Below are 114682 nucleotides of genomic sequence, written 5' to 3'. Positions count from 1 at the left end.
GCCCGTCGATGTCGACACCATAGACATCGCCACCTGCGACGGCGTCGGCCTCATGCGCACCGAGTTCCTGTTCACCCGCGGCCTGCCCGACGAAGAGACGCAGTACCGGGCCTATCGCAAGGTGCTCGAATGGGCGGCGGGCAAGCCCGTCACCATTCGCACGGTCGATGCCGGCGGCGACAAGCCGGTGCGCGGCTACACCATCGACGAGGCCAACCCCTTCCTCGGCCTGCGTGGCATCCGCCTGTCCCTCTCCCGGCCCGACGTCTTCCGTGTCCAGGTGCGTGCCCTGCTGCGCGCCGCCGTGCACGGCGAGCTCAAGGTCATGTTCCCCATGATCAGCCTTGCCGCGGAATACCGGGCCGCCGAAGTGATCTTCCGCGAGGAAGCCGTGGCACTCGCCGATGCCGCCATTCCGCACCGCATGCCGCCGCTCGGCATCATGGTGGAAGTCCCGGCCGTCGCCATCGACCCGGCTCCGTTCCGTGACGTCGCCTTCTTCTCGATCGGCTCCAACGACCTGACGCAATATGTCATGGCCGCCGGCCGCGACAGCGGCGCCGTCAACACTCTCGGCGACGTCCGGCACGCCGCCGTCATCTCGCTGATCCGTAGTGTCGCCCGCTTCGGCGAGGTCAACGCCATTCCGGTGAGCCTCTGTGGCGATGCCGGTGGCGATCCCGCGGTTATCCCGCTGCTGATCGGAGCCGGGCTGCGTGCCCTGTCCGTCGCGCCGGCGCAACTGCCGCTCGCCAAGGCTGCCATTGCGCGCACCGGCACCCGGGACAGCTCCGATGCCGCCCGATAAGCCGCCGCGCGAGGGCGTCGACGAGGCCATCCGCACCTATAAGCTGCTGCTCTCGAGGGTACTCGAGACGCGCCCCTCCGGCGCGCGCCAGCGCCTCGCCGATGCGCTGGGCAAGCATCGCAGCTTCGTCACGCAGATCACCAGTACCTCCTACGCGACGCCGATCCCGCAGAAGCACCTGGCGACCATCTTTGCCGTCTGCCACTTCAGTCCGGCCGAGCGCGACGCCTTCATGACCGCCTATCAGCGTGCCCACCGCGGCAAGCTCGATATCGGCGAGCTCACCATGCGTACGCGCCACCTGACGCTGCTGGTGCCTGACCTGGGTGACAAGCAGAACGCCGCCTTCGACAAGGCTGTCGGCGAGTTCATCACAAAGATGGGCGCCCTGATGCGCCCCGGAGGAGGGGACGAATGAAAAAGCTGATCAACGGGGTCGACACGATTCTCACCGAGAGCCTCGACGGCCTCGTCGCCGCGCATTCCGACATTCTCACACTCGGTGGCGAGCACAAGTTCGTCCGCCGCAAGGCGCTCAAGCCGGGGAAGGTCGCGCTGATTTCGGGCGGCGGCTCCGGCCATGAGCCGCTCCACGCCGGGCTTGTCGGCGCGGGCATGCTGGATGCCGCCTGTCCCGGCCAGGTATTCACCTCGCCCACGCCCGACCAGATGCTGGCGGCCGCCGAAGCTGTGGATGGGGGAGCGGGCGTGTTGCTCATCGTGAAGAACTACGAAGGCGACGTCATGAACTTCGAGATGGCGGCCGAGATGATGGCGGGGCCGGTCGAGCGCGTGCTGGTCAACGACGATGTCGCCGTCGAGGATTCGACCTACACCACCGGCCGCCGCGGCGTTGCCGGAACGCTGGTGGTCGAAAAGGTCGTTGGCGCGGCTGCCGAGCAGGGCCGGGGCCTCGGCGAGCTCAAAGCGCTGGGCGACCGAGTGAATCGGGCCACCCGCTCGATGGGCGTGGCGCTCACCTCCTGCACGGTGCCCGCCGCGGGCAAGCCGATGTTCGCGATCGGCGAGGACGAGATGGAGTTCGGCGTCGGCATCCATGGCGAACCGGGCCGCCGCCGCGACAAGCTCATGTCCGCCGATGCCATTGCCGAGGAGATCTGCGGGGCCATCGCCGCCGATTTCGGTGCGATCGCGAACAAGCCGGCGCTGCTGTTCGTCAACGGCTTCGGCGCCACCCCGGCGATGGAGCTCTACCTCATGTACAATGCCGCCCGGCGCCTGTTCGAGCAAAGCGGCGCCCGGATCGTGCGCTCGCTCGTCGGCAACTACGTCACCTCGCTCGACATGGCCGGCTGCTCGATCACGCTGAGCCTCCTCGACGACGAGACCACGCGACTGTGGGACGAGCCGGTGCACACTGCCGCCCTGCGCTGGTAGCGCCGGCGATCTAGACCTTGTGTGCTGGTGTCACCTTAGCTTCCCGTCGGCCAGGGCCTTGAGAATCCAATCCCGGTACTTCTGGTCTTTGTCGTTGATTTCGGGGATGACCTTGGAAGCCTCGGTCATGAAGAAGGAGTAGTCCCGCCCCATTTCCTGGCCGCGCCGCGTATGCATGTCGAGCGCCACATCCGGAATCTCTGGCAGGCTCTCGCCGATCTCCACCGAACGCCTGGCCCAGTTGACCATGTCGTCGCTGGTGCGGTCCTTCCGCGAGGTGGCGAGCACGCGGATGGCGTGTGCCGCGAACAGGAACCGGTCTCCGGCGGGGCGGGGATAGCGCTTGTGCTGCTGGTAGAGCGTCTCGATCAGCACCGGCGCATCGACATTGCCGAACCCGATGTCCTCAACCGCGATGACGCAGAGGCGCGACCACAGCATTTCCTCCATTTCCGGGCTGGTGACAAACATCTCCCAGCCCAGCAGCAGCACATTGTCGACGAGGCCGCGGCGGATGCATTTCTGCAGGGCGGAGATCACCTCGTCGGCAGCAAAGCCATGCTCGGTGGTGGTGCGCTGCCACGGATCGGGCGGCTGCTGTACTTTGACCATTGATCGGCTCCTTGATTGCTGTTCGACAAAGTCACTTCCAGCGCGCCTCGACGCACCGATCAAGGCACCGACCGGCATCGGCGTGGGCTTAGGGTGAGACCATGCTGTAATTCTTGTTACAAGAAACCCCGCCGGCCCGCACCCAGGCGGTTGCCTTCGCCGTCCGTGTGCGCAACGATCCTTGGGGCTCGGAGAGTTGGAGTGCGCGCCTGTTGACACCTCTCGCTGACACAAGGGTTCGCCGAGGTGCTCTCCAGATCGAGCGGGCCAGGCTCAAGGCGCTGATCCTGTGCCGCCCCGAACCCGTCATCCTGATCGAGGCGCCGGCGGGAATGGGTAAATCGGTGTTGCTGGCGCAGCTCGGGGCAGCGCTCGGACAGCCAGTTCACCATCTGACGGCGGCACCGACGTCAGGCGCCGAACTCGTGCTGTGGGACATTGCGCCTCACTCCGAGCCCAAACGCTTGCCTGAGCGCTTCATTTCCGGTGCCGGTCGGATCGTCATCGCCAAGCGGCCGGACACCAAGTTGCCGTCGCTGGCCCGCGCGCTCGCCTATGGGAAGGTGTTTCGTCTTGGCACCGCAGAGCTCCTGCTGTCCGAGGACGAATTGCTCGAGCGCTTCTCGCCGCGCACTGCCGATCGGCTCCTGCAGCAGTCGGCCGGCTGGCCCATGCTGCTGGCGCGCAATGCCGAAAGGACCGACCAGCAGCTTGCCTCTTTCCTCGCGACGGAACTGCTGGAGCCGATGACTTCCGTCGAGCTGGTCGCGGTCAGCGCCTGGCTCGAGGATGGCGTGGCAGGTACGATCGACCCCCGGTTTCTTCAGGTCCTCGACCGGGTGCGTGAATCTCTGGGCGAGGCTCTGAAGGGGGTGATGCAACAGCGCCTGCAGCACGTTGACGAAGCTCTCGCCATCGCCGGCGCCTATGCAGCGCGCGGAAAAGTCACCGAGGCGATCGTCACCTACCAGCGCGCCGATCGCTACGACGAGGCGCTGGAACTGTTCCAGCAGGCGTCAGGGCGCTTCTACCTCTATCACTACGGGTCGGCGGCGCTCGACCGCGTGCTGGCAGGGTTTCCGATCGACTACGCTACCCACAACGATACGCTTGTCATGAGTCTCGCCATGCAATCGCTGAAGCGCGGCGAGGTCGAACGCGCGCGGCGCCTCATCGCGGATCGTTTCGGCGCCGCGGTCAATGATCTCGATACGGTCTTCAGCGACAAGACGGCCTATACTACCGACTTCCTCGCGTTTCGCGTCGTTATGCTGATCTACGAGGACTACCTCCTCACCGACGACCTGTTCGAGCAGGTGTTCGGCATGCTGGGAGACCTGCCGCCCGACGGGCATATCGTTCGCGGCAGCTTCTACAACTCAGTGCTGGAGTTTTACGTCCGCGGCCGGCGCTTCGCCGCCGCCGAGGATGTGGCCGTACGGGCGCTGCATCACTACCGCGAAGCCAATGCGCCGCTGCTGGCCTTCTACATCAGCCTCTACCAGGCGCTGATGCGGCTGATGATGGGCGATGCGATCAATGCGCGCCGGCACGCGGTGCAGGCCGACGTGCTGCTGCATCAGGTCGGCTTCGAAAGTCCGGGTGACGAGCGTTTGCTGACGCTGCTGTTCGCCTGCATCGACTATGAGGGCGGCAAGGCCGAGCCACTGGCCCGCTTCCTCAGCTCGCAGCTCGACGACTTCGCGCATGGGGAAATCTGGCCGAGCCTGATCGAGTTCGCGCTGCAATATGGCAGCCAGGCGCTGAGCGAGCATTTCTCCACCATCGCGGCACGCAACTTCCTCGACCGCTGGCGGGTCTATCAGGTCTCCAATCGCCAGTTCGGCATGATGATCGAGTTGCGCGAGGCGACCATCCTGCAAAATGCCAACCGCTGGCAGGAGGCCGCCGAAAAGCTCGGTCCCGTGCCGTCCCGTATCACCCGGCAGTGGGTGACCACGGCCGTTGACGAACTGGGACGGCTGCAGGATCGCGATGAGATCGTCCTGGCCCTGATCTGGCTCCGGCACATCGTCTACGAGCAGCCGACCCGGCCCAATCTCGAGCGGCAGCTTGACGCCATGCTCAACAACCTCAACCTCACCGGCCGGCAGCGGCTCGGGGTCGAGGTGTGGCTCGCCTTTGTCCACAAGCGGCACCGCAACCTGTCGCGGGCTCGAGCCCTGCTGCAGAAGGTGTTCGAACAGGCCGCCCGGCTCGGCGCCATTGCGCCGCTCGCCGAGGAGCGCGTGTTCCTGAGCGAGTTGATCGAGCACCAGCGCATCGGTGAATTCCTCGATATTTCAGGCCCGGTCCGCCAGGTGTTGCGGCGCCTGCGGGACAACGGCCTGCCCAATTCTGCGCTGGGCGCGCAGAACGGGCTCAGCCGGCGCGAGACCAAGGTGCTGCTGATGATCTCGGAAGGCTCGTCCAACAAGTTCATCGCCAATGCGCTTGGGCTAAGCGAGGCGACGGTGAAGTTTCACCTGGGCAATGTCTATCGCAAGCTTGGCTGCCGCCGTCGCCGTGAGGCCATCAGCGCGGCACGTGCGCTCGGGCTCGTCGGCTGAAAACCTAGACGATTTAGTCGAAAACCTAGCCATCGGTGCGCCTTGAGAGAGGTGCCGCCAAGTTGCGAAGCTGACTGATCGGAAGGCGTGCGGGCAACGGGCCTGACATGCCTTCAGGCGGCCGGTCGACCGGACAATCCATGGCGCGCATGGGCCAGCGCGCCGGGACAAGGCAAATCAGGGACAGGGACATTCAGCATGAACAGACAGAGCCTTCTCGCAGCAACAGCGATTTCCGCGCTCATGTTGGGCGCGATGCCCGCCATGGCGGCGACCGTGACGATGAACACCGTGCAGATCTTCGGCACCATCGATCCGGCCAAGATCTCCGACTACACCGACTACATGGCGGCCGTGAACCTCTATGACGGCCTCGTTACGGTGGACTCGGGCGGCAACATCATTCCCGAGCTCGCCGAGAGCTGGACGGTGTCGGACGACGCCAAGGAAGTCACCTACAAGATCCGCGACGACGCCAAGTTCGCCGACGGCTCGCCGGTCGAGGCCAGCGATGTGGTCTATACGGTCGAGCGCTTGTTGCGCATCAACCAAGGCCCGGCCAACCTGTTCGCCGGCGTGCTTGCGCCCGGCTCGGTGACCGCCGTCGACCCCAAGACCGTGAAGTTCACGCTGTCGAAGACCTTCGCGCCGTTCCTCACCACGGTGCCCGCCATCATGATCCTCAACGAGGAACTGGTGAAGGCCAACGAGGGCACGGACGACGGCCAGACCTGGCTCGCGACCAATGTCGCCGGCGCCGGCGCCTACAGCCTCAAGAGCTGGGATCGCGGCAGCCAGATGACCATCACGCGCAACCCCGATTACTACAAGGGTTTCGGCCCCGGCCCGATCGACGAGGTCCGCTGGATCATCACCAATGACGAGGCCACGGTGCGCTCGCTCGCCGCTTCCGGCGAGCTGACCATGTCGAGCCAGTTCCAGTCGCCCGACACCTATACCGCGCTCGAGGGCATGGGTCGTTTCACCATCGCTAAGGAAGAGACGTCGACAGCCTTCTACCTCAAGCTCAATTCCAAGGTGGCACCGACCGACGACCTGCACATCCGCAAGGCCATCGCGCTCGCCACCGACTACGCCACCATCCGCGAAGTGATCTCGCCCGGTGGCGTGCTGTCGACGCCGCTGCCGAAGGCCTTCGCCGCCTTCCATGCCGATGATATCCCCGAGCCGGTCTACGACCTCGAAGCCGCCAAGGCGGAAGTGGCGCTGTCCAAGTATGCCGGCTCGCCGATCCCGATCACGCTGGGCTATGTGGCCGGCACCAAGTTCGAGGAAGAGATCAGCCTCTTGATGCAGTCGAACCTCGAGCAACTCGGGTTCGTGGTGACCCAGCAGGCCGACCCGTGGAACCGCATCACCGAGATCGCCGGCAAGGTCGAGACCACCCCGGCGGTGAACCAGATCTTCTTCGGCCCGACCTATCCCTCGCCCGACTCGATGTTCTTTACCCAGTATCACTCGGGCGCCGCCGGCACCTGGGCCTCGATGGAGTGGATCCAGAACCCTGAAATCGATGCCCTGATCGACGAAGCGCGCGGCACCGGCGACACCGCCAAGCAGGCCGAGATCTACAAGACGCTGCAGCACAAGCTGGTCGACCTGCAGTCGGATGTCTACCTGACGACGCAGACCGTGCAGCACGCCATGGACAAGTGCCTCACCGGCTTCAAGGCCGTGCCGATGCAGTCGTTCGACTACGACTTCACCCGCTACAGCTGGACCTGCTGATAGCCGGCGTCCCCGGCCCCAACCGGGGACGCCACTCTCCCGCACCACGCATCTTCCTTTCACCAGGGCGGGCTGCCTTTGGAATTCCTGCTTTTCCTCCTGCGGCGTGTTTTGTGGTCGATCCTCGTCCTCGTGGGCCTGTCGATCGTCATTTTCGCCATAGCCCGCGTGGTCCCCGGTGATCCGGCGCGCATGGCGCTGGGGCCGACCGCCACCGCCGAACAGGTCGCCGACCTGCAGGAGAAGCTCGGGCTCAATAAGCCGATCGTCGAGCAATACGGCATGTTCGTCGCTGGACTCAGCCGGGGTGACCTCGGCCGCTCGCTGCTGACCGAGCGTCCGGTCAACGACGACATCCGCGAGACCTTCGGGGCGACGTTCGAACTGGTGCTTGCCACCATCACCCTCGCCTTTGTGCTTGGCGTGCCCCTTGGCGTTGCCGCGGCGCGCTGGAAGGACAAGTGGCCCGATACGCTGGTGCGCATCCTCGCCATCTTCTCGGCTGTGACACCGAGCTTCTTTGCCGCCCTGCTGCTGCAGATCCTCGCCGGCTACGTGCTGCACATCCTGCCCACCACCGGGCGGCTGCCGCACAACATGGAATTCGTCGCCTCGATCACCGGGTTGCTGACTGTCGACTCGCTGCTGGCCGGACGGCTCGACGTGTTCGGCGAGGCGCTGCGCTACCTGCTGCTGCCGGCGACGGCCCTGGCGCTCGCCACCATGGGGCAGATCGCCCGCATCACCCGATCGTCGATGATCGATGTCGCGAGCCAAGACTATATCGAGGCGAGCCGGGCCTTCGGCGTGCCCGAGCCGATCCGGGTGTTCAAGTACATGCTGCGGCCGAGCTTCGTGCCGCCGCTGACCATACTCGGGCTCGAGTTCGCGTCGCTGATCGGCAACGCCTTCGTGGTCGAGCTCGTGTTCGCCTGGCCCGGCATGGCGGCCTACGGCATCCGCACCATCCTGCAGAAAGACCTCAACGCCGTGATGGGCGTGGTGATGGTGTCGGGCGTGTTCTTCGTGCTCGTCAATCTGGTGGTGGACGTGCTGGTCGGCTTCGTCGATCCCCGCGTCCGCATCCGGGGGAGCCGCTGAGATGGCGAGCGAAGCTGTTCCCACCACCCCGCCGCGCCGGCTCTCGAACGCCTACCAGAACTGGTACCGCTTCTCGCGCAACCCGACCGCGGTGATCGGCGCGGCGATCGTGATCCTCGCGATCCTCGCGGCGATCCTCGCGCCCTGGATCACCCCGCACCCCGAGCATGTCGGGGCGGTGGTGAACTTCCGCGCCCGCCACCTGCCGCCCTCGGCCGAATACTGGTTCGGTACCGACAATGTCGGCCGCGATATCTTCACCCGGGTGATCTTCGGGCTGCGCATCTCGCTGCTGCTGGCGCTGGTGGTGCTCGGCATCGCCATCCCGGTGGGCACGACGCTCGGGTTGCTTGCCGGTTATTTCGGCGGCTGGGTCGAGATCGTGATCATGCGTTTGACCGATATCGCGCTCGCCATCCCGCCGCTGGTGATGGCGCTGGCGGTGGCCGCCGTGCTGTCGCCCGACCTGATCAACTCGATGCTGGCGATCGCCGCGCTGTGGTGGACCTGGCATACGCGGCTGATCTACTCGATCACCCGGCAGCTGCGGTCGCAGGAGTTCGTCGAGGCGGCCGAGACGCTGGGGGCCAGCAAGTTCCACATCCTGTTCCGCGAAATCCTGCCCAACTGCGTCTCGGCGCTGGCGGTGAAAACCTCGCTCGATGCGGGGTTCGTCATCCTGGTCGGCGCATCGCTGAGCTTTCTCGGCCTCGGCATCCAGCCCCCGACCCCCGATCTCGGCACCATGGTCGCCTCGGGCTCGGCGTTCCTGCCGGACTACTGGTGGGAGTCGGTGCTGCCGGGCTGCGCGATCCTCGTCGTGGCGCTGGGGTTCAACCTGCTCGGTGACGGGCTGCGCGACCTGTTCGACGTGCAGGAGGTGCGCTGATGGCCGATGCGCTGCTCTCCGTCCGCAACCTCTCCGTGCAGTTCACCACCTACGGCCAGACCAATGAGGTGCTGAAGGGCGTGTCGCTAGACGTGCCGGCCCGCTCGCAGATCGCGCTGGTGGGTGAGAGCGGCTCGGGCAAGACAGTGACCATGAAGGCCATCATGGGCCTGCTGCGCACGCCGCCCGCAAAAGTCACCGGCGGCGAGATCTTCTACGATGGCCGCGACCTGCTGACGATGCCCGCCAGGGAGCGCCTGAAGCTCCGCGGTACCGCCATGTCGATGGTGTTCCAGGACCCGATGAGCTCGCTCAACCCGGTCTTCACCATCGCCGACCAGATGGGCACCATCCTCAAATACGCCGACCGCCGCCTGGGCCGCGTGCGTGGCAAGACGGAGCGGATGGCGCGGGTGCATGAAGTGCTCGGCCAGGTGCGGATGCGCGACCCCGAGCGAGTGGCTCGCTCGTACCCGATTATGCTGAGTGGCGGCATGCGGCAGCGCGTGCTGATCGCCATGGCGCTCTTGAGCGAGCCCAAGCTGCTGATCGCAGACGAGCCGGGCACGGCGCTCGACGTCACGACGCAGGCGCAGATCCTGAAGCTGCTGAAGGACCTTGTCGAGGAACGCGGGCTCGCGCTGCTGATGATCACCCACAACCTGGGCGTCGTGCGCGAGACCTCGAACTATGTCTACGTGATGAACAAGGGCGTCGTAGTCGAGCACCAGCCGACCGCCGAGCTCTTCGAAGCGCCGCGCGACGACTACACCAAGGCGCTCATCGCCGCCGTGCCGCGCCTTACCGGCGGCACCCGCTTCGGCCATGCGGGAGCCGCCGCATGACCGATATGCTGGAGATCGTCGGGCTGACCAAGACATTCCCGGTCCGCAACGGTTTTGGCCGCCAGACCGGCGAGGTGCGTGCCGTCGACAATGTCTCGTTCGCAATTCCGAAGGGCCAGGTCTACGGCCTTGCCGGAGAAAGCGGCTCGGGCAAATCCACCATCGCGCGGATGATCATGGGGCTGGCGAAGCCGACGAGTGGCGACATCCTGCTCGATGGGCACAATATCACCGGCGAGAAGGGCACCCGCGCCTATGGGCGCAAGGTGCAGATGGTGTTCCAGAACCCGGGCTCCTCGCTCAATCCGCGCCGCACCGTCGGCCAGTCGATCGAAGTACCGCTTTCGGCCCACGGAACGCCGCGGGCCGAGCACAAGGGGCGCGTCGCCGAACTGCTCGAGATGGTGCAGTTGCCGGCCGATTTTGCCCTGCGCTATCCGCACGAACTTTCGGGCGGCCAGAAGCAGCGCGTCGCCATCGCCCGCGCGCTGGCCGTAGCGCCGCAACTTCTGATCCTCGACGAGCCGACGTCGGCGCTCGACGTGTCGGTGCAGGCGCGCGTGATGGACCTGCTGGTCGATCTCGGCCGGCAGCTCGGCCTCACCTACCTTTTCATCTCGCACGATCTGAGCCTGATGCGGAACTTCGCCGACACGGTCGGGGTGCTCTATCTCGGCAAGATCGTCGAGACCGGTCCCACTGCGTCGGTCTTCGAAGCGCCGCAGCACGACTACACCCGTCTCCTCCTCGCCTCGGTGCCGGTGATCTCGGCCGAGGAGGAGGCGATGCGGCCAAAAATCCCGCTGATCGACGGGGAAATCCCCACCGCGGAACAACTCATCGCGCTGCGCGGCGGCGCGGCGGCAGTCTCCCAAAGGACAGAAAAATGATCAGAATTGGCATCGACGTGGGCGGCACCAACACGGACGCCGTCGTCATGGACGGCACCACCGTCATCGCCGGCGTCAAGGCAGCCACCACGGGCGACGTGATGACCGGGGTGGTCAACGCGCTGAAAGCCGTGCTCGAAGCCAGTAAGATGGACGCTTCGGCGATCGACGTGGTGATGATCGGCACCACCCACTTCACCAATGCCGTGGTGCAGCGCCGCGACCTGGCGAAGACCGCCGCCGTCCGCCTCGGCCTCCCCGCCACCGCCTCCCTCCCCCCGATGGTCGATTGGCCCGAGGACCTGAAGCTCGCGATCGGCGGCACGGGCTACCTCGCCCACGGCGGCAACGAGTTCGACGGCCGGGTCATCTCGCCGCTCGACGAAGCTGAACTGCTCGGCATTGCCGAGGACATCAAGTCCAAGGGCATCAACACCATCGCCATCACCTCGGTATTCTCCCCGGTGACCGGTGAGTTCGAAAAGCAGGCCGGCGAAATCCTCGCCAAGGCGCTGCCGGGCGTCCACATCACGCTGTCGAGCGATATCGGACGCATCGGCCTGCTCGAGCGCGAAAACGCCGCGATCATGAATGCGTGCCTGCGCGATCTCTCGAAACATGTCATCGAAGCCTTCCGCAAGGCGATCACCGAAACCGGCATCAAGGGCCGCTTCTACCTGACCCAGAACGACGGCACGCTGATGGATGCCGAGTTCGCCGAAAAGTTCCCGGTGCTGACCTTCGCCTCGGGGCCGACCAACTCGATGCGCGGCGCGGCGTTCCTCTCGGGCGTGGCGGACGCCATCGTCGTCGACATCGGCGGCACCACCTCCGACGTCGGCTCGCTGCACAAGGGTTTTCCGCGCCAGGCGACCGTTGCGGTCGAAGTGGGCGGCGTCCGCACCAATTTCCGCATGCCCGACGTATTCTCGATCGGCCTCGGCGGCGGCTCGCATGTCGTCGACACCGGCGATGCCATCAAGGTCGGCCCCACCTCGGTCGGCTACCGCATCGTCACCGAAGCGCTGATCTTCGGCGGCAAGACCCTCACCACCTCCGATGTCGTCGTGGCCTCCGGCCGGTACGAACTAGGCGACAAGTCCAAGGTCGCGCATCTCACGCCCGAGTTCATCGCCCGTACCCAGGCGAAGATCATGTCGATGCTGGAGGATTGCGTCGAGCGCTCGCGCCTGTCGCCTGATCCGCTGCCGGTGATCGTCGTGGGCGGCGGTTCGATCCTTGTGGATGGCCCGATCGGTGGCCTCGAAGTGATCAAGCCGAATCATTTCGCCGTCGCCAACGCTGTCGGCGCCGCCATTGCGCAGGTGTCGGGCGAAGTCGACCGCGTCTACGCTCTAGCCGAGATCGGCCGCGACCAGGCGCTGGCCGACGCCAAGGAACGCGCCACCGAAGCGGCCGTCTCCGCCGGTGCGCTGCGCTCGTCCATCGAGATCGTCGATGTCGAGGACGTGCCGCTGGCCTATCTCCCCGGCAATGCCACCCGAGTCCGCGTGAAGGCCGTGGGTGAACTGCATGTCGGGTAAGGGCTACCTCCTCAAGGAGGACGACCTCCATCCGCTCTCGATCGGGGCAGCCCTGCTCGGCACCGGTGGCGGCGGCAACCCCTATGTCGGCATGCTTCGCGCCCGCGAGCTGATCCGCAAGGGCGCCGATATCCGCGTGCTGCCGCTCGATGCGCTGCCCGACGACGCCTGGATTGGCGAAGTTGGCGGCATCGGCGCTCCCGTGGTGGGCGTCGAAAAGATCGAGGAAGGCGGCGAGTGTTTCCGCGCCATGCGCGCCGTGGAAGAGACCGCCGGCGTGAAGATCTCGGCGACCATCTCGGCGGAGATCGGTGGCTCGAACGCGCTCGAGCCGGTCATTGCCGCGGCCTATGCCGGCCTGCCGGTGATCGACGGCGATGGCATGGGCCGGGCCTTCCCCGAAGTGCAGATGACCACCTTCTTCATCTATGGCGCCAAGGCGGCTCCGGCCGCCATCGCCGACGAAAAGGGCAATGTCGTCGTCTTCAAGGAAGTCATCGACATGTTCTGGCTCGAGACTTTTGCACGCGGCGTCTCGGTGAACATGGGCGCGGCCGCCGGCCTCGCCATTGCGCCGATGTCGATGGAGTTCGTCCGCCGCACCGCTGTGCCCGGCACCGTGACCCAGGCGCTACGGATCGGCCACACGGTGCTCGACGCACGTGCGAAGCGGCAGAACGTCGTCGAGCGCGTCGTCGCCTCGACCGGCGGCAAGCTGTTTTTCACTGGCAAGGTCACCGATGTCCGACGCGAACTGGTGGGCGGCTTCGCCCGCGGCCATGCGCACCTCAGCGGCGTCGGCGACTGGGCCGGATCGGAAGCGCGCATCGCCATCCAGAACGAGAATCTCGTGCTCTGGGTTGACGACGTGCCGGTGATCATGGTGCCCGACCTGATCATCAACCTCGAACTCGATACCGGCGAGCCGATCACCACCGAAGTGCTGCGCTACGGCCAGCGCATCGCCGTGATCGGGCTGCCCGTGCACGACCTGATGAAGACGCCGCAAGCGCTCGAAATCGTCGGCCCCAAAGCCTTCGGCTATCCCGAACTCACCTTCAACCCGCTGTTGCCCCAGCCCGTCGTGGTCTGAGGCGAGAGGAACCGCACCATGAAGTTTCTTCGCACCATCCATGCCGAGGACATGGAAGACATCGCCACCGGCGGCGCCATTCTCGGCACCGGCGGCGGTGGCGATCCCTATGTCGGCAAGCTGATGGCCCAGCAGGCGATCAAGCAGTACGGCCCGGTCAACCTCGTCGATATCGACGAGCTGCCCGATGACGCGTTGGTGGTCCCCGTCTGCATGATGGGCGCCCCCACGGTGATGACCGAAAAGCTCCCGCAGGGCGAAGAGCTGATCAACGCCTTCTGCGCCCTCGAGCAGCTGCTCGGCCGCAAGATCGACGCGGTGCTCTGCGGCGAAGCCGGCGGTGTCAACTCCACCACCCCGTTCGTCGTCGCCGCCATGGCCGGCCTGCCGCTCGTCGACGGCGACGGCATGGGCCGCGCCTATCCGGAGCTGCAGATGGTGACCTTCACCATGCATGGCGTCTCCGCGACCCCGATGGTGCTCTGCGACGACAAGGGCAATTCGCTGGTGCTCGAGACGGTCAGCAACGCCTGGACCGAGCGGCTCGCGCGCGCCGCTACGGTGAAAATGGGCGGCTCGGCGCTCCTTGCCTTCTATTCAATGTCAGGCGCGGTGGCGAAGAAGGCGATCGTGCGCGGCACGCTCACCCTTTGTTCCGAACTCGGCCGCACCCTGCGCGAGGCCAAGGCCGGCCACGTCGATCCGGTAAACGCCATCGTCGAAAAGCTGGATGCCGACGTGATTTTCCACGGCCGCATCAAGGACATCGAGCGCCGCACCGTCGGTGGCTTCGCCCGTGGCACGGCCCGCTTCGAGGGTGTCGAGGAGTGGAAAGGCCACAGCTTCCGCCTCGATTTCCAGAACGAGTTCCTGATGGCTGAGCGCGACGGCGAAATCCTCGTCACGACGCCTGACCTTATCACCGTGCTCGACGCGGAATCCGGCCTGCCGGTCACGGCCGACGCCCTGCGCTACGGCCTCCGTCTCAAGGCGCTGGCTATGCCGTCCAACCCGCAATGGCTGACGCCCGCCGGCATCGAGCTCGTCGGTCCGCGCTACTTCGGCTACGACACCGACTACCGCCAGTATTTCGGGCGCTAGCCTGCCGGGTCTCGTGTGCGAGGTCAGCCGACCATAGTCGGCTGGCCCGTCAATCGGCTCCCAGCGAAGCTGCGAGCGCGACCGATGTCGTCAGGAAGCCGAAGCACTTCTTTATGTTGAATAGCGTCGCATCGACGCAGAACTGCGGCGCGGTGGTGCCGCAGCAATCTTCGACGAACACGCATTCGTAGCCGAGGAAATGCGCGTCGGCCAAGGTGTGGTAGACGCAGACGTCGAGGTTCACGCCGGCAAAGAGCAGGGTGCGGACGTCGAGATTGCGCAGGATGCCGTCGAGCGGCGTGTCCCAGAAGCCGCTGAGGCGGTATTTGTCGACATGGATGTCGCGGGGATCGGGTTGGAGCTCGTCGACGATCGCCGCCGACCAGCTGTCCTTGATCAGCACCGCGCCCTTGCCGCCAGGCAGCTCTCCGCCGATGCCGCGGCCATGGCCATCGCGATCGAAAGCGTGCAGCGCCATCGGCGGCATGTTGAGCCGGTCCGGGCGATTGCCCCAGTTGAGCCAGATAACGGGAACAGCGGCGCTGCGCAGCGCCGGCAGCAGCGTGTTGAGCGGCGCGATGGGAGCGCGGACCGGCGCGAGGTCGAAGCCATTGATGTCCGACAGACCGCCGGGCGCGCAGAAGGCGTTCTGCATGTCGACGACGATCACGGCGGTCCGGCTGAGATCCAGCTCGATCGCGATCGGAGATGCGGCGATGCCGATCGGGCGCGCTGCGGCACGCACTGTCGCGAGGCTTATCCGCTCCGGGCTCGCGCTCCAGCTGTTGCGCCCGCTGCCGACGCTGCGTGATGTCTCGGACATGATCCCGCCTCTATGCCACCGGCATGCGAGTTTCGACCAGCTCGGCCCAGTATGAGGTGCCGTGCGGGATCGCCTCGTCGTTGAAGTTGTAGAGCGGATGGTGGACGTCCGCGGTGTTGCCGTTGCCGATCTGGATATAGGCGCCCGGGCAGGCCTCGAGCATGTAGGCAAAGTCCTCGCCGCCCATGATCGCCGCGGCGTCGATTACCGGAATGCCGGAGATTTTCCTGGCCACGTCGCGTGCAAAGATTGTCTCGGTCTCGGCATTGACCATCGAGGGGTAACCCCGCTCGTAGCGGACATTGGCCTTGCCGCCGAACGCCTCCGCCGTGGTGGTGGCGATAGCCTTGAAGCGATCCTCGGCGAGCTGCCGTATTTCCTTGTCGAAGGTGCGCACGGTGCCGCGCAGTTCAACATGCTCGGGGATGACGTTGTAGGCGTCGGACTCGGTGCGGAAGCTCGTCACCGAGACCACCAGCGATTTCAACGGATCGGCGTTGCGCGAGGCGATCGACTGCAGCGCAATGACGATGTGGCTGGCGATCAGGGTGGTATCGACGCCGGCATGCGGACGCGCCGCGTGGCTGCCCTTACCGACGACATCGACGGTGAAGTTGTCGGTCGCCGCGTAGAAGGCGCCCGGGCGGATCGAGAAGCTGCCCACCGGCAGGCCGGGCATGTTGTGCATGCCGTAAATCTCCTGGATGCCCCAGCGGGTGATGAGCCCGTCCTTGACCATCGCGTCGCCGCCGGCCCCGCCTTCCTCGGCCGGCTGGAACACGACCACCGCCGTTCCGTCGAAGTTGCGAGTCTCTGCCAGGTATTTCGCTGCGCCCAGCAGCATGGCTGTGTGCCCGTCGTGGCCGCACGCATGCATCTTGCCGGGGGTCTTTGAGGCATAGGGTAGGCCCGTCGCCTCGATGATCGGGAGCGCGTCCATGTCAGCCCTCAGGCCGACGACGCGGCCCGCCGTATCGGTACGCCCTTTGATCACCCCGACGACGCCGGTGCGGCCGATGCCTTCGACCACCTCGTCGCAGCCGAATTCGCGCAACTTATCGGCGACGAGGGCAGAGGTGCGCTCCGTGTCGTACATCGTCTCGGGATGCTCGTGGATATCGCGCCGCCAGGCGGTGATCTCATCGTGCAGTTCGGCAATCCGGTTCTTGATGGGCATGATGGCAGACCTGTTGCTTGTCAGTTGGGGCGCAGGACCAGATGGCCAGGCTCGACTTCAGTGTAGAGCGAGGGCGGCGCCTGGTATCCGGCAGGATGGACGGGAGAGGGTATCGAGCGAAAGACCTTGTCGTCGAGGAGGCGCCTCTGGCGCGGATCGGCGATCGGCACCGCCGCCAGCAGCGTCCTCGTGTAGTCGTGTTGCGGGTTCTCGAAAATCTGCTGACGGGTACCGAACTCGACGATGCGGCCGAGATACATCACGCCAACCTTGTGCGAGACGCGTTCGACCACGGCCATGTCATGGCTGATGAACAGGAAAGACACCCCGAGATCGGCCTGGAGGCCCATCATCAGGTTCAGGATCTGGGCCCGCACCGAAACATCAAGCGCGGACACGGCCTCATCGGCAACGATGAGCTTGGGATCGGTGGCAAGGGCGCGCGCGATGGCCACGCGCTGCCGCTGGCCGCCGCTCAGCTCATGCGGAAAGCGCCGCATGACGCTGCGCGGCAGCTCGACCCGGTCGAACAGCGTCGCCACCCGGTCCTCGAGTTCCTTGCCCTCCGCCATGGCGAAGTTGACCAGCGGTTCGGCCACCTGGTCGCGCAGCCGGCGATAGGGGTTCAGCGAGGCAAACGGGTCCTGGAAGATCATCTGCATGTCGCGCCGGGCCCGCCGCAGGTCCGTCGCGCCGAGGGCGCGGACATCCCAGCCGTCGAGCGTCACCGCGCCCGACATCGGCTCGACGAGGCGCAGGATGGAACGGCCGGTGGTCGACTTGCCGCAACCGGATTCGCCGACCAGTGCCAGCGTCTCGCCGATATTGAGCTGCAGGCTAACGTCCTCGACGGCGTGGACATTGGCGACCGTCAGGCGAAGCGGGCCCCGCTTGACGGGAAAGCGCGTCGTAAGCCCGCGCACATCGAGGAGGATGTGCGGCGTGGCCTCGGCAGCGGCGCCGGCGGCGGGGGCTGCCGGGGCCGAGCCGGTGTTCAGCACCGGCATCTTTTCGGGCACGGCCTTGCCGCGCATCGCACCCAGCCGCGGCACCGCGGCGAGGAGCGCCTTGGTGTAGTCCTCCCGCGGGTTCTCGAAGATCTCCTCGACCGTTCCCTGTTCGACGATATTGCCGCGGTACATGACGACCACGCGGTCGGCCATCTGCGCCACCACCGCCATGTCGTGGGTGATGAACAGCACCGACATGCCGTTCTCGCGCTTCAGGCGATCGACCAGCGCCAGGATTTCGGCCTGGATGGTGACGTCGAGCGCCGTCGTCGGCTCGTCGGCGATCAGCAGGCGCGGGTCGCAGGCCATGGCCATGGCGATGACCACGCGCTGTCGCATGCCGCCCGACAGCTCGTGCGGATATTGCTTCAGCCGTCGCTCCGGCTCGGGGATGCGCACTTCGTTGAGCAGCTCGAGTGCCCGCGTCGAAGCCGTCTCCCGGCTGAGCCTGCGATGCGTCATCAACCCGTCGATGAGCTGGCGCTCGATCGTGAACACCGGGTTCAGCGACGTCATCGGCTCCTGGAAGATCATGCCGATCTCGTTGCCGCGGATCGACTGCATGGTCGCCGCGTCGGCACTGGTGACGTCCAGCACGCTGCCATCACCGCGCGCGAACCTGAGCGCCCCGCCGGTAATGATGCCGCCGCCGAACTCGACCAGCCGCATCAGCGCTAGCGAGGTCACCGACTTGCCCGACCCGGATTCGCCAACGACGCACACCGTCTCGCCAGGGCGGATGGAGAAGCTGACGTCGTTGACGCCGTTGACGGTGCCGCCGTCGGTGGGGAACTCGACGCGGAGCTTGTCGATAGCGACGATAGGTTTGAGTTCATTCATCCCTGGACCCTCGGATCGAGTACGTCGCGCAGCACGTCGCCGAACATGTTGAGCCCGAGCACCGTCAGCGCCACTGCTCCGCCGGGCACCAGTGCGGTCCACGGCGCGACGTCGAGATAGTCGCGCGACGCCTGGATCATCAGGCCCCAGGAGGAGTTGGGCGGCTGCGTGCCGAGGCCGAGGAACGAGAGGCCCGCCTCGGCGAGGATGGCGAAGGCGAGGCTGATCGTCGCCTGCACGATGATCTGCGGCATGATGTTGGGGAGGATATGCCGGATGATCATCATCAGGTCGTTGGTGCCCGAGGCGCGCGCCGCTTCGACATACGGCATCTGCGCCACCCGCAGCGCCTCGCCGCGAACGATGCGGGCGAGGAACGGGGTGAAGGCGATGCCCACGGCGATGATAGTGTTTTGCAGGTTGGGGCCGAGCATGGCGCTGATCACTAGCGCCAGCAGCAGCGCCGGGAAGGCGAGTAGCGTATCGACGATCCGCATCAGCACGTTGTCGACATGCCCGCGGTAGTAGCCGGAGACGATTCCGAGCGGCAGGCCGATGACGATCGAGAGCAGCACCGCGGTGCCGGCAATGCCGATCGAGGTCTGGGTGCCCAGCATGACGCGGAAGAACAGGTCGCGCCCGAGCTGGTCGGTGCCGAGCACATGGTTGAGGGATGGGCCCGCGAGCCGGGCCCGCATATCCATGCGCGTCGACATCTCCGAGGTGATCAGCACCGGAGCGAGCAGGGCCACCAGGATGACCAGCAGGACGAGCGAGGCGCCGATCACCCCCTTGGTGGTGAGGAAACGCTTCATGCCGCTACTCCAGCTGGATGCGCGGATCGACGAGCACGTAGAGCAGGTCGACCAGGAGATTGATGAGCATCACCACGGCGGCGATAACGAAGACGGTGGCCTGGATGAGTGGCACGTCGCGATTGAGCAGCGCCTGGTAGGTCAGCCAGCCCATACCGGTGTAGTTGAACAGCGTCTCGACCACGATGATCGAGCCGAAGAGGTATCCCACCTGCAGCCCGGCAATCGTCATCACCGGCCCGATGGCGTTGGCGAGCGCGTAGCGCCGGACCACCACCCGCTCGGACAGGCCCTTGGCGCGGGCCACCCGGACGAATTCCTGGTTGAGGATGCCCACCATGGTGGAGCGCGTCATGCGCGTCAGGTGCGCCATCAGCCCCAGCCCGAGGGCCAGGGACGGCAGTAGCGCGTACCGCAGCGCCGCGCCGAAATCGACCGCCGGATCGGCGACGCCGCTCGAGGGCAGCCAGCCGAGCCCGCGCGCGAACAAGAGGATCATCATGATGCCCCAGAAGAAATCGGGCAGGCTGACACCCAAGAGTGCGGTGCTCGAGCTCAGCGTGTCCTGCCAGCGGTTGCGATGGACCGCGGCCCAGACGCCGAGCGGTACGGCGGCAGCGAGCGCGATGGCCATCGAGAGGACGACCACCAATGCGCTCGAGCGGATCTTCTGCCCGAGCAGTTCGGTGATCGGCACCTTGAAGATCAGGGAGTTGCCCCAGTCGCCGGTCACCATGCCGGCGATCCAGCGGCCATACTGCACGACCAGCGGATCGTTGAGGCCGAGCGATTGCCGCAGCCCGGCCAGCGCCTCCGGGTTGCTCTGGGTACCCATGATCATCATGGCCACGTCGCCTGGCAGGATATTGGTCACCCCGAACGTGATCATCGAGATGAGCACGAGGGTGAGGGCGATCGACAGAAGGCGATTGAGGAGAAAGCTCATGGCGACGCTCCGCAGGCATAGCCGGAAAGGGCCGGCCCTGAGGCCGGCCCGGTGAACCCCGAAGGATCAGGCCTTGAGCCAGACCTTGTGGAAGTTCAGCGCATTGCCGTTGGGATGGACCACGGTATCGAGCCCGCCGACACCGGTCTGGGCGGCGATCGAGCCGTTGCGGAACCAGATCACCACGTCCAGCACTTCGTCATAAACGCGCTGCTGCACCTGCTTGTAGATGTCGGCCCGCGCCGCATCGTCCACCACGCTGCGGGCCTTGGTGACTAGGTCGTCGATGGTCGGGTCGTTGATGTGGCGATAGTTGAAGCCGCCGGTCGAGTGATAGAGGCTGTAGTAGAGGAAGTCGGACTCCCACAGGCCGAAGAAGTTCATCATCGACATCTCAAAGTCCTTGTTCACCCAGACCTGGCTCAGCCAGTCCGCCCAGGTGAGCTGCTCGATGGTGAGGTTCACACCCGCCTCGCGGAACCACTCGACGAGGATCTGCGCCGCTTCGACGTGGTACGGGTAGTTGGTCGTCGCCTTGAACACGATGTTGAGCGTGCCCGGGGCATGGCCGGCTTCCGCCAGCAGCGCCTTGGCTTTCTCGATGTCCTGCGCCCGCGGCTTCAGCTCGCTGTTGTAGGCGAGCGAGGTCGGGTAGCTCGGCGACGCGGTCAGCGCACCCTGGCCCCAGAGCGCGCCCTGCAGCAGCGTCTCCTTGTCGATGATCAGGTCGAAGGCCATGCGGACGCGCTGGTCCTTGAACGGCTCGAAGTCGTTGTTGAGGTTGATGAAGTCGAAGTTGAGTGGGAACCAGGACACCGTCTGGAATTGACTGTCGCCCTTGATCTCGTCCATCCGGTCGGGCGGAATGTCGTTGATCATGTGGAATTCGCCCGTGCGAAGGCCGGTGAGGCGGACGGTCGGCTCGGTGATCTCGCGGGCGACGACGCCCTCGAGATAGGCCGGGCCCTCGAAATACTCGTCGAAGCGGGCCAGTACGACGGCATTGCCGGCCTCGTAGCTGACGAACTTGAACGGACCCGCACCGATCGGCGTGGTGCCCTGCTGGTCGCCCGAACCGGCCGGCATGATGACGCCGGCGCCGTTCTCGGCGAGGCGAGCGAGGAACGGCGCGTTGACGGCCGACATCTTGATGACGACGGTCAGGTCATCGGGCGTTTCGATCGCGGCGACGCTGTTGAACACCTCGAAGTTCACCGCGCCGGTGGCAGGGTCCTTGCAGCGGTCGAACGAGTATTTCACGTCGGCCGAAGTCATCTTCTGGCCGTTGTGGAAGACCACGTCGGACCGGAGCTTGAAGGTGTAGGTGAGGCCATCCTCGGCGACTTCGAAGCTCTCCGCCAGGACCGGGATGACGTTGAGGTTCTTGTCGACGGTGACGATCGAGCAATGCACGTTCTGCAGCACGCGGCTGGTCGAGGCCGTGCCGGTCTGGTGCATGTCGAGGTTCTGCACCGTCTCCGAGTGACCCCAGATCAGCGTTCCGCCGCTTACTGGCGTCTCCTGGGCGATCGCCAGATTGGTGAAGACGGGCAGCATGGCCGTGCTGCCCAGGAGGCCGGCTGTAGAGATCAGAAAATTCCTGCGCTTCATAATCGTTTCCCCTTGTGATTGACGTGTTCCGGCGTCCGCCGGGCAATACGCGTGCTCCGTCTGCCCGGCTGGCCCCTATGCGGCTGCAAGGTTCTTGTTGCCCACACGTCAGGTCCTCAGGACCCCGTGCCCCTCCTTGGGAAAGCAATGTCGGCCGGAGCCGGCATCGCCGGTTTTCAGCTCGGCAGGCGCGGGCGTTCTCCCGCGACGTCGAGCGCCTTCTCCAGCGCCATTCCGAGGTTGAGGATCGGCCCCTCCTGAAACAGCCGCCCCCACAGTGAAATGCCCTGCGGTACCCGAAACACCGGTCCCGCGCCGTCCTCGGTGCCCGTGGTGAGCTTGCCTGAGCCGAGCGACGCCAGCCCTCGCGTGCCGCTGTCGATGAAGCCGGCTCTGAGGTGCAGGCAGGGGTGTCCGGTAAAGTTGCTGGCCACCAGCATGGGGCCGGTCATGAACGGCCCTATGAGCGCGTCGACTTCCGAGAACAGGCCATCCATCGCCTGCATCACGCGATAGCGCAGCCGGTCGAGCTGGACATGGTCCACCGCCGACAGGAAGCGCGCCTTGCGGAAGGTGTTGGGCCAGGCGCCCTCGTCCTGCCAGGTCAGCGTGTCGTCGAGGTCGCTGAGCGTCAGATCTTCGAAGGCTGCTGCTGCTTCTGCATAGAGGATGTTCATCAGCGCCCCATAGGGCAGGTCGGGTAGCGACACCGGCACGACCTCGATGCCGAGCCCGCGCGCCGCCTCGAGCGCAGCGCGATCGACGCCGTTCGCCTCGGGATCATAGAAGGCCGCCGGCAGGTAGCCGAGCTTCATGCCGGCGATTGGCCGCGTGGCATCGAACGAAAACGGCGCGGCAATCGAACTGCGGTCGGCGGCGTCATAGCCGTTGAGCGCCGAGAGCACGATCGCCGTATCCTCGACCGAGCGGCACATCGGCCCGACCTTGTCGAGCGACCAGCAGAGCGCCATGGCCCCGGTCCGCGGCACCCGTCCGAAGGTGGGCCTGAGGCCGGTGGTGCCGCAGCGTTGCGATGGCGAAGTGATCGAGCCGAGCGTCTCGGTACCGATAGCGAAGGCGCACAATCCGGCCGCGGTGGCCGAGCCCGATCCAGCGCTCGAGCCGCTTGAGCCTTCCTCGGTGTTGAACGGGTTGCGCGTACGGCCCCCGTACCAGATGTCGTTATAGGCAAGGGCACCGACCGTGGTCTTGCCCAGGAGCACTGCGCCGGCGGCGCGCAGCCGCTTCACGATGGTGGCGTCGGCAGTGGGCATTCGATCCCGGAAAGGTTCTGCCCCCCAGCCGGTGACGATCCCGGCGGTATCGAACAGGTCTTTCACCCCATAGGGGATGCCGTGCAGTGGGCCGAGATAGACGCCGGCCCGCAGCAGCGCATCGGCGGCGTCGGCCTCCGCCAGCGCGCGATCCGGATGGATGGCAGCGAAGCACTCGAGCTTCGGATTGTAGGTGGCGATCCGGTCCAGATAGATCTGCGTCAGCCGGCGGCTGGTCAGCTGTTCGGTGTGAATCCACGTGCCAAGCGCCGTGACCGGCGCAAAGGCGATATCGGTCTCGTCGGCGGGCAACTCTGCGGTCGTCGCGGCGCTGAACTTCACTCCGGTATCTGCCGGCATCCCGAACCCGGCGAGGCGCGGATCGAAGCGGCTGGCCATCGGCACACCGTTTTCGAGCTTCAGCGCCCGGCTCTGGCGGGCCGACGCGATCTGTCCGTCGAGATTGCCGAGCATCTGCTGGCGTTCGCGTGCCGTATAGACGATGCCCATCAGCCGCTCTGCGGCTTCAAGATCGGCAAGGGTGAACGCGGGATCGGGCACCAGCAACTCCCCTCAGCTTCCGGAGACCGGCTTGGGCAAGACGCCCACGCGGCGGAGGTTTTCGATCAAGGTAAGCAGGTGATTGCGCATCGCTTCGGCGGCCGCATCGGGCAGGCCGCTCTCGATCGCATCGATGATCGCATGGTGTTCGCGATCCGATTTGCGCTTGGTCTCCTCCGAACGGGCCATCGACCGGATCGCGCGCCAGGTTTCGTTGCCGCGTACTTCATCGAGCAGCGCCAGCATGGTCATCATCGGCCGATTGCCGGCGGTCTGGGCGATCAGGCGGTGCAGCGTGCCGTCCCACAGCTCGGCGGAGTCCGGGTTCGGCGCTTCCAGCGTCCGCTGCGCCAGGTGCCGCATGCGCTCGATATGCGAAGGCAGGGCGTGGCGAGCGCAAAGCGCTGCGAGCGCCGGCTCCAGCGCCAGCCGCGCCTCCATGATGTCGGCGGGGGTGGTATCGCCGACGATCGCCGCGGCGAGGGCCCCGGTCGGATCGGGCGGCGAGCCCGCGAACGTACCCTTGCCCTGACGGCGCCAGATCAACCCCTCGGCCTCCAGCGCTTCGAGCGCCAGCCGGATGCTGCGGCGTCCAACGCCCAGCTGGTCGCTGAGCTCGCGCTCGGTCGGCAGACGGCCGGCCGGACCGAGCGCCCCGGATTGGATCAGCGCCATGATCTGCGTACGCACCAGGCTGGAATTGAGTGTCGTGGTCAGCATTGTGAACCAATATTGAATTGGTACCAAGCCTATGACCTGCACAAAATCTGTCAATAGGGAAAATGTGCTCGAAAATTATGCAGAACCATTGGTGCCGACGGACGAATTGGCGCAGTATGGCTCGAGCGGATAGTCCTCCCGGGCGCGCCTCGTCTCGCAGCACACCACTCCGGGTGGCTCATTAACGAAATTGGTTCAGCCTCGGAGGATTGATGAGCACGTTTACGACCCGGCCGGAAATCCTGGGCCTATTTGGCGTGGTCACCTCCACGCACTGGATCGCCTCGGCCGTGGGCATGAGCATGCTCGAGCGCGGCGGCAATGCATTCGATGCTGCGGTCGCTACCGGCTTCGTGCTGCAGGTCGTCGAACCACACCTCAACGGGCCGGGCGGCGACATGCCGGCGCTGGTCTATTCGGCGGCTCGGGGCAAGGTTGAAGTCATCTGCGGGCAGGGGCCGGCCCCCGCAGGCGCCACCATCGCGCACTATCGCTCCGAGGGGCTCGACCTCATTCCAGGCGACGGCATGCTCGCCACGGTCATACCCGGCAGTTTCGATGGCTGGATGCTGATGCTGCGCGACTATGGCAGCCTCGACCTGCGCACCGTACTCGAGCCGGCCATCCACTATGCCGAACACGGCCACCCGGTGCTGCCGCGCGTCAGCCAGACGATCGCCGAGATGGCGGAGTTCTTCCGCACGGAATGGCCGACGTCTTACGCCATGTGGTTGCCCGGCGGCGCTCCGCCGAGGCCGAACAGCAACTTCAGCAACCCGACCCTTGCCGCGACCTGGACGCGCGTCCTCGCCGAGGCGGAGGCCCGCAGGGGGCGCGAAGCCCAGATCGAGGCGGCGCGCGATGCGTTCTATCGCGGCTTCGTCGCCGAGGCGATCGACCGGTTCGTGAGCGATACCTCGGTGATGGACGCAAGCGGCAGTCGCCACAAAGGCGTGCTGACGGGCGCGGACATGGCCGGCTGGCAAGCTACGGTCGAGGCCTCGGCGAGCTATGACTACCAGGGCTGGACGGTGCACAAGACCGGCGCCTGGGGGCAGGGTCCGGTGCTGCTGCAGTCGCTGGCGCTGCTGTCGGGCTTCGATATGGCTGGTATCGACCCGAACGGCGCCGACTTCGTCCACACGGTCACCGAGGCCATGAAACTCGCCTATGCCGACCGCGAGGTCTATTACGGCGATTCCGGCGCAGAGCCGCCGCCCCTCGAGGCGCTGCTGTCGGACCAATACAATCGCCAGCGGCGGGCCCTCATCGGCAAGGAGGCATCATTCGACCTGCGGCCGGGGCAGTTGCCGGGATATGAGGCCCTGTTCGAGCGGTCCCGGGCGTTCCTTTCCGCCATGGACGGCAAGCATGGTGTGGTGTTCGAACCGACCATGGGACATCTGGCCGAAGAGCGCGGCGACACCGTCCACGTCGACGTCATCGACCGCTGGGGCAACATGGTATCCGTGACGCCATCGGGCGGTTGGCTCCAATCCTCTCCGACCATTCCGGAACTTGGCTTCTGCCTCAACTCACGCGCCCAGATGTTCTGGCTGACACCCGACCTGCCTAACTCGCTGGTGCCCGGCCGACGGCCGCGCACGACCCTGACACCAACCATCGCCCTTCACGCCGACGGCGCGGCCATGGCCTTCGGCACCCCCGGTGGCGATCAGCAAGACCAGTGGCAGCTCTCATTCTTCCTGCGGCATGTGCATCATGGCCTCAACCTGCAGGAAGCCATCGACATGCCGCTGTTTCACACCGCGCATATCCCGGCCTCGTTCTATCCGCGCTCCCGCGAGCCCGGGCACCTGATGATCGAGTCGAGTGCGCCGGCGGCGACGCTCGACAGTCTTGCCGCCCGAGGTCACAAGCTCGAACTGGCGCGCCCATGGACAGTGGGCCGCCTCACCGCCGCACGCCGGGATGCCGACGGGCTACTCCGGGCTGCCGCCACGCCGCGCCTTATGCAGGCCTATGCCATCGGGCGCTGAACTCGTGCTCACTTGTTGCATGCGGCGACCAGCAGGTCGGTGATCTCCCCGAACTTTGCGTCCTTCACCGCCGAGATCTGGCTCAGCCCCTCCCAGGCGAAGTTCTCGCGCCGCTCGACGATGGTCTGGCCGAGGCTCAGGTCGCTCTTCCGTTCGACGATCACGCGGATCGTCTCGGTCTGGACCAGCCCCGGGTCGATCAAAGCCGCAATCGCCATGCTGTCGATCAGCCCGCAATAGGCGCCGAAGCCGCGCTTCTCGACAAAGTCGAGCACATCGAGCACCAGCGATGACATCGGGGTCTTGGCCGCCGCGAGCGTCGCCCGTTGCGTCGTCGAGAGCGTCAGTTGCGGATGGGTGGCGACGTCGAGCCCGACGGCCGTGAGGTTGAACCTCGCCTCGAACACCAGTTGCGCCGCCTCGGGATCTACATAGACGTTCCACTCGCTCGCCGGGTTGTCACCCGTAGCGCGCGAGGTGCCGAACTGCTGGAAGCCGAAGGCTCCGGCGATGGCGCTGACCTTGGCGATCTTGCCGGGCAGGGAGGGGTCCTTGATCGTCGCAAGTGCGAGATTGGTCAGCGGCCCGAGCGCCGCAATCTCCAGCTGCCCCGGGTAGCGTTCGGCCATCTCGATGATGAGATCAGGCGCAAAACGCTTGTCGGCAACGCGCTGGGTCGGCGGGAAGACGATGTTCGCGAGGCCATTGTCGCCATGGGAGAATGGATCGCGCGGATAGGGCCGCACCAATGGGCGCATTGGCCCCTGCGCCACCGGAATGTCGCCGGCCCCGATCAGGTCGAGGATGATGCGCGAGTTCTCGCTGCACCGGTCGGCGGTGAGATTGCCGGATACGGCGGTGATGGCGACGATGTCGAAGACACCGCTCTGATGCGCGAGGGCTATGGCGATGCCGTCGTCGATGCCGGTGTCACAGTCGATAAGCAGAGGTCTCATAGGGCTGCGGCCTGTTCCAGTTTGGTCGCCCACAGGGCGACGTCGAGTTTGTTCACTTCACCCACCAGCGCGCGCCATCGGTCGGGGAGGGGAGTCCAACCCGCAAAAGCGCCGCAGATGCCGCCGGCCATCGCCGCCGTTGTGTCGGTATCGCCGCGCGCGTTGGCGCAGAGTTCGATGGCGAGCGCCGGGTTGCCCTTGGCATAGTGCGCGGCAGCGACGGCGGCCGGTACGGACTCGGTGCAGGGCTCGCCTGTTCCCACCACCAGCGAGATCGTCTCGGTGAATTCCTTCGGGGTGGCGCTGCGGTCCGCAATGCTCAGCGCCAGCCGGATACGCTCGACGATGCTGGGCGCGTAGATCCAGTTGCCGCGCGTCTCGCCTTCCGCAGCGCCCTCGAGCGCAGCCCTGATGACGTCGTCCCAATTCGCTCCCTTGATCGCAGCGGCGATGGCTCCCGCAATGGCGCCGGCGCCGGAAATGGCTGGCGAGGTGAAATGGGTCGGCGTGCACGACACCTCGACGAGGTCGATCATGGCGCGGGTTGAAAGCCCCTTGAGTCCAGCCACGACGCCGATCGGCGCGACCCGCATGGCCGAGCCGTTGGTGACTCCGAACTTGCCGATCTCGCGCACGTCTTCGCCGCGGGCGAAGGCCAGCATGGCGCGCTTTGTACTGGGGCCAACAGCGAGCGAACTCTCGCCGCCGACGCTGATGAACCATTCGTTGAGCTTGGCCGCCACCGTCTCCGGCGTGAACCCGGCCAGCAAGGCCTCGGTGAGCGCGATCGCCTGCTCGGTGTCGTCAGTTATACGGCCGGCGGGATAGCCGGCATGATAGGGGCTGTTGGGCGGGCCCGGCATCATTTCGGTGAGCCACGGCAATTGCCTGAGGAACGAGTTCGGCATTCCGAATGCATCGCCGCAGGCCGTACCCCACAGTGCGCCGACGACGCGGTCGCGCTTGCTCAGCTCCGTCTTGAGCGGCTCGGCGGGCGCAGCGGTAAACGCCGCCCACGAGCCGAACCCGCCGCAGCATTTCGCCGCCATCTCGGTCGCGTACTCGGCCGCCTCCCGGTGACCGCGACCCCCGAGACGCGCACCGATGAAGGAGCCGCCATAGGTGTCCCCGGCTCCGGTGGTGTCGACTACCTCGACTGGCCTTGCCGGGACATGGAAGGACTCGCCGCCAACCGCCACGTTCGATCCCGCTGCGCCATCGGTGACCACCAGCGTATTGGTGGCAAAGCGCCCCGCCGCTTCCCTCTGGGCCCGATCGATGATCACTGTGTCCCAGTCGACGCTGTCCGCGCCGGTCGCAAACTCGCCGACCAGGGCGCAGGGGATGCCGCGCCGGTTGGCTTCGGCGACGATGAGCTGCGAGAGCTTGCTCCAGACCGGCGCGACGACGACGTACTCGACCCCCTCCAGCGCTTCGACGGCATCCACCGAGACCTCGCGGTCGGAAGGAGTCGACCAGGCGAAGCGATCGGCGCCGCCGTAAACGATGATGCAGCGTCCGGCTTCGGCTTCGACCAGTGGTGACTTGCCGAAGTCGATGCCCCGCGCGGTGAGATCGGAGAGATCCGAGCGCTGCAGCGGGTCTGCGGCGAGTGGATGGCAGAGCTGGACCTCATGGCCCGTTGCCCTGATGGCGAGGGCGATTGTCGTCGCCGCACCGCCTGGAACCCACTTTCCGTGCGTCCCGGGCGAGTCCTTCAACGCGGAGACCGATGACGAACCTGGCGCTGCGCCGGCTTTCAGGATCAGGTCCGAAAGGGACGCATTGCCAACCACCAGTACGCGCATCGAGTCTCTCCATTGAGTTTGCAGAAAGGTCTAACAGACTAGACCTCTTTGCGGCAAGGGCTGTTTTGCGACGGCGCGATGACAATGGCCGTTGACGTTCCAAAAAGAGGACTAGTAGTCTATACCTCTAGCACGAGCGCGCTGGAGCGCAGGCTCGGTCTGGAGCGAGGGCGGTCCACGTGTCTGGTCGAAACCCACAGCAGGGAGCAGTTGCCCAGGGGAACCTCGAAGGGAGCTACGCTCTCTTCGTGCTCCCGGCGCTCCTCGTGTCCGCGCTGGTCGTGGTGGTGCCCGCGGTCCTCACCGTCCTCGCCTCGCTCACCGAGTGGGACGGCGTTTCCGAACCCTACTGGGTGGGCCTCGAGAATTTCGAGGATCTGCTGGGCGATACGCTGTTCTGGCAGACCGTCTTCAACAACCTGCGCTGGATGGCGATCTTCCTGACCATCCCGATGGCTCTGGCGCTGATCGCCGCCTCGATCCTGCTCAATCGCAAGAAGAGCAGCGCCATCTACCAGATCATCCTGCTCATCCCTTTCGTCCTCTCGCCGGTCGCCAACACCGGCATCTGGATGAACATGGTGCTCGACGTGAACTCGGGTGTTCTCGGCTTTGTTAATCGCAACTGGTTCCCCACCAGCTACCCGCTCGGCAATGTCGACAGCGCGCTCTACACCGTCGCCGCCGTCAACATCTGGAGCTTCTGGGGCTACCTCGCGGTGATCTTCGCCGCCGCCATGCGGCAGACCCCCGAGGAGCAGCTCGAGGCCGCCTATCTCGAGGGCGCCAACGGCTGGCAGATCTTCGTCAACGTCACCTTCCCGCACATCCTGCCGACCTTCGCGCTGATGTTCGTGATCGTCACCATCTACTCCTTCCTCAATTTCGACTTCGTCTACCTGATGACCGGCGGCGGCCCGGCCAACTCGACCGAAATGCTGTCGACGCTGGCCTACTCCTTCGCCTTCCGCACCTTCGAGGTCGGCAAGGCGGCTGCCGTCGCCATCGCCATGAGCGTCTTCGGCCTCATCGCCTCGTTCGTTTACGTGTGGCTGAGCCGGGAGAGCCTCAAATGAGCGTCGCCGGCAAGCGCTCCGCCGCCCATTTCGCGGGCACGGCATTCCTCTGGATAGCCATCCTCATGGTGGCCTTCCCGCTCACCCTGATGGCGATCAATTCGCTGAAGCCGCACCTCGCCATTCTCGACAACCCGCTGGCGCTGCCCGCTTCGTTTGATCTTGGCAACTTCATCACCGCCTGGACGGCCGGCAACTTCACCACCGGCCTCATCAACTCGCTGATCATCTCCGGCGCCACCGTTGTCATCACCCTCGTCTGTGCCTCGCTCGCCGCCTATCCGCTGGCCCGCCAGAAGATCCGCTTCGCGAGGCTGATCACGCTCTACTTCCTCGGCGCGGTGACGGTGCCGATCCAGCTGTTCCTGTTCCCGCTGTTCTTCGCCTATGCCCAGGTGGGCCTCGTCGGGAACCCGCTGGCGACCGCTTTCATCCTCGCCGCAGTCAACCTGCCGCTCTCGATCCTGTTGCTCCGGACCTACGTGCTCAACGTGCCGCGTGAGCTTGACGATGCCGCCTACATGGACGGCGCCCGCAAGTGGCAGACCTTCATTTTCGTCATCGTTCCGCTGATGCGCCCGGGCCTGATCACGGTGGCCATCATCGTCGGGCTCAACGCCTGGAACGACTACCTCATTACATCGACCTTCCAGCAGGGCAGCGACAACCAGACGATGATGCTGAGCTTCCTGTCGATGAACAACGTCATTTTGACCGATCGGGGAATCCTGATGGCCGGTGCCGCGATCCTCGTGGTCCCCGTCGTCATCTTCTTCCTCGCAATGCAGCGCCTCTTCATCGAGGGCGTCACCAGTGGAGCAGTTAAGGGATGAGCGAGTTTTCTAAGATCGACGGCAGCGTCATGCAGTACGCCGACCAGATGTATGCCGGCGTCGTCGGCAAGCTGATCGGCGTCTATCTAGGGCGCGCCGTCGAGGGCTGGAGCTATGAGGCGATCCAGAAGACCTTCGGCGAGATCAACTACTACGTGAACGACAAGGTGAACTGGCCGCTGATCGTGCCGGACGACGATCTGTCGGGCACCTTCCTGTTCTACCGCGCCATGGAGGACAACGGCTCGCCCGCCGACATCAAGGCGGCGACCATCGGCGATACCTGGCTGAACTACATCGTCGAGGACAAGACCGTTCTGTGGTGGGGTGGCCTCGGCCGCTCGACCGAGCACACCGCCTACCTGCGCTTGAAGAACGGCATCAAGGCGCCGATGAGCGGCTCGGCCAAGCTCAACAGCGTCGCCATGGCCGAGGCCATTGGCTCGGAAATCTTCATCGACACCTGGGCGCTGATCAATCCGGCCAACCCGGAGCGTGCGGCCGCGATGGCGCGCGAGGCCTCCTATGTCAGCCATGACGGCATCGCCGTGGAAGCCGCTGCGCTGCTGGCGGCGATGGAGGCGCAGGCCTTCGTCGAGCGCGACATCAACAAGCTGCTGGATCTCGGGCTTTCGATGACTCAGCATCCGCACCTGATCCGTTCGATCAACGACCTGCGCGAGCAGTGCGCCAAGGCCAATCACTGGCGCGACGTGCGCGACTGGCTCGAGCGCAACCACTCGTACGGCCACTATGCCGGGCCGTGCCCGATGATGCCGAACCACCTGCTGCTGCTCGCCTCGTTCATCATGGGCGGCGACAACGTGCAGGAAGGGCTGAAGATCGCTGTCTCCTCCGGCTGGGACACCGACTGCAACGCCGGCAATCTCGCCTGCCTCAACGGCATCCGGCTGGGAATCGACGCCTTCAATGTCGGCCCCGACCTTCGCGGCCCCGTCGCCGACCGCCTCTATGTCGTCGGCGCCGATGGCGGCGAGTGCCTGTCGGACGCGGTGCAGGAGACACGCCGCGTGCTGCGCGTCGCTACCAAGCTTAATGGCGAGACCTACGACGAGCCCAAGGCGCGCTTCTCCTTCGAATACCCCGGCTCGGTGCAGGGCTTCGAGACCTGCCCGCTGCATATCGGCAACCAGACCGTCACTCGCCTCGGCAACCTCAACGAGGACTCCGACGAGAACGGCCTTGCCATCGAGTTCGCCAACCTTGCGACGGGCGTGACCGGCTCCCTCTCGGTGCCCACCTTCATCGATCCCAAGCCACGCGCCCTGAGCGAGACCAGCTATTTCGAGGTGCTCGCCAGCCCGTCGATCTACGGCACCCAGACACTCCGCGCCAAGTTCAAGACCTTCGGCGACGCCATCCCCAACGTCCGCTTCTACGTCATCTTCTACAATGGCGACGGCAAGCTCGAGCATAGCGTCGGCGAGGTCATGCACCTGAGGCCCGGCGTCAGCACGATCGAATGGCAGGTGCCGGACGTCGGCGGGCTGCCGATCCATCGCGTCGGCATCGAGCTTACCTCCGACGCCCGCATCAGCGGCAAGCTCGGCCTGCTCGAGATGGACTGGAAGGGCGCGCCCAAGGCCTTCGTCATGGGGTCGGTCTACGATCTCAGCCCGCGCATCACACCCTTCGACACGTCGTCCTACTGGCTGAAGTCGTTCGTGAGCTCGGCGAAGAACTTCGCGCCCGACGTTGCCTCGACCTTCTGCCTGTCGCACCCGACCACCAACGGCATCGCCACCACCGGTTCACGCGACTGGGTCGACTACGCAGTCACCTCGCGGTTGACGCTCGACCTGCACAAGGGCGCAGGCCTCGTGGCGCGCGCTCGCGGGCACCGGCGCTACTACGCCGGCCGCGTCACGGACGGCAAGGCGCAGATCGTGCGCCGTCGCGACGATGCGGTCGACGTGCTGGCCGAGGTGCCGGTGAACTACGCCGAGCACGACACGCTGGACTTCCGCCTCGCCGTCTCCGGCGACAGCCTCGAGTTCAGCGTTGGCGACCGCGCCCGGGTCACGGCGAAGGACAGCTCCTACGTCTCGGGCGGCGCTGGCTTCTACATCGACGAAGGCACCGTGCCAGCCCGCGGCTTCGCCGTCCACGCGCTCTAGCCCGAGGACCTGCCGATGCTCAGCCTCGATCTCCAGGATGTCCAGAAGTCCTTCGGCAATACCGAAGTCATCAAGTCCGCCAACCTGGAGATCGCGGCGGGTGAGTTCGTCGTCTTCGTCGGACCCTCGGGTTGCGGCAAGTCCACGCTGCTGCGTCTCATCGCCGGCCTCGAGGCGGTGAGCGCCGGACAGGTCGTGGTCGGCGGCAAGGACGTGACCCAGCTGCCGCCGGTCGAGCGCCACGTCGCTATGGTGTTTCAGAGCTACGCGCTCTACCCGCATATGAGCGTTGGCGAGAACATCGCGTTCCCGCTCAAGATTGCCGGAATGCCCAAGGCCGAACGCATGGCCAAGGCGCGAGAGGCGGCGAAGCTGCTCCAGCTCGAGCCGCTCTTCGAGCGCAAGCCCAGGCAGCTCTCCGGCGGCCAGCGCCAGCGCGTCGCCATCGGTCGCGCCATCGTCAAGAAGCCGGGCATTTTCCTCTTCGACGAACCGCTGTCGAACCTCGATGCCGAGCTGCGCGTGCAGATGCGGCTCGAACTCGCCAAGCTCCACCGCAACCTGGCGGCGACCATGATCTACGTCACCCACGACCAGGTCGAGGCGATGACGCTGGCCGACCGCATCGTCGTCTTGCGTGGCGGCGTCATCGAGCAGGTCGGCACGCCGCTCGAGCTCTATCACAGCCCCCGCAACGAGTTCGTCGCCGGCTTCATCGGCTCGCCGAAAATGAACTTCATCGATGCGGTGGTCGAAGCGCGGGATGCCAGCCAGCTGTCGTTACGCGCGACCTCGATGGGCGGCCTCGTCTTCCCGATCGCCGCGTCCCGCTCGGCCGCCCGGCCGGGGGACAGGCTGCGCGTCGGCATCCGCCCCGACGGCATCCGCCTTTCGAACTCACCCGGCATCGCCGCGGAACTCCTCGTCGCCGAGCGGCTCGGCAACGTGAACTACCTCTACGCCAACGTCGGGGGCCAGCAACTGTGCATCGAGAGCAAGGATGGGGCGTTGGCGGCGGGCCAAACCATCCAGATCGCGATCGATCCCAGCAGTGCCCACACCTTCTCCCCTGCCGGCGATCGCGTCTGATCGTCGACAGGGCTGCCTATCGTCATGCCAAAGGAGAGTTGAATGTTGATGAGAACCGCAGCCTTCCTGGCTGCAATCAGCCTCGCTGCCATGCAGTCCGGCACCACCCTCGCCAAAGACAAGGTCACGATGTGGTTCTGGGGTGCATCCCCGGCCTATCAGGACGTGCTCAAGAAGTCGCTCAAGGAGCCTTTCGAGGCCATGCAGAGCGACTACGAGCTCGAAATCGAGTTCCGCAACTCGGTCGACAATGACGTGCGCGTCTCGGTGATGGCCAACCAGGGTCCTGACCTGGTCTATACCTCGGGTCCGTCCTGGGTGACGCCGATGGCCAAGGCCAACAAGCTCGAGCCCCTCGACGCCTATGCCGAAAAATACGGCTGGACGGACCGCCTCGTGGCGCCGGCGCTCAATTCCTGCACCACCGGCGGCCACCTCTACTGCCTGCCGCCATCCATCCTCGCGGACGGCATGTTCTATAACAAGGCCGTGCTCGAGGCGAACGGCTGGACCGTGCCCAAGACCGGCGAAGAGCTGGAAAAGATCATGCTCGAAGCCCAAAAGCTCGGCATGTACGCCTCGGCTACCGGCAACAAGGGCTGGCAGCCGGTGAACGAGAACTACTCCTCGATCTTCCTCAACCAGTATGTCGGCCCCGAGAAGCTCTACAAGATCCTCAAGGGCGAGATGCCGATGAACTCGCCTGAGGTGGTCGAGGCCATGAGCAATCTCGACCGCTGGTACAAGGCCGGGTTCCTCGGCGGTTCCGACTACTTCTCGCTCGACTTCGACACCTCGCTTAAGCTCCTGTCGGAAGGCAAGACGCCGTTCTTCTTCGCCCCCGACTTCGCCTATCAGTGGGCCATCAACCACTTCACCGGCGACAAGGCGGACGATATCGGCTGGACCGCCTTCCCGCAGATGAGTGGCTCGGTGGAATATCCGGTCTATTCGATCGGCAGCGCCTTCACCTACTCGATCAATGCCGCCTCCAAGCACAAGGACGCCGCCGCCCAGGTGCTGGACATCATGATGTCCCCCGAATTTGTGGTCAGCATGGCCAAGGTCTGGCCGGGCTACTGGGCCGTGCCGCTCAAGGACTTCCCGTCCGACCCCGAAGCCACGGGAGTGGTGAAGGCATTTTACGACTCCGCCAAGGAAGTTGCGGACGCCGTCGCAGCTGGCAACTTTGGCTACAAGGTCCAGGCCTTCTTCCCTCCCGCCACCACCGACGTGTTCATCAAGGACGTTGAGTCCATGTGGCTGAGCAAGGAGACGCCCGAAAAGGTCGTCGAGGAAGCCGCCAAGGCTTTCGACAAGGAGCTGAGCCGCGGCCTCGTCCAGGACATCCCGGCCAACCGCTTCGTCCAGTAGCGCCGGCCTGAAGTGAATGCACGGTCGCCCCTGGTCGGATGATCAGGGGCGATCCCGTTTAGGGACGCTGGAGATGGCAATGACCACAGTCGACCTCGGTACTGCCTGGCAGGATATCCGCGCGCGCATGATGCAGGTCGCGTTGCCAGACTCACGCTTCGACATGGATCTCGACAGCTTCATCCCGGCCTTCACGGGCGTGGACACCGCCAGCCGTTCAGCAGCTGGTCAGTCCCCGTTCATCCGCGCGAAAAGGCTGTTCATCACACCTGACAACTCGATGCAGGAACTGCGGCACCTGGCGCTGGCCGCCGGCAAGACTGTCCTCATTCCGACCTACGGGCTGAAGCGCGGCTTTCTCAAGCTCGATCCGGCGCGTTTCGATCCGGCCCTCGCGCTCTATGCCAGTTGGGGCGACGGCGGCGAGCATTTCGGCACGTTCGTGCCGATCCCAGAGCTCCCCGGCATCGGTCGGATCGACTTGTGCCTTGTCGGCGCGGCCGCCGTGACAACGAGCGGCCTCCGCTTCGGCATGGGTCATCGCTACTTCGATGTCGAGTGGAACATCTTCGCAGCGGCGGGGCTCGTGTCCGACGCAACGCCGGTATGGACGGTCGTGCACGAAGCTCAGGTCATCGAGGCGACGAATGCCGGAGGCCTGGATGAGGTACCGGTCGACATGACGTTCACCCCCGACCGAACGATAGCGATGCCACAGGCGGCGCGTCCCGCAGTACTTCGAGTCGACACGCTGGCGCTGCTGTTCGGAGCCACGCCGCCGGCAGCGGTTGTCGATGCAGTCCGCTGCGCGTAAGGCCGGTGACCAAGAAAGAGAGGGCCGTGGCAGGAGACCACGACCCTCTCGGACGTCAGGGAAGAGACGTCAGACGGTACGCCCGGAGCGCTTCAGGTCCTGCAGGGGCGGAATGGTGTCGAGCATGTGCGGTTCGAGCCGGTCCCATAGGATGCCGCAGGTCGGCTTTTGCGGATCGCTGACTTCGATCGTGCGGGTGGGCGTGAAGACCACATCGACCACGGTGTCGAACGTGTCGGGATAGAGCTTCTCGTCGAGCAACTGGCAATCATGCACTACGGCTGCAGCCGGCGTTTCCTCGCTGATGCAGCCAAGCGTGTACAGGATGCCCCATTCGGCATCGAAGAAGCCGTGACCTTTGCCGAAACGGACACCCTCGTGGTTGATCGCGCCAGTACCCGTGACGAGGTAGTCGACCCTGCCCAGAGCCGCGATCTGTTCGAGCGAGACGGGGCGGGCAAGCCGCTCCATGCCGTCCAGCATCGCCGCCTTTTCGTAGTCCTCCGCCGCGATCTCCTTTGGATCCAGCAGCCAGAAGCCGCGCTTGATCGAATAGGTTGTCATCAGGACCCGCTTGCCGTCCCTGAGCGCCTGCAGCCGCAACTGTTCGATGCAATTGTCCGGCGCGATGAAGATGATATCGGCGTCCCGGTAGTACCGGTGGCGGGTGAGTCTCGCGACGGCGTCGGCGCTGCCTTCGAAATCGGCGATGAACTCGCCAAAATCGAAGTGGAAGCGGCTATCGGGGACCGCGACCTTCCTGAGGTCGTTCCATACCCGCTCGCGCACCGAAGCCTTGTGGTCCATCCCGATCTCCATATCGCCGACTGAGCCCGACGGCTGAAGTGCCTGTCGCTCATCAGCCGGTGATTACGTGCATTGTGTTCAATGAGGTCTAATATATAGTACCTCTTGCCACAAGCAGAATCTGAAGGGCTTGACAGGCTGGATTTCGCAGGGGTCTTTCACCGCAGGATAAGGGGCAGGCATTGGCAAGACCACAATTGGCCAGTTTGACGATTGGCAACTTCGTCAACCACGAGTCGCCGGTACCGGCTTTCATGCAGGTCGAGCAGGATCTGCGGCGGCAGATCCTGTCCGGCGAGATTCCGGCCGAGGCTCGGCTCCCGCGCGAAACTGAGCTCGCCGCCATTTATGGGGTGAGCCGCATGACCGTGCGGCGCTCGCTCGAGGGGCTCGAGACCGGGGGGCTCATCCGCCGCCTCCACGGCGTCGGCACTATCGCGACGCCGCCGGACGTACCGGTGACCGTCGATCTCAGTTCGATGATCAGCATCGCCGAGCAGATCCGGCGGCAGGGTCAGGAGCCGCGCACCGTCATCGACGTACAGACCATCGCCACCCCCACGCCGCTGATCCGCGCCGCGCTCGGGCTCGACGAGACCGAGACGGCGACCGTCATCCGCCGTGTGCGCCTGGCCGACACCCGGCCGGTGCTGATCAACACGTCCTGGCTGCCGACCGCGAAATTCCCCAACCTCGACCGGGCCGAGCTAATCGACGGTTCGTTGTGGAAGACGCTGACCACCAATTACGGCATCACGCCCGCCTCGACCGAGGAGCACTTCGAGCTGGTGAAGGCATCTGCCGACGAGGCCCGGCTGCTGCATGTGGAGGAGGGCGACACCCTAATCCGGGTGAGCGGCACCACTTTCGACAGCAAGGACGTGCCGGTGGAGCGCTGCTTCTCGCTCTGGGCCGGCAATGTCCGGTTTCATTTCGCCTCGAAGCGGTCGCGTCGGCCGGTGGCCAAGGCGAAAGGCTGAAGCGCCGGCACCCGTAGGTCAGAGCCGGGCCCGCCGGCGCCGCACCCGCGGTGGCGCTGTCGACTCGCGGATCTCGAGCGTCACCTCGACCTTGTCGGTCAACGGGCGAGTGCGATTGCCGCTGCGTCGCCGCAGCAGCGTCAGGCCGCGCCTGGCGACATCCTCCATGCGCACCGTAATCGAGGTCACCGAGGGTCTGAGCAGGTCCAGCGGACCGGTGCCGTCGAACGCCACGAGCGAGACATCACCCGGCAGGTCGAGTTCGAGCTGGCGGCACGCCCGGATGATCCCCTGCGCGATGACGCTGCTGCCGGCGAGGATCGCCGTGGGACGACGGCTGCGGGCGGCGAGCCGCGTCATGGCGCTGAAGCCATGCTCTTCGCTGTGCGCGCCGAGCAGTTCCTGATAATCGCCGCGCGCCGCGAGGCTTGGGTAGATCTCACGGGAGAACGCCGTGCTGATCTGCCGCGTGCTGGCCACAAGCGGCGGACCACCAATGAAGGCGATCTGGCGATGCCCAAGCGACACCAGATGCTCGCCCGCCAGCCGGCCGACATTCTGCAAGTCGTTCACGACCCGATGGGCGTGGCCCTCAGGCACCGCCTCGGCCAGCGCCACGATGTCGTCGCGGCGCGCCAGCGCCTGCAGCAGCCTGTCGTTCGCGCCGTTATTGGTGAACAGCAGCACGCCTGCCACGTTGCCGGAGGGGAACGCATCGAGCAGGCGCAGTTCGCGCCCGACATCGTTGCCGGTCATCGCGATGAGCAGATCCCAGCCGAGGTCCAGCGCCTCGCGTTCGACGCATTGGGCCATATGCGCGAAGTACGAGGCAGTGAGGTCCGGCACCATCAGCGCCACCGTCCTCACCGGGCTGACGGTCGTTCCAAGCCCCAGGTCGAGGATGCTCGCCTCGATGCGCCGTGCCGAGGCGTCCGGCAGCTCCAATTGACCCGCGAGGAAGCGCGCCAGCGTAACGGGCGAAAGCCCGACATCGTTGGAGAGTTGGTCCCGCTCCTCAACGGTGAGGATGTATGTCTTGCTCGGAAGGGCCATGGTCGCGGCTGAAATCGAAGGGTGCACCGATATGGCACACCCCTCGCGCTCGCGCTATTCGGTGCCCATATGCGGCAGCCAGTGCTCAGACCCGTGGCGGGCCTTGGCGCGGTCCATGCCGGCAAGGATTGCGACCCCTTCGAGCGCCACGTCGATCGCGGCGGCATGCCCCGCACCGGCAACGAACTTCTCGCCCGTCGCGATATTGTCCGCCACCGAGCAGACTGATCCGCCGCGTTTGCCGAACAGCGTCGCCAGCGTGACGATTCCGGAGGCCTCGCGGTCGCCGTTGAGGATGCCCATGCGGCGGCAGTCGTCGACCGCCTGAGTCTGGTGCGGGCGGAGGTAGCCGCGCACCGATGGACGGCCGCCCTGGATGAAGTCGGAATCGACCGAACGGGTGAGCCCAATGTGATAGCGCGCGCCGAGCTTGTGTGCGGCTTCGGAGAGGGCGAGCACCACGTCAGGGTCGCATACTGCCGGCCACCCGCTGCTGACGTAGCAGGCGCTGAGTCCGTCGTCGCGCACGATGCCCTTGGCGATCACCAGGTCGCCGGGGCGGACTTTCTCGTTCGTGCCGCCCGAACCGCCGACGCGCAGAAAGGTGCTGGCATCGGTGTGCTCGAGAAGCTCCACCATGCACAGCTCGGCTTCCGGCGACCCCGAGCCGCCGCTGATGGCGCTCACGCGCGCGCCCTTGTAGGTGCCGGTCCAGGTGGTGAACATGCCGGTGCGGCCAGCCAGAACAGGGTTTTCGAGCCGCTTTGACAGCTGCGTCGCCGGGTCGTCCTCATCATATGCGCAGAGCGGGTCGCGCACGAACACCAGCACGTAGTCGCCGACCTTGCTCGGATCGATGCCGGTCAGCGCCGGCCTGCCGTCGATGGCGAGGCCTTCGAGCGGCACGTTGTCCTTGTACTTGTAGCTGTCCCACAGCTCGCGATTGACGGCGGGAAGTTCCTTGCTCATTGGCCTACTACCTTCACTTCAACGGTGCGTTTGCGTGGGCCGTCGAACTCCCAGAAGTAGATCTTCTGCGAATGTCCGAGCCCGATCTTGCCCTTCTCGATGAAGAAGGTGCGCGAGTGTCCGACGATGGCCGCCTTCACATGGCCGGCGGCGTCCTGGGGCGTGTCGTACTGATGCTTGAAGTCGATGCGCGTCGGCACGATGCGCACAATCTCGTCATGCACATCCTCGAGGCCGAGCACGTCCCACGGCGAGACCACGGTGACGCTGGCCGTCGAATGTGGGACCGAGACGAGCACCAGCCCGTCTGTGATGCCGGACTTGCCAATGGCCTCGACCACGGCCTCGGTAATGTCGAAAAGGCCGTTGCGGTCGGTGGAGAGTGGGAAGGATTGGAGCAATTGGCTTTCCTCAGACTTCAAGTGCGCTGTTGCGCACGAGGCCGGCGCCCTGTGCGTGGCGCCATGGGCCGGTATGGCCGCGATAGTGGGTGATGCCGATCTTTTCGGCCCAGGCGGCGGCAAGATGTGCCGCCGGCACCGTGTGGACGAGCGGCGCAAACCACTCGCGGACTTCGGGCAGGCGCAACTGTGTGCCATAGGCTGGCAGTTCGGCGGCATCGGTAATGATCAGCGCCGGCCGACCGAGGCCCTCGAGCGTCCCGACCAGTTCGAGCGTACGGCTCGCCGCGCGGGCGCTGCCTGCCGCGAAGGCAACGACCGGGGTCTGGTCGGGCGCTGCCACAAAGTAATTGAGATGGTGGAACTCCTCGGCGTCCTGCGCTGTGGCGTGGACGCCGGCGGCCTCGACGAGCTTGGCTGCGCCATAGCCCGCGCTGGCGAGAGCAGGGCCGCTGCCGAGTATATCAGCCGAGCGGAACTGCTGCCACAGGTCCGCCAGTTCGAGAATTGGACCGGCAGAGATCTTGTTTGCCTCGGCGAGCTTGTCGCTGAGCCCGGTGATCTCAGTGCGGAGAGCATTGGCCACGTCCATGGTCATGGTCATCAGCACTTCGGCGAGGCGCAGGCCGATCGAGTAGCCGGCGAGCATCGAGGCGACATAGCTGCGCGTACCCGGCGCGTTGGTTGAACTCGGGATGGTGATGCCGAGGATACGCTCGGCGCTCTTGCCGAGGCGGCTGTCCGGGCTCGCCGTCACCCCAAGCGTCAGCGCGCCGAGTTTGCGCAGGCGCTGCGTCGCCTCGACGACCCGCGCGGCCTCGCCCGAACTGCTGATCGAGACCACCAGCAAACCGCGATTGCGGCCGGCAAGCGGTGGCACACCGGCATCGACATAGCGCGCCGCTTCCATCGCCAGCATGGCGCTGACCGGCAGCCCGGTCCAGGCGCGGATCGCCGGGGCGACGGCCTGCGCGGCGAAGTAGGAGTCGCCCGAACCCAGCAGGATGACCTGGCGGATGCCATAGATTTCCGGGGTCTTCAGCAACAGGCGCATGCGATCGTCGATCTGGCGGGCCTCGGTTTTCACCAGTTCGGGCAGGCTGTCGATCTGCGTGATGAAGTCAGCGTACTGGCTCATTGAAACCTTCGAAGATGGGAGTGATGCCGGTCGCCTCGGCCCAGAGGCGGGACTGCCGGTGCCCGACCGGATTGGCCGGGCCGAACTGGCCGAGAGCATGGGCGGCACCGGCCGCGGCGCAGCGCGCCGCAAACTCCGGATCGCCCGATCGCAACAGCCAACCGGCAAGGAAGCCGCCGCAGAACGCGTTGCCGCCTCCGGTCACATCGACCACCTCGGTCGACGGCGGGGTGACGCAGAAGCGCTGGTGGGGTGTGGCAATCATCGCGCCGTCGCCACCCATGCGGAGGACCACGGCTTTCGCGCCGGCGGCGAGGATCGCGTCGCACATCAGCGCAGGATCGATATCGCCGAACAGCGAGCGGGCCTCGCTGAGATTGCACGAGAAGATGTCGACCAGCGGCATGAGCTCGGCGACTTCGGCCCAGCGGTCGGCGATGCGATCGTCCTGGATTTCCCAGAGCATGGTGCCGAGGTCGGCGCGAACACGCTTGAGGCTCTGCCAATACGGCATGTCGAGGTCGCGGAAGACATATGTCCCTGCTGCCGGCCGAAGCGATGCCGGAATGTCTTCGGGCAGCACCTGCAGCGTGGCGAAATGCTCCGGCCCATAGGCCGGCGTCTCCGTGCGGCTGCCGTCGGCCCGATAGACCAGTTTCGACTGGATGGTGTGCGGGCTGCGCCGCAGGTATCCGTCGTCGCGGAGGCCGTAGGCGGTGAGCTTGCCCTTGGTGACCTCCTCGAGATCGGTGCCGACGCCGGTGACGATCGCCACCTCGTCCCACCAGAGTCGCGCCGCCATCGCTGCGTAGGTTGCCGCCCCGCCCAGCGTGTTGGGCAGATTGGTCCCATCGGCGAACCATAAATCGTCGATGATGATGTTGGAGAGGATAAGCACCGGCGCCGTCACTTCACTGCTCCGCTGGTAAAGCCTTCGACGAAGCGGCGCTGCGCCATGGCATAGATGATGAGCACGGGAATCGTCAGGATCGTGAGAGCCGCGAGCAGCAGCGGCCAGTTGATGGAGTCGCGGCGGAAGAAGTTCAGCAGCCCCAGCGGCACGGTGGCCATGTCTGGATCGCGGATGAACACGAAGGCGAGGTAGAGGTCGTTCCACATGCCGATGGCCTGGATGATGACGACGCTCAGGAACCCCGGCAGGCTCATCGGCAGGATGACGTGCCAGAGCACATGCAGCGTACCCGCGCCATCGAGCCGCGCGGCCTCTTCGAGTTCGGCCGGCACGCCCATGAAATACCCGCGCAGCAGGAACACCGACATGCCGAAGCCGCCGACCGCATAGATTAAGGCCAGCCCGAGATAGGAGCCGAGCAGGCCGAGCGAGCGCAGCGTCAGGAACAGCGGCACTGTGAGGATGTCCGGCGGCACCATCATGGTCATGAGGATGACGGCGAGCACCAGGTCGCGACCGGGAAACGCGAAGCGGGCCAGCGCGTAGGCAGTGGTCGCGGCGCAGACCAGCAGGATCGCCAGCCCGAGCCCGACGACGATGGCGCTGTTGAGCACATAGTCGCCGATGCGCGCTGTAACGAAGGCATCGGCGTAGTTCTGGATCAGCCAGGCCTTCGGCGGCCCCCACGGATCGGCGTAGAATTCCGGCCGGGCCTTGAGCGAGCCGACCAGCAGCCACAGCACCGGCCCCATAGCCTGGAGCACCGCGAGGCCAAGACCGAAATAGGCGAGCGACGTGCCGACGGGATTGAGGTGGAATGCTGAGCGCGGCCTAGTCATTGGCGCGTCCGAAATTGGCGGCGCGGACATAGACGAAGCTGATCACCGCGATGATGACGAAGATCACGTAACCCATGGCGGCGGCGCGATCGAAGCGGCCGAACTGGAAGGCTTCGTTGTAGAGCCGGGTGACCACGACATCGGTGCCGAAGCCGGCGCGGGTCAGTACCCATACGATGTCAAAACTGCGCACGAACGCCCCCATCAGCGCCAAGAGGGTCGAAACGAAAATAATCGGGCGCAGCGCGGGCAGGGTGATGTTGCGGAAGCGCTGCCAGGCATTGGCGCCATCGAGCCTGGCCGCTTCATAGAGCGACGGGTCGATGGCCTGCATGCCGGCGAGAAAGATCAGCATGTGGAGGCCGGCCCAGCGCCACACTTCGATCAGCGCCACGCTGACCAGCGCCACGCCCGGCGTCGAGAGGAACGAGGTCTGCAGCTCGCCCAGCCCGACATTGATCAGCAACTGGTTCAGCAATCCGCCGAAGCGCGCCGAGGACAGGAAGAACTGCCAGAAGGCCCCGATGACGATGATGTTCAGTGTCACCGGCAGGAACAGCATCGTACGCGCTGTCCGCATGCCCCTGAGCGGCAGGTTGACCAGCGCCGCCAGCGCGAGGCCCGAGACATTCTTCCCCACCACCACGATGATAGCGAACACCGCGGTCTGCCCGAGCGAGGCAAGGAATGAGGCATCGGTGAGCACGGCGGTATAGTTGGCGAGGCCGACGAAGTTGCCGATGTTGAGGCCGTCGAACTGATGGACGCTCAGGTAGAGGCCATAGGCCGCCGGCACCAGCATGAACACCGTCAGCAGGGTCATGCCGGGAACGAGCAGCGCGAGCGGCGGAAGGTGCTTCAACGTCATTCCGTAGCTCTCGCGCTGCCCTGTGACTTACTGGCCGTAGACGTAGCCGGCGGCTACCATCTCATCCAGTTTGGCCTGCATGTTGGCAGCGGCCTGCTCCGGCGTCTCGGCGCCGCCCATCATGGTCTGGATCTCGCGCTGGATCGTCTCGGTCAGCTCGCGCGGCCAGACCCAATCGAGGAACTTGGAAGTTGGCAGGTAGGTCGCGAGATCCTTGGCGATCGGCGTATCGACACCCGGCACACCCTTGTTCGACGTCGCGATCGGCGAGATCGGCTCGAGCATCACCTTGGCCTGAGCGTCCTCCGAAGCGTAGGAGATGAACGCCCTGGCGAGGTCCGGGTTCTTGGATGAGCTCGAGACGCATAGCCCCGTCTCGGCCCCGCCATAGGCGACCGGAGTGCCCGGCTGGCTCTCGTATTTGGGGAACTTGAACACGCCCCAGTCGAAGGTGGCGTTAGTGGTGAGACCCGGGACGTCCCACGATCCGCCGAAGTAGGCTGCGGCGCGGCCGGAGAGGAACACCGACTTCATCGCCTCCTCGTCGAGCTCGTTCGACTGCGGATCGAGCAGCCCATCCTTCACCCAGCCATAGGCGAGCTTCAGCGCCTCGACACTGGGCGCATCGGTGAATTTGGCCTCGCCCTTGAGCGTCGCCTCGACCAGTTCCAGTTGCTTGTTGCCGGTCGTCTGCGACAGCGAGCTCATGTAGTAGAGCGGCCACATCCAGGCGTTCTTGCCCTGGTGCACCACCGGGATCACGCCGAGCGCAGTGAGCTTCGGCGCGGCCGCAACGAACTCTTCGTAGGTGGCAGGCGCCGTGATGCCGGCCTTCTCGAACAGCGCCTTGTTGTAGAAGAAGGTGGTGACGTTGACGGCCGACATCGGCACGCCCCAGACCTTGCCGCCCACCGTGAAGTTCGACACCGCGCCATCGATGAAGCGATCACCCATCGAGGCGACGATGTCGTCGACCGGCAAGATGAGGTTCAGGCGTGCATAGGATGTGTTCACCGGATTGGCGGCGCAGAGGATCACATCGATCTGGTCGCCGGCGAGCACCGCATTGCGCAACCGGCTCAGCCCATCGGTGATCGTGCCGCCCGAATTGATCGTGACGTCGGTGACTTCAGGATGCTGGGCGATGAAGCCGGCTTTGAGCTTGGCCAGCACCTCATCGTTCACCTCTTCGGATGCGCCCGGCGCCAGCGTGTCCCAGGTGCTGGGCCCGAAGATAACCAGCGTTTCGGCTTGTGCGGGCATGGCGGCGAGCATGGCGGTGATGGCTGTTGCGCCCAGCAGGGCTGCGAGTGATTTGGGCATGACGGTTCCCCTGATGCAGACGACGGTTTCTTAAGAGGTCTAGAGTAATAGACCTCATCTTGCATGTTTGATGGGACGGTGCAAGAGCCAGTCGCAAACGGTTCTGCACGACGCCGACATTCGCGAAGTGCTAAGATCCAGGCATCTGCTGCCAACGCACGTCCAACGACGGAGGGGTGCCGTGATGAAGGCCGTGATCGAACCGGTGCTCGCCCCCACACAGGCGATTCTCGGGACCTGACATCATGAGCGACGGGCAGCATGAGTCGGGTCAACTCGCGCGACCGGGCGGCGCGGCCGGCCTGCTGACACCGCCCATGCTGGTGCCGATCAGCGCCTTCTTTCTTGGTGCCACCCTGCTGCTCCTCCGTGCCGATCTTGACCGTATGCCGGCCATGGTCGAGGTCGCGCTCTCCATGGGCATCATTGGGCTGGTGGTCTGGACTGTATTTGTCGCCCTTGGCCATGCCGAGGCGATCGCGCAGCGGATCGGCGAGCCCTATGGCACGCTGGTGCTGACCATGGCGGTGACCGCGATCGAAGCGTCGGTAATCGTCTCGGTGACGCTGCACGGCGATGCGAACCCGACGATCGCGCGGGAGTCGGTGTTCTCGACAGTGATGATCGTCACTTCTGGTGTCGTCGGCTTCTGCCTGGTGCTCGGCGGGTTGCTCCATCGCCAGCAGGAGTACAAGCGGCTCGGCACCGGCGCCTTGCTCGCGGTGGTGATCGCCCTCTCGGTGCTGACGCTGGTGCTGCCCAATTTCACGCTCACCGCTGCACCGGGCAGCTTCTCCGCTGTCCAGCTTGCCTTCGTCAGCATGCTCTCCGTGCTGCTCTATGGCAGCTTCGTCTATGCGCAGATGACGCGGCAGCGCGAGGACTTCCTCGACGATGTGACGCCGGCCGTCGAGGAGCCTCATACCCCACCGCCGCATGTCCCACCACTGCATGGCCTGCCGCTAAGCCTCGCAATGCTCGCGCTGGGCCTCATCGGCATCGTGATGCTTGCCGAGCACATCGCGGCGGGGCTCGAAGGCGGGCTCGAAGCCCTGCATATCGGCCAGGTCGACGCGATCGTCGGCGCCTTCATCGCCACACTGGTGTTGATGCCGGAGACGGTTGCCGCTCTCCGCGCGGCGATGCGCAACGAGCTGCAGCGCAGCCTCAATATCGCGCTGGGCTCGGCCTGCGCCACCATCGGGCTGACCGTGCCCGTCGTCGCCGCGGTGAGCCTCATTACCGGACACCAGCTCACGCTGGGGCTCGGCGCCGGCGACACCGTGCTCCTGCTGCTCTCGCTGGGCATCAGCATCGTCAGCTTCAGCCAGGGCCGCACCACCGTGCTGACCGGCCTCGTCCATCTCGTCGTGTTCGTCGCCTACCTGTTGCTGATTGCGGTTCCCTAGCTGAACCAACGGCTGCGGCAGTGAATAAAGGGATGCAATCACCTGAAGTAGTGATGGCGCCGACGCCATAACCGGGCACTATCGGCACAATAGGCCGGTCAGATTCCCTCCGACGGGGGTGGCGATGTTCAACGACACGATGCTCGATCCTGCCGGACCTGTTTCGGCCGTGACCAGAGATCTGTTCTTCGATGCCATCGGGCTGATGCTGGTCGTCATCGTGCCGGTATTCGTTTTCACCGGGCTGATCCTCTGGCGCTATCGGGCCAGCAACACCGCGGCGAAGTACGCGCCCGATTGGGCCGGCTCGCGTGTCATCGAGATTGCCATCTGGTTCATGCCGGTGCTGATCGTCGTCATGCTGTGGTTCGTCGTCTGGGCCCGGACGCATGAGCTTGATCCCTACAAGCCGCTTGCCAGCACCCAGCCGCCCCTCGTGGTGCAGGCGGTGGCGCTCGATTGGCAGTGGTTGTTCATCTATCCCGAGGACAACGTCGCCTCGGTCAACCGGCTCGTCTTCCCCGTGGGGCGGCCGCTCACGCTGGAGATCACGTCCGACACGGTGATGAACTCGCTGTCGATCCCGGCGCTGGGCGGGCAGATCTACGCGATGGCGGGGATGCAGACCCGGCTCAACCTCCTCGCGGATCGAGCTGGCACCTATCACGGTCGCAACACCATGTTCAGCGGCGATGGTTTTTCGGCGCAGAGTTTCTCCGCCGAGGCCGTCGATGTCACGGGTTACGACACTTTTCTCGCCAAGGCGCGGGCGGGCGCCATTGCGCTCGACCAGCCGGGCTTCGAGGCGCTCGCGGCGCCGACGATCGCCGGTCCGGTGAGGCTCTATTCGAGTGTCGCGCCGAACCTCTTCCAGACCATCATTTCTTCGCACGGCTCGATGCCGCACACGGCGGCGGGCAGCGCGCCGGCAGAGGAAGCCATGACGCATGCGGAGCACGCGCAATGAACTGGAGCTTCCTGTTCGGTAACCTGACCCTCGACGCATTGCCGTTCTACAGCCCGATCGCCGCCGGCGGCGCGGGTGTCATCGTCGTCGGCGGGCTGGCCGTCCTCGCCATCGTCGCGAAGCTGAACGCCTGGGGTTACCTCTGGCGCGAGTGGCTGACCTCCACCGATCACAAGCGGATCGGCATGATGTACGTCATGCTCGCGATGGTGATGCTGCTGCGCGGCTTCGTTGATGCGTTGATGATGCGCGCGCAGCAGGCCATCGCCATGGATGCGCCGGGCTATCTGACACCCGATCACTTCCAGCAGATCTTTTCCTCGCACGGCACCATCATGGTGTTCTTCATGGGCATGCCGTTCCTGTTCGGACTGATGAACTACGTCGTGCCGCTGCAGATCGGCGCGCGCGACGTGGCGTTCCCCCTGCTCAATGCGATCAGCCTGTGGCTCACCGCTTCAGGTGCAGCACTGGTAATGGCCTCGCTGGTGATCGGGGTGTTCTCGACCGGCGGCTGGACCGGCTACCCGCCCTATACCGAGCTCAGCTTCAGCCCGACGGTCGGTGTCGATTACTGGATCGTTGCGCTGCTGATCGCGGGCACTGGCACCACGCTGAGCGGCGTCAACTTCATTGTCACCATCTACAAGATGCGGGCGCCGGGCATGAAGCTGATGCAGATGCCGCTGTTTTGCTGGACAGCCCTCTGCGCCAGCCTGCTCGTCGTCTTCGCCATACCGGGCCTCACCGTTGCCGGCGGCCTGCTCGGCCTCGACCGCTATTTGGGGATGCACTTCTTCACCAATAACGGTGGCGGCAACGTCATGAACTACGCCAACCTGTTCTGGATCTTCGGCCACCCCGAGGTCTACATCCTGATCCTGCCGGCCTTCGGCATCTTCTCGACCGTGATCCCGGCCTTCGCGCAGAAGCGGCTCTTCGGCTACACGGTGCTGGTCTATGCCACCATGTGCATCGCCGTGCTGAGCTTCACGGTGTGGGTCCACCACTTCTTCACCATGGGCGCTGACGCCAACGTCAATGCGTTCTTCGGCATCATGACGATGGTGATTGCGGTGCCGACCGGGGTGAAGGTCTACGACTGGATCCTCACCATGTTCCGCGGCCGCATCCGGTTCGAGACGCCGATGCTGTGGTCGATCGCCTTCATCCTGACCTTCGTCATCGGCGGCATGACCGGCGTGATCCTGTCGATCCCGCCGCTCGATTACGTGTTCCACAACACGCTGTTCCTGATCGCGCATTTCCACAACATGCTGATCCCCGGCATGCTGTTCGGGCTGTTTGCCGGCTATGCTTTCTGGTTCCCCAAGGCGACCGGGTTCCAGCTCGATGAGAAGTGGGGCCGGCGGGCGTTCTGGTTCTGGGTGGTGGGGTTCTACCTCGCCTTCATGCCGCTCTACGTGCTCGGCTTCATGGGCGCGGTGCGGCGCATGACCTACTACGACCAGCCGGAGTGGCAGATCTATTTCATCGTCGCGGCGATCGGGGCGCTTTCGGTGCTCTGCGGCATCGGCTGCCAGATCGTGCAGCTTGTGGTGTCGATCCGCAATCGCAAGCTGACCGAGAACTTCGCCGGCGACCCGTGGGATGCGCAGACGCTGGAGTGGTCGGCCTCGTCGCCGCCGCCCGAATACAACTTTGCCGTGCAGCCGGTGATCGCGTCGCTCGATGCGTTTCGCGAGATGAAGGACAGAGGCACGCCCTATGTCTGGCCCGACCGCTACGAGGACATCGAGGTGCCGCGCAACAGTGTGACCGGGTTGGCGCTCGGCGCCTCGGCCTTCATCCTGGGCTTTGCGGTGGTCTGGCACATCTGGTGGCTCGCAACGCTCGGGCTCGTCGCCGTTATCGGCACCATTATCGCCCGAAGCTTTGCCACCAACACAACCCGCGTCATCCCAGCGGCTGAGGTCGCCGAGATCGAGGGCCGCTGGAAACAGGCTGTGCTTGCGCGCACGGGGGCCGCGACATGACCGACCTCTTGCAGCACCCGGGCATCAACCTCGCCCACGCCAGTCCCGAGGACGCCCGGCACACCGAGATCAGCGTCTTCGGCTTCTGGACCTTCCTGATGAGCGACGCGATCATCTTCGCGCTGCTGTTCGCCACCTACGCCACGATGGTCAACCGCACGGCTGGAGGACCGACGGGCCCGGAGCTGTTCGACATCACCAATGCCTTCATCGAAACGATGGTTCTGCTGGTCTCGAGCTTCACCTTCGGCATGGCTGCGGTAGCGCTCAAGGAAGGGCGCGGCAGGTCGATCGTGCTCTGGCTGGTGGTAACGCTGGCGCTCGGATTGGGCTTCATCGGGCTCGAGCTGCGGGAGTTCCTCGGCCTCATCGCCAAGGGCGCCACGGCTCAGACCAGCGGGTTCCTCTCGAGCTTCTTCGTGCTGCTGTCGACGCACGGGCTGCATGTGCTCGTCGGTTGCGTGTGGCTACTCGTGATGCTGGTGCAGCTCGCTGTGTTCGGACCGACCCGACACGTGCGTTCGCGGCTGCTGAGGCTCGGCCTCTTCTGGCACTTCCTCGACCTGGTGTGGATCGTGATCTTTACAGTCGTCTATCTTCCCGCGGTGGCAGCATGAGCGGGGCATGGGAAGGCGATCAGGCGGCGCAGGGAGTGCCGCAGCCGGGGACTGACGCCCGGCGCGAACGCGGCAGGTATCTCTGGGGTCTCGGGCTTGCCGTGGTGCTGACAGCGGCGGCCTTCGGACTCGCGGCCTTCAAGCTGCTGACTGGCGGCGCGCTGCTTGCCGCAATCGGGGCGCTGGCGCTGGTCCAGATCGTGGTGCAGTTCCGCTTCTTCCTTCACATCGACCTGTCGCGGCAGAAGCGCGAGGACCTGCAGCTGATCCTGTTTACTGGGCTGCTGGTGCTGCTGATGGTGGGCGGCAGTCTCTGGATCATGGCCAGCCTCGATGCCCGCATGATGGGCTGAGGCGGGCTCGTCAGCGGCAGTTGCTGGCGGCCGGCGTGCCGGCGACCAGGTCGCCCAGCCACTGGATGAAATGTGGCGCACCTTCCTTGGCGGCCGTCATGTGATCGACGCCGGGCATCACCTGCATCGATACGTTGGAGCCGGCCTTGCAGCTCTCGGCGAAGTAGCTGGCGGTAACCGACTCCGGCACCGTCTGGTCCTTGTCGCCCTGAAGCAGCAGTACCGGCATCCCCTTGTGCAGTGGGCCGATGGTATTGGTGTCCATCAGGCCCTTCCATGGTTCGAGCGCGGTGATGTCGTCGACGGACAGGAAGCCCTGCATCAGTTCCTCGCCATCGATGTAGCGCGCCGGCAGATCCTCGATGGTCTCGAGGCAGACCTGCGCCAGCGCGTCCACCACCGGCATGGCCTTCGGCTCGACCACTTGCGTGATCGGTGCGTCGAACACCTCGTTCCAGGAGTAGAGCGTCATGGCGAGCAGGTTCTTGCCACCCCCGGTGTTGAGGTCGTCGCGGAGCAGCTGCGCGAGAATGGTGGCTGGGGCCGCTGCGCCGACACCGAGCAACTTTACATCGGGCGCGTAGTCGGGGGCGAGCTTGCCGGCGAAGAGCACGGCCTGCCCGCCCTGCGAGTGGCCCCACACCGCGGCATAGGCTGAGGTGCCACCCATCAACTCGCGCGCGGCCCGGATCGAATCCAGCACCGCACGGCCCTCGCTCTCGCCCACGAGGAATGGCTGCGGCCCGGGCGTACCGAGGCCGGGATAGTCGGTGGCGGTGACGACATAGCCCTCCTGCATCAAGGCTTCGAGGCCCTGCACCTGATCGGTGCCGAAGCCGGCGACCGAGGGGGCGCATTTGGGCACGAGGCCGCTGGTCGGATGTGCCCAGGCGACGATCGGCCAGCCGCCGGCCGGCTCGTCACCGCCGGGGACAAAGATCATGCCGGAAACCGCAATAGGCTCGCCCTTGACGCCAACTGAGCGGTAGAGCACGCGATACTTGCTGCCGCCGTAAGGGGAGACGTCGATCTTCTCGTTCCGGATCAGCGAGCCCGGCTTGCCGTTCGCAATCGCAGCCGGGTCGGCGGTGTAAAACGCCGTCTGCGAAGCGGCGCCAAAGCACGATGCGGCAAGGATCAGTCCGCTTGCCATCAGCACAGCCAAACTACGCAGCATGGTCGTTCCCTCTTGTCGGCCGCTTCGTCGGCGGCGCCCTCGTCAGCTCGCGCTGTCCTCCCGATGGAGCGCGGCGAACAATAGTCCCAGCGCGTTGGGCAGGAAATAGATCATACCGCCCAGTTGGTTGGAGAGGGGCATGGTCTTGGCTTCCCACGACAGGAAGTAGTCGCCGGCGATGACCATGAAGCCGACGCCCCAGATCAGCACCGCAAACAGGCACCCCAGCATCATCCAGGCCTTGCCCTTGTCGAACTTGGCCGTGCTGCCGAAGAGGTTCAGCACCATCACCACCAGCCCGATGAGGCCGCAGATGCCAGCCAGGGTCTCCACCGTCATGATGCCGAGGAGCCCGACGGGCGCCGCCCACGGCAGAGTAATGGCGCGCGCCTGCTGCAGCGGGTTGCCGTAGGTATTGGTCATCTCGATCATGGGCTTGACCGCGTTGACGACGGTATCGTTGAAATCCGTCGCGTCATTGAGCAGGCCGAGAAAGCCCCAGAGCGTCGGGAACAGCGCAAAGACGATCAGCGACAGCCGGGTCACGTTGCGGGTGTTCACCAGGGACGCCGGGGCGCCCTTCGCCGTCACATCAGTCGTGGTCATGTCCAGTCCCCTTGTTTGACGAGGGGCCGGCCCCGCGGTCGGCCCGATGCAAATCAACTGACGCGGTTCGCGGTGATCTTGGAAGACTGCTCACCCTTGACGCTCGGGTAGTCGGTGCGGCTCACTTTGCCGATAAAACCCGGCCGGCGCAAATCATCGAATCGACCGGCGAGGCAACACCATTACCGCACGAAAGTGCTCGCCAGGTCGACGCCGATGATCCTGCCGCTCGCATCCCGGCTGAACTTGCCATTGCCGGTCACGTCGCCGCCCTTGACTGTATAAGCGCGGCGGCGGGCGGGGGAGGCGGGTTAGCGGTGGATCGGCTCCTTGCGGTGCCAGTTGTCGAGCTTGCGCGAGGGCTTGTGCGGCTGCATTGCCCATTCGATGCCGTTGCCGATCACATGCTGGACCATGGGGTTGTGATAGATCGGGAAGGTCTCGTGGCCGGGCGAGAAATAGAAGATGCGGCCGAGGCCACGATAAAATGTCAGGCCCGAGCGGAACACTTCGCCACCCTTGTACCACGAGAGGAAGATGATCTCGTCGGGCGCCGGAATATCGAAGGGCTCGCCGTACATCTCCGAGGCCGGAATCTCGAAGAAGGGCGGCACGCCCTCCGCGATCGGATGGTTGGGAAGAATGGTCCAGACGCGTTCCAGATCGCCCTCGGGCAGCTCGCGCCAGCTCAGGTTGGCATTGGTCCCGACCATGCGGCGGAACATCTTCGAATGATGGCCCGAATGCAGCACGACAAGGCCCATGCCGGCCAGCACGCGCTGCTGCACGCGGTCGATATACTCGTCCTTGACCTCGTCATGGGCGACATGGCCCCACAAGGTCAGGACGTCCGTGCGGTCGAGCAGTTCCTGGGCCAGCCCCTGTTCCGGATCGTCGATCGAGCGGCGCTCGATCGTGAAGTCGCGGTCCTTGAGGCCGGCAGCCAGCGCCCCATCCATGCCGTCGGGATAAATCCTCGCGACCGGCGGGTCGTTCTTTTCGTGGCGGCCTTCGTTCCAGATGGTCAGGCGAATAGTCACTTCAAGCTCCAAATACTCACGCCGCGATGACGCGGCCGGATTGGTCGAACAGGTGGAAGGCGTGGTGGTTCATGGCGAGCTGCACCGGCTCGCCCGGGCTCATGGCGAGGTCGCCCTGCACACGCACCAGCAGCGTCGCCTCGCCGCTCTGCACATTGAGGTAGGTCTCGGCGCCCAGCCGCTCGACAATGGCGACGGTCGCGGCAAAGTCGGCCTTGCTGCCGGCATCGACGGGCCGGATTTCCTCGGGCCGGAGGCCGAGCGTCACGCGCTCGCCGATCTTGCCCGCAAGCGACCGGCCCGGCAGCGGCACCGACCAGCCGGCATCGGCGACAAAGGTCGACGCCCCGCCATCGCCGCCGATGGTCCCCGAGAGCAGGTTCATCTTCGGCGAACCGATGAACCCGGCGACGAACGTATTCATCGGGCTGCCGTAGAGGGCGATCGGCGTATCCCACTGCTCGACCCGGCCCTGGTTCAGCACCACGATGCGCGAGGCCATGGTCATGGCTTCCACCTGGTCATGCGTCACGTAGACGATGGTGGGCTTCAGCTCCTGATGGAGCTTCTGCAGCTCGGCCCGCATCTGCACACGTAGCGCCGCGTCGAGGTTCGACAGTGGCTCGTCGAACAGGATCACCCGGGGCCGCTTGATGATGGCGCGGCCGATGGCGACGCGCTGCCGCTGCCCGCCCGACAGCGCCGCCGGCCGGCGGTCGAGCAGTTCGGAGAGCTGCAGCAGCTCCGCCACCCGGCCGACCTCGCGGCTGATCTCGGCCTTGGGCACCTTCTTCAGGTCGAGCGAGAAGCCGATATTCTGCGCCACCGTCATATGCGGGTAGAGCGCGTAGGACTGGAACACCATGGCGATGCCGCGCTGGTCGGGCGGCACGTCGTTGATGCGCTTGCCGTTGAGGATCAGGTCGCCGCCGTCGATGGTCTCGAGCCCGGCAATCATGCGCAGCAGCGTGGACTTGCCGCAGCCCGAGGGGCCGACGAACACGGTGAACTCGCCATCGGCAACGGTGATGTCCACGTCGTGGATCACCTGCATGTGGCCGTAGCGCTTGTTCACGCCTTTGAGTTCGATCATGGGAGTGGACATCGCTAGCCTTTGACGCCGCCGGAGAAGGTCTGGACGAGGAACCGGCGGGCAAAGCTGAAGGCGATGACCGCAGGGATGAGGTAGACAACGGCGATCGCAGCCAGGAGCCCGTAGTCGATCTCGTTGACCCGGAGGAAGGCGCGGAACAGCCCTAGCGGCAGGGTGTTGAGTTCGGCCGACGACAAGAGGATCAACGGCAGCAGGAAATCGCCCCAGGCCGACATGAAGGTGAAGAGCCCGGCCGCCGCGAGGCCCGGCAGCGCCAGCGGGATCAGCACCCGGCGGATGCGTTGCGCAAGGTCGAGAACGGATAGGCATAGATCTCGCCATCGGCCGACCACAGGGCCAGCGCGCTCTCGGTTACGTCCGCCAGGTTGTAGTCAGCCGCCCCCTCGAATGTTGCCTTGAGCGGGCTCAGCGCGCCCGACCTGACGAAATCGCCTGCCGTGGTTTCGAGGATCCAGGCGAGATCGGGCGCATTGCCGCCGGCGATCTGCGTGGTGAGCGTTGTGGTGTAGCCGTCGAAGGGCAGCGAGTCGAAGGTGACGCTCACATCGGGATGCGTCGCCGTGTAGGCGGCGGCGATCTCGTTGAAGAGCGCCAGATGCGCCTCGTTGGCGCTCCAGATCGCCATGCGGATGTCTTCGGCCACGGCGGGAATGGCCGCCATCGGGATCGCGATGCCGGCTGCGAGAGCCGCCATCCTCAGGTCCAGTAGTTTCATTTCACGTTCCTCCCTGTGAGATTGGTTCAGTAGCCCCGCACGTCAGGCCAGCGGGTTTCGATGCCCTCCGCGTAGAGCCGGGATTGGAAATCGGCGACTACGGCGTCGTCGGCCTGCACCAGGTGCGGCGTGACGCCGTGGTTGAGGCAATAGGCGGCGAGCAGGCCCGCGACCTCGCCGATGTTCCACTCGACCGGATGCAGACGGTAGCAGCCGTTGGTGATGTGGGTGGTGCCGATGGTCTTGCCGGCCGGGATAAGGTTCGTCGTGCGCTGCGGCAGCAGGGCGCCGAGCGGGATCTCGAACGGGCACGAGGCGACGTCGATATAGTTGTCGCCGCCGGTCGAGGGATGGAGGTCGATCCGGTACATGCCGATGCCGACGCTGTCGCGATAGTTCACCGCCCCCGCCTCGCCGCGCAAGGCGTACGAGAGGTCCTGTTCGACCACGGTGGTTACCGCCTTGATGCGGCGGCTCTCGCGGATATAGGGCGCCATGGCGAGGCCATGGCTGGTGCCGGTGACATCACCGCGCAGCCGAAGGCCCGGAAACCCCTGTCCACCATCCTCGCGCGGGGCCTCGGTCTGCAGCCAGTAGAACACCGAATAGGCGAGTTCGGCCGCTTCGCCGATGCGATGGTTGTAGACGTCCTCGGGCACATCGATGATCGGCTGCTCGAAATAGTCCAGCATCGGCCAGTTTACGAGGCAGATGTCCGACGCGTAGGCGCCCGGCACGAAGTTGCGTCGTGCTGCGATGCGCCGGAAGGTCCAGAGGTTGCCGTCGCCGGGGTTCCTGCGCTGGTCGGCATCGACCAGCGTCGGCTCATCGTCGGGGTTCGGCGTGAAGGTACGCGTCACGGTCTCGAGCGTGCGCGGATGCGGCCCGACGAAGCCGATCAACGGCCCGCCCCAGAAGCTCGGTTGCACCGCCCGCCACTTGTCGTAGTTCTTCGGCTTGTCACCCACCTGGTTGCCGTCGACATGGTCGATGGCAAAGCAGATCGACACCGCCTGCGAATTGGTCGGTTGCGCCTCCGGGGGTGCCGAGGGCTCGTCGGTGTCGCGCTGGCTCTCAAAGCCGGTAACATACTCGGTGCCGGTCATCGGTAGCAGGTCACCCAGTTCGGTGGCCTCGATGATATACTTGCCGGTAACAACGATCCCGTTGCCGCTGTCACGATGTCTCAGCGTCACGGCGCGCACGCGGTCGCCGTCCATCTCGGCCGAGGCCGGCTTGTAGGGCTGCAGCACCGTGAGCTTGCCCCCCGCTCGGTAGGGCATCAGCATCGCCTCCATCACCGCGAGGCCGACGCGCGGTTCGTGGCAGAGCCGGGACACGAACCCGGCACCCGGATTGAGGTCGCCCCAGGCGCGGCTCTTCTCGGTCAGCGGATAATGGTTGCGATAGTACTGGCGGATGCCGTTGCGCAGGGCGCGGTAGGAGCGGGTGATGCCGAACTGCTCGACCCAGCTGTGCTCGTCCGGCGGCACGGCCTGGCTAGTCATCTGCCCGCCGATCCAGTCGAACTCTTCCGTCATCACCACGGAACGGCCCGAGCGGAGCGCGCCCAGCGCCGCCGCCACGCCGCCGAGTCCGCCACCGATGATCGCGATATCTGCCGAATATTCTTTCACTTCAAATCCGTCGGTGATTGGAGGATGGGACCGAGGGTGTCGCCCTCGACCGGCTCGCACGCGAGCAGCACCTGCTCGCCCTTGGACCCGGCCTCGATCCGCTCGCAGAGCATCTGCGTGGCGCGTCGCGCCATCTCTTCGCGCGGGATCGAGAAGGTGGTGAAGCGCGTCCCCGACTGCATCGGCCGCAAATGGCTGCCGAGCACGACGATCGAGAGGTCGCCGGGGACCGAGAGGTTTTGCGAGCGCGCCGCCGCATCGACGACGACCGCGTCGGCCAGTTCGGTGAAGAAGGCAACTGTTGCGCCGGACTTTCGGATCGCCTCGAGCATCGGCAGCGCTTTGCCCCCGACTTCGGGGAGGTGCAGTGCGAGATCCGCCGCATCGATCACCGAGTTCAACCCCAGCCAGCGATCGACCGAAGACTCGGCGCCCTTGCTCGGCCCGACATAGGCGAGCTTCGTATGTCCCTTGGCCCGAGCGCGGCGCACCATCTCGGCGGTTGCCGTCACATAGTCGGCGCCGACAAACGGCACCGGTGCCCCGACCGGATCGCGGCGACCGACCGCGACAAACGGATAGTCCCCGGCAACCAGCTTCTTCAGCTCGGCGCGGTCGAACTCGCGGCCGAGGATGACGCAGCCATCGGCCAGCCGCAGCCGGTTGTTCTCGTGGAAGATCTGGCGCTTGCCGCGATTGGCTGGCGCGCCGGTGAGCAGCAGCAGGTCGTAGCCCAGTGTCTGCGCCGTCTCCTCGATGCCGAACAGGAACGGCGCGAAGAAGTCGGCCTGCGCGCTCGGAAACGCCGGCTCGTAAGTGAAGACGCCGAGGATGCGGTTGAGGCCCTTGGCCATGCGCCGGGCGATGGGGTCGGCGACATAGCCGGTCTCGCGAATGGCCTTGTGCACCCGCTCCCGCGTCTCGTCAGGGATGCGCCCGGCGGCCGCCTTGGCGTCGTTCAGCACCAGCGACACCGTCGCCTGGCTGACGCCGGCAATGCGGGCAATGTCACGCTGCGTAAGCCGCCCCACCTTGGCCAAACACCCCTCCCAGGTCTGCTAATGCGTATTAGCTGCTAATGCGTATTAACAAACAAGCGCCGGAAGAGTCAACGGGGCCCGTGAGCAGCGGTGCGCCGTGTCTGTTGAAGCCTGACAACGCCGTCATTGGAGTGTCACGTGACGCGCCTAAAGCCTCCGCCGATCGTGCGGAATGTTTCGTTCGCACGATTGTCACAATGGAATTTCCATTCCGTTTTTTACTTGCCAGCGGGCCCAGCCGGAATAGTCTTCGCTCCGGAAGGCCGGCACAGATCGGCCTGCCGCAGGTAGCCCCTGCAAGGCGAACATGGGAGAAAAGCGATGAAACGTCGTGCGTTTATGCTGTCCGTCGGCGGTGCTGCCGCGGGCATCGTGCTGCTGCCGCGTATGGCCTTTGCCGAGGCCGGTCGGATCGACTGGTACACCTCGTCGGACCAGAACATCCTCGATTTCTGGACCAATTTCGTGAAGCCGGGCTTTGAGGCCGCCAATCCGGGCGTGACCCTCAACCTCGTCGACGCGGGTGACGGTGCCGGGCAACTGGCGATCGCCGATCGCGCACTTGCCGCGCTGCAGACCAAGACCGATCCGCAGGCCGACTATTTCGAAACGGGCGATCCGCGCCTCCCGGCCGGCGCCATCGACGCCGGGCTCTATGTGAACATCAAGGAAGCCGGCCTCTCGAACTATTCCAAGATCAACCCGCTGGCGATCGACACCGACTACTCGGTGCCCTATCGCGGCTCGCAGGTGCTGCTCGCCTACGACACCACCAAGCTTGCTCCGGCCGATGCGCCCAAGACCTGGGCCGACCTCGTCACCTGGATCAAGGCCAACCCCGGCCAGTTCATCTACAATCGTCCCGACAAGGGCGGTTCGGGTGGCAACTTCGTCCGTCGCGCCATCTATGAGGCGAACGGCAAGGACCCGAAGGCCTTCACCGTCGACAACTTCACCCCCGAAGCCGCCGAGAAGGCCCTGACACCGGCCTGGGCGATCCTCCAGGATCTAGCCTCGTCGCTGTTCGACAATGGCGCCTACACTTCGGGCAACACCCAGTCGGTCCAGCTGCTCGGCCAGTCGGCCGTGACCATGATCCCGGCCTGGTCCGACCAGGCGATCCAGGCGATCAATACCGGCGTCCTGCCCGAGACCACCGGCCTCGTCCAGCTCTCCGACCTCGCCCTGCCAGGCGGCTTCTCGCGCGGCATCATCCTCGCCAATGGCGTGAACAAGGATGCGGCACTGAAGCTCGCCGATTACGTGCTTTCGGAAGAGGTCCAGTCGGCCGTGCTCGCCGAACTCGGCGGTTTCCCTGGCGTGCAGTGGGACTATGTCAGCCAGGAGCTGCGGCAGAAATACGCCGACGTGATCCCGACCACCATCCCGTCCTTCCCAGCAGGCGAGTGGGAGAAGGCGATCAATGACGGCTGGTATCGCAACGTGGCCCCGAACGTGGACCGCAACGCGTGAGCCTGACGCCGGCGAACGACATCGTCGGCCCAAAATTCGGCAGGGGGCTCACGGGCCTCCTGCTGGTCGCCGTTCCGGTGCTGCTGGTCATCTGGATGATCATCTGGCCGATCATCTCGGCGATCGGGCGAACGATCTGGCTGCCCAATGACGGCGGCGGACGGAGCCTGTCGTTCGAGACCTACCGGTTCTTCTTTTCCGATCAGTACAGCCTCAACAATCTTTATGTGACGCTGTGGACGACGGCGGTATGCGCCATCTTCCTCGTGCTGATCTGCCTGCCGATCGCGCTCTATCTGCGCTTCGCCAAGGGCCGACTCGCCGCTTATGTGCAGGGGCTGGCGATCTTTCCGATGTTCGTCCCCTCGATCATCCTCAGCTACGCCGTCATCCGGGTGCTCGGGCCGAACGGCACGGTGGACCTGCTCGCCAACGCTGTGGGGCTGCCCAAGATCCGCTCGCCCTACCTCACCCCGTGGGGTCCGGTGATCGGCCTCGTCTGGGACAATATCCCGTTGACCGTGCTGATTCTGCTGTCGGGGCTGGGCAATGTCTCCAACCAGTCGATCGAGGCGGCGCGCGACGTCGGTGCCGGCCGCGTTGCGGTGCTGTGGCACATTATCCTGCCGCGGATCGGCAACTCGATCCTCGTGGCCGTGAGCTTCACCGTACTCGGCATCTTCTCCTCATTCACGCTGCCTTACGTGCTCGGCCCCGCCGCGCCCGAAATGATGGGCCCGTTCATGCAGCGCACCTTCCGCGATCTCAACGATCCGACCAACGCCATCACCCAGGCGGTCATCGCCTTCGGCTTCTGTATCGTGTTCGGGCTGTTCTACGTCCGCTCCGTCGCCAAGAACCGAGCTCCCTGACATGGCGCGCGTGTTGACCGAGCGGCGGATCGATTGGACCGGTATCGTCTTTGCCGTGTTGCTGACACTGGTCATCGTCTTTCCCCTCATCGTCGTCGGCACCTGGGCCTTCGCCAATGTGTGGCGCTATCCCTCGGTGATCCCGCAGGAATTCGGGCTGCGCTACTGGGGCATGACGCTGGCGCGCGCCGACGTCTGGAGCTCGATCTCGATCAGCCTGCTGCTCTCGACCGTGGTAACCGTGCTTTCTGCTGTCATATGCCTGCCCGCCGCCTACGCCTTCGCGCGGCTCGAGTTTCCGGGCCGGAGCGTGCTGTTCTTCTCCTTCCTCGCTGGTCAGGCCTTTCCGAAATTCGGTCTTCTCGTCGCCATTGCCGGCATTTTCCTGCAGCTCAATCTCATCGGCACCTTCTGGGGCGTGGTGCTGATCCAGCTGGTGGGCACGCTCCTGTTCATGATCTGGATTCCCGTGGCCGCCTTTCAGGCGGTGGACCGGCGCATGGAGGAAGCGGCACGCGACGTCGGCGCCTCGCCCCTGCGCGTATTCTGGTCGATCACCCTGCCGCAGGCAGGGCCGACCATCGCCGCGGCGGTCCTCCTGAGCTTTGTCGGCACCTTCTACGAAACCGAGGGCGCTTGGCTGATCGGCGCACCTGCGATCCGCACGCTGCCCGTGCTGATGATCAGCTTCATCAACAACCAGCCCGTCATCCAGTTCGGCGCCGTGCTGTCGGTGCTGCTGTGGATCCCGAGCTTCATCGCATTGCTGTTCGCGCGCCGCGTCATCAACTCGGGCAGCTTTGCCCGCGGCTTCGGCGGCTAGGAGAGAGATGTCCGTTCTCGAAATCAGGAACGTCACCAAGGCCTTCTCGACCACGCGGGCGGTCGACGATTTCAACCTGACGGTCGGCGATGGCGAGCTGGTCTGCCTGCTCGGGCCGTCCGGCTCCGGCAAGTCGACATTGCTGCGTATGATCGGTGGTTTCGAGACCCCGACCTCCGGCCTGATCAGCATCGACGGCGACGATGTCACCCGCGTGCCGCCGGAGCGGCGGCCGACCGGAATGGTGTTCCAGAGCCATGCGCTGTGGACCCATATGAATGTCTTCAAGAACCTCGCCTTCGGTCTGAAGCTCCGCCGCCTCCCCGAGGCAGAGATCAAGCGCAAGGTTGAGGCCGTCCTCGATCTTGTCGGTCTCGGCGGCTACGGCACCCGCATGACGACGCAGCTCTCCGGCGGACAGCAGCAGCGCGTGGCGCTGGCGCGTTCGCTGGTGCTCGAGCCCAAGATTCTGCTGCTCGACGAACCGTTCGCCAGCCTCGACCAGCACCTCCGCGAACGTCTGCGCGAAGAGGTGCGGGACATCCAGCAGCGGCTGAAGATCACGACGCTCTTCGTGACCCACGGCCAGGACGAAGCACTCGCGCTCGCCGATCGCATCGTCGTCATGCGCGACGGACGGACCGAGCAGATCGCCCGGCCCGATGTCGTCTATCGCGAGCCCGAAACGCCCTTCGTCGCCGGCTTCATCGGCACCATGAACCTGATCGAGGGCGCTGTGCTCGGTGGCAAGTTCGATCATGTCGGCTTCGCTGTGCCGCTGCCGGTCTCCGACGGCCCTGCAACGCTCGCGGTGCGTCCCGAGGCGCTGGAGATCGTGCCCGCGCCGGACTCCGCGGCAAAAATCCACCGGGTCACGGACTATGGCACCCACGCCGTCGTCGATATCGACCTGCCCGATGGTGTCCGGCTCAAGGCCATGACACCGGACGCCCGCCTCTGGCAGGCGGGACAACCAGTGGCGCTGAAACCGCGCGCCTTTGCCGCCTATCGCGACAACGCTCTCCTCCACCGCAGCAACTGACGAGTCTTCCCATGGCCGACGCGATCTCCGTCATCCGCAACGGGCACCAGACCTTTTTCAAGTGGCACCGTGGGCGGCGGCAGGCGAGCGATCCGGTTTTCACCGGTCGCCGCATCCTCGAGGGCATGAAGCTGGGCGCCAGCGTCGAGGTCGACCTCGTGATCCATGCCGACAATGGCATGGCAGTCCTCCACAACATGTCCCTGGAGCGGGAAACCACCGGCACAGGACTGGTTCGCGAGACATTCGCCGCGGTGCTCCGTGATCTCAACCTGCGCGGCAATGACGGTGCCCCGATCGCCGACAAGGTCATGCTGCTCGAGGACCTCGCGCAGCTCATCGCGCGCGACGGTGCCCATCCAGACGGGCTGCTGCAGCTCGACTACAAGGAGGATGCGGCCGCGCTCACTCCGCAGGTGATCGCGAACTTTGCCGAGGCGCTGCGGCCGGTGGCGCGGCACTTCATCCTGTCGTCGGGAGACGCCGAGGCGGTGCGGCTCCTGAGCGAGAACGTGCCGGGGCTGCGGATCGGCTACGACCCCTGCCACAAGGGCGCGCTGGAGCGGCTGATGGCGACACGCGACTACGCGGCATTCGTCGCCGACGCGGCGGCCGCTTCGCCGAAGTCGGAGCTCGATTATCTCGAGTACCGGCTGGTGCTGGAAGCAGAGCGGGATGGCTTCGACATCATCGCGGCGTTCCATGCCCACGGCCGGCGGATCGACGCCTACACGGTGAAGCTCGCCGATACCGAAGGCATGGCCGTGATCGAGCGCCTGCTCGATCTCAAGGTTGACCAGATCACCACCGACGATCCGGAAGGCGTCGCGGCGCGGCTGAACCAGCCTGCGGCATCGGCGTAGCGCAACCGGGGTGGGCGAGCCGCTTCCGGCCCGCTAGCCTTGTCGCATGTGGCACGACCTCAAGCAGATCATCGTCGACGGCACTGGAATCGAGGGCAGTGGACTGCATGTGTTGATCGCGGTCGCCGTGTTCTTCGCCGTCTATCTCGTGACACGAAGGGGCGGCATTGCGTTTGCCGTCGCCGTTGCGATGCAAGTGCTAAACGAAGCGCTCGACGTCGCGGGTGACCTGCTGGTCCGCCGCGACTTCCGGGCGCTGGAGGCCATCGAGGATACCAGCATCACTGCGCTCACGGCGGCAATCCTCTGGGGACTGGTGGCGCTGATGCGGCGGCTCTCGCGCTAAGCAGGATCCTTCTTCGGCACATCCTTCAAATGCTCCATCAGGAACGCATGCGTCGCCTTGTTGGCGACGATCATGGCGCCGGTACGCTCGTAATACTCCGGTCCGCGTCCCCACCAGTCGGTCACCACGCCCCCCGCTTCCTGCACCAAGAGGATACCGGAGGCGGTATCGACGAAGCCGGTCTCTTCGAAGTAGCCGGTAAGGCGGCCCATCGCGACATAGGCGCAGGAATTCGCGGCGCTGCCGACGATGCGCACGGCACCGATCGGCGCGCGGATCGCGTCGAGCCGCTGGTAGGCGCCTGAATAGAGCGACAGCCCCGGCGTCGGCAGGCCCGTCCCAACGATCATCAGCCCGGTGTCCGCCTGTTCCGAAACCTTGAGGCGCTCGCCATTCATGAACGCGCCTTGTCCCGGCAGCGCGGTGAACATCTCGTCGGCATCGGGGTTGTAGAGCACGCCCGCCACCGTCTCGTTGCCGCGGCGCAGCGCGATCGAGATGGTGTAGTCCATGCCATTGATAAAGTTGGTGGTGCCATCGATCGGATCGACCAGCCAGCGATACTCTTGGTCCGCCTTGTCGACCGGCGGGAACTCCTCGCCGGTAAAGCTCCAGTCCGGGTAGCGCGCGAACAACTCCTTGCGGATCAGCAGCTCCGATTGCTTGTCAGCCTCGGAGACGAAATCTGCTGGTCCCTTTATGCCGATCTCAATGTCGCGGAAGTGCTTGAAATGGCTCTGCGTAATGGCGCCGGCCGCGCGGGCCACGGCCACCATGTCGTCGAGGATATTGTCGTGCGAAAGGGACATGAATCACTCACCCGGGGTTCGCCCCGAAGCTAGCCCAGTGACATGTCACAATCGCGCAAAACCGTGCCCGGCTCGACGGTTTTTTGGGGGCTGTTCCTCGTCGTCCCACCCGAGACCGCACCTCCGGGTATGCTCGGAGTCCCAAGGCTTGTTCCTCTGTCTCTAAATGTCGGTCGGCCGTCTGCAAGGCTTCCAGAGCTCTCATTCATCCCTCTAAATGCCCGGACCTTGCCGACCGTTTGCACGAGAGGATCCGGACCATGACGAACGGACGCAGCGACGAGATCGATCGTCGAGACTTCATGCTCGCATCCGTCGGCGCCCTCGGCGCGGCGGCAACCCTGATGGCCGGGCCGGCCCAGGCGCAGGACGCAACGACGCAGCGGGCAGCCTCGGGCGCAGGCGCAGGCGGCACCGTGTTCACCGGCGACATAATCGACGGCAAGCAGGTGATCAGCGCGCTCGATATTTCCGATCTCGAGCCCGGCAGACACAACTTCTATTTTCGCGGCGCCCAGATGCCGACGGGCCAGCACTGGTATGTCTCGGTGAGCGTGGCCAAGGGCGCGGCGCCCGGCAAGCGCGTCGGCCTGATCAGCGGCGTCCACGGCGACGAGATGAGCCCGATGCACACCCTGCAAACGGTGATGAATCAGCTCGATCCCACGGCAATGTCCGGCTCGGTGGTCGCGGTGTTCGACCTGTCGCGGCCGGCGGTGGAGGCGATGTCGCGGCGCTGGCACAGTTCGGGGCGCGGGATCGATCTCATCGACATCAACCGGGTGTTTCCGGGCAACGAGAACGGCCCGGAAATCTCGACGCGCCATGCGGGCCTCGTGTTCAACCGGCTGCTCAAGCCCAATCTCGACTACGGCCTCGATTTCCACACCGCGGCGACCGGCATGGACGCGACCGCCTTCCACCTCGCGCGCATGGACCTGCCGGAAGTGCGCGCAATGGCGGAGCTGTTCCCCATCGACCAGATCTTCGACAATTTCGGCGAGAACGGCCTGCTCGCCAATGCACTGATCGATGCCGGCATCCCGGCCCTCACGCCCGAGATTGGCCGGCCGAGGATATTAGACCTCGCCATGATCGAGCTCTTCGTCGAAGGCACGATGAACGTCCTCAAGCACCACGGCATCATCGCCGGGCCAATGGGGCGAACCGGCGCGGATTCCAACATCTTCGTGGCCGACGGCATGCTGCCGATCCTGGCGACGCGTGGCGGCTTCGTCGAATTGCTGGTCGAAATCAACGACGTGGTGACCGAGGGCCAGAAGCTCGCCATCCAGCGCAACACCTTCGGAGAAGTCGTCGCCGAGTACACCGCGCCCCGTGCCGGCGAGATCGGGGCACGGCGGACCGACGCTACGGCGGAAGAGGGGACGCCGATCGTCTTCATCATCTTCGACAGCGCCACCCCGGTCGGCGGCGATGTCATCGTCGAGTAGCGCTGCGAGGCTGCGCGTGCACAGCCGGTCAAGGGAGAGACTAGCCGTGACCATGACCCGATTCATGCGAGGGGCGGGGATATGCTCGGTGGCGACGGCGCTGCTGATCACGGGCGGTGCCCAGGCCGCCGGCCTTACGGCGCGCGGCAACGAGCCCAGCTGGAATGTTCAAGTCACCGATCAGGCCATCATCTTCAACACGATAGACGGTCCGACCGTGTCGGTTGAGCCGGTGCCGGCGGCAAAGACAGCGAACGAAGTGATCGTCTACGCCGCAGCCGTCGACGGCAAGCCATTCGCGCTTGTCGTCGCCGACAAGATCTGCAGCGACAGCATGACGGGAATGCCGTTTCCCAAGACCGTGGCCGTCGTCGTCGGCGAGCAAGCCTATATCGGCTGTGGTGGCGAGTCCCTCAGCCTCCTCCTCGGCGACTGGCAGGTCGAGGAGATCGGCGGGCAAGCAGTGGTCGCAGGGTCCGACACCTCCATTGCCTTCGACCTCGATGGTCGAGTACACGGCAATTCCTCCTGCAACCGCTTCTTCGGCAGCTTCGCGCTGAGCGGCGAGGCGCTGACGATATCGAACACGGGCGGCACCATGATGGCCTGCGACGATGGCCTGATGGAACAGGAGCAGCGCTTCCTCACGGCGCTCGCGACAGTCCGGCGCTTCGAGAGAACACCGGAAGGGCGGATGCGCCTGGTCGATGACAATGGTCGTGCTGTCGTGAGCGTGCGGGAGTGACACGATCGGGCCGCGTCGGTCTTGCGGGAGTGGGAGAAGGGACTAATGCGGATATTTGCGGCAGCTCTGGCGCTATGGGCACTGCCCATGCTTGCCGAGGCTGATGAACTGAAGATCGGCCTCACCGCCTGGCCCTCGGCGCAGGTCACCGGTTACATCATCGGACAAGTCGCGGCGGAGCGGCTCGGTGTCGATCCGAGCTATGTCGAACGCGGCTCGATGGGGCTGCTGTCGGGCATTGCTCGCGGCGAGATCGACGTCTATCCCGAACTCTGGTCGCCAAATCTCGACGCCGCCGTGGCCCGATATGCCGATGCGATCACCGTCAGCCCCAGGACGGTCGCGGCCCATCAGGGCATCTGCGTCACCAAAGCCACCGCCGAGCAAACCGGTATCGCCGCCCTCGGCGATCTCGCCAGGCCCGAGATCGCCGGCCAGTTCGACAGCGATGGCGACAGCAAGGGTGAAATCTGGATCGGCGATCACTCCTGGTTTTCGACCAATGTCGAGCGGGTGCGCGCCAAGAGCCTTGGCTACGACAAGACGATGACCCTGCTCGAGGCGCCCGAAGAACTGGCAATGGCAGCGGTGGACGCAGCCGTCGCCACCGACAAGCCGCTCGTCTTTTACTGCTACGAGCCGCATCACCTGTTCCAGTTGCACGAGGTGGTCCTGCTCGACGAAGCGCCGCATGACCCGTCGCGCTGGCACATCGTTGCCCCCGCCGACGATCCTAACTGGCTGTCCGTGTCCGGTGCCGAGACCGGCTGGGCCGAGTCCTCGCTGTCCATTGGTTATGCGAGTGCCCTGGCGGAGCGGTTGCCGGCGGCGGCGAGCCTCCTGGCAGGCATCCAGTTCGAAGCGGCCGACCTTGCGGCGATGAGCTACGCGGTCGAGGTCGAGGGCAAGGCGCCGGCCGACGTGGCGAAGGCCTGGGTCGCGGCCAATGCCGACCGTATCGCGGGGTGGCTGAAATGACGGGGCCCCACGCAACGCTGTCGCGGCGGCGGCTGCTCGGTCTCGCCGCCGGTGGCATCGCCTTCGGTCTCGCTGGCGCCCACCCGGCCCGGGCGCAGGCGATCTACTCGCAGATCTACGACGCGAAAAAGAAGGTCTGGGTCGATTACGATCCCTCGCGCGCCAAGCAGTACTACAAGGCCTACGGTTCGGTGCCGGAGGAATTCCGGCGCCAGATCGTCAAATTCCGGACGGCTGAGAAGCCCGGCACCATCATCATCGATGGCGACCGGCACTTCCTCTATCTCGTCCTGCCGGATTTCCAGGCCGTCCGTTATGGCATCGGGGTCGGGCGCGACGGGTTCGGCTGGGCCGGCATCGTCCGCGTCGGTCGCAAGGTCGAGTGGCCGGTATGGACCCCGCCTCCGGAAATGATCGCCCGCGATCCGCGCTCGGCTCAGTGGGCCAACGGCATGCCCGGCGGTCCCGACAATCCGCTCGGCGCCCGCGCCATGTACCTGTTCGAGGGCAACAAGGACACGATCTACCGCATCCACGGCACGATCGAGCCTTGGTCGATCGGCCTCAACATTTCGTCCGGCTGCATCCGGCTGAACAATGACGACGTCACCGACCTCTACGCACGCGTTGCGCTTGATGCCAAGGTCGTTGTCCTGATGTCCGGCGCCGCCCTCTATCGCGGGGTGTGACGTGTTATCCTGGAGACCGAGATGAATAGCCTCATGAAGGTTGCAGGAGTGGTGTCGGTTTTCGGGCTGGCGGCCTGTGCCTCGACGACCCCGACGATCAGCCCGGCAACGATCCGCGGCAGCGCCCAGACCGCCCCGGCCGATTTGCAGCTGCTCTGCGCCAGCGAAGCCCAGACCCGCTTCGACGCGCCGGCCAACAGCGTCCTGCCGACCAGTTCCCGCCCCGGTCCCACGGCCGGGACCTACGCCGTCGACCTGAAGCTGCCCGTCGGGCAGGCCACCTGCGTGATCGACGACAACGGCGCCATCTCGTCGCTGGCGCAACTCTAGATCACCCGATGCCCCGCAGGCGCAGGCGAGGTCTACGCCGGCAAGGGTAGCGGCGGGCGCCAAATCTACCTATATGGACCTCATGCCCACGACATCGCCGAACGCGCCGCTAAAGCCCTTCTCTGCCATCGTCTTTGATATGGACGGAACGCTTCTCGACACCGAGATGGTGTTCAAGGAGATCGTGTGGGACGTGAGCACCGAACTCGGCTTCACCATGACCGACAGCCTCCACCACTCGATCGTTGGCTCGAGCCACGAGACGACCAATCGTCTCCTCATCGAGGCCTATGGCGTCAGCTTCCCCTACACGATCTTCGACGACAAGTGCCGCACGCTGATGAGGGCGCGCATGGCGGTCTCGGTGCCGGTGAAGGCCGGGGTGCACGAGATACTGAAGGAGCTCAAGGCCGCCCGCATCCCGACCGCGGTCGCGACGTCATCGCGTTCGGCGCATGCACTCGGCCATCTTGGTCATGCCGGGCTACTCGACAGCTTCGCCGCCGTGGTGACCCGCGACGACGTCACCAACCCCAAGCCGCATCCCGAGCCCTATCTCAGGGCAACGCAGCTGCTCGGCGTCGATCCGGCGCATGCCATCGCGGTCGAGGATTCCCATTCGGGCGTCCGCGCGGCGCATGCAGCCGGGCTGCAGACTATCATGGTTCCCGACATCGTCGCCCCGTCCGACGAGATCAGCGCGCTCTGCGTTGCGGTGATGGATAGTCTCCACGTCCTCCGCGACCACGCGTTCCCGCGCGGCTAACCCGGGCGACTCAAGCAAACCCAGGGCAATTTGAACGGCGGTCCGGAAACCGGGCCGCCAAACTGTTGTGTTCCTGCAACGATTCGGATCGATTAACTTTTATCGATTGCCGAAAGCCACCCTTACCTATCGCGCAAACTCTTGAAAATCAGGGCTTTCACCCCTGATGGCGACGCATTAACCTCAATTTAAGAACCTAACGTTCATGGTTAAGTAACTGTAAATTCTGGGTTCCATCACCGCCCTCGCTCGGCTAGCTTGCGAGCAAGGGTAATAGACCACTGGGCTGCCTCGGGGGCGGCATCGGGGAAGGTAGGCGGGTTGAGGGCAGGGGCGTTTGCGAAGACGATGCGCGTGTGCATGCACGCGGCGGCGATTGCCGCAGCAGCCTTTGTGCTGCACGTCACCGTAGCGCCCGTAACTGCTGAAGAACTCACCATCGAGTCCGTGTTTCCTGCCGCTTTCACGCAGGCCGTCTCACTCAAGCGCCAGGAATATACCGCCGCGGTCCAGCCCAAGCTGACCAGCGCGTTCCTCCAGGCCTATGTCGATCGTCAGCAGGAATTGAAGAGCTTCTCGGGCTTCGACGTCCCGGCCATGGCACCCGAACTCACCGAGGAAGTGCTGCTAGGCTACATCGCCCGCAAGCAGAATCGCGCCCTCGACGCCATCGAGGCCGCCGATTTCTCCGATGGCCCTTCGCTCACCGCCGCGGTGCTCACCGACTACGCTCACGACGGGTTCGTCCCGACCACTAAGCGCGTGAAGCTCGCCGAGGGCGAACGCCTCTGCCTCGCCCAGGCGATCTACCATGAAGCTCGCGGCGAAAGCCGTGCGGGCCAACTGGCGGTCGCCAACGTCATCATCAACCGTGCGATGAGCAAGAAATATCCCTCGACCATCTGTGGCGTCGTCTTCCAGAACGCCGACAAGGGCCGCTTCAAGTGCCAGTTCACGTTCGCCTGCGATGGCCGCTCTGATTTGGGCCGCGAACGCACGGCGTGGAACCGCTCGCTCAACCTCGCCGACGAAGCCTTCTACGAGTTCCAGCGCGGCCAGCGCCCGGGCGTGGTGCCGAACTCGGTGCTGTTCTACCACACGACGGCTGTGGCGCCGAAATGGTCCCACACCTTCAACCGTGTAGCCGCCATCGGCTCGCACGTGTTCTACGCAACGAACTGAACCCTAGCGATCACCGCATGAATGGGCCCTGACCGGGGCCTTTTTCGTTCTGGGGGCCGCTCACCCTCACCACATGCTCCGCCCATCGATCACCCCGACCGGTAGCGACTTCATCAGCTCGTAGTCGTCGAGGATCTTCACGTTGATCGCGAACTTCTTGTCCTTCGGCATCTCGAAGGTGGTGAGCGATTCCATGGTCCAGTTCGGCGCGATGCCATGGGTAGTGCAGCCGCAATTGGTGCAGAAGAAGTGCTCGTTGATGGTGTTCGGGGCATAGTGGCCGAGGTGGTCCGCCCTAACGATCTTCACCGCCTCCGGGGCGTAATAGGCCCAGAGCCCGCCCGACTTGGTGCACCAGCTGCAGGTGCACTGCGTCGCTTCGGTCGGCGGCGTCGGCAGTTCGATCACCGTGCCGCCGCAATAGCAGGAAGCAAGGGTAGTGGTGGTCATCTGGGGCATCTCCGTTTTCGATGCCCCGACCTTCGCTCACCCCTCCTGACAGGCCATGTCAGCAGCGGCTATTATTTGTAATCCTCGCGCACCGGGGCGAAGGCGTCGATCACCACGCAATCGCTGAGCGCGCGGCCCGAATGCTTCGCATTGGAGGGGATCACCAGCACGGTGGACGGGGTGCAGACGATGCGCTTGCCGTCGATCACGATCTCGATCTCCCCGGCAAACACATGCACCACCTGCTCATGCTCGTGGCTATGCTCGGGCAGCACCGCGCCGGCGTCGATACGCCAGCGTGCAAACGTCATCCGCCCGGAATGGATGAAGCGGCCGTGAAACCCCGGAAACACCTCGCGTTCCGGCCGGTCGGCCCAATCGAATAGCGCGCTCATCCAATCCTCCCTCGGCAACCGCGCGAGGATGGCGATGGCGGCTCGACCGGTCAACACCAGGGATGCTTGCCGCCATCCCAGCGATGCGCCAGCCCCTCGGCAACAAGGCTATCGCCCAGCGAAGCCCCGTCGCGATAGACAACGCGGAGCTTCCGGCCATAGCGATCCTCGTCGCGGTCCGCCGCACCGAGAATGAACGGCCCGGCATTCAGCAGGTCGGCCAGCCGGCGCGTGGCCCGGTCGCCGAGTGCTTTCTCGGCAGCGCACTGCGCTTGGGAAATCTCCGGCGTGTCGATATCGGCGATGCGGTACTTCTGCCCGTCGAGCCAGAACGTGTCGCCATCGACCACGCAGGTGACCCGCGCCCCGCTCCCGCAGATGGCAAAGCTGGCGCTGACCGCTGAAGCGGATGCCAGGACCGGCAGGCCCGGCACACGTACCGGCAGCGCTCCAAACAGCAGGCTGGCGACCCCCGCAGTGACGAGGAATGCGAGGAGCATTAGCCAGAATGTCGCCCAGCGGTCATTGCTGCGCCGTCGCGCTGCGGCGCGCTGCACGCCCGGCGTGACCGGCCGCACGCGGCGGAAGTTCGAGATCCCGGCCATCACCGTCCCCAAATCAGCGACGGCCAATCCCTTCCACGCCCGCGATCCCCTGGCGGCATGGAATCCCCGTACGGGGAAATCCGGAGTTCAAGTCACGTGAAAGGGCCGGTGACTGCTCACCGGCCCCAAGGCTTGAACGATCGCGCCGATCAGGACGGCATCTGCGGCGCGGCCGGCAACTGCTGCTTGAGGAAGCCCGGCACCACAAGCTTCATGATCTCGATATTGGTGGGGTTGAAGAATACGCCGATATGGCTCGTCCCCGGCAGCACCAGCAATTGCGTCTTGGGCAGCCCGTTCATGTCGCCGTTGACGATGCCGCCAGCGGCCACGTGGTGTTTGGCGATATAGTCCATCGGCACGACATCGGCATCGCCGTAGATATAGAGCGAGGGCACGTCGATCTTGGCAAACTCGGCCGACCAGTCGAACGGCGTCTTGTCGAGTTCCTTCAGCTTCTCGACCAGCACCGGGAAATTCTCCGGGTGCGGGTTCAACCGCTTGAACTCGGCCGAGAACGGCGTGTTCTCGAACATCTCGGGGGTGATCGAGTCGATCATCTTCATGAAGTCGGCACCCATCACCTCCTCATTGTAGATATAGCCGGCCGAGGCGGCGACAATGCGCGTCACCTTCTCGGGATGCCGGATGGCGAGGCGGATGGCGGCGGCGCCACCCATCGAGTAGCCGAACACCGCGGCTTTCTCGATCTTCAGCGCATCGAGCAGTGCGGCGATATCGTCGGCCATCCCGTCATAGGTGATCGGCGTGTCGCGGTCGGTGGTGCGGCCGTGGCTCTGCAACTCGACGGCGATCACCTGGTGCTCCTGCGCCAGCGTCGGGATCAGGCCGGCCCAGTTGACCTCGTTGGCCATATAGGCGCCGTGCAGCAGCACCAGCGGCTCACCTTCGCCGTGGATCTCGTAGAACATCTCGAGCCCGTTGATCGGCAGCGTGCCCGATGTGTCCTCGGCCATTGCGGCCGGACTGATGAATGCGGTGATGGCAAAGACGGCGGCAAGGATGGCGGTTTTCATCGTTCTTCTCCCGTGTGTCGTCGGCGCTCCCATGCGCCTCCTGTCCTGACGACGAAGGAGAAACGCTCGGATCGACAATCGAGTTGAAGAAAAGTTGCTGAGCGTCAGTGGTGCGGCCTCTTCACCTCTCCCTTGGGGGAGAGGTCGGGCCAAAAGTCCTGGTGAGGGGGCCTTTCCCGTGTTGGGTGTTGCTGCAGGGCCCCCTCACCAGGAGAGGGGGCGATGGGCCGGCATTCAGCCCTCGGCCTCGAGCGCCGCGATCAGCTCTGTTTCGCTCTCGTAGTTGCCCAGCTCCGCCAGTGCCGTCTCCAGCATGGCGACGCGGCGCTTGATGATGCGATGCTGCTCGGTCTTGGCTGCAACCTGCGCATCGAGCCGCTCGGCAAACAGGTTCCGGTCGGCATCGGTGCGGCGGATGCGCGCCCGCAGCGCCTGCAGCGCCCCGATCTCGGCATCGGTGCGGCCAAGCGTCTGGCGCGAGTCGCCAAGGCCTGTTGTCACCGCCGCCGACATCTGGGCGATGAAGTTGACGCTCTCGAGTTTCAACCCCGTCGACACGGCCGTTTCGACCGCGGCGTCGAACATGTCGGCGAGGATCTGCGCCACCTCGCGGCGATAACTCGTCACCGCCTCGTCGTCGACAATCCCGGTTTCGTCGAACAGCCGCCGCGCATCGGGATCGGAGAGTAGCCCGAAAGCCCGCACGACGAGGATGAACACCGCCGGATCGCCACCGCGATCCGGATGGGCGGTCTGCACCTTCTTGCGATAGGCGAGCTTGATGTCGGCTGCGCGTGCAGCGCGCCCAACACCGAGGACATCATATGGATCGAACACAGTCATCGCCCGGCTCATAGCAGTTCGGCTGCCGCGCTTGAAGTGCAACGGAGCCACGCGCGCTGCTCAGCGCGGCAGCTGATAGCGAACCGTAAAGGAGGCCCCATCACCAGCAGGCGGCTGAAACACCACGGCGTCGCGGGCGTCCATCAGCGAGCGCAGCGCCGCGCAACACACGGGCATTCGATGCGAGGCGCCAGGATATCCGCCAACCGCTCGATGCAACTCGCCCGCGTTGATCTCGATGTGAGCGCGTCCCTGTTCCTGCGCCCGGGTGATCGCGGCCTCAATGGCAGCGGCGAAGGTCTCCCGATCCGGCACCGTCGGCGCGTCGGCATCCTTGTCTGCTCGATCGGTTCCGGGCCGCTCCAGCACCTCGCTGAAGGCAGCTGCAATGATGCCAGTCGGCACTGCCACAAGCCCGATGCCGATCAGCGCGGTGATGCTGGCAAACACCTTGCCGGCCACCGTGATCGGGTACACGTCGCCATAGCCGACGGTGAGCGTCGAGATGGACCACCACATCGCCCTGAGGATGCTGCCGAACTTCTCCGGTTGGTCGGAGCCCTCGATCGCATAGAGGCACGCCGACGAGACCAGCATCAGGAACAGTCCGGCGCCGAGGCTGACGCCCAGCTCGTACCGCCGCGTTCGAATCGCCTTCCAGATCGCGGCGGCAGCTCCGGAATAGCGCCCGATCTTGGTGAGGCGGAGGATGCGCAGCAGGCGCAGCACCCTCAGCACGTAGGCCTCGCTGCCGATCGCACCAAAGAACAGCGGTGACAGCGCCAACAGGTCGATCAGCGCCGCAGGCGTCAGCGCGAAGCGCAGCATGCCCCTGAGACCACCGCCATAGCGCGGGTTCTCCGCGCTGGACCAGACGCGCAGCACATACTCGACGAGGAAGATGACGCCGAATGCCGTTTCGATGAGCCTGAACGGCTCGACAAACGGCCCTGAAATCGTCGGCTCGCTATCGATCACGGCGAACAGGATGGAGGCGACGATCAGAACGATCAGCACCACATTGGTGCGCGACAGCCGCCCCTCGCCCGACAGTCCGCCCGAGAGAGCCCGGTAGACACGCGCCCGCAGGGGGGCAACGTCCGTTGCAGCGCCCGATGTCCCCTCGCTCATCGAATCCCTCTACAGCCGCTTCACCGATGCGCCCAGTCAGAGCCAGTTCGGCTCCCGGCACCGAGGATAACGATCTGCTGCTATTCGGCCGCCTTGCGCAACAGCAGATGCGTGCGCTGCCGGCGACTTTGTCAACCGATCGGCGGTCGTCAGGCTACGCCCGGGCCACCTGCAGCGGCTCGTCGGCTGTGCGCTGTTGCTCGATGAGGCCGGTGAGGTCGCCGAACCGGTCGATCCGCGCCGGCGGGCCGAACAGGTAGCCCTGGGCGGTCCGGCAGCCCTCTGAGCGCAAGAAGGTCAGCTCCTCGCGCCGCTCGACGCCTTCCGCCACCACGGACACCCCGAGATAGCGCCCGAGTTCGAGCATCGCGTGGAGGATCGCCGCCGATTGAGGGTTGCGGTCGAAACTCCGAACAAAGGACTGGTCGAGCTTGATCCGCGAGAACGGAAAGGCACTCAGGTTGGCGAGCGAGGAGTGCCCGGTCCCGAAATCGTCGATGGCAATGCGGACACCCAGCGCCCGGACCTGCCTGAGCGTCGTCACCGCCCGGACCAGGTCCCGCACCAGCGCGGTTTCGGTCACCTCGACCTCGAGCCGCAGCGGCGATAGGCCGGTTCGCACCAGGATCTCGTGGATCGGCCGGGAGAATGAGGTGTTGTGAATCTGTGCCGCCGACACGTTGACGGCAAGGCTCAGCGAGGCCGGCCAGCGCGCCGCTTCGGCACAGGCCGTCTGCAGCACCCACTCGCCAATCTGCGCGATGAGGCCGTTCTCCTCGGCGATCGGAATGAAGGTACTCGGCGGAATCTCGCCGCGCTGCGGGTGGGCCCAGCGCACCAGGGCCTCGAAGCCCGTCACTGCTCCCGAAATCAGATCGACCTGCGGCTGGTAGACGAGACTTAGCTGGCCGGCGCTCACCGCATTGGCGAGGTCGCTGGCAACGAGGCGCCGGTCGCGCAACTCGCTGTCCATCGACGCCTCGAACAGGCGGTAGGCGCCGCGGCCGTCCTGTTTGGCCCGGTACAGCGCCATGTCCGCCGCCGACATGAGCTGTTCGGCATTCCCTGCATTGTCGGGGAAGGACGCGATGCCGATCGAAGCGGAAATGGCCAGGTCGCCGGAGGCCTCGGCGGCGTCGGCCTCGAACGCATGGAGCAGGCGTTCGGCGAGGCGATTGGCAGCCGCGATGCTGCTGCTGGCATTGAGCACGATCGCGAATTCGTCGCCGCTGAGGCGCGCGGGATAACCGATCTCCGCCAGTTCCCGCCGCAGGATCGCCCCGACCCGGCGCAGCAGCGCGTCCCCGGCGGCGTGGCCGTAGAGGTCGTTGACCTGCTTGAACTTGTCGAGATCGATGCAGAGCACCGTGCAGCTCTGCCCCTCGCTTCGGGCCCGGTCGATCGTCTCGTTGAGCCGGTCGCCAAAGCTCACCCGGTTCGGGAGGCCGGTGAGCGCGTCGTGGTGGGCGAGAAAGCGGATGTGCTCTTCCGCCTGCTTGCGCACCGAGACGTCGCGGATCGCGATCGCCAGCTGCCGCACACCCTGGAACTCGATCTCGTGCGCGACGGCTTCCACCGGGATCGGGCCATCCGTGCCCGTGAGCTGTCCCTCGATCGTAGCGTTGGGCGTCTGTGCCAGTGCGGCGCACGCCTCGGCATCGAGATAGTCGAGTAGCGGCCGGCCGCTGATCTCCACCGCCGATCCGACCAGCTTGTTGAAGCTGCGATTGGTGGCGCTGATAGTTCCCTGCCGGACGATCACCAGCCCTTCGACCGCCGCATCGGCCAATTCGCGCATGCGTGCGCTTTCTGAACTTTGCCGCCGATCCCGGAGATCGAGCGCCGTTCCGCCCAAGGCCAGCCCGAGAATAAGCGTCGAAGCCAGGGCGAGGACCATCCACAGCCACCCCGGCGTGCCTTCCGGCGAGGTGACGATCGTGTAGCAATCGGCAAACCCCGCCGCGCCCATGGCGGTGAAGTGCATGGCGCAGATCGCCAGCGTCAGGAGAATTGGGGCGAGGACCCGGGAGACGAGCGTCGAGGATCGCGTCGCCCGCAGCGCGCCGGCGCTCAACGCCATCCCGGTAAGGATGGAGAGGGCAACGAGGTTGCCGTCCCAAGCGATCGAGCCGCCCACGATCAAGGCGGCCATGCCGGTATAGTGCATCGCCGAAATGCCGACCCCGACGACCGCTCCGGCGACGATCGAGTCGGCATTGGACGAGCTGATCGCCGCAAACCAGAAGCCGCCGCCGACAATGGCGATCGCCAGCGACAGCGAGGCCAGCGTCAGCGGCAGGTCGTAACCCACATTTATCCCGGATTGGAACGCCAGCATCGCAACGAAATGCGTCGCCCAGATGCCAAAGCCCACCGACACCGCCGCGACAGCCAGCCAGAGCATCTGCATCCAGCCCGTCGACCGGCGCGCATGGTGCAATAGCGATATTCCGGCAAACGCCGACAGCGCGCAGATCAGCGCCGCAACCGCGACCAGCACGAGGTCATGATTATTCAACAATGTGTAGATGACGGCAGACAACTGGACGGCACCGGCAGATTTCAATCAGCCGATGTTTTGCATTGCCGGTGAACATAGAATTACCAACGCGTCGCCCGACGTCTTCGTGGCGCGAGTTGGGTAAATCAGTGCCCAGCAGCCCGGCAGGTATAAACACCTACCTGTGGAGGTCGGGAAAGCGCGAAAGGTGGCCGTGTTCGTCCGGCAGCTACGCAAGGCCCCGTACCGGCCGCCTACTGCGCCTCGCTGCTAACCGGTCCGGGCCTCTTCGGCGGCAGGCCCTGGATGCGCTTGTCGATGGCGGCCATGGCGCCTTCGGCGAATTCCTTGGACCGGTACGGTCCCCATTCCACCTGCTGACCGTCCACGTAGGCGTAGAAATACCATTTGTCGCCCCGTTGTTCGGGACCGAAGACTTGTTGTGACATACCCCCGCCTCTCAAGCGCAGCCCGCCCTAATAGATTCGCTGCCTGGCGGCACTTCACTTCTCTGCTCAGTGCAAGGGCTGAACGGGCCGCGATCGATCCGGTTCCGGCCCACGTGCGGGCAATCCACAGGAACCTCGTCGCGTCCCGAAAGTTGGTGCCTTGCCAACGAAAGGAACGATCATGATCACCGACAGGTTCGTGGCTGCCGCCGGCACGCCATCGGTCGCGCTCAACGACCGCGACTTCATCCCCCAGATCGGCTTCGGCGTCTGGCAGATCGCCAATGACGAGGTCGGCGACGCCATCGCCACTGCCCTCGATGCTGGCTACCGAATGATCGACACGGCGCAGGGCTACGACAACGAGGCAGGCGTCGGCCTCGCCCTGCGCAATGCCGAACTCCCCCGCTCCGAGCTCTTCGTAACCAGTAAGCTCCGCACCCGGGCCATGGGCCGGGAGGGCGCCCTCGCCGGCGTGCGTGCCTCGCTCGAGACGCTCGGCCTCGACTATCTCGACCTCATGCTCATCCACTGGCCCACACTCGATCCCGAGCGCTACGTCGGGGCGTGGCAGGGCCTCGTCGAGGCGCGCGAGGAGGGCCTGGTCCGCAATATCGGCGTCTCCAACTGCCTCCCGCATCATATCGAGCGAATGATCGACGAGACCGGGGTGGTGCCCGTGGTCGACCAGATCGAAACCCACCCCTATTTCCAGCAGCCCGAGATGGTCGAATATCTCCGCAACCGCGGCATCCGCCACGAAGCCTATTCCCCGCTCGGCAGCGGCACCGTGCTCGGCGACGAGGTGATCGCCTCGATCGCCGGGGCGCGGGAACGCAGTCCCGCCCAGATCATCCTGCGCTGGCACCTGCAGCGCGGCTCGATCGTCATCCCGAAATCGGTGACCCCCGACCGCATCCGCGAGAACTTCGAGGTTTTCAACTTTACCCTCAGCGAAGCGGAAATGGCCCGCATCGCAGGCCTCGACGATCCGGAGCATGGCCGCACCGGCAGCGACCCCGACCGCTTCAACGATCTTTACTAGCGCGGTGCCAGCAAAGGGCGGAACGGAACGTGTGCAAGAGGGTTCTGTGACTCAGCGTCTTCACTGAACCAGACAAGAAAACCGGAGCACATCATGGCAACCGAAAAGACTCTCGACGACCTGTTCCTCGATACCCTCAAGGACATCTACTACGCCGAAAAACAGATCGTGAAGACCCTGCCCAAGATGGCCAAAGCCGCGACATCGCCGCAGCTGAAGGCCGGCTTCGAACAGCACCTCGACGAAACGGAAGGGCATATCGAGCGACTCGAGCAAGTGTTCGAGTTGATCGGCAAGCCGGCTCGCGGCAAGACCTGCGACGCGATCCTCGGCATCATCGAGGAAGGCAAGTCCATCATGGAGGAGTTCAAGGGCACCGTCGCGCTCGACGCCGGCCTCATCTCTGCAGCCCAGGCGGTGGAGCACTACGAGATTGCCCGCTACGGCACCCTCAAGACCTGGGCCCAGCAGCTCGGGATGAAAGACGCGGCGGCCCTTCTCGACGCCACCCTCAAGGAAGAGGAAGCAACCGACAAGAAGCTCAGCCAGGTCGCTGTCTCCCAGGTAAACCTCAAGGCCGCATGACGCCGGCATGGGAAGGCCGCATCGGCCTTCCCATTTCCCCTTGTGCTCAACCGGCAATCGCGCCCCTGCTGGTTGCGCAACGTCCCAGCGATGCTAGTCTCGCCCCAACAGGGCCGATCGGTTTGGGGCGGCGGGGGGAAGCATGCAAAATAGCGAGGCGCGGCTCGGAGCCCTGCCGGTGACGTTCACGCTCAATGGCGAGAGCGTGACCCTCGTGCTCGAACCATGGGTCACGCTGCTCGACGCATTGCGCGAGCATCTCGATCTCACAGGCACCAAGAAGGGCTGCGACCAGGGCCAGTGCGGTGCCTGCACCGTCCTGGTCAACGGTCGCCGTATCAACTCCTGCCTCACCCTCGCGGTGATGCATGAGGGCGATGCGGTCACCACCATCGAGGGCATCGGCACGCCCGAGGCGCTGCATCCGCTGCAGCAGGCCTTCGTCGAACACGATGGCCTCCAGTGCGGCTACTGCACGCCGGGCCAGATCATGTCGAGCCTCGCCATGCTCAAGGAGATCGAGGCTGGCATCCCCAGCCACGTGACGGCCGACCTCGAAGCCGCCCCGTCGGCCACCGACGTCGAGTTCCGTGAGCGCCTAAGCGGCAATATCTGTCGCTGCGCCGCCCATCCCAACATCATCGCCGCCGTCCGCCAGTTCGCGGGTGAGAGATGAAAGCCTTCAGCTACGAGCGGGCAACGAGCCCCGCCGAGGCCGCCCACGCCGTCGCCACCACTGAAGGCGCGCGCTACATCGCCGGCGGCACCAATCTCCTCGACCTGATGAAGCTCGGCATCGAGACCCCGGCACACCTCGTCGACATCAACCACATCGGGCTGGACCGGATCGAGCCGACCGCCGAGGGCGGCCTTCGCATCGGCGCGCTGGTGCGCAACACCGACCTCGCCGCCGACGAAACGGTTCGCCGCGACTATGCCGTGCTGTCGCGCGCGCTGCTCGCCGGGGCCTCGGGCCAGTTGCGCAACAAGGCGACGACCGCCGGAAACCTCCTGCAGCGCACCCGCTGTGCCTATTTCTACAACACCGACATGCCCTGCAATAAGCGTCGCCCCGGCTCTGGCTGCTCTGCCCTCGGCGGTCTCAGCCACAACCATGCGATCCTCGGCACCAGCGAGAGCTGCATCGCCACCCATCCCTCCGACATGTGTGTGGCCCTGCGCGCCCTCGATGCCACCGTCGAGACGGTCTCATCAGACGGCACCACCCGCACCATCCCCATCGCCGACTTCCATCGCCTCCCCGGCGACACCCCGCACCTCGAAACCGTGCTGGCCCCCGGCGAACTTGTGACCGCTGTCACGCTGCCGCCCCCCAAGGGCGGCGTGCAGCTCTATCGCAAGGTCCGCGAACGGGCCTCCTACGCCTTCGCCAATGTCTCCGTGGCCCTGATCTTCAGGGATGGTGGTGTGCGGGCGCTCGCTTTCGGTGCCGTCGCGGCCAAGCCCTGGCGCGTCGAAGCAGCCGAGGGTGGACACGATGCCGGCTGGATCTCCGAGATCGCCCTGGCTGGCGTCCATACGACCGAGGACAACGCCTACAAACCCGAACTCGCCCGGCGCACGCTCTCCGCCGTCATCGCCGAGGCCCGCGAGGTGGCACGATGATCGGCTCCGGCATCAGCCGCACTGATGGTCCGCTCAAGGTCACCGGCCGCGCCCGCTACTCCGCCGAGCGGCAGGAGCTTGGCCCAACGCTCCACGCCTATGTCCTCGGCGCCGGCATCGGCCTCGGCCGCATCGAGCGGCTCGATACAGCGAAGGCAGAGGCCGCGCCCGGCGTCCGCCTCGTCCTCACCCACCGCAATGCCCCCGCCCAGGCGCCGGCGCTCGAGCACGCCGACATGTTCGATGCCCAGCCGCAGCTCTGGAGCGATCGTATCGACCGCTACGGCATGCCCATCGCGCTGGTCGTCGCCGACAGCTTCGAGGAGGCTCGCGCTGCCGCAGCAATCATCGAGGTCGACTACGTCGCCGATCCCGATGCGGCATACGAGATGGGCACGGAGCAGCCGGCCGAGCCCTGGCACGAGGCGTCGCGCCACGGTGACCTCGACGCCGGCCTGCGCCAGAGCGCCGCCACCATCGATGTCACCTATTCGACGCCCTATCACTTCGGCCATCCGATGGAGCTCAACGCCGCCATCGCCGACTGGCGTGAGGGGCACCTGACGCTCTTCCTCACCGCCCAGATGATCGCCCCCTTGCGCGATGCGCTGGCGGAGACTCTTCTGTTGCATCCTGATGCGATCACCATCGACAGCGCCTTCATCGGCGGCGGCTTCGGCTCGAAGATCGCGCTCCATGCCGAGGCGGTGCTGACTTCGCTAGCGGCGATGCAACTGGGCCGGCCGGTCAAGCTGATCCTGACCCGGCGCCAGCTCTTCACCCTCATCGGCCACCGCGCCGCCACCGTCAGCCGCATCCGGCTCGGCGCTACGGCCGATGGCAAGCTGCACGCCATCGGGCACGACGCCCGCGTCCAGACCTCGCCCTGGGGCAACTGGAGCGAGGGCGTCGCGACGGTCGCCCGCCCGCTCTATCCGGCCCCGCACCGGCTGACCCGCACCGCCCATCGCGAACTCGATCTCGGCGCCGCCGAACCGGTACGCGGCCCGGGCGAACTGTCCGGCCTCATGGTTCTTGAGTCCGCCATCGACGAGCTGGCGCACAAGCTCGACATCGATCCGGTCGAATTCCGATTGAGGAACGACACCAATCTCGATCCCGAAAAGAAGGTTCCGTTGAGTAGCCGCCGCCTTGGCGAATGCCTCACAGAAGGCGCCGAGCGCTTCGGCTGGGACCAGCGTCCGAAACAGCCGGCCAGTCGGCGCGACGGGCGCTGGCTTATCGGCTATGGCGTCGCCTCCTCGATGCGCGGCCACTTCCAGACGAAGACCGATGTCATCGTGCGCCTCGAGCCCGATGGCACCGTCATCGTTCGTTCCGACATGACCGACCTCGGCACCGGCACCTACACCATCGCCGCGCAGGTTGCCGCCACCGCACTCGGCGTGGGCGTCGAGCAGGTGAAGGTCGAGCTGGCGCGGACCAATTTCCCGCGCTCCGAAGGCTCGGGCGGCTCATGGGGCTCGGGCAATACCTCGGTCGCGGTCGATCGCGCCTGCCAGATTCTGCGCGGCAAGATCACCGAGGTCGCAGGCACCGGTTTCAACGACCTCTTTGCCGAAGTCCGCCGCCACTTCCCCGACGGGCTCGAGGCGACGGGGCATACGCGCGGGCAGAAGCAGGAGCCGGACTACACCGATTATTCGATCTTCACCTACGGCGCCTCCTTCGCCGAAGTGGCCGTCGATATCGACACCGCCGAGGTGCGGCTCCGGCGCATGCTCGGCGTCTTCTCTGCCGGTCGCATCCTCAACCCCAAGACGGCACGTTCACAACTGATCGGCGGCATGATCTGGGGCGTCAGCGCCGCGCTGCACGAAGGCGCTTACGCCGATCCGCGCCATGGCCACTGGGTCAACGGCGACCTCGCCGAGTACCTGATGCCAACTCATGCCGATCTTCCCGATATCGAGGCGGTAATGCTCGACGATTTCGACGAGCGCGCCAACCATCTCGGCGTGAAGGGCATCGGCGAACTCGGCGCCGGCGGCACCGGCGGCTCCGTCGCCAACGCCGTCTTCAACGCCACCGGCGTCCGCGTCCGCGACTTCCCCATCCGCATCGACCGGCTGTTGTCGGGGTTGCCGAAAGACTAGCAGCGAAGCACCACTTGATCCTCCCCCGCGGGGGCGGGGGCGGGGGCGGGGGAGGGGCGACCTCAGGCACCGGTCTGTCCCCTCAAAAAGACAGGTGACAGCGGCTAATCCCCCCGCGCAAAATCCTCAGGCGTATCGAAATCGCGCGCCATATGCTGGTCCGCCTCGACGAGCCGGGCGCCGACCAGCAGATCCCGCGCTCCGTGGTCGCCGCTGAGCCGCATCAGTTGTTCCAGCATCGGCCGGCGGAACACCGCCGGCGGGGTGATGTGCCCTGCGACACGCGTCGCCGCCGCCGGTCGGCCGACCGTCGCCTCGACCAGCGTCCTCAGATGCTCTGCCGTGACATAGGGCATATCGGCGAGGCAGATGATCAGCGCATCGGCCTCAAGTGCCATGGCGCGCTCGGCGGCGAGTTTCAGTGACGCCCCCATGCCGGCCGCCGGATTGGGATTGCTGATGATCCCGTACCCGCGCGCCTCGAACAGCTCGATCCGTCCGCGCGCCCGCGCCGGGCAGACCGCGAAACGCGCAGCCAGCGGCAGGCTGCCCATGGTGTCGGCGATATGCGCCCCCAGCGGTTTGCCGTCCAACACGTGCAGCACTTTGTCAGCGCCGAACCGGGTCGACAGCCCGGCGGCCAGGATCACGCCGACAATGGTCTCAGGCTCGATCAATCGCCGCCCGCTCCGCCGTGATCTCGGCCAGCACCGAAAGCGCCAGCGTCCCGGGATCACGCGCCCGGTCGATCAGTCCGATCGGGCCGCGGATGCGATCGACCTGCTCCGGCGGCACGCCCCTGGCGATCAGCCGCTCGCAGCGCTGCCGGTGGGTCCGCACGCTCCCCATCGCCCCGATATAGAAACCGGGCGCCGCGACGGCCTGCGTGAGGATAGCGTCTTCCCATTCGTGCTCGTGGAACAGCAACACCGTCGCCGTCCACGGGTCGATCGCCAGGTCCAGCGTCTGAGAGGGCGAGGTCAGCCGCGTCACCGGCAGCCCGAGAGCCGCAACCACCGCCGCACTCGCATCGTCCGGCGTTGCGACGGCGACCTCCAGTTCGGCCGCCAGCGCCACGCGCGCCAGCACCTCGAGGTCCGGTCCGCGTCCCGCCAGCCCCAGCCGGGTGCGCGGCAGGTAGCGGCGCACGAACGCCCCTTCGCGCCAGCCGGTCGCCCCATTGTCGTGGATCAGCCGTGCCGTTGAATCCTCGGGCCGGAAGGCAATGGCAAACGCCTCGCGCCGCCCCAGCGCATCGAGCGCCGCGTCGATGAGTTGCGCATCCGGGCTCACATGCACCAAGAGGTCCACCCCACCGCCGCAGGGAAAGCGGATATCCATGTAGGGCGAGCCCTTGCCGAAGCGGACGATGCGGTCACCGCCTTCGGCGATGAACGGCAGCACTTCCGTCGCAATCGCAGGCTCGACACAACCGCCCGACACGTGCCCGACATGCCGGCCATCGGCGAGCACCGCGAGATGGGCGCCGAGCTCCTTCGGCGCCCCGCCGTCGATAGCGGAAATGGCAACGAGCGCCCCCGGTATCCCCAGCCGCGCGCCCTCCGCCAGCAACGCGAACGGTGCCGCCTCACGGCTCACCGCCGCCCATGCGGGCACGACCAGTTCGCGATCTGCGGCAGGCGTCTGTTGCACGGGGCCTCCTCAAGCTCAGGCCCACTCTAGCGCTCGCACCTGCCCAGGCAAAGCTGCGAAACGCATGGCTTGAGGTACGTAACCGGTGTATGAGCTTTCCGACCTGAATCAGCCTATCAGCTGACACTACCGGAGGAGTTTCGTCACATGCAGCCCGTCGGCATCGGCATCATCGGCACCGGCAATATATCGGATGCCTATCTCAAGGCCGCCCCGCAATTCCCGATCATAAAGATCGTCGCCTGCGCCGATATCAACATGGACGCAGCGCGCGCCAAGGCCGCGACCTACGGCGTCGAAGCCCTCACTGTCGACGAACTTCTGGCCGATCCGCGCATCGGCATCGTCCTCAATCTCACGACGCCACAGCACCACGTGCCGGTCGGGCTGAAGGCCATCGCCGCCGGCAAGCACGTCTATTCCGAAAAGCCGCTTGCCGTCGCCTTCGAGGATGGGCTGCGCCTCGTCGAAGCAGCCGCGAAAGCCGGCCTCCGCATCGGCTGCGCGCCCGACACCTTCCTCGGCGGCTCGCACCAGACCGCTCGCAAGGCGATCGACGCCGGCACCATCGGCACGCCGCTCGCCGGCACCGCCTTCATGATGGTCGCTGGTCACGAACTCTGGCACCCCAATCCCGACTTCTACTACAAGGCCGGCGGCGGCCCGATGTTCGACATGGGCCCGTATTACCTCACCTGCCTCGTCAACATGCTCGGCCCCGTCGCGAGCGTCACCGGCGCCGCCAAGGCCTCTTACGACACCCGCACCATCGCCTCCGGCGCACGCGCGGGCGAGAGCTTCGCCGTCGAAGTCCCCACCCACATCTCGGCGCTCCTCTCCTTCGCCAACGGCGCCGCCGTCACCATCACCACCAGCTTCGATGTCTGGAAGCACGCCCACGGCCATATCGAAATCTATGGCAGCGCCGGCTCCATGCTGGTCCCCGACCCCAACCGTTTCGATGGCGCCGTGCAGGTCTCGGAAAAGAAGGGCGACTGGACCGACGTGCCGCAAACGCATCTCTACGGCGACGGCAACTACCGCATCCTCGGCCTCGCCGACATGGCCCAGGCCATCACCGAAGGCCGCCCGCACCGCGCCAGCCACGAGCTGAGCCTCCATGTCCTCGAGATCATGGACTCGATCCTGAAGTCGGCCGAAAGCGGGAGGCGTATCGAGCTCACCCACCCAGCTGCCCGTCCCGCCCCGATGCGCGACGATCTTCCGTTCGGGCAGCTCTGACCTCTCAGGTGGCGCGCTGCTCCTCGAGCAGTTGCGCCACCGTCGCCACCTCGACCTGCATGCCGAACCGGTTGTGGTAAAGCTCCAGCGCCGCGTCATGCGTCTGGTCCGCCGACGAGCACACCGCGTCGGTAGCGATGATCACGCGATAGCCGAGGTCGATCGCCCCGACCACTGCCGCCAGCACGCAAACCTCGGTCTCGGCCCCTGAGATGATCACCGTAGCCACGCCGCGGCGCTTCAGCTCGTCGTCGAGTACTCCGTCGATCCAGGGACTGTAGACGCGCTTGTCGATCACCCGCGCCGGCGGCACGAAGCCCCGCAGGTCCGGCACGAGGTCCAGCAGGCCCGGATCCAGCCGATCGAGCGTCATCTCCGGCCAGCGCCGGTAGTAACGCTGCCACGTACCTGCCGCTTCGGTGGCGTTCTGCGCCGGCACGAACCGGGTGAACACCGTCCGCTCCGGCGCCAGCTCCACCAGTTGCACCACCCGCGGCAGCACGATCGCCATCCACTTGGTGTGCCAGTCCGTCTCCTCGGCAAACATCCGCTGCATGTCGACGCAAAGATGCACCCAGCTCGTGCCGAGCGAACCGAAAGCGATACCATCCTTGTCGACAGGGCCGGTCGGTGACATGCGAACTCGCGCACTGGTGCCTATCCGACCTCAATGGCTGCCGCGGCGGCAAGTTCCGTGAACCGCCATTGGCCACGCCAACATCTTGCTAACCAGTTGAACGCAAAGCATTGCTGCCCAACGGATCACATTTTCGATTCTGTTAACTTGCGCCTGCTTGGATGCACCACAGGAGCAGAAGCTCCGGGGGATATTCGGTGCAAGTCCTGATCGTCGACGATTCACGATCGAGCCTCGCGTTCCTTGGCCATGTGGTCGGAGCGCTCGAGGGCGTTACCTTCGAAACCTTCCTACGCCCTTCGCTCGCCCTTGAAGCCGTAGCCCGCACCCAGTTCGATCTCATCCTCGTCGACCATGTGATGCCCGAGATGGACGGCGTCGAGCTGACCCGTCGCCTTCGCGCCCTCGAAGCCTACCGCCTCGTCCCCATCGTCATGGTGACCTCGGACAACTCCCCCGCTTTGCGCGTGAAAGCCATAGCGGCCGGCGCGACCGATTTCGTCAACAAGCCCTTCGACACTACCGAACTGCAGGCCCGGGTGACCAACCTACTGGCCCTGCGCCGCGCCCAGATCGAGCTCGCCGACCGCGCCGCCTGGCTGGCCCGCGAAGTCGAGGTCGCTACCCGCCACCTCGTCGCCCGCGAGGAAGAGATCATCTGGCGCCTCGCCCGCGCCATCGAATATCGCGACGGCGACACCGGTGGCCACGTCTCCCGCGTCGCCCAGATCTCCTCCATGCTCGCCGGCGCCCTCGGGCTCAGCCCCGAGCGCTGCCGGCTCATCTATCTGAGCGCACCACTGCACGATATCGGCAAGATCGGCATCCCCGACGCCGTCCTCGGCAAGCCCGGCAAGCTCTCGCCCGCCGAACTGACGGTGATGCGCGAGCACGTCTCGATCGGCGCCCGCATCCTCGAGAACGGCTCGTCCGAACTCATCCGCACCGCCGAGCTCATCGCCCAGAGCCACCATGAGCGCTGGGATGGCACCGGCTACCCCGACCGCCTGTCGGGCACCGATATCCCGATCGAAGCCCGCATCGTCGCTATCGCCGATGTCTTCGATGCGCTCTGTTCCGAGCGGCCCTACAAGCAGGCCTGGCCGATCGCCGATGCCCATCGCGAGATCGTCTCGCTCGCGGGGACGCATTTCGATCCGTCCTGCGTCGCTGCCTTCCAGCGCATGTGGCCCGAGATCGAGGCCATGCTGACCGAGCCTCCCGAGCCCGTCCGCCTCGCCGGCTGAACCCGCGAAGTTACTGCCGATGCGCAGCGCCGTCTCGGCACCGGCCTGGGCCGCGGGCTTACCCCCGCACACGATCGCCAGCCCTCGCGGGCAAGTATTCCCGCCTCTCCCAGAGTCTCCGTCGGCTTGCGTCGACTCGCCCATGACTCCCGGTGAGTCATCCCGGAGTCGATGAGCACTCGCGATAGATTCGAAGAAACCAAGTATTAACCTAGAAATACACAGTAATATCTCGCAACAACGGTTATCACAAATACTGCGTATCGGTAATGCGGATTTAACTTATCCGGTCAAATTATAGGAGTGCTAGGGGGCAACAGCAATTCCGAGTGGACGCGGAGGCACTGTTACTGGAGCGGCGTGGCGGATTGCCATGTCTTCCGGTCGGTGGCTTGCGCGCCCAATGCAACTGTATCGCAGAAGCATACTCACTCGGGGCCAGAACGAACCCTATGTCTCAGTCATTGCCGCATCCGCTCGCTTTGAGCGGCGACCTCTCGTTGCGCTCGATTGCCGAGTTGCACGCCAAGCTCACCCAGGCCATCGCCGCGCATGACGCGGTCGCTATCGGTACCGATGCCGTCGAGAGCATCGACGTCGCCTCTGTGCAGCTTCTCGTCTCCGCCACCAAGACCGCTGCCGCGCAGGGCCGGACGCTCACCGTCACGGCTGCTGCAAACGGTCCTGTGGCGCGGACGCTGATCGCGGCCGGGTTCCTTGCCGCCGACGGCAGCCCCAACCTTCCCACCCTTTCCACCTGGACCATTTCGCGAGAGGCGGCATGAGCAAGACCATCCTCACCATCGATGATTCCGCTTCCATCCGGCAGATGGTCGCCATGACCCTGCGCGGCGCCGGCCTGACCGTGCTCGAGGCCGGCAACGGGCTCGAAGGCTACAACACGGCGACGACGCAAACGGTCCATGCCGTTGTCACCGACCTCAACATGCCCGTCATGAACGGGCTCGAGTTCTTGAAGAAGTTCCGCGAGCACCCCGCCGGCAAGGGCATCCCGGTGATCCTGCTCACCACCGAGTCCGACGATGAACTGAAGCGCCAGGCGCGCGAAAGCGGTGCCACTGGCTGGATCGTCAAGCCGTTCAAGCAGGATCAGTTGCTGGCCGTCATCAAGAAGGTGACCGGCGCATGAATTCCGATCCCGCCGACACCTTCCGTCAGGAAGCCCGCGAACTGCTCGAGCAGCTGGAGCAGGGCCTGCTCGATCTCGAGCACAACCCTGACGATGCCGACCTCGTCAACGCCGTCTTCCGGGCGCTGCACACCATCAAGGGCTCTGGCGCCATGTTCGGCTTTGCCGACGTCGCCGCCTTCGTGCACGAGTTCGAGACCGCCTTCGACAAGGTGCGCAAGGGCCTCTCGCCCATCACCGACGCGCTGGTCGCCGTGGCGCTCGATGCCAAGGACCATATCCACGCCCTGATCGAAGCACCCGACGCAGCCGAAGGCGCGGGTGAGCCGATCCTCTTTGCACTGCGCCAGATCGTCGATGGCGACGACGCCTTCCCGGCCGCACCGATGGCGATGCCGGCGCCGGCCGATGACGTCCCGCTCGAGCCGACCGGCAAATGGCGCGTCCGCTTCATGCTCCCGACCGATGCGCTGGTGCATGGCACCAACCCGATGCTGCTGCTCGGCGAGATCGCCGATCTCGGTCCAACCGAAATCACCGCATTCGTCGACAATGTGCCGACCCTCGACGTCATCGATCCCGAGCACTGCAACCTCGGCTGGCAGGTCGATATCGAGCACGCTGACCCGACCGCCGCGCTCGACGATGTCTTCATGTTCCTCAAGGACGGCATGGAGCTCTCGATCGAGCCGCTGGCCATCGCCGCAGCCGCCGAACCGGAGCTGGCCCCCGCAGCCGAGACCATCCTCGATATCCTCGCCGAGGAAACCGAAGCCGAGGCCCTTGCCGCCGAACTGGCGCCGATCGCCAAATCCAGCAAGCAGCCCGCCAGGGAGCAGAAGGAAAAGCCCGAGGCTGCCGCCTCGACCTCGATGCGCGTGCCGGCCGAACGGCTCGACGAACTGATGGACAAGGTGGGCGAACTGGTCATTGCCCAGGCCCGCCTGTCGCAGCTCGCCGCCCAGAGTTCCGATCTCAACCTGAAGACCGTCGCCGAGGAACTCGAGCGCCTGTCCTCGGGTCTGCGCGACACCACCATGGGCATCCGCATGGTGCCGATCGGCTCGATCTTCTCGCGCTTCCGCCGCCTGGTGCACGACCTCAGCCGCGAGCTCGACAAGGACATCGAGTTCATCACGACGGGCGAAGAGACCGAGCTCGACAAGACCATGATCGAGCGCCTCGCCGATCCGCTGGTCCACCTGATCCGCAACTCCGTCGACCACGGCCTCGAAAGCGCCGAGCAGCGCATCAAGGCCGGCAAGCCCGCCAAGGGCACCGTAAAGCTCTCCGCCGTCTATGCCGGCGCCGAAGTCGCGATCTCCGTCACCGACGATGGCGCCGGTCTCAATGCCGATCGCATCCGGAAGAAGGCCGAGGAGCAGGGGCTGATCACGCCCGAAACGCGCCTCGCTGACCAGGAGCTCTACCAGCTGATCTTCGCGCCCGGCTTCTCGACCGCCAGTGCCGTGACTTCGCTCTCCGGTCGCGGTGTCGGCATGGATGTGGTCAAGCGCACCATCGATGGCCTCCGCGGCAAGATCGAGCTCTCGACCAGGCCGGGCGAGGGCACCACGATGACACTCCGCCTGCCGCTCACCCTCGCCATCATCGAGGGCATGCTGATCCGCGTCGGCAACGGCCGCTACTCGATCCCGCTTTCGGCGGTCGAGGAATGCGTCGAGCTACCGGCCGAAGTCGCGACCCATTCGCGTGGCCGCAACTTCCTCGATATCCGTGGCAGCCTCGTGCCCTTCCTGCGCCTCCGCGACCTGCTCGACATTCCGGGCGAGCCCGATGCGCACCAGAAGGTGGTGATCATCTCTTCGGGCGAGGGCCGCACAGGTCTCGTCGTCGATCAGATCATCGGCAACAACCAGACCGTCATTAAGCAGCTCTCCAAGCTCCACTCGGGCCTCGAGACCTTCTCGGGCGCCACCATCCTCGGCGATGGCGCCGTGGCGCTCATCCTCGACACCTCGCGCCTCGTCTCCTTCGGCCAGGCGCATGAGGAAAAGTTCCGCAGCACTGGAAAGGTCGCCGCATGACCGCCTTCACCGAACCCATGCGCGCCCTGACGCTGCGCCTCGACGACGAGCTCTTCGCCATCAAGGCCGAGAGTGTCCGCGAGATCCTCGATCTCGTCGCAGTCACCGAAGTGCCCAACGCCTCGCCGTTCGCCGCGGGCCTTATCAATGTGCGCGGCCGCGTCGTGCCGCTCACCAACCTCAAGGTCGCTTTCGGCATGCCGCGGCGCGAGCCTGACCAGGACACCCGCATCGTCGTCATCGAGACCGAAATCGAGGACGAGCCGAGCGTTGTCGGCATCCTCGCCGACAAGGTGTTCGACGTCACCGATATCGAGCCGGCCGCCATCGAGGAGGCCCCGCGCGTCGGCATGCGCTGGCGCCCCGACTATGTGCGCGGCATCGGCAAGCGCCGGGGAGATTTCATCATCATCCCCGACATGCAGCGAATTTTCGAAATCGAGGGCCGCAGGAGCGGCTCGTCTAGTGCAGCAGAAGAAAGGGCCGCATCGTGAGACTGACTATCAAGGCAAAACTGGCGGCCGTCTTTGGCGCCATCACGGTGGTGTCCGGGGTGAGCATGTTCATTGCCCTCCAGAACCTCGACAAGCTCAATCAGTCGCTGGTTACGATCGTCAACGTTCGGTCGGCCAATACGCTGACCATGCAGCAGATGCAGACCCACCTCGAGAGCCTCGGCTCGCGTCTCCGTGCCGCCATCATCACCGACGATTCGGCCGTGATCGACGACTACGTGACCAAGATCACAGATGAGTTCGCCGAGATGGCCCGGCTTCTGCAGGCGCTCGACGGCAACGTCCAGGACCCCCAGGTCCGCGGCATCCTTCCGGACTATACCGCCAAGATGGCGACTTACGAGACCGAGATGATGCGGGCCCTCGACCTGGCCAAGCTCAACACCGACACCGCCGCGCTGACCGTCACCACCACCGACGGCAGCGGTGCACTTGGCGTCGTCGAGGAGACGATGAGCGCCTTGGTCAACGCCCTTTCCGCCCGCGTCAGCGCCGGCGACAGTAGTGCGTTCCCGGCCTTCAAAGCGGCGTCGGAAGCCTACATGACGATCACCGATGCGTTCCGGCAGCAGCGCAACGTGCTGCTCGCCTCCTCGCTCCCGGCCAAGCAGGATGAGTGGTACGCCGATTACAAGACCGGCGTCGAAAGCCTCTCCGAGCTGTTCCCGACACTCCGCCGCACTGTGCCGGCGACCGAGACCGCCCTCCTTGCGGCCGCCGAGGAAGCATACGGCAACCTGGTGGTCGCCATGGACAAGGCCGTCGACATCTCGATCCAGCGCGGCGACTACAACGCCATGCAGGCCTCCGACGTCGCTGCCGTGGCGCGTCGCGATGCCGACACGGCGCTCGAGTCGATGATCGGGCGTAACAAGGAACTGCTGGACGCCGCCGCAGTCGAGTCCAAGCAGCTTTACGACTCCTCGATGCTGCTGTTGCTCGCGCTCCTCGCGGGTTCGGTCGTCATCGCTGCGCTTGCCGCCATCTGGATGATCGTCACCATCTCGAAGTCCCTGTCGGCCGCTCTCGGTCTCGCCAACGCCGTCGCCGGTGGCGATCTCAGTGCCGAAGCCAAGGTCAGGTCGAACGACGAGATCAAGGACGTCATCGACGCGCTGAACACGATGACTCGGAAGCTCCGCGAGGTCGTCTCAGAGGTCACCGCCGCCGCTCGGAACGTGGCGTCGGGCAGCCAGGAACTCTCGGCCACCGCCGAACAGCTGAGCCAGGGCGCCACCGAGCAGGCCTCCTCGACCGAAGAAGCCTCCGCTTCGATGGAACAGATGGCCGCGACCATCAAACAGTCGGCCGACAATGCCAGCCAGACCGAAAAGATCGCCCGCCAGTCGGCCGCCGACGCCAACAGCTCCGGCGAGGCCGTGGGCAACGCCGTCAACGCCATGCAGACCATCGCCGAAAAGATCATGGTCGTGCAGGAGATCGCTCGCCAGACCGATCTCCTCGCCCTCAACGCGGCCGTCGAGGCGGCTCGTGCCGGTGAACATGGCCGCGGCTTCGCGGTGGTCGCCTCCGAGGTGCGCAAGCTCGCCGAACGCAGCCAGGCTGCCGCTGCCGAGATTTCGACCCTCTCGGTAGATACCGTGAAGGCCGCCCGCTCGGCCGGCGACATGCTGCAGAAGCTGGTGCCCGACATCCGCCGCACCGCCGAACTGGTGGAAGAGGTCACCGCCGGCTCGCGCGAGCAGAATGCCGGCGCGGCCCAGATCAACACGGCCATCCAGCAACTCGACAAGGTCACCCAGCAGAACACGTCGGCCGCCGAAGAAATGTCTGCGACCTCCGAGGAGCTGGCCAGCCAGGCCGAACAGCTGCAGTCTGCGATCAGCTACTTCCGCATCGACCCGAGCCAGCAATACACCGCCCCGGCTCCGGCCAACGACCGCGTACCCGCGAAGACTGCCAAGCTCCGCGAAGAGCTGATGCAGAAGGCCCCGCACATGAAGCGCAAGGCCCCGGCCCGCACTGCTTCCGGTGGCGGCTTTGACCTCGATCTCGACGACATGGGCGACGATCTCGACAGCGAGTTCTCGCGCCGCGGCGCCGCCTGACCACGCCTTTGACGAACCGGATCGCGGATGAGCCGCGGTCCGGCATACCCATCAAGCCGGTTGGGACCGGCAGCAGCGTTTGGGGGATACTTTGAGACTTACAATCAAGCTGAAGCTCGCCGCCACCTTCGTGGGCATTATCGCCCTCAGCGCCGTGAGCATGTTCATTGCCCTGCAGAGCCTGAACAGCATGGATGGCGCGTTCACCGCCGCCATGGACCACAACGTCAAGCGCATCGAGCTCGCCTCGGGCCTCGAGCGCGACCTGCTCGAATTCGCCCGAGACGAGCACGACCTCATGCTCGCCTCCACGCCGGCCGACACCGCCGAACTCACCGCCAACCTCGATCGCCTTATCGCTGAGATCGAGTCCGGCGCCACCGATCTGCACGATCGCTCCAGCGACGGCGGCCAGCCGCTCGTCGAGAAGTTCTCCGCAGAATTCGGCGAATACCTAACCGAGCACGCCGAGATCCGTCGCCTGTCGGTCGCCAATCTCGATGCCGAGGCCTACGCGCTCGCCTCCGGCAAAGCGGCTGCCGTCATGCACGAAGCTGAGGCCTCGCTCGAGGAAGTCGTCACCCTCAACAACCAGCGACTGGCCGAGGCCACCGCGCACGCCCACGAACTCTCGGCCATCTCCAGCATGCTCGGTATCGCCCTGCTGATCAGCTCCGTGCTGATCGCCGCCGTCGCTGCCACCTGGATCATCATGGGTATCGCCAAGGGCCTCGCCCGCGTCACCGACGCGGTCAACGCCGTCGCCATCGGCGATCTCGAGCAGACCGTCGTCGTCAAGACCAATGACGAGATCAAGGATCTGGTGGCCAAGGTCAACGACATGACCGGTAACCTCCGCAACACCGCCGCCATCGCCGATCGCATCGCCGACGGTGACCTCACCGTCGAGCCCAAGCCCCTCTCCGACAAGGACACGCTGGGCCTTGCGCTCGGCCGTATGGTCGAAAAGCTCCGCGACGTCATCACCGAAGCCATCAGCTCGGCCAACAACGTCTCGGCCGGTAGCCAGGAACTCTCGGCCACCGCCGAGCAGCTGAGCCAGGGCGCCACCGAGCAGGCCTCCTCGACCGAAGAAGCCTCCGCCTCGATGGAAGAGATGGCCGCGACCATCAAGCAGTCGGCCGACAACGCCGCCCAGACCGAAAAGATCGCCCGCCAGTCCGCCGCCGACGCCATCGCCTCGGGCCAGGCCGTGAACGACGCCGTCACCGCCATGCAGACCATCGCCCAGAAGATCATGGTGGTGCAGGAAATCGCCCGCCAGACCGACCTCCTCGCCCTCAACGCTGCGGTCGAAGCTGCGCGCGCAGGCGAGCATGGCCGCGGCTTCGCTGTTGTGGCATCCGAAGTGCGCAAGCTTGCCGAACGCAGCCAGGCCGCCGCGGCGGAAATCTCGACGCTCTCCGACACCACGGTGAAAACCGCCCAGTCGGCCGGCGAGATGCTCACCCGCCTCGTCCCCGACATCAAGCGGACTGCAGAACTGGTCGAGGAGATCACCGCCGGTGCCCGCGAGCAGAATGCCGGTGCGGCGCAGATCAACACCGCCATCCAGCAGCTCGACAAGGTCACCCAGCAGAACACCTCGGCCGCCGAAGAAATGTCGGCGACGTCCGAGGAGCTGGCCAGCCAGGCCGAGCAGTTGCAGATCGCCATCAGCTACTTCCGCATCGAAGCCGCTACGGTAGCCGAAGCACCGGCGCCCGCGGCGCGCAAGCCTGCCGCGAAGCCGAACCTGCGCAGCGAAGTCTTCGCCAAGGCCCCGCACATGGCGCCGCGCAAGCCTGCCGCCCGCGCGGCCAGCAATGGTGGTTTCGACCTAGATATCGATGACACCGGCGATGAGCTCGATGCCGAGTTCACCCGCCGTGGTGCCGCCTGAAGGAGCATCGGACTTGGCTGAGAAATCCCAATACGTGACGCTTGGCGTGGACGGCGAACTCTTCGCCGCCCCCGTCGAGAAGGTGCAGGAAATCCTCGAGATGCGGCCGGTTGCGCGCCTGCCGCAGGCGCCCCCGAACCTGCTCGGCATGACCGATGTGCGCGGCGAGGGCATCCCGGTCCTCGACCTGCGTCTGACCCTCGGCCTGCCCGAAGCCGACGACACCGAGAACACCCGCATCGTCGTGCTCCACGTCAACGGCGCCACCGCGCCGATGACGCTAGGCCTCCGCACCGACCGCGTGTTCGAAGTTACCGTCCTCGATGCCGACGAACTCGATCCACCCCCGTCCGTCTCAGGCAAGTGGCGCTCCCATACTGTCGCCGGCATCGGACGCCGCAACGGCCAGTTCGTCACCGTCCTCGATCTCGACCGCCTGCTCGGCGGTGTGGCTGAGGCGGCTTGAGAGTGATGACCGATAGAGAATGGCGAGGGAGGGGGCCGTATGCCAGTGGGGAACACACCCTTGCCTAGCCTCGCACTAACATCCCGCCCCATCGAAGACGACGGCGAAGATCATCTCAGCGCGCTCGATTTCGGCCGCATTGCCAAGCTCATCGAAGGCGAGGCCGGCATCAAGCTACCCCCGGGCAAGCGCCTGATGGTCGAGGGCCGGCTGCGAAAGCGCCTGCGCGTCCTCGGGCTCGCCGATTTCGCTAGCTATGCCAACTTCCTGTTCAAGCGAAACGGCCTCGAGCGCGAACTGACCCATCTTATCGATGCCGTCACCACCAACAAGACCGATTTCTTCCGCGAGGCCGAGCACTTCGACTTCATGGTCTCCACCATGGTGCCGCTGCTGCTCAAGGCGCGGGGCGAACGCAACCCGCTCCTCAAGATCTGGAGCGCTGCCAGCTCGACCGGTGCCGAAGCCTATACGCTTGCCATGGTGCTCGACGACATGGTCGCCCAGCGCCACGATTTCCGCTTCGCCATCCTCGGCACCGATATCTCGACGCAGGTGCTGGCCCAGGGTCGCCGTGCCGTCTATCCCGCCGAAATGATCGCTCCGGTGCCGCCGGAAATGCAGGCCCGCTACGTCATGCACGCGCGCCGGCCCGGCCCTCGCCGCGAGGTGCGCATGGCGCCCGAGCTGAGGCGCTATGTCCGCTTCGCCCATCTTAACCTGATGGACCAGACCTACCCGTTCGATCGCGACGTCGACATCGTCTTCCTGCGCAACGTGCTGATCTACTTCGAGAAAGCCGATCAGGAAGCCGTGGTGGCGCGCCTGCTCACCCATATCCGGCCGGGCGGCTATCTCGTCCTCGGCCACTCCGAATCCATGATCGGCACCGCGCATGCCGTCCGGCAGGTCGCCCCTGCCGTATTCCAGAAGCTCTGAGGGGGAGCCGATGCCCGACCGCAAAATACGTGTCCTGATCGTCGACGATTCCGCCGCCGTGCGCACCACGCTCACCGACATCATCTCGTCCGATCCGGCCCTCGAAGTGATGGCCACGGCCGCCGATCCCTATATCGCGGTCGAGCGCATCCGCCAGGAAGTGCCCGATGTCATCTTCCTCGATATCGAGCTGCCGCGTATGGACGGCATCACCTTCCTGAAAAAGATGATGTCGCAGCGCCCCATCCCGGTGGTGATCTGCTCGTCCCACGCCAGCGAAGGCAGCGACATGCTGATCAAGGCATTGGAAGCCGGGGCCGTCGATGTGGTGCCCAAGCCGCGCGTCGATACGGTTGAGGCCCTGCATGACTCGCGCGCCCGCATCTGCGCCGCCGCCCGCAATGCCGCCGAGGCACGGCTGAAGGGCCGCGCTGTCCGGCCGCCGGCACCGGAAATCCACGTCGAAGCCAAGCTCACCGCCGACGCGGTAATCCCGCCTCGCTCGGCCGCACGCGCCGCCTCCGCTCTCGCCACCATCCCGGTGACCGAGCCGGTGATCTGCATCGGCGCATCGACCGGTGGCACCGAGGCCCTGCGCGACGTCCTCGTCGAACTGCCCGCCGCGTCGCCGGCCATCCTCATCGTCCAGCACATGCCCGAGCGCTTCACCGCCGCGTTCGCACGCCGCCTCAATGGCCTCTGCCAGGTGCGCGTCAAGGAAGCCGAGGATGGCGATGTGCTTGAGGCCGGCCAGGTGCTCATCGCCCCCGGTGGCCGTCACATGACGCTGCAGCGCACCGGTTCGCGCTACACCGTCAACATCGTCGATGGCCCGCATGTCTCGCGCCATCGCCCCTCGGTCGATGTGTTGTTCCGCTCGGCCGCCTATGGCGCCGGCCGCAACGCCCTCGGCATTCTCCTCACCGGCATGGGTGACGACGGCGCCAGGGGCCTCCTCGAAATGCGCCAGGCCGGCGCCACCACCATCGCGCAGGACGAGGAAAGCTCGGTCGTCTTCGGCATGCCCAAGGAAGCCATCGCACTGGGCGCCGCCGCCAAGATCGTGCCGCTGAAGCGCGTCGCCCAGGAGATCACCACCTACGCCAGCCGTGCGCCGCTGAGGGATTCCGCATGATCGCCGAAGCAAGCACCGCACTGGATATCCTCCCCCGCGGGGCGGGGGAGGGGGACCACCCAAAGGGTGGTGGAGGCGGCAACCCAGATCTCGGCGATACCCTCGCCGATCTTATCCCCGATCTCCGCGCCATCGTCTCCCACCTCGCCTCCCCCCGCGAAGCCATCGACGGCGCCTTCGTCGCGGTCGGCGATCGCCTCGCCGAATGCGCCGGCATCCTCACTCGCATCACCGGCACCTTCGAGGCCCTGCCGGTTGAACTGGGCAGCGATGAACTCACCAGTGCCACCGACGGCCTCGCCCTTGTCGGCCGCCGCGCCGGCGAGATCTCCGTGGCGCTCGGCGCCGAGCAGGATGACCTCAACCGCCTCGTCGAAGCCCTGCGCAAGGCCGCCCACCCGATCTCGGAACTCCGCCGCACCGTCAAGATGATGGGCATCGTCGCCATCAATGCCCGGGTCGTCGCCGCCAGCGTCGTCACCGCTGAGGAGGATTTCGGCGTCTTCACCACCGATATCGCCCAGCTCTCAGACGGCGCTGCGACCACCATCAGCAAGTTCCACCGCACCTACGAGGCGCTCACCGGCGTCGTCGCCGACGCCGCTATAGCTCGCGGCAATTTCGAAGCCGCGCATCGCCAGACGCTTTCCGCGCTCGCGACCGAGCTCGAGGCCGACCTCGCCGAAGTCACCGAGCAGCGGCTCGAATCCGCCCGCTCCAGCGTCACCACTGGCCAGATGTCGCGCGCCATCACCGACAAGGTCGCAGCCGCGGTCATGGCCCTCCAGGTCGGCGACGCCACCCGCCAGCGCGTCGAACACGTCGAAGCTGCTCTCCTCGACGTGGCCTCCCTCTTCATCCTCCCCCGCGGGGCGGGGGAGGTGGCCGGCCCAGGGCCGGCCGGAGGGGGCCACGATCCCTCGGCCGTCGTTCCCTCGTATGTCCCCACGGCCATGGAACTCCAACGCCTCCAGCTCGAATCCGCCCGCGAAACCCTGATCATCGAGATGTCCTCGGGCGCAGACGCGCTCAGCCACCTCACCCAGGACGTCCAGGCCGTGCTCGAGCATGCCGGCAGCGTCTACGGCTCCGCCGAGAACCGCTCCGCCCTTGCCGAACTCCACGGCGCCGTCCGCCGCGCCGTTACCGTGCTGCGCGATTGCGAAAGCGAGCGCGGCAAGCTCGATCAGGTCGCTGCCGCCGTTTCCGATACCGTCCGCGTGCTGCTCGACCACGTCGAGGCGGTGCAGGAGATCGAGTACAAGATGCGGCTCGTCTCGCTCAACGCCGCGGTCAAATGCGCCCAGCTCGGCCCGCGCGGCCGCGCCCTCGATGTCATCGCCCAGCAGCTCCGCACCCTCACCGGCGAGACCGTCGTCTCGGCCCAGGCCGCCGTCGAGTGCCTCAACGAAGCGGCGGGCTATTCCACCGCCTTCACCCAGTCCGCCGGCTCCGGCGCCACCCGCGTCGGCGATCTCGAACGCGAGGCGACTGCGGCGCTCGAACTGCTCGAAGCCGTCGGCTTCCGCATGAAGAACGCACTGGTCGAGCTCTATGCCGATGGTCCCAAGGTCGCCCGCCTTCTTGAAGACGCCGTCGGCGCCCTCGCCAGCCACGCCGCCATCTCCGAAGCCCTCAGCGACATCGAGTTCGCCCTGATCCTCCCCCGCGGGGCGGGGGAGGTGGCCGGCCAGGGGCGGGACGGAGGGGGGAACATCATCGAGGGCCACCCCGACTTCTTCGCCACCCTCCGCCGCCGCTACACCATGGACGCCGAGCGCCGCCTCCACCACAGCTTCCTTGGCACCATCCCCGAGGCCGAGCCCGAACCCGAAGCCTCCGGCGATCTCGACGACCTGCTGTTCTGAGCGCCTTCACGGCCCGGCTGAACCATCTCGCCACCAGCGGTGATGCTCTTGCAGTACTCGCTAGCCCAAATGCCGCAACTGCGTGCTGAGGCTCCCCACATCGAGCACCCGGCCATCGATCCGGTCCGCGAACTCATACGCCCATACCGTCGCCGCCGGACCCGCCTGGATGAACAGGTCGTCGAAGCCGGTCGAAGCGAGCACCGCGCTCCGGATTTCGGCCGAGTGCTCGAAAGCATCGGTCTCCGGCACCTTGATGAACTGGGCATCCCTGAGCCCAAGCCGCTGCATGGTGCCCAACTGCTCGGGGAACGACAGCCCGCCCATCGGCCGGTCCGGGCAGACGAATAGGATTCGCCGCCCGCTGAACAGCGCTCGATACCGATCCAGCACGCCCTCCATCTCGCCCCGTGCATACTCCTCGACATGCAGGCCAAGGAAAAACACGCCGGCCGAGCCGTAGGTATCGAGCCCGGTTTCATGTGTGACAATCCGCCAGTGCCGCTGATACTCGCGCTGCTGCCGCCGGCGCTTAAGCACGAGGATATCGTTGTGCTCCCGGATGCTGCGGAAGCCATCCGGCACCTTGGGATAGCGCTCATAACGCGCCACCCACTCCTGTTCGGCCCTGTCGGTGAAGAGGTTGTTGAAGCAGGCAAGCGCCCCGGCCCTGGGCACCAGCAGCGCCTCGTTCAGCGCCGCCTCGAGCGCCGCGCTGTGCCGCTGGAAGCGCAGCCCCCGCCCGTAGAGCGCCAGCTTCAGCTCGCCGTCGCCGAACCGGGACAGCGCGACGCCATCTTCGAGCACCCGCCGCAATGTCTCCTCGTTGCCGAGGCGTTCGATCGGACGTGAATCGGACAAGCGGGCGCGCAGCGATCGCAGCCAGTAATTCATCGCCATCGAACCTCGTCCTCGGAAGGGCCGCCACCAACCAGCCGATGCCCCCCAAGTCAAGGACTGGCAGAAGTTCATGGCCTAAGAGCAGACTTTCACTGCACCTTTGCGCGTCCAGGCATCGATTTCCGTGCCCGTCCGACCCCACTGGACTCGCTCCGGGACTTCCGGTAACGTTCCCAATAGATGCCGGTCCACGGCACGGAGGATCGATGGGCAGGCGCCCGACCATCATTGATGTTGCACGGCTTGCCGGCGTGTCGAAGAGCACCGCCGCCCGCGCCCTTACCGATTCCGGTGACGTCAATGACGCGACGCGCGAGAAGGTCCGCCTCGCCGCCCGTCAGGCCGGCTATGAGCGCAACCACCTCGCCGTCGGTATGCGCTCGGGCCGCTCCGGCCTTTTCGGCCTCGTCATTCCGGACATCACCAACCCGTTCTGGGCCGAAGTCGCCCGCGGTGCGCAAGATATCGTCGGCGAGCGTGGCGCCTCGCTCCTGGTCTTCTCCTCCGACTGGGATCACGACCGCGAGGCCGCGCACCTGCGCGCCGTGCGCCAGGCCCGCGTTGAGGGCGCCATCGTCAATCCGGTCTCCGACAATGTCGATGATTTCGGGCGCTTCGGCGTGCCGCTGGTGCTGATCGGCTCTTCGGCCGAGCGCTTCCCGGATACGGCCAGCATCGGTTCTGATATCGCCCAGGCGGTGCGCCTCGGCATGGAGCATCTGGCGTCCCTTGGCCATACCCGCCCGGCCCTGATTCTCGGCCCGAAATCACGTCTTGCCCGGGCTCGCTTCCTTCGCGCCGTGCACGAATACTGCCTCGAGCACGACATCGATCCGGCCTCGCTCCTCGTCGAGGAGACCGACTACACCTTCGAGGGCGGCCAGGCCGCCATGCAGCGGCTGATGGCGCGCCAGCCGATCGGTCACATCGCCGTGTTCTGCGCCAACGACCTCATGGCACTCGGCGCCATGCTGGCCGTACGCGATGCCGGGCGCGAATGTCCGCGCGATGTCTCCATTCTCGGCTTCGACGGCGTGCCGGCCGGTGCCTTCTCCTGGCCGACGCTCACTACCATCGAGAAGCCGGCCCGCGAACTCGGCCGCCGCGCCGCACTCGCCCTGTTCGACGAAATCGCCGGCCGCCCACAGGCCGGCCGCACCTATCTGCCGTGCCGCCTGATAGAGCGAGGTTCACTCGCCGATCTGGGCGCACAAACACCCCTGCGCATTGCCGGGGTGGGGAGGAGCTAGACTATGTCCAGCCTGGACAGCGCAACGGCGCTTTCGACCTCGGCCGGGAACGTTCCCAAGTCCAGCCGCTTTGCCTCCGGAGTCCGCCGCTGGTGGCCCTACTACGTCATGCTCGCTCCCGGCCTGATTTTCTTCCTCATCTGGCACTATTTCCCAATCTGGGAAGCCAAGATGGCCTTCGAGCAGGTGCGCATCATACCGCCCAATATCTGGGTGGGACTGAAGCACTTCCAGACCCTGTTTTCGTCGCCGGTCTTCTACCAGGTGCTCGCGAACACGCTGATCATCTCGACGCTGAAGATCGTTTTCGTCTTCCCCGTCCCGATCATCGTGGCGCTGCTGCTCAACGAGGTGCGGAGCGGCAGGCTGCGCAAATTCGTGCAGTCGGCGATCTACCTGCCGCACTTCCTCAGCTGGGTGGTGATCGCCGGCATCTTCATCGCCATCCTCTCGCCCTCCGATGGCGCCGTGAACCAGATCACCGGCTTCTTCGGCGCGAAGCCCGTCAGCTTCATGACCGAAGGCAACTCCAGCCGCTGGGTGCTGGTCTTCTCCGAAATCTGGCGCTCCGCCGGCTGGGACAGCCTGCTCTACCTCGCCGCCATCGTCGGCATCGACCAGTCGCTATATGAAGCGGCCGAGCTCGATGGCGCCAACCGCTGGCAGAAGGTCTGGCACGTCACCATCCCCGGGATCGTCCCGACCATCGCGACGCTCTTCATCCTCAACATGGGCATGTTCCTCTCGGCCGACCTCAACCAGGTCATCAACTTCCTCAACGACGTGAACCGCGGCCAGATCGATATCCTCGACACCTACGTCTACCGGATCGGCCTCCGCACCGGCGAATACTCACTCGCCACCGCCGCCGGTCTGTTCAAAGCCGTGTTCGGCATGATCCTGATCCTCACTGCGCACTTCGTCTCGAAGCGCCTCACCGGCAAGGGAGTGTGGTGATGGCCGCGCCCCGAGGTACCGCGATCCGCCGCTCGCCGCTCGAGCGCATCGAATACGCCATCATCGTCACCACGCTGCTCGCCATGGTGGTGGTGATGCTGCAGCCGATCCTCAACCTGCTCGCTGTTTCCTTCTCCGATCCCACCAGGGTCGCGGGCAAGAGCGGCCTCGATATCTGGCCGTCCGGCTTCTCGCTCGATGTCTGGCTGCTGCTGCTCCAGCATCCCAACGTCCAGCGCGGCATCCTCAACTCGATCTTCATCACCGCCACCGCGACCGCCATCGGCGTCATCGGCACGGCACTGATGGCCTGGGGGCTGAGCCGGCCGGGGCTGCCGTTCCGCCGCGCCATCTTCCTGCTGGTGCTTGTCACCATTGTCTTCGAGCCCGGCATCATCCCTGACTACTTCCTGATGAAGCGGATGGGCCTTCTCGACAGCTACTGGAGCGTCATCCTCTACAAGGCGGTGAACGCCTGGTACCTGATCATCCTCGTCCGCTTCTTCGAGGAGATCCCCGAGGAACTGCTCGAGGCCGCCGAACTCGACGGCGCCAACGCCTTCCAGATCTTCTTCCAGGTCGTGCTGCCGCTGGCAAAGCCGGCGCTGGCGACGATCGCCCTGTTCTACCTCGTCTTCCACTGGAACGAGTTCTTCCGGGCGATGATCTACCTCAACGACCAGACCAAGTATCCGCTGCAGGTTGTACTGCGGCAGTTCGTGGTCGAGGGCGACAAGCTGGCGATCGTCGGCGCCGAGAACGCGGCCAACAATATCGGCGTCGCCCAGATCAACTTGAAGGCGCTGAAGGCCGGGATGATCATCATCACCATCCTGCCGATCCTCGCCATCTATCCGCTGATCCTCAAGTTCTTCACCAAGGGCACCATGAGTGGGGCGCTGAAGGGATGACAAATTCTTCTGTCATTGCTGCCCGATTTGGAGGCAAACTCCCGACATGCGGCGCGGGAGAGTGTCATGACCGAGCGCAAGAGAAGTGCAGTCAATCGGGACCTGCGGATCGCGGTTCTTCTACTGGCGGGCATCGAGGCGGTGCTGTTCGTCATCGTCGCGTATTTCGTACTCAATCAGGCGATCGCCTCCAACGAGCAACTCAGTCGATCGATCGGTTGGGCGCTGGCAGCGGCAGTAGCAGCCCCCATCGTGCTGCTTACTCTGCCGGCGCTCATTCTCGGGATCTGGGGACGTCGGCTGAAGCTGGCGTTGGGTCTGGCCATTCTTGCCCTGCTGATGCCGCTGGCCGTCTGGTATCTCACCTAGCTCCTCCCCCAGCCTTCGCCGCCGTAGATTCCGCTGTTATTCCGGCCCTTTGTCGGGGCATGCTCGCGCTGCAGAGCCGAGGAGAGCCGCATGACCGATACCACGGCAAGCCCGAAGACGCCGTGGCTGCGCTACACGGTTCTCGCCCTCGTCGGCCTGCAGGTGGCGCTGTTCGCCTTTGCCCAGCTGGACTATTGGCTGCGTGCCGCCTCGATGGACATGATGACCCGCTCGATGGGCCAGGACATGTCGATCATCATCTGCATCCCCTTGGTGCTGCTGACGCTCCCGGCGTTGATCCTCGCGCTCAAGCGCCGCTGGCTGGTGCTGGCCCTGATACTCGCGCTCCTGCCGCTGCTGCTGGTCGTCGCTTTCTTCGGCTTCTTCGCCCTCAGGTAAGCCGCCGCTCTCGGCGCGTAAGACGTTCGGCCCGAGTCCTTCCCACACACTTGATGTCCCCGCGAATGCGGGGATCCATCTCGCCGCCATCGCAGCCGGCGAAATGGACCCCGGCCTGCGCCGGGATGACATCGCGGCCGTGGGGGATTTCCCGCTCAACCAACCAATAACCAGGCATAACGGAGGAGAATCCATGCTTAAGACCCTGCTTCTGACAACCACAGCGCTGGCGCTCAGCCTGTCGCTGGCTATGCCAGCCAGCGCCCAAACGGTGATCCGTCTCGTTTCGAAGGACTTGCTGACCACCAATCCGCCCGACGTCGCCCATATCGAGCGCATCGAGGCGGTGCTAAAGGCGCAAGGCACCGATCTCGACATCCAGATCGTCGACCTGCCGTCTTCCGGCTATGCCGATGCGCTCGGCGTCATGCTGCTCTCGGGCGATATCCCCGACCTGATCTACTTTCAGGGCGGCGACGCCAAGATGGCCGATCAGGGCATTCTCGAAGACCTCAACCCGTGGATCGAAAAGTCGCCCAACCTCAAGGCCGCCCTCTGGCCGCACAACGTCGACCGCCTCAAGAACTACCCGTACCTGCTCTACGTCTATCCGCCACGCGCCCCGCAGCCGGTGATCCGCAAGGACTGGCTCGACAAGCTCGGCATCGCCCCGCCGCAGACGGTGGATGAGTACGAAGCCTTCTTCAAGGCCATCCACGACGCCGATCTCGATGGCGACGGCACCCCGGGCAACACGCTCGGCGTCACCACCGCCGACAACACCAACGAGCTCGACTCGATCTTCAACCAGGCCTTCGGCATCACCGGCACCTGGATGAGGGACGCCGCGGGCGAGTGGGTGAGCTCGCGCATCACCGATGCCGAGAAGGCCAAGATCACCTGGTACGCCAAGCTTGCGGCCGAGGGCCTCTACGACAAGGAATACGTGACCTCGAAGTTCGACGTGAAGGAAGACAAGTTCTACACCGGCAAGGCTGGCGTGATCTTCGGCTCCTCAGCGGAAGTCATCGACATCTACGGTGGCAAGATGCGCCAGGCGCATCCGGAAACCCCGATCGAACTGGTACTGCTGCCGATCCCCAAGGGCCCGGGCGGCCAGGGTCTCTCGGCCACCGATGTGTCGAAGGAAAGCCGCGGCTTCGCCATCGCCACCACCTCGCAGCACAAGGAAGAAGTCGCAAAACTCCTCGACTTCATGGCCTCGACCGAGGGCCAGATGCTCGACCGCATGGGCTTCGAGGGCGAGGAATACACCAAGTCCGGCGACACCTACACAATCACCGACAAGATGAGCACCTGGTACGCCCGCTTCTTCGCGGCTGCTAACTTCGTGCCGCCGGTCGAGTGGAAGTCGGCTGCGGCACAGGAGTCGCTGAAGAACATCACCACCTGGTTCAAGCCCGACAACGCCTTCGTCTGGCCGTCCGACTTCGCCGCTGACCTCGACGCGACCGAGAACGTCTATCGCGCCTGGGTCTACAAGTTCATCTCCGGCGAAGCCTCGATAGATCAGTGGGACGCTTTCGTCGCCGAATGGAAGGCCGCCGGTGGCGACCGCCTCAACGAGTATGCCCGGACCAAGCTGAACGGCTAAGGCCCGGCGCTGACCGAGGGCCGGTGGGAACCTCCCTATCCGGCCTTCGGCCACCTTCTCCTGCTCCAGCGGTTGGCGTGTGTCAGAGCGCAACGCAAGGGGGAGAAGGCCCGACTGAAAAGTCTCGGCTCATCGCCTTCTCCCTTGATGGGAGAATGTGCCCGAAGGGCGGATGAGGGTGGGGCAAACACACACGGAACAGTGCCTTGAACGACACCAGTACCTCGCTCCGCGGCCGCGTCCGCGCCATGCTGCACGGTATCGCCCTCGGCGACGCGCTCGGCGCGCCGGTCGAAAAGCTATCGGCCGGCGACATCCGCGCCCGCTATGGCCGCGTCACCACGCTCGACGCCCGCTGGCACAAGATGGACCTGCCGCCCGAGCAGCGGAACCACCGCATCCGCGGCAACGGCATCGTCACCGACGACACGCTGATGACGCTGGCGCTGATGGACGTCTACGCCGAAACCAACCATCACCTCGACGCCTGGGACATGGCCGACGCCATGGTCCGGCAGATCGCCTGGACGCCCCGCTGGATCCCCGAGATGCAGCGCGAGGCGAACCTGATCGACCGCCTGTTCTATCCCGAGAGGTGGATCTTCCAGCGCCACCAGCTGGCCAATTGCGACCCCCGCCAGGGCGGCATCGGCAACATGGTCAACTGCGGCGCTGCCATGTACATCGCCCCGGTCGGCGTCGTGAACGCCTGCGATCCCCGTGCCGCCTACCACGAGGCGATCAGCTTCGCGCAAGGCCACCAGGAGAGCTACGGGCTCGAAGCCGCCGGCGCTTTCGCCGCTGCGGTCGCTGCCGCCTTCGTGCCGGGGACGACGATCGAGGAAGTCGTCGACTGGGCCATCGTCTATAGCAAGGACGGGACACGCGAAGCGATCCGCGCCATCGTGGAAGTCGCAGCCAAGCTGCACGGCGCCGACCACGCCGAAGTCGTCGCTGCCTTCCACGCGACCATCGCGCCATTCTCGCCGATGGGCGACGACGTCAACCACACGCCCGAACGGGCTGGGCGCCTGTCCACCGCCTATCAGCCGTCGCGGCTGGGTTCGATCGAAGAACTGCCGCTCGCGCTCGGCTTCGCGCTGGTCAATGGCGGCGACTTCCGCAAGTCCATCGAGGACGGGATCAATTCGGGCCGCGATACCGACTCGATCGGTGTGATGGCCGGCGCAATCCTCGGCGCCATGCACGGCGAAAGTGTCATCGTCGAAGCCGACCGGCTGCAGCTCGATGCCGCCAACCGCCTCGATCTTACCGCTGCGGCCGACCGCTTCACTGCCACCGCGACCGAAATTCTCCTCGCCGACCGCAGGGCCCACGAAGCCACTGAGCGCGGCCGCGACGACCTGTTCAGCGAAGCCCCCGCGGGCGACGTCGTTTTCATCTGACCATCGGAACTCCCATGCTCTCGACTACCGACATCTTCGATCGCATCTATGCCGGCTTCATCGGCAAGGCCATCGGCGTCCGCCTCGGCGCCCCGGTCGAACCGACCATCTGGAGCTACGAGCGAATCCGCGACACCTATGGCGAGATCACGCAGTACCTCCGCGATTTCAAGAACTTCGCCGCCGATGACGATACCAACGGTCCGGTCTACTTCATCCGCGCCCTGCGCGATTACGGCCTCAAGGCCACCGCCGCGGATGTCGGCCGCACCTGGCTCAACTATGCTGCCGAGGAGCACGGCATGTACTGGTGGGGCGGCTTCGGCAACTCCACCGAGCACACCGCCTACAAGAACCTGAAGTCGGGCATGGGGGCGCCGGAGTCCGGCTCCATCGCCACCAACGGCACCACCGTCGCCGAGCAGATCGGCGGCCAGATCTTCATCGACAGCTGGGGCTGGGTGAACCCCGGTAATCCCACGCGCGCCGCCGAGATGTCGGCCATGGCCGCCTCGGTCGCCCATGACGGCGACGGCCTCAACGGCGCCCGCTTCTGCGCGGCAGCTATCGCGCAGGCCTTCGTGGCCAAATCCATCGACGAGACCGTCGAAACCGGCCTTTCGACCATCGACCCCAACTCGACCTACGCCCGCGTCGCCCGCGCCGTCATCGGCTTCCACAAGGCCAACCCTTCCGACTGGCGCCTCTGCCGCGACATGCTCACCGCCGATTGGGGCTACGACCGCTACCCGGGCGTCTGCCACATCATCCCCAACGCCGGCGTCACCGTCATGGCGATCCTCTATGGCGAGGGCGAACTGACCCGCACCGCCGAGATCGCCACAATGGCCGGCTGGGACACCGATTGTAACGCCGGCAATGCCTGCGCCATCGTCGGCACCTTCCAGGGCGTTCAGCCGAGCTGGGACAAGTATCGCAAGCCGATCAACGACTTCGTCATCGCCTCCGGCGTCATCGGCACGCTCAACGTCGTCGATATCCCTAGCTTTGCCCGCGAACTCACGGTGCTAGCCCTCCGCCTCGACGGCAAGGAACCGCCGGCACAATGGGTCGAGGATTTCGAGCGCCGCGGCGTCCGCTTCGATTTCGAAGCCCCCGGCGCCACCCACGCCTTCCGCACCGAGCCGTTCAACCAGATCGAAGTGAAGGCGGCCAAGGACAAGCAGGGTCCGAACTCGCGCGGCGCGCTCGAAGTGCTGCTCGATCGGCTCGAGCGCGGGCAGGGCGGCCGGGTGTTCTGGAAGCCCTTCTACCGCCGCTCGGACTTCGACGACGAGCGCTACCGCCCCATGTTCACCCCGCTCGCCGATGCCGGCCAGACGGTAGAGTTCAAGCTCCAGCTCGATCCGTGGAACGGCGACGGCAACCTCCGCGTCGCCCCCTATGTCCGCCGCGCCATCTCCGGCGAGATCGTCGAAACCGGCGCCTGGCACGTGCCAAGCTCCGCGGGCTGGCAGGACTATGAGTTCGTGATCCCCGAGGGCGACGAAGCTATCGACGAGATCGGCGTACTGGTCGAATATTTCGGCCGCCTCAAATTCCTCGGCCGGCTGTTCCTCTCGGAATTTTCCGTGTCGGGGAAGGGCAAGCTTGCCATCGATCCCAAGATCGAAAAGCAGGAATGGGGCGGCATCACACGCTTCACCTGGAACCGCGGCCACTGGAGCCTGCAGAACGGCGTTATCCACGCGCACACCGCCGAGGACGCGGACGCCTGGACCGGCAACGGCTATCTCCGCGACGTGACGGTAACGGCCGACATCACCCCGCTCGCCGGCAAGTCCCATCTCGTCACCGCCCGCGTCCAGGGTACGAGCCGGTTCTATGCGGCCGGCTTCGAGAACGGCGAAGCGGTGATCGTCAAGCAGGACCACGGGACCACGGTGCTGGCGCGTGCGCCGTTCCCGATCAAACCGGGCGATCAGCACAAGCTCGCGCTGACCGTGGTTGACGATAAACTGACGCTCGCGATCGACGGCAAGAACGTGGTTTCCGCCACCGACGCCCAGTTCCGCTACGGCCAGGCCGGCCTCCGCATGTCCTCGGCGGGACGGATGACGGTATCGCGGCTGGAAGTGGTGGAAGTCTGATGCTCGAGCGTGCGGGTGGGGCCAAGTGAGCGAGCCCATCCCCTTCAACCCCACCGCCACCGGCCCCCTCGACGGCATCCGCGTCATCGACCTGTCGCGCCTCGTTGCCGGCAACATGCTCAGCCTCCAGCTCGCCGATTTCGGTGCCGACGTCATCAAGATCGAGCCGCCGCAGGGCGATCCGCTGCGCGAGTGGCGCGATGACGGGCACTCGCTCTACTGGAAGACCTACGGCCGGAACAAACGTTCGGTGGCGCTCAACCTGCGCGAAGCCCCGCACATGACCGCGCTCAAGACCCTGCTCACCACCGCCGATGTCTTCATCGAAAACTTCCGCCCCGGCACGCTCGAGGAAATGGGCCTCGCGCCCGAAACCCTCCTCGCCGCCAATCCGGACCTCATCATCGTCCGCATCTCCGGCTTCGGCCAGACCGGACCCTATGCCCAGTTCCCCGGCTTCGGCACCATCGTCGAAGCCATGAGCGGCTTTGCCTACCGCACCGGCTTCCCCGATCGCGAGCCAGTCCTGCCGCCGCTGGCGCTGGCCGACATGATCGCCGGCGTCTACGGCGCGAATGCCACCGTCACCGCGCTCTTCGCCCGCTTTCGTGGCAAGGCCCGCGGCCAGGTCATCGACCTCAGCCTGCTCGAGCCGATGTATTCGGTCCTTGGCCCCGAGGCGGCGATCTACAACGTCACCGGTAAGGTCAAGGAGCGCTCGGGCTCGGCTTCCAACACCGCCTCGCCGCGCAACGTCTATCGCTGCGCCGACGGCAAATACGTCGCCCTCTCCGGCTCCACCCCGCAGGTCGCCCGCCGCATCTTCGAAGTCATCGGCAAGCCCGAGATGAACGCGGACCCGCGCTTCGCCACCAACTCCGATCGCGTAAAGCACCGTGATCTTGTCGATGCCGCCGTGGGCGAATGGTTCAGCCACCACACCCACGACGACGCGCTCTCGATCATGCGTGAGGCCGGCGCCACGGTCGGCCCCATCTACTCGATCGCCGATATCGCCGCCGACCCGCACTTCATTGACCGTGGCATCATTGTCGATGTCGAAGACAAGCAGTTCGGATCCTTGCCCATGCACAACATCCTGCCGCGTTTGAGTGAGACGCCAGGCACGTTCCGCCGGCCCGCCCCCGAGCTTGGCGAACACACGGCCGACGTCCTGCGCGAAGCCGGCGTCGACCCTGCAACAGTAGGAGCCTGATCGATGCGCCTGCGCTCGCTGCTCTATGTTCCCGCCCACTCCGAGCGCTTCATCGCCAAGGCGCATGAACGCGGTGCCGATGCCATCATCCTCGATCTCGAGGACGCTGTGCCCGAGGCTGAAAAGACCGCAGCCCGCGACACACTGGCGGCGACCATCGCCTCGGTCACCCGCAACGGCGCTGTAGCCTTCGTCCGCATCAATGCCGGCCCCCGCCAGCGCGACGACGCCCTGGCCGCTGCCCGGGCCGGTGCCTACGGCCTCTTCATCCCGAAAGCCCGCGACCCGGCAGCGCTCGAAGCCCTCGCCGGCACGCTCCGTGCCGAAGAGGCAAAGTTCAACCGCGCGCCGGCCCCATTCGTCGCCATGATCGAGGACCCGGCGGCGCTGCTCGACGCCCGCGCCATCGCCCGCGTCCAGCGTGTCATGGCGCTCAGCTTCGGCGCCGAGGATTTCACCGCCGTCACCGGCGGCACCCCGACCCCCCAGGTCCTCCGCCACCCCAAGCTGATGGTCCACTATGCCGCCAAGGCAGAGGGCAAGCTGTCGCTCGGCCTCCTCCAGTCGATTGCCGACTACGCCGATCTCGAAACCCTCGCCTCCGCCGCCCGCGAGGCCAAGGCACACGGCTTCGATGGCGCCACCTGCATCCACCCTTCAGCCGTTTCAATCCTCAACGATGGTTTTGCGCCCAGCCAGTCGGAGCAAGACTGGGCCACCCGCGTCCTCGCCGCGGCCGAAACCAGCGATGCCGCCTTCACGCTGGATGGTCGTATGGTCGATGCTCCCGTCGTCGCCCGCGCGCGGCGGATCCTCGAGGGCTAGAGCGCCTTTCAGGAAAAGTTGCAGACGTTTCCGGTTCGAAAGCGCGACAATGCTCTAGGCCGCGACGCCCGGCAGGGTGAGCAGCGCTTCGAGCGGCAGCGGCTCCGACAGCAGGAACCCCTGCAACTCGTGGCAGCCGCGGGCGACGAGATAGTCGCGCTGCAGTTCGGTCGCCACGCCCTCGGCTGTTACGCGCATGTTCAGCGACCGCGCCAGGTCGATCACAGTCCGCACGATCACCTCGGCATCGGCGGATTGCCCGATCTGCGCCACGAACGATCGGTCAATCTTCAGCTTGTCGACATTGTACCGGCGCAGGTAGTTGAGCGAGGAGTAGCCAGTGCCAAAATCGTCGAGCGCCAGGCGGATACCCGCAGCCCGCAGCCGGCTGAGCCCGTTCGCGGTCGCTTCGGAATTGTCGAGCAGCACGCCCTCGGTGATTTCGAGCTGCAGGCGCGCGGCGTCGATGCCGCGCTCCGCCAGCCCCTCGATCGCGCGGTCGACGAAACCGCGGCTTCTCAGCTCGACCGGCGATACGTTGACGGCAACCCAGGGGAGCGAGCTCTGCTGCAGCATGGCGCAGGCCTCGTTGAACACCCATTCGCCCAGCCGCTCGATGAGCCCGCGCTCCTCGGCTATGCCGATGAACACTTCGGGCGACAGCAGGCCGCGCGTCGGGTGCTCCCAGCGCACCAGGGCCTCGGCCCCCACCATGCACACCCCGTCGGCGGCAAAGATCGGCTGATAGTCGAGCCGCAGTTCCGTTCCGGCCGCCAGCGCCCGCCGCAGGTCCTGCTCGATCCGCCGCTTGTCCTCGACACTCCGCGCCATCGGCTCGGCGAACACCACCCAGCGTCCACGCCCACGCGCCTTCGCCTCGTAGAGCGCAATATCGGCCTGGCGCAGCATGCCATCCGCATTCGAGCCGGGCTTCCAGCGGGCAATACCGAAGCTGGAGTTGATGAAAGCGGGATCTCCGATCAGGTTAAAGGGCCGACCGAACTGCACCTGTATTGCCGCACAGATCGACTCCGCCGCCCCCGCCGCCGGCCCCTCGAGCAGGATTGCGAACTCGTCGCCACCCAGCCGCGCCATCATGCCTGCCGGTCCGATCAGCTGGAACAACCGGTTGGCAAGCTGGCGCAGCAGGTCATCGCCGGCAACGTGCCCGAGCGTGTCGTTGATATGCTTAAATCGATCGAGATCGAGCAGGACCAGCGCCGCCGGGGTGCCGCCGGCCGCGCGCTCGGCCAGCCCGGCAAGATCGCGCTCGAACTGGGCCCGGTTCGGGAGGCCCGTGAGTGCGTCGTGGTAGGCAAGGAAATGGATACGCGCTTCGGTCTGCCGGCGCTCGGTGATGTCGCGCGCCATGCAGACGAGCCCGATGATTGCACCGTCAGGGGAGCGAAGCGGCCGTTTGGTTGTCGACAGCCAGATCTGGCTGCCGTCAGGGCGAACGACATATTCCTCGTGGTCGATGAGCTGCTTGCCCTCGTGCAGCACGCTGAGGTCATCCTCGTAATAGCGCCGTGCCAGCTCCGGCGGATGCACATCGAGATCGTTCTTGCCGATCAAGTCGTTCGGATTGCCGTGCCCCAGGTCGGCGGCCACGGCCTTGTTGGCGATGACGAAACGCGCCTCGCTGTCCTTGATGTAGAGATAGTCCGGCACCTGGTCGATCATGGTGCGCAGCCAGTCGCGCTCCTCGCGCGCACGGACCTGGTCGCCAGCCAGCGTTGCCGCGAAGCGTTGCAGGCGCTCATTGGCCAACATGAGGCCAGCGTCCGACTCCACCCGGCTCGGGGCGGACACGGGGTCGATCGCGGTCGGCTTCACGGCCATCGCCGCCTCTGGAATCAGTTTCCGGGCCCTGCCATGCTAGGCAAAGTTCGATAAGCAAACCATAAATTGCGACTAAGTAGAATTGAACAAAGTGGCAGGACTATCACGATCCTGCTGCAGTGTGGACCCTCTACCACGACTCGATACTTTGCGCATCATGCTGACACCGGTTAACTCCCGTTAACCCGACTCCCCGCATGGTGCCGGCATGAGCGATATCGCCACCCTGTTGGCCCAGTTGGGCGCCCGCGCCGAGCCGGCCGCCGACCCGGCTCTCGCGGCAGTGCGGCTCGCTCGTGCCACCCTTGACGCGCTGGTACTGAAGCTCGGGCAGAGCATTGACGCCAAGGTGACCGCGCAACTGGCGGCCGGACTGACGCAATTGAGCGCGGGCAGCGAGAGCTTCGTGCTGAAGCTCGAAACCCC

Annotated in this window: 105 protein-coding genes and 3 pseudogenes (1 of these 108 cut by a window edge); 66 read left to right on the top strand and 42 right to left on the bottom strand. The window is 65.5% G+C overall.

Annotation, left to right across the window (positions count from 1 at the left end; all coding sequences use genetic code 11):
- The 3 genes in view from ptsP to dhaK are tightly spaced (each overlapping or abutting the next) and all read left to right on the top strand, a layout consistent with a single transcriptional unit that may run on beyond the window.
- Positions 1 to 808: the 3' portion of a phosphoenolpyruvate--protein phosphotransferase gene (gene ptsP, locus ACOYW5_RS11935; protein WP_423065112.1), read on the top strand. The gene continues 800 nt to the left of window position 1, outside the view; the window shows 808 of its 1608 coding nt (coding positions 801-1608); its start codon lies off the left edge, out of view; the stop codon is at positions 806 to 808.
- Positions 795 to 1226, top strand: coding sequence for a hypothetical protein (locus ACOYW5_RS11930; RefSeq protein WP_423065111.1), 432 nt, complete (start codon positions 795 to 797; stop codon positions 1224 to 1226). Before ptsP ends, ACOYW5_RS11930 begins: the two co-directional genes overlap by 14 nt.
- The gene (gene dhaK, locus ACOYW5_RS11925; RefSeq protein WP_423065110.1) at positions 1223 to 2206 is read left to right on the top strand and encodes a dihydroxyacetone kinase subunit DhaK; all 984 of its coding nucleotides are present in this window, start codon (positions 1223 to 1225) and stop codon (positions 2204 to 2206) included. The genes ACOYW5_RS11930 and dhaK overlap by 4 nt, the downstream gene beginning before the upstream one ends.
- Before the next feature lie 30 nt (positions 2207 to 2236).
- Here dhaK and ACOYW5_RS11920 read toward each other — a convergent pair whose 3' ends face one another.
- Positions 2237 to 2818: an AAA family ATPase gene (locus tag ACOYW5_RS11920; protein ID WP_423065109.1), complete on the bottom strand. Its 582-nt coding sequence runs from the start codon at positions 2816 to 2818 to the stop codon at positions 2237 to 2239.
- A 212-nt stretch (positions 2819 to 3030) separates the two neighbouring features.
- Between ACOYW5_RS11920 and ACOYW5_RS11915 the strand changes: the two genes are divergently transcribed.
- From ACOYW5_RS11915 to ACOYW5_RS11875, 9 genes are all read left to right on the top strand, one after another.
- A complete protein-coding gene (locus ACOYW5_RS11915) occupies positions 3031 to 5388 on the top strand; it encodes a response regulator transcription factor (RefSeq protein ID WP_423065108.1) in 2358 nt (785 codons plus the stop codon).
- Positions 5389 to 5586: 198 nt separating this feature from the next.
- Positions 5587 to 7137, top strand: a complete 1551-nt coding sequence (locus ACOYW5_RS11910) for an ABC transporter substrate-binding protein (RefSeq protein ID WP_423065107.1) — start codon at positions 5587 to 5589, stop codon at positions 7135 to 7137.
- A gap of 78 nt (positions 7138 to 7215) precedes the next feature.
- Complete coding sequence (locus ACOYW5_RS11905; protein ID WP_423065106.1) at positions 7216 to 8238, top strand: ABC transporter permease; 1023 nt, start codon at positions 7216 to 7218, stop codon at positions 8236 to 8238.
- Position 8239: 1 nt separating this feature from the next.
- The gene (locus ACOYW5_RS11900; RefSeq protein ID WP_423065105.1) at positions 8240 to 9127 is read left to right on the top strand and encodes an ABC transporter permease; all 888 of its coding nucleotides are present in this window, start codon (positions 8240 to 8242) and stop codon (positions 9125 to 9127) included.
- A complete protein-coding gene (locus tag ACOYW5_RS11895; protein ID WP_423065104.1) occupies positions 9127 to 9972 on the top strand; it encodes an ABC transporter ATP-binding protein in 846 nt (281 codons plus the stop codon). The genes ACOYW5_RS11900 and ACOYW5_RS11895 overlap by 1 nt, the downstream gene beginning before the upstream one ends.
- Positions 9969 to 10862: an ATP-binding cassette domain-containing protein gene (locus ACOYW5_RS11890; RefSeq protein ID WP_423065103.1), complete on the top strand. Its 894-nt coding sequence runs from the start codon at positions 9969 to 9971 to the stop codon at positions 10860 to 10862. Before ACOYW5_RS11895 ends, ACOYW5_RS11890 begins: the two co-directional genes overlap by 4 nt.
- Entirely contained in the window at positions 10859 to 12406 is a 1548-nt protein-coding gene (locus ACOYW5_RS11885; protein ID WP_423065102.1) for a hydantoinase/oxoprolinase N-terminal domain-containing protein, read from the top strand. Before ACOYW5_RS11890 ends, ACOYW5_RS11885 begins: the two co-directional genes overlap by 4 nt.
- Positions 12396 to 13499 (top strand): DUF917 domain-containing protein, encoded by a 1104-nt coding sequence (locus ACOYW5_RS11880; RefSeq protein ID WP_423065101.1) that lies wholly within the window; start codon positions 12396 to 12398, stop codon positions 13497 to 13499. Before ACOYW5_RS11885 ends, ACOYW5_RS11880 begins: the two co-directional genes overlap by 11 nt.
- 18 nt (positions 13500 to 13517) lie before the next feature.
- Positions 13518 to 14600 (top strand): DUF917 domain-containing protein, encoded by a 1083-nt coding sequence (locus ACOYW5_RS11875; RefSeq protein WP_423065100.1) that lies wholly within the window; start codon positions 13518 to 13520, stop codon positions 14598 to 14600.
- Between the two features lie 49 nt (positions 14601 to 14649).
- Here ACOYW5_RS11875 and ACOYW5_RS11870 read toward each other — a convergent pair whose 3' ends face one another.
- The 8 genes from ACOYW5_RS11870 to ACOYW5_RS11835 form a co-directional block, all read right to left on the bottom strand.
- Entirely contained in the window at positions 14650 to 15423 is a 774-nt protein-coding gene (locus ACOYW5_RS11870; protein WP_423065099.1) for a cysteine hydrolase family protein, read from the bottom strand.
- Between the two features lie 10 nt (positions 15424 to 15433).
- Positions 15434 to 16600: a M20 aminoacylase family protein gene (locus ACOYW5_RS11865; protein WP_423065098.1), complete on the bottom strand. Its 1167-nt coding sequence runs from the start codon at positions 16598 to 16600 to the stop codon at positions 15434 to 15436.
- A gap of 20 nt (positions 16601 to 16620) precedes the next feature.
- Positions 16621 to 18450 (bottom strand): dipeptide ABC transporter ATP-binding protein, encoded by a 1830-nt coding sequence (locus ACOYW5_RS11860; protein ID WP_423065097.1) that lies wholly within the window; start codon positions 18448 to 18450, stop codon positions 16621 to 16623.
- Entirely contained in the window at positions 18447 to 19265 is an 819-nt protein-coding gene (locus ACOYW5_RS11855) for an ABC transporter permease (RefSeq protein ID WP_423065096.1), read from the bottom strand. Before ACOYW5_RS11855 ends, ACOYW5_RS11860 begins: the two co-directional genes overlap by 4 nt.
- A gap of 4 nt (positions 19266 to 19269) precedes the next feature.
- The gene (locus ACOYW5_RS11850; RefSeq protein WP_423065095.1) at positions 19270 to 20211 is read right to left on the bottom strand and encodes an ABC transporter permease; all 942 of its coding nucleotides are present in this window, start codon (positions 20209 to 20211) and stop codon (positions 19270 to 19272) included.
- A gap of 66 nt (positions 20212 to 20277) precedes the next feature.
- Positions 20278 to 21822, bottom strand: coding sequence for an ABC transporter substrate-binding protein (locus ACOYW5_RS11845; RefSeq protein WP_423065094.1), 1545 nt, complete (start codon positions 21820 to 21822; stop codon positions 20278 to 20280).
- Positions 21823 to 21998: 176 nt separating this feature from the next.
- Positions 21999 to 23657 (bottom strand): amidase, encoded by a 1659-nt coding sequence (locus ACOYW5_RS11840; protein WP_423065093.1) that lies wholly within the window; start codon positions 23655 to 23657, stop codon positions 21999 to 22001.
- A 12-nt stretch (positions 23658 to 23669) separates the two neighbouring features.
- Positions 23670 to 24377: a FadR/GntR family transcriptional regulator gene (locus ACOYW5_RS11835; protein WP_423065092.1), complete on the bottom strand. Its 708-nt coding sequence runs from the start codon at positions 24375 to 24377 to the stop codon at positions 23670 to 23672.
- Positions 24378 to 24589: 212 nt separating this feature from the next.
- Between ACOYW5_RS11835 and ACOYW5_RS11830 the strand changes: the two genes are divergently transcribed.
- The gene (locus tag ACOYW5_RS11830; RefSeq protein WP_423065091.1) at positions 24590 to 26377 is read left to right on the top strand and encodes a gamma-glutamyltransferase family protein; all 1788 of its coding nucleotides are present in this window, start codon (positions 24590 to 24592) and stop codon (positions 26375 to 26377) included.
- A gap of 8 nt (positions 26378 to 26385) precedes the next feature.
- On the opposite strand, the gene ACOYW5_RS11825 is transcribed toward ACOYW5_RS11830, so the two are convergent.
- Entirely contained in the window at positions 26386 to 27333 is a 948-nt protein-coding gene (locus ACOYW5_RS11825) for a nucleoside hydrolase (protein WP_423065090.1), read from the bottom strand.
- The gene (locus ACOYW5_RS11820) at positions 27330 to 29141 is read right to left on the bottom strand and encodes a PfkB family carbohydrate kinase (RefSeq protein ID WP_423065089.1); all 1812 of its coding nucleotides are present in this window, start codon (positions 29139 to 29141) and stop codon (positions 27330 to 27332) included. The genes ACOYW5_RS11825 and ACOYW5_RS11820 overlap by 4 nt, the downstream gene beginning before the upstream one ends.
- A 266-nt stretch (positions 29142 to 29407) precedes the next feature.
- On the opposite strand from ACOYW5_RS11820, the gene ACOYW5_RS11815 reads away from it, so the two are divergent.
- The 6 genes from ACOYW5_RS11815 (at position 29408) to ACOYW5_RS11790 (ending at position 36465) form a co-directional block, all read left to right on the top strand.
- Positions 29408 to 30217, top strand: coding sequence for a carbohydrate ABC transporter permease (locus ACOYW5_RS11815; protein WP_423065088.1), 810 nt, complete (start codon positions 29408 to 29410; stop codon positions 30215 to 30217).
- On the top strand, positions 30214 to 31050 hold the full coding sequence (locus ACOYW5_RS11810; protein WP_423065087.1) for a carbohydrate ABC transporter permease: 837 nt from the start codon (positions 30214 to 30216) through the stop codon (positions 31048 to 31050). The genes ACOYW5_RS11815 and ACOYW5_RS11810 overlap by 4 nt, the downstream gene beginning before the upstream one ends.
- A complete protein-coding gene (locus ACOYW5_RS11805; protein WP_423065086.1) occupies positions 31047 to 33188 on the top strand; it encodes an ADP-ribosylglycohydrolase family protein in 2142 nt (713 codons plus the stop codon). Before ACOYW5_RS11810 ends, ACOYW5_RS11805 begins: the two co-directional genes overlap by 4 nt.
- 15 nt (positions 33189 to 33203) lie before the next feature.
- Positions 33204 to 34277 (top strand): ABC transporter ATP-binding protein, encoded by a 1074-nt coding sequence (locus tag ACOYW5_RS11800; RefSeq protein WP_423065085.1) that lies wholly within the window; start codon positions 33204 to 33206, stop codon positions 34275 to 34277.
- 42 nt (positions 34278 to 34319) lie between these two features.
- Positions 34320 to 35651 carry an ABC transporter substrate-binding protein gene (locus ACOYW5_RS11795; protein ID WP_423065084.1) on the top strand — a complete coding sequence of 444 codons (1332 nt, stop codon included), beginning with the start codon at positions 34320 to 34322 and terminating at the stop codon, positions 35649 to 35651.
- Between the two features lie 79 nt (positions 35652 to 35730).
- Positions 35731 to 36465 (top strand): 5-formyltetrahydrofolate cyclo-ligase, encoded by a 735-nt coding sequence (locus ACOYW5_RS11790; protein ID WP_423065083.1) that lies wholly within the window; start codon positions 35731 to 35733, stop codon positions 36463 to 36465.
- A 69-nt stretch (positions 36466 to 36534) separates the two neighbouring features.
- Here ACOYW5_RS11790 and ACOYW5_RS11785 read toward each other — a convergent pair whose 3' ends face one another.
- Positions 36535 to 37272: a 5-formyltetrahydrofolate cyclo-ligase gene (locus ACOYW5_RS11785; protein WP_423065082.1), complete on the bottom strand. Its 738-nt coding sequence runs from the start codon at positions 37270 to 37272 to the stop codon at positions 36535 to 36537.
- Between the two features lie 197 nt (positions 37273 to 37469).
- Here ACOYW5_RS11785 and ACOYW5_RS11780 point away from each other — a divergent pair, with 197 nt between their 5' ends.
- A complete protein-coding gene (locus ACOYW5_RS11780; RefSeq protein ID WP_423065081.1) occupies positions 37470 to 38252 on the top strand; it encodes a GntR family transcriptional regulator in 783 nt (260 codons plus the stop codon).
- Between the two features lie 18 nt (positions 38253 to 38270).
- Here ACOYW5_RS11780 and ACOYW5_RS11775 read toward each other — a convergent pair whose 3' ends face one another.
- Genes ACOYW5_RS11775 through ACOYW5_RS11740 form a run of 8 tightly spaced genes read right to left on the bottom strand, consistent with a single transcriptional unit; the run spans position 38271 to position 45756 of the window.
- Positions 38271 to 39305: a LacI family DNA-binding transcriptional regulator gene (locus tag ACOYW5_RS11775; protein ID WP_423065080.1), complete on the bottom strand. Its 1035-nt coding sequence runs from the start codon at positions 39303 to 39305 to the stop codon at positions 38271 to 38273.
- A gap of 54 nt (positions 39306 to 39359) precedes the next feature.
- Positions 39360 to 40274 (bottom strand): nucleoside phosphorylase, encoded by a 915-nt coding sequence (locus ACOYW5_RS11770; protein ID WP_423065079.1) that lies wholly within the window; start codon positions 40272 to 40274, stop codon positions 39360 to 39362.
- Positions 40271 to 40675: a secondary thiamine-phosphate synthase enzyme YjbQ gene (locus ACOYW5_RS11765; RefSeq protein WP_423065078.1), complete on the bottom strand. Its 405-nt coding sequence runs from the start codon at positions 40673 to 40675 to the stop codon at positions 40271 to 40273. Before ACOYW5_RS11765 ends, ACOYW5_RS11770 begins: the two co-directional genes overlap by 4 nt.
- Before the next feature lie 10 nt (positions 40676 to 40685).
- Positions 40686 to 41813 carry an SIS domain-containing protein gene (locus ACOYW5_RS11760; protein ID WP_423065077.1) on the bottom strand — a complete coding sequence of 376 codons (1128 nt, stop codon included), beginning with the start codon at positions 41811 to 41813 and terminating at the stop codon, positions 40686 to 40688.
- Positions 41797 to 42723, bottom strand: coding sequence for a carbohydrate kinase family protein (locus ACOYW5_RS11755; RefSeq protein ID WP_423065076.1), 927 nt, complete (start codon positions 42721 to 42723; stop codon positions 41797 to 41799). Before ACOYW5_RS11755 ends, ACOYW5_RS11760 begins: the two co-directional genes overlap by 17 nt.
- The gene (locus ACOYW5_RS11750; protein WP_423065075.1) at positions 42720 to 43565 is read right to left on the bottom strand and encodes a carbohydrate ABC transporter permease; all 846 of its coding nucleotides are present in this window, start codon (positions 43563 to 43565) and stop codon (positions 42720 to 42722) included. Before ACOYW5_RS11750 ends, ACOYW5_RS11755 begins: the two co-directional genes overlap by 4 nt.
- A complete protein-coding gene (locus ACOYW5_RS11745; protein ID WP_423065074.1) occupies positions 43558 to 44433 on the bottom strand; it encodes a carbohydrate ABC transporter permease in 876 nt (291 codons plus the stop codon). The genes ACOYW5_RS11750 and ACOYW5_RS11745 overlap by 8 nt, the downstream gene beginning before the upstream one ends.
- Before the next feature lie 27 nt (positions 44434 to 44460).
- Complete coding sequence (locus ACOYW5_RS11740) at positions 44461 to 45756, bottom strand: ABC transporter substrate-binding protein (protein ID WP_423065073.1); 1296 nt, start codon at positions 45754 to 45756, stop codon at positions 44461 to 44463.
- Between the two features lie 245 nt (positions 45757 to 46001).
- On the opposite strand from ACOYW5_RS11740, the gene ACOYW5_RS11735 reads away from it, so the two are divergent.
- From ACOYW5_RS11735 to cyoD, 5 genes are all read left to right on the top strand, one after another.
- Positions 46002 to 47165, top strand: coding sequence for a calcium:proton antiporter (locus tag ACOYW5_RS11735; RefSeq protein WP_423065072.1), 1164 nt, complete (start codon positions 46002 to 46004; stop codon positions 47163 to 47165).
- A 124-nt stretch (positions 47166 to 47289) separates the two neighbouring features.
- Positions 47290 to 48132: a ubiquinol oxidase subunit II gene (gene cyoA, locus ACOYW5_RS11730; RefSeq protein WP_423065071.1), complete on the top strand. Its 843-nt coding sequence runs from the start codon at positions 47290 to 47292 to the stop codon at positions 48130 to 48132.
- Positions 48129 to 50129: a cbb3-type cytochrome c oxidase subunit I gene (locus ACOYW5_RS11725; RefSeq protein ID WP_423065070.1), complete on the top strand. Its 2001-nt coding sequence runs from the start codon at positions 48129 to 48131 to the stop codon at positions 50127 to 50129. Before cyoA ends, ACOYW5_RS11725 begins: the two co-directional genes overlap by 4 nt.
- Positions 50126 to 50746 carry a cytochrome o ubiquinol oxidase subunit III gene (cyoC, locus tag ACOYW5_RS11720; protein ID WP_423065069.1) on the top strand — a complete coding sequence of 207 codons (621 nt, stop codon included), beginning with the start codon at positions 50126 to 50128 and terminating at the stop codon, positions 50744 to 50746. Before ACOYW5_RS11725 ends, cyoC begins: the two co-directional genes overlap by 4 nt.
- Positions 50743 to 51099 (top strand): cytochrome o ubiquinol oxidase subunit IV, encoded by a 357-nt coding sequence (gene cyoD, locus ACOYW5_RS11715; RefSeq protein ID WP_423065068.1) that lies wholly within the window; start codon positions 50743 to 50745, stop codon positions 51097 to 51099. Before cyoC ends, cyoD begins: the two co-directional genes overlap by 4 nt.
- Positions 51100 to 51109: 10 nt before the next feature.
- Here the strand turns inward: cyoD and ACOYW5_RS11710 are convergent, their stop codons facing one another.
- The 8 genes and pseudogenes from ACOYW5_RS11710 to ACOYW5_RS11675 form a co-directional block, all read right to left on the bottom strand.
- Positions 51110 to 52276, bottom strand: coding sequence for an alpha/beta fold hydrolase (locus ACOYW5_RS11710; RefSeq protein ID WP_423065067.1), 1167 nt, complete (start codon positions 52274 to 52276; stop codon positions 51110 to 51112).
- 42 nt (positions 52277 to 52318) lie between these two features.
- Entirely contained in the window at positions 52319 to 52882 is a 564-nt protein-coding gene (locus ACOYW5_RS11705; protein WP_423065066.1) for a DUF2165 family protein, read from the bottom strand.
- A 311-nt stretch (positions 52883 to 53193) separates the two neighbouring features.
- Positions 53194 to 53922, bottom strand: a complete 729-nt coding sequence (locus ACOYW5_RS11700; protein ID WP_423065065.1) for a ThuA domain-containing protein — start codon at positions 53920 to 53922, stop codon at positions 53194 to 53196.
- A 16-nt stretch (positions 53923 to 53938) separates the two neighbouring features.
- Positions 53939 to 55015, bottom strand: coding sequence for an ABC transporter ATP-binding protein (locus ACOYW5_RS11695; RefSeq protein ID WP_423065064.1), 1077 nt, complete (start codon positions 55013 to 55015; stop codon positions 53939 to 53941).
- A gap of 14 nt (positions 55016 to 55029) precedes the next feature.
- Positions 55030 to 55326 (bottom strand): annotated as a pseudogene (locus ACOYW5_RS11690) (ABC transporter permease subunit); the annotation flags it as partial.
- Positions 55299 to 55661 carry an ABC transporter substrate-binding protein gene (locus tag ACOYW5_RS11685; protein WP_423069455.1) on the bottom strand — a complete coding sequence of 121 codons (363 nt, stop codon included), beginning with the start codon at positions 55659 to 55661 and terminating at the stop codon, positions 55299 to 55301. The gene ACOYW5_RS11685 and the pseudogene ACOYW5_RS11690, both read right to left, overlap by 28 nt.
- Before the next feature lie 116 nt (positions 55662 to 55777).
- Positions 55778 to 57388, bottom strand: coding sequence for an FAD-dependent oxidoreductase (locus tag ACOYW5_RS11680; RefSeq protein ID WP_423065063.1), 1611 nt, complete (start codon positions 57386 to 57388; stop codon positions 55778 to 55780).
- The gene (locus tag ACOYW5_RS11675) at positions 57385 to 58428 is read right to left on the bottom strand and encodes a LacI family DNA-binding transcriptional regulator (protein WP_423065062.1); all 1044 of its coding nucleotides are present in this window, start codon (positions 58426 to 58428) and stop codon (positions 57385 to 57387) included. Before ACOYW5_RS11675 ends, ACOYW5_RS11680 begins: the two co-directional genes overlap by 4 nt.
- A gap of 321 nt (positions 58429 to 58749) precedes the next feature.
- On the opposite strand from ACOYW5_RS11675, the gene ACOYW5_RS11670 reads away from it, so the two are divergent.
- The 6 genes from ACOYW5_RS11670 to ACOYW5_RS11645 are packed head-to-tail and all read left to right on the top strand — an operon-like array spanning position 58750 to position 63847.
- On the top strand, positions 58750 to 59901 hold the full coding sequence (locus tag ACOYW5_RS11670; RefSeq protein WP_423065061.1) for an extracellular solute-binding protein: 1152 nt from the start codon (positions 58750 to 58752) through the stop codon (positions 59899 to 59901).
- Complete coding sequence (locus tag ACOYW5_RS11665; protein ID WP_423065060.1) at positions 59898 to 60773, top strand: ABC transporter permease; 876 nt, start codon at positions 59898 to 59900, stop codon at positions 60771 to 60773. The genes ACOYW5_RS11670 and ACOYW5_RS11665 overlap by 4 nt, the downstream gene beginning before the upstream one ends.
- A gap of 1 nt (position 60774) precedes the next feature.
- Positions 60775 to 61596, top strand: coding sequence for an ABC transporter permease (locus ACOYW5_RS11660; protein WP_423065059.1), 822 nt, complete (start codon positions 60775 to 60777; stop codon positions 61594 to 61596).
- A 7-nt stretch (positions 61597 to 61603) separates the two neighbouring features.
- Positions 61604 to 62638 (top strand): ABC transporter ATP-binding protein, encoded by a 1035-nt coding sequence (locus tag ACOYW5_RS11655; RefSeq protein ID WP_423065058.1) that lies wholly within the window; start codon positions 61604 to 61606, stop codon positions 62636 to 62638.
- Positions 62639 to 62649: 11 nt separating this feature from the next.
- Positions 62650 to 63501 carry a glycerophosphodiester phosphodiesterase gene (locus ACOYW5_RS11650; RefSeq protein ID WP_423065057.1) on the top strand — a complete coding sequence of 284 codons (852 nt, stop codon included), beginning with the start codon at positions 62650 to 62652 and terminating at the stop codon, positions 63499 to 63501.
- Between the two features lie 46 nt (positions 63502 to 63547).
- Positions 63548 to 63847 carry a hypothetical protein gene (locus ACOYW5_RS11645; protein WP_423065056.1) on the top strand — a complete coding sequence of 100 codons (300 nt, stop codon included), beginning with the start codon at positions 63548 to 63550 and terminating at the stop codon, positions 63845 to 63847.
- Here ACOYW5_RS11645 and ACOYW5_RS11640 read toward each other — a convergent pair.
- A complete protein-coding gene (locus tag ACOYW5_RS11640; RefSeq protein WP_423065055.1) occupies positions 63844 to 64656 on the bottom strand; it encodes an inositol monophosphatase family protein in 813 nt (270 codons plus the stop codon). The two genes, ACOYW5_RS11645 and ACOYW5_RS11640, sit on opposite strands and share 4 nt — an antisense overlap.
- Before the next feature lie 260 nt (positions 64657 to 64916).
- On the opposite strand from ACOYW5_RS11640, the gene ACOYW5_RS11635 reads away from it, so the two are divergent.
- The 7 genes from ACOYW5_RS11635 (at position 64917) to ACOYW5_RS11605 (ending at position 70800) form a co-directional block, all read left to right on the top strand.
- Positions 64917 to 66110, top strand: coding sequence for a succinylglutamate desuccinylase/aspartoacylase family protein (locus ACOYW5_RS11635; RefSeq protein ID WP_423065054.1), 1194 nt, complete (start codon positions 64917 to 64919; stop codon positions 66108 to 66110).
- 52 nt (positions 66111 to 66162) lie between these two features.
- On the top strand, positions 66163 to 66855 hold the full coding sequence (locus ACOYW5_RS11630; protein WP_423069454.1) for an META domain-containing protein: 693 nt from the start codon (positions 66163 to 66165) through the stop codon (positions 66853 to 66855).
- 45 nt (positions 66856 to 66900) lie between these two features.
- Positions 66901 to 67833: a glycine betaine ABC transporter substrate-binding protein gene (locus ACOYW5_RS11625; RefSeq protein WP_423065053.1), complete on the top strand. Its 933-nt coding sequence runs from the start codon at positions 66901 to 66903 to the stop codon at positions 67831 to 67833.
- Positions 67830 to 68522: a L,D-transpeptidase gene (locus ACOYW5_RS11620; protein WP_423065052.1), complete on the top strand. Its 693-nt coding sequence runs from the start codon at positions 67830 to 67832 to the stop codon at positions 68520 to 68522. The genes ACOYW5_RS11625 and ACOYW5_RS11620 overlap by 4 nt, the downstream gene beginning before the upstream one ends.
- A 21-nt stretch (positions 68523 to 68543) precedes the next feature.
- The gene (locus ACOYW5_RS11615) at positions 68544 to 68852 is read left to right on the top strand and encodes a hypothetical protein (RefSeq protein ID WP_423065051.1); all 309 of its coding nucleotides are present in this window, start codon (positions 68544 to 68546) and stop codon (positions 68850 to 68852) included.
- An 82-nt stretch (positions 68853 to 68934) separates the two neighbouring features.
- Positions 68935 to 69618 (top strand): HAD family hydrolase, encoded by a 684-nt coding sequence (locus ACOYW5_RS11610; RefSeq protein WP_423065050.1) that lies wholly within the window; start codon positions 68935 to 68937, stop codon positions 69616 to 69618.
- Between the two features lie 348 nt (positions 69619 to 69966).
- Complete coding sequence (locus ACOYW5_RS11605; protein ID WP_423065049.1) at positions 69967 to 70800, top strand: cell wall hydrolase; 834 nt, start codon at positions 69967 to 69969, stop codon at positions 70798 to 70800.
- Between the two features lie 66 nt (positions 70801 to 70866).
- Here ACOYW5_RS11605 and ACOYW5_RS11600 read toward each other — a convergent pair whose 3' ends face one another.
- The 8 genes from ACOYW5_RS11600 to ACOYW5_RS11565 form a co-directional block, all read right to left on the bottom strand.
- On the bottom strand, positions 70867 to 71250 hold the full coding sequence (locus ACOYW5_RS11600; protein ID WP_423065048.1) for a GFA family protein: 384 nt from the start codon (positions 71248 to 71250) through the stop codon (positions 70867 to 70869).
- A gap of 71 nt (positions 71251 to 71321) precedes the next feature.
- On the bottom strand, positions 71322 to 71645 hold the full coding sequence (locus tag ACOYW5_RS11595; protein ID WP_423065047.1) for a cupin domain-containing protein: 324 nt from the start codon (positions 71643 to 71645) through the stop codon (positions 71322 to 71324).
- A gap of 50 nt (positions 71646 to 71695) precedes the next feature.
- Positions 71696 to 72250 (bottom strand): thermonuclease family protein, encoded by a 555-nt coding sequence (locus tag ACOYW5_RS11590; protein ID WP_423065046.1) that lies wholly within the window; start codon positions 72248 to 72250, stop codon positions 71696 to 71698.
- A gap of 149 nt (positions 72251 to 72399) precedes the next feature.
- The gene (locus ACOYW5_RS11585) at positions 72400 to 73287 is read right to left on the bottom strand and encodes an alpha/beta fold hydrolase (RefSeq protein WP_423065045.1); all 888 of its coding nucleotides are present in this window, start codon (positions 73285 to 73287) and stop codon (positions 72400 to 72402) included.
- Positions 73288 to 73521: 234 nt separating this feature from the next.
- Complete coding sequence (locus ACOYW5_RS11580; protein WP_423065044.1) at positions 73522 to 74130, bottom strand: DnaJ domain-containing protein; 609 nt, start codon at positions 74128 to 74130, stop codon at positions 73522 to 73524.
- 60 nt (positions 74131 to 74190) lie between these two features.
- A complete protein-coding gene (locus ACOYW5_RS11575) occupies positions 74191 to 75261 on the bottom strand; it encodes an ion transporter (RefSeq protein ID WP_423065043.1) in 1071 nt (356 codons plus the stop codon).
- 154 nt (positions 75262 to 75415) lie between these two features.
- Positions 75416 to 77827, bottom strand: coding sequence for a bifunctional diguanylate cyclase/phosphodiesterase (locus tag ACOYW5_RS11570; RefSeq protein WP_423065042.1), 2412 nt, complete (start codon positions 77825 to 77827; stop codon positions 75416 to 75418).
- 188 nt (positions 77828 to 78015) lie between these two features.
- The gene (locus tag ACOYW5_RS11565) at positions 78016 to 78210 is read right to left on the bottom strand and encodes a hypothetical protein (RefSeq protein WP_423065041.1); all 195 of its coding nucleotides are present in this window, start codon (positions 78208 to 78210) and stop codon (positions 78016 to 78018) included.
- A gap of 181 nt (positions 78211 to 78391) precedes the next feature.
- Between ACOYW5_RS11565 and ACOYW5_RS11560 the strand changes: the two genes are divergently transcribed.
- The 5 genes from ACOYW5_RS11560 (at position 78392) to ACOYW5_RS11540 (ending at position 83583) form a co-directional block, all read left to right on the top strand.
- Positions 78392 to 79255, top strand: a complete 864-nt coding sequence (locus tag ACOYW5_RS11560) for an aldo/keto reductase (protein WP_423065040.1) — start codon at positions 78392 to 78394, stop codon at positions 79253 to 79255.
- Between the two features lie 93 nt (positions 79256 to 79348).
- Positions 79349 to 79840, top strand: a complete 492-nt coding sequence (locus tag ACOYW5_RS11555) for a ferritin-like domain-containing protein (protein WP_423065039.1) — start codon at positions 79349 to 79351, stop codon at positions 79838 to 79840.
- 142 nt (positions 79841 to 79982) lie between these two features.
- Positions 79983 to 80516, top strand: coding sequence for a 2Fe-2S iron-sulfur cluster-binding protein (locus tag ACOYW5_RS11550; RefSeq protein ID WP_423065038.1), 534 nt, complete (start codon positions 79983 to 79985; stop codon positions 80514 to 80516).
- On the top strand, positions 80513 to 81466 hold the full coding sequence (locus tag ACOYW5_RS11545) for an FAD binding domain-containing protein (RefSeq protein ID WP_423065037.1): 954 nt from the start codon (positions 80513 to 80515) through the stop codon (positions 81464 to 81466). The genes ACOYW5_RS11550 and ACOYW5_RS11545 overlap by 4 nt, the downstream gene beginning before the upstream one ends.
- Positions 81463 to 83583 (top strand): molybdopterin cofactor-binding domain-containing protein, encoded by a 2121-nt coding sequence (locus ACOYW5_RS11540; protein ID WP_423065036.1) that lies wholly within the window; start codon positions 81463 to 81465, stop codon positions 83581 to 83583. The genes ACOYW5_RS11545 and ACOYW5_RS11540 overlap by 4 nt, the downstream gene beginning before the upstream one ends.
- 104 nt (positions 83584 to 83687) lie before the next feature.
- Here the strand turns inward: ACOYW5_RS11540 and ACOYW5_RS11535 are convergent, their stop codons facing one another.
- Together ACOYW5_RS11535 and ACOYW5_RS11530 are read right to left on the bottom strand one after the other, a co-directional pair.
- Positions 83688 to 84260, bottom strand: a complete 573-nt coding sequence (locus ACOYW5_RS11535; RefSeq protein ID WP_423065035.1) for a nucleotidyltransferase family protein — start codon at positions 84258 to 84260, stop codon at positions 83688 to 83690.
- On the bottom strand, positions 84247 to 85236 hold the full coding sequence (locus ACOYW5_RS11530; RefSeq protein ID WP_423065034.1) for an XdhC family protein: 990 nt from the start codon (positions 85234 to 85236) through the stop codon (positions 84247 to 84249). Before ACOYW5_RS11530 ends, ACOYW5_RS11535 begins: the two co-directional genes overlap by 14 nt.
- A 147-nt stretch (positions 85237 to 85383) precedes the next feature.
- On the opposite strand from ACOYW5_RS11530, the gene ACOYW5_RS11525 reads away from it, so the two are divergent.
- A complete protein-coding gene (locus ACOYW5_RS11525) occupies positions 85384 to 86478 on the top strand; it encodes a Gfo/Idh/MocA family protein (RefSeq protein ID WP_423065033.1) in 1095 nt (364 codons plus the stop codon).
- 4 nt (positions 86479 to 86482) lie between these two features.
- Here ACOYW5_RS11525 and ACOYW5_RS11520 read toward each other — a convergent pair whose 3' ends face one another.
- Entirely contained in the window at positions 86483 to 87115 is a 633-nt protein-coding gene (locus ACOYW5_RS11520) for a cysteine hydrolase family protein (RefSeq protein ID WP_423065032.1), read from the bottom strand.
- A 197-nt stretch (positions 87116 to 87312) separates the two neighbouring features.
- Between ACOYW5_RS11520 and ACOYW5_RS11515 the strand changes: the two genes are divergently transcribed.
- From ACOYW5_RS11515 to ACOYW5_RS11460, 12 genes and pseudogenes are all read left to right on the top strand, one after another.
- Entirely contained in the window at positions 87313 to 88362 is a 1050-nt protein-coding gene (locus tag ACOYW5_RS11515) for an HD domain-containing phosphohydrolase (protein WP_423065031.1), read from the top strand.
- A 452-nt stretch (positions 88363 to 88814) separates the two neighbouring features.
- Positions 88815 to 89147, top strand: a complete 333-nt coding sequence (locus ACOYW5_RS11510) for an STAS domain-containing protein (protein WP_423065030.1) — start codon at positions 88815 to 88817, stop codon at positions 89145 to 89147.
- A complete protein-coding gene (locus ACOYW5_RS11505; protein WP_423069380.1) occupies positions 89144 to 89512 on the top strand; it encodes a response regulator in 369 nt (122 codons plus the stop codon). Before ACOYW5_RS11510 ends, ACOYW5_RS11505 begins: the two co-directional genes overlap by 4 nt.
- Complete coding sequence (locus ACOYW5_RS11500) at positions 89509 to 91560, top strand: chemotaxis protein CheA (protein WP_423069379.1); 2052 nt, start codon at positions 89509 to 89511, stop codon at positions 91558 to 91560. The genes ACOYW5_RS11505 and ACOYW5_RS11500 overlap by 4 nt, the downstream gene beginning before the upstream one ends.
- Positions 91557 to 92054 (top strand): chemotaxis protein CheW, encoded by a 498-nt coding sequence (locus tag ACOYW5_RS11495; RefSeq protein WP_423069378.1) that lies wholly within the window; start codon positions 91557 to 91559, stop codon positions 92052 to 92054. Before ACOYW5_RS11500 ends, ACOYW5_RS11495 begins: the two co-directional genes overlap by 4 nt.
- Positions 92051 to 92536 (top strand): annotated as a pseudogene (locus ACOYW5_RS11490) (MCP four helix bundle domain-containing protein); the annotation flags it as partial. The gene ACOYW5_RS11495 and the pseudogene ACOYW5_RS11490, both read left to right, overlap by 4 nt.
- A 495-nt stretch (positions 92537 to 93031) precedes the next feature.
- Positions 93032 to 94144: pseudogene (locus ACOYW5_RS11485) on the top strand (methyl-accepting chemotaxis protein); the annotation flags it as partial.
- Positions 94145 to 94235: 91 nt separating this feature from the next.
- Positions 94236 to 96047, top strand: coding sequence for a methyl-accepting chemotaxis protein (locus tag ACOYW5_RS11480; RefSeq protein WP_423069377.1), 1812 nt, complete (start codon positions 94236 to 94238; stop codon positions 96045 to 96047).
- Positions 96048 to 96060: 13 nt separating this feature from the next.
- The gene (locus tag ACOYW5_RS11475) at positions 96061 to 96513 is read left to right on the top strand and encodes a chemotaxis protein CheW (protein ID WP_423069376.1); all 453 of its coding nucleotides are present in this window, start codon (positions 96061 to 96063) and stop codon (positions 96511 to 96513) included.
- Positions 96514 to 96573: 60 nt separating this feature from the next.
- Complete coding sequence (locus tag ACOYW5_RS11470) at positions 96574 to 97452, top strand: CheR family methyltransferase (protein ID WP_423069375.1); 879 nt, start codon at positions 96574 to 96576, stop codon at positions 97450 to 97452.
- 10 nt (positions 97453 to 97462) lie between these two features.
- Complete coding sequence (locus tag ACOYW5_RS11465; protein ID WP_423069374.1) at positions 97463 to 98587, top strand: protein-glutamate methylesterase/protein-glutamine glutaminase; 1125 nt, start codon at positions 97463 to 97465, stop codon at positions 98585 to 98587.
- Positions 98584 to 100455 carry a hypothetical protein gene (locus ACOYW5_RS11460; RefSeq protein WP_423069373.1) on the top strand — a complete coding sequence of 624 codons (1872 nt, stop codon included), beginning with the start codon at positions 98584 to 98586 and terminating at the stop codon, positions 100453 to 100455. Before ACOYW5_RS11465 ends, ACOYW5_RS11460 begins: the two co-directional genes overlap by 4 nt.
- A 60-nt stretch (positions 100456 to 100515) precedes the next feature.
- Here ACOYW5_RS11460 and ACOYW5_RS11455 read toward each other — a convergent pair whose 3' ends face one another.
- Positions 100516 to 101355 carry a GT-D fold domain-containing glycosyltransferase gene (locus ACOYW5_RS11455; protein ID WP_423069372.1) on the bottom strand — a complete coding sequence of 280 codons (840 nt, stop codon included), beginning with the start codon at positions 101353 to 101355 and terminating at the stop codon, positions 100516 to 100518.
- A gap of 206 nt (positions 101356 to 101561) precedes the next feature.
- Here ACOYW5_RS11455 and ACOYW5_RS11450 point away from each other — a divergent pair, with 206 nt between their 5' ends.
- From ACOYW5_RS11450 to ACOYW5_RS11405, 10 genes are all read left to right on the top strand, one after another.
- Positions 101562 to 102605, top strand: a complete 1044-nt coding sequence (locus tag ACOYW5_RS11450; RefSeq protein ID WP_423069371.1) for a LacI family DNA-binding transcriptional regulator — start codon at positions 101562 to 101564, stop codon at positions 102603 to 102605.
- 3 nt (positions 102606 to 102608) lie between these two features.
- Positions 102609 to 103562, top strand: a complete 954-nt coding sequence (locus tag ACOYW5_RS11445; protein WP_423069370.1) for an ABC transporter permease — start codon at positions 102609 to 102611, stop codon at positions 103560 to 103562.
- On the top strand, positions 103562 to 104473 hold the full coding sequence (locus ACOYW5_RS11440; RefSeq protein ID WP_423069369.1) for a carbohydrate ABC transporter permease: 912 nt from the start codon (positions 103562 to 103564) through the stop codon (positions 104471 to 104473). Before ACOYW5_RS11445 ends, ACOYW5_RS11440 begins: the two co-directional genes overlap by 1 nt.
- A 66-nt stretch (positions 104474 to 104539) precedes the next feature.
- Complete coding sequence (locus ACOYW5_RS11435) at positions 104540 to 104842, top strand: hypothetical protein (RefSeq protein ID WP_423069368.1); 303 nt, start codon at positions 104540 to 104542, stop codon at positions 104840 to 104842.
- Positions 104843 to 104932: 90 nt separating this feature from the next.
- Complete coding sequence (locus tag ACOYW5_RS11430) at positions 104933 to 105241, top strand: hypothetical protein (protein WP_423069367.1); 309 nt, start codon at positions 104933 to 104935, stop codon at positions 105239 to 105241.
- 193 nt (positions 105242 to 105434) lie between these two features.
- Positions 105435 to 106856, top strand: a complete 1422-nt coding sequence (locus ACOYW5_RS11425) for an extracellular solute-binding protein (protein ID WP_423069366.1) — start codon at positions 105435 to 105437, stop codon at positions 106854 to 106856.
- Between the two features lie 206 nt (positions 106857 to 107062).
- Positions 107063 to 108262: an ADP-ribosylglycohydrolase family protein gene (locus ACOYW5_RS11420; RefSeq protein WP_423069365.1), complete on the top strand. Its 1200-nt coding sequence runs from the start codon at positions 107063 to 107065 to the stop codon at positions 108260 to 108262.
- Between the two features lie 14 nt (positions 108263 to 108276).
- Complete coding sequence (locus ACOYW5_RS11415) at positions 108277 to 110373, top strand: ADP-ribosylglycohydrolase family protein (protein ID WP_423069364.1); 2097 nt, start codon at positions 108277 to 108279, stop codon at positions 110371 to 110373.
- A 25-nt stretch (positions 110374 to 110398) separates the two neighbouring features.
- Complete coding sequence (locus tag ACOYW5_RS11410) at positions 110399 to 111589, top strand: CaiB/BaiF CoA transferase family protein (protein ID WP_423069363.1); 1191 nt, start codon at positions 110399 to 110401, stop codon at positions 111587 to 111589.
- A gap of 3 nt (positions 111590 to 111592) precedes the next feature.
- Positions 111593 to 112414, top strand: coding sequence for an HpcH/HpaI aldolase/citrate lyase family protein (locus ACOYW5_RS11405; RefSeq protein WP_423069362.1), 822 nt, complete (start codon positions 111593 to 111595; stop codon positions 112412 to 112414).
- Positions 112415 to 112468: 54 nt separating this feature from the next.
- Here ACOYW5_RS11405 and ACOYW5_RS11400 read toward each other — a convergent pair whose 3' ends face one another.
- Positions 112469 to 114256, bottom strand: coding sequence for a putative bifunctional diguanylate cyclase/phosphodiesterase (locus tag ACOYW5_RS11400; RefSeq protein WP_423069361.1), 1788 nt, complete (start codon positions 114254 to 114256; stop codon positions 112469 to 112471).
- Positions 114257 to 114682 lie beyond the last annotated feature (426 nt).

This window comes from Devosia sp. CN2-171 (genome assembly GCF_049354815.1).
In the GTDB taxonomy this organism is placed as follows: Bacteria; Pseudomonadota; Alphaproteobacteria; order Rhizobiales; family Devosiaceae; genus Devosia_A.
This window is presented reverse-complemented; position numbering and strand designations above follow the sequence as displayed.

Bases quoted from the DNA above. Each gene is read 5' to 3' on its own strand.
- ACOYW5_RS11930 (WP_423065111.1), top strand. From the start codon at position 795: ATGCCGCCCGATAAGCCGCCGCGCGAGGGCGTCGACGAGGCCATCCGC.
- dhaK (WP_423065110.1), top strand. From the start codon at position 1,223: ATGAAAAAGCTGATCAACGGGGTCGACACGATTCTCACCGAGAGCCTC.
- ACOYW5_RS11920 (WP_423065109.1), bottom strand. From the start codon at position 2,818: ATGGTCAAAGTACAGCAGCCGCCCGATCCGTGGCAGCGCACCACCACC.
- ACOYW5_RS11910 (WP_423065107.1), top strand. From the start codon at position 5,587: ATGAACAGACAGAGCCTTCTCGCAGCAACAGCGATTTCCGCGCTCATG.
- ACOYW5_RS11900 (WP_423065105.1), top strand. From the start codon at position 8,240: ATGGCGAGCGAAGCTGTTCCCACCACCCCGCCGCGCCGGCTCTCGAAC.
- ACOYW5_RS11895 (WP_423065104.1), top strand. From the start codon at position 9,127: ATGGCCGATGCGCTGCTCTCCGTCCGCAACCTCTCCGTGCAGTTCACC.
- ACOYW5_RS11890 (WP_423065103.1), top strand. From the start codon at position 9,969: ATGACCGATATGCTGGAGATCGTCGGGCTGACCAAGACATTCCCGGTC.
- ACOYW5_RS11885 (WP_423065102.1), top strand. From the start codon at position 10,859: ATGATCAGAATTGGCATCGACGTGGGCGGCACCAACACGGACGCCGTC.
- ACOYW5_RS11880 (WP_423065101.1), top strand. From the start codon at position 12,396: ATGTCGGGTAAGGGCTACCTCCTCAAGGAGGACGACCTCCATCCGCTC.
- ACOYW5_RS11875 (WP_423065100.1), top strand. From the start codon at position 13,518: ATGAAGTTTCTTCGCACCATCCATGCCGAGGACATGGAAGACATCGCC.
- ACOYW5_RS11870 (WP_423065099.1), bottom strand. From the start codon at position 15,423: ATGTCCGAGACATCACGCAGCGTCGGCAGCGGGCGCAACAGCTGGAGC.
- ACOYW5_RS11865 (WP_423065098.1), bottom strand. From the start codon at position 16,600: ATGCCCATCAAGAACCGGATTGCCGAACTGCACGATGAGATCACCGCC.
- ACOYW5_RS11860 (WP_423065097.1), bottom strand. From the start codon at position 18,450: ATGAATGAACTCAAACCTATCGTCGCTATCGACAAGCTCCGCGTCGAG.
- ACOYW5_RS11855 (WP_423065096.1), bottom strand. From the start codon at position 19,265: ATGAAGCGTTTCCTCACCACCAAGGGGGTGATCGGCGCCTCGCTCGTC.
- ACOYW5_RS11850 (WP_423065095.1), bottom strand. From the start codon at position 20,211: ATGAGCTTTCTCCTCAATCGCCTTCTGTCGATCGCCCTCACCCTCGTG.
- ACOYW5_RS11845 (WP_423065094.1), bottom strand. From the start codon at position 21,822: ATGAAGCGCAGGAATTTTCTGATCTCTACAGCCGGCCTCCTGGGCAGC.
- ACOYW5_RS11835 (WP_423065092.1), bottom strand. From the start codon at position 24,377: ATGCTGACCACGACACTCAATTCCAGCCTGGTGCGTACGCAGATCATG.
- ACOYW5_RS11830 (WP_423065091.1), top strand. From the start codon at position 24,590: ATGAGCACGTTTACGACCCGGCCGGAAATCCTGGGCCTATTTGGCGTG.
- ACOYW5_RS11825 (WP_423065090.1), bottom strand. From the start codon at position 27,333: ATGAGACCTCTGCTTATCGACTGTGACACCGGCATCGACGACGGCATC.
- ACOYW5_RS11820 (WP_423065089.1), bottom strand. From the start codon at position 29,141: ATGCGCGTACTGGTGGTTGGCAATGCGTCCCTTTCGGACCTGATCCTG.
- ACOYW5_RS11810 (WP_423065087.1), top strand. From the start codon at position 30,214: ATGAGCGTCGCCGGCAAGCGCTCCGCCGCCCATTTCGCGGGCACGGCA.
- ACOYW5_RS11805 (WP_423065086.1), top strand. From the start codon at position 31,047: ATGAGCGAGTTTTCTAAGATCGACGGCAGCGTCATGCAGTACGCCGAC.
- ACOYW5_RS11800 (WP_423065085.1), top strand. From the start codon at position 33,204: ATGCTCAGCCTCGATCTCCAGGATGTCCAGAAGTCCTTCGGCAATACC.
- ACOYW5_RS11795 (WP_423065084.1), top strand. From the start codon at position 34,320: ATGTTGATGAGAACCGCAGCCTTCCTGGCTGCAATCAGCCTCGCTGCC.
- ACOYW5_RS11790 (WP_423065083.1), top strand. From the start codon at position 35,731: ATGACCACAGTCGACCTCGGTACTGCCTGGCAGGATATCCGCGCGCGC.
- ACOYW5_RS11785 (WP_423065082.1), bottom strand. From the start codon at position 37,272: ATGGACCACAAGGCTTCGGTGCGCGAGCGGGTATGGAACGACCTCAGG.
- ACOYW5_RS11775 (WP_423065080.1), bottom strand. From the start codon at position 39,305: ATGGCCCTTCCGAGCAAGACATACATCCTCACCGTTGAGGAGCGGGAC.
- ACOYW5_RS11770 (WP_423065079.1), bottom strand. From the start codon at position 40,274: ATGAGCAAGGAACTTCCCGCCGTCAATCGCGAGCTGTGGGACAGCTAC.
- ACOYW5_RS11760 (WP_423065077.1), bottom strand. From the start codon at position 41,813: ATGAGCCAGTACGCTGACTTCATCACGCAGATCGACAGCCTGCCCGAA.
- ACOYW5_RS11750 (WP_423065075.1), bottom strand. From the start codon at position 43,565: ATGACTAGGCCGCGCTCAGCATTCCACCTCAATCCCGTCGGCACGTCG.
- ACOYW5_RS11745 (WP_423065074.1), bottom strand. From the start codon at position 44,433: ATGACGTTGAAGCACCTTCCGCCGCTCGCGCTGCTCGTTCCCGGCATG.
- ACOYW5_RS11740 (WP_423065073.1), bottom strand. From the start codon at position 45,756: ATGCCCAAATCACTCGCAGCCCTGCTGGGCGCAACAGCCATCACCGCC.
- ACOYW5_RS11735 (WP_423065072.1), top strand. From the start codon at position 46,002: ATGAGCGACGGGCAGCATGAGTCGGGTCAACTCGCGCGACCGGGCGGC.
- cyoA (WP_423065071.1), top strand. From the start codon at position 47,290: ATGTTCAACGACACGATGCTCGATCCTGCCGGACCTGTTTCGGCCGTG.
- ACOYW5_RS11725 (WP_423065070.1), top strand. From the start codon at position 48,129: ATGAACTGGAGCTTCCTGTTCGGTAACCTGACCCTCGACGCATTGCCG.
- cyoC (WP_423065069.1), top strand. From the start codon at position 50,126: ATGACCGACCTCTTGCAGCACCCGGGCATCAACCTCGCCCACGCCAGT.
- cyoD (WP_423065068.1), top strand. From the start codon at position 50,743: ATGAGCGGGGCATGGGAAGGCGATCAGGCGGCGCAGGGAGTGCCGCAG.
- ACOYW5_RS11710 (WP_423065067.1), bottom strand. From the start codon at position 52,276: ATGCTGCGTAGTTTGGCTGTGCTGATGGCAAGCGGACTGATCCTTGCC.
- ACOYW5_RS11705 (WP_423065066.1), bottom strand. From the start codon at position 52,882: ATGACCACGACTGATGTGACGGCGAAGGGCGCCCCGGCGTCCCTGGTG.
- ACOYW5_RS11695 (WP_423065064.1), bottom strand. From the start codon at position 55,015: ATGATCGAACTCAAAGGCGTGAACAAGCGCTACGGCCACATGCAGGTG.
- ACOYW5_RS11685 (WP_423069455.1), bottom strand. From the start codon at position 55,661: ATGGCGATCTGGAGCGCCAACGAGGCGCATCTGGCGCTCTTCAACGAG.
- ACOYW5_RS11670 (WP_423065061.1), top strand. From the start codon at position 58,750: ATGAAACGTCGTGCGTTTATGCTGTCCGTCGGCGGTGCTGCCGCGGGC.
- ACOYW5_RS11660 (WP_423065059.1), top strand. From the start codon at position 60,775: ATGGCGCGCGTGTTGACCGAGCGGCGGATCGATTGGACCGGTATCGTC.
- ACOYW5_RS11655 (WP_423065058.1), top strand. From the start codon at position 61,604: ATGTCCGTTCTCGAAATCAGGAACGTCACCAAGGCCTTCTCGACCACG.
- ACOYW5_RS11650 (WP_423065057.1), top strand. From the start codon at position 62,650: ATGGCCGACGCGATCTCCGTCATCCGCAACGGGCACCAGACCTTTTTC.
- ACOYW5_RS11645 (WP_423065056.1), top strand. From the start codon at position 63,548: ATGTGGCACGACCTCAAGCAGATCATCGTCGACGGCACTGGAATCGAG.
- ACOYW5_RS11640 (WP_423065055.1), bottom strand. From the start codon at position 64,656: ATGTCCCTTTCGCACGACAATATCCTCGACGACATGGTGGCCGTGGCC.
- ACOYW5_RS11635 (WP_423065054.1), top strand. From the start codon at position 64,917: ATGACGAACGGACGCAGCGACGAGATCGATCGTCGAGACTTCATGCTC.
- ACOYW5_RS11630 (WP_423069454.1), top strand. From the start codon at position 66,163: ATGACCCGATTCATGCGAGGGGCGGGGATATGCTCGGTGGCGACGGCG.
- ACOYW5_RS11625 (WP_423065053.1), top strand. From the start codon at position 66,901: ATGCGGATATTTGCGGCAGCTCTGGCGCTATGGGCACTGCCCATGCTT.
- ACOYW5_RS11620 (WP_423065052.1), top strand. From the start codon at position 67,830: ATGACGGGGCCCCACGCAACGCTGTCGCGGCGGCGGCTGCTCGGTCTC.
- ACOYW5_RS11615 (WP_423065051.1), top strand. From the start codon at position 68,544: ATGAATAGCCTCATGAAGGTTGCAGGAGTGGTGTCGGTTTTCGGGCTG.
- ACOYW5_RS11610 (WP_423065050.1), top strand. From the start codon at position 68,935: ATGCCCACGACATCGCCGAACGCGCCGCTAAAGCCCTTCTCTGCCATC.
- ACOYW5_RS11605 (WP_423065049.1), top strand. From the start codon at position 69,967: ATGCGCGTGTGCATGCACGCGGCGGCGATTGCCGCAGCAGCCTTTGTG.
- ACOYW5_RS11600 (WP_423065048.1), bottom strand. From the start codon at position 71,250: ATGACCACCACTACCCTTGCTTCCTGCTATTGCGGCGGCACGGTGATC.
- ACOYW5_RS11595 (WP_423065047.1), bottom strand. From the start codon at position 71,645: ATGAGCGCGCTATTCGATTGGGCCGACCGGCCGGAACGCGAGGTGTTT.
- ACOYW5_RS11590 (WP_423065046.1), bottom strand. From the start codon at position 72,250: ATGGCCGGGATCTCGAACTTCCGCCGCGTGCGGCCGGTCACGCCGGGC.
- ACOYW5_RS11585 (WP_423065045.1), bottom strand. From the start codon at position 73,287: ATGAAAACCGCCATCCTTGCCGCCGTCTTTGCCATCACCGCATTCATC.
- ACOYW5_RS11580 (WP_423065044.1), bottom strand. From the start codon at position 74,130: ATGACTGTGTTCGATCCATATGATGTCCTCGGTGTTGGGCGCGCTGCA.
- ACOYW5_RS11575 (WP_423065043.1), bottom strand. From the start codon at position 75,261: ATGAGCGAGGGGACATCGGGCGCTGCAACGGACGTTGCCCCCCTGCGG.
- ACOYW5_RS11565 (WP_423065041.1), bottom strand. From the start codon at position 78,210: ATGTCACAACAAGTCTTCGGTCCCGAACAACGGGGCGACAAATGGTAT.
- ACOYW5_RS11560 (WP_423065040.1), top strand. From the start codon at position 78,392: ATGATCACCGACAGGTTCGTGGCTGCCGCCGGCACGCCATCGGTCGCG.
- ACOYW5_RS11555 (WP_423065039.1), top strand. From the start codon at position 79,349: ATGGCAACCGAAAAGACTCTCGACGACCTGTTCCTCGATACCCTCAAG.
- ACOYW5_RS11550 (WP_423065038.1), top strand. From the start codon at position 79,983: ATGCAAAATAGCGAGGCGCGGCTCGGAGCCCTGCCGGTGACGTTCACG.
- ACOYW5_RS11545 (WP_423065037.1), top strand. From the start codon at position 80,513: ATGAAAGCCTTCAGCTACGAGCGGGCAACGAGCCCCGCCGAGGCCGCC.
- ACOYW5_RS11540 (WP_423065036.1), top strand. From the start codon at position 81,463: ATGATCGGCTCCGGCATCAGCCGCACTGATGGTCCGCTCAAGGTCACC.
- ACOYW5_RS11525 (WP_423065033.1), top strand. From the start codon at position 85,384: ATGCAGCCCGTCGGCATCGGCATCATCGGCACCGGCAATATATCGGAT.
- ACOYW5_RS11520 (WP_423065032.1), bottom strand. From the start codon at position 87,115: ATGTCACCGACCGGCCCTGTCGACAAGGATGGTATCGCTTTCGGTTCG.
- ACOYW5_RS11510 (WP_423065030.1), top strand. From the start codon at position 88,815: ATGTCTCAGTCATTGCCGCATCCGCTCGCTTTGAGCGGCGACCTCTCG.
- ACOYW5_RS11505 (WP_423069380.1), top strand. From the start codon at position 89,144: ATGAGCAAGACCATCCTCACCATCGATGATTCCGCTTCCATCCGGCAG.
- ACOYW5_RS11500 (WP_423069379.1), top strand. From the start codon at position 89,509: ATGAATTCCGATCCCGCCGACACCTTCCGTCAGGAAGCCCGCGAACTG.
- ACOYW5_RS11495 (WP_423069378.1), top strand. From the start codon at position 91,557: ATGACCGCCTTCACCGAACCCATGCGCGCCCTGACGCTGCGCCTCGAC.
- ACOYW5_RS11465 (WP_423069374.1), top strand. From the start codon at position 97,463: ATGCCCGACCGCAAAATACGTGTCCTGATCGTCGACGATTCCGCCGCC.
- ACOYW5_RS11460 (WP_423069373.1), top strand. From the start codon at position 98,584: ATGATCGCCGAAGCAAGCACCGCACTGGATATCCTCCCCCGCGGGGCG.
- ACOYW5_RS11455 (WP_423069372.1), bottom strand. From the start codon at position 101,355: ATGGCGATGAATTACTGGCTGCGATCGCTGCGCGCCCGCTTGTCCGAT.
- ACOYW5_RS11450 (WP_423069371.1), top strand. From the start codon at position 101,562: ATGGGCAGGCGCCCGACCATCATTGATGTTGCACGGCTTGCCGGCGTG.
- ACOYW5_RS11445 (WP_423069370.1), top strand. From the start codon at position 102,609: ATGTCCAGCCTGGACAGCGCAACGGCGCTTTCGACCTCGGCCGGGAAC.
- ACOYW5_RS11440 (WP_423069369.1), top strand. From the start codon at position 103,562: ATGGCCGCGCCCCGAGGTACCGCGATCCGCCGCTCGCCGCTCGAGCGC.
- ACOYW5_RS11435 (WP_423069368.1), top strand. From the start codon at position 104,540: ATGACCGAGCGCAAGAGAAGTGCAGTCAATCGGGACCTGCGGATCGCG.
- ACOYW5_RS11430 (WP_423069367.1), top strand. From the start codon at position 104,933: ATGACCGATACCACGGCAAGCCCGAAGACGCCGTGGCTGCGCTACACG.
- ACOYW5_RS11425 (WP_423069366.1), top strand. From the start codon at position 105,435: ATGCTTAAGACCCTGCTTCTGACAACCACAGCGCTGGCGCTCAGCCTG.
- ACOYW5_RS11415 (WP_423069364.1), top strand. From the start codon at position 108,277: ATGCTCTCGACTACCGACATCTTCGATCGCATCTATGCCGGCTTCATC.
- ACOYW5_RS11405 (WP_423069362.1), top strand. From the start codon at position 111,593: ATGCGCCTGCGCTCGCTGCTCTATGTTCCCGCCCACTCCGAGCGCTTC.
- ACOYW5_RS11400 (WP_423069361.1), bottom strand. From the start codon at position 114,256: ATGGCCGTGAAGCCGACCGCGATCGACCCCGTGTCCGCCCCGAGCCGG.